At 73.1% G+C, this 115,343-nt stretch carries 97 protein-coding genes and 2 pseudogenes (1 of these 99 running past the window's edge); 50 read left to right on the top strand and 49 right to left on the bottom strand.

Going from position 1 to position 115,343, the window contains the following annotated elements:
* The 4 genes from VFZ92_RS40710 to VFZ92_RS40695 form a co-directional block, all read right to left on the bottom strand.
* A protein-coding gene (locus VFZ92_RS40710; protein ID WP_330883234.1) for a cytochrome P450 crosses the window boundary here: on the bottom strand, positions 1–997 show its 5' portion. Its footprint begins 272 nt before the window's first position; the window shows 997 of its 1,269 coding nt (coding positions 1–997); its start codon is at positions 995–997; its stop codon lies off the left edge, out of view.
* A gap of 72 nt (positions 998–1,069) precedes the next feature.
* A complete protein-coding gene (locus tag VFZ92_RS40705; RefSeq protein ID WP_330883232.1) occupies positions 1,070–1,729 on the bottom strand; it encodes a TetR/AcrR family transcriptional regulator in 660 nt (219 codons plus the stop codon).
* A gap of 183 nt (positions 1,730–1,912) precedes the next feature.
* Positions 1,913–2,491: a helix-turn-helix domain-containing protein gene (locus tag VFZ92_RS40700; RefSeq protein ID WP_330883230.1), complete on the bottom strand. Its 579-nt coding sequence runs from the start codon at positions 2,489–2,491 to the stop codon at positions 1,913–1,915.
* Positions 2,492–2,617: 126 nt separating this feature from the next.
* On the bottom strand, positions 2,618–4,921 hold the full coding sequence (locus VFZ92_RS40695) for a LuxR C-terminal-related transcriptional regulator (protein WP_330883228.1): 2,304 nt from the start codon (positions 4,919–4,921) through the stop codon (positions 2,618–2,620).
* 237 nt (positions 4,922–5,158) lie between these two features.
* On the opposite strand from VFZ92_RS40695, the gene VFZ92_RS40690 reads away from it, so the two are divergent.
* Complete coding sequence (locus VFZ92_RS40690; RefSeq protein ID WP_330883225.1) at positions 5,159–5,845, top strand: IniB N-terminal domain-containing protein; 687 nt, start codon at positions 5,159–5,161, stop codon at positions 5,843–5,845.
* Positions 5,846–5,969: 124 nt separating this feature from the next.
* Here VFZ92_RS40690 and VFZ92_RS40685 read toward each other — a convergent pair whose 3' ends face one another.
* Positions 5,970–8,279 (bottom strand): M20/M25/M40 family metallo-hydrolase, encoded by a 2,310-nt coding sequence (locus VFZ92_RS40685; protein ID WP_330883223.1) that lies wholly within the window; start codon positions 8,277–8,279, stop codon positions 5,970–5,972.
* Between the two features lie 111 nt (positions 8,280–8,390).
* Here VFZ92_RS40685 and VFZ92_RS40680 point away from each other — a divergent pair, with 111 nt between their 5' ends.
* The 3 genes from VFZ92_RS40680 (at position 8,391) to VFZ92_RS40670 (ending at position 11,756) form a co-directional block, all read left to right on the top strand.
* The gene (locus tag VFZ92_RS40680) at positions 8,391–8,567 is read left to right on the top strand and encodes a hypothetical protein (RefSeq protein ID WP_330883221.1); all 177 of its coding nucleotides are present in this window, start codon (positions 8,391–8,393) and stop codon (positions 8,565–8,567) included.
* Positions 8,568–8,603: 36 nt separating this feature from the next.
* Complete coding sequence (locus VFZ92_RS40675; RefSeq protein WP_330883219.1) at positions 8,604–9,647, top strand: Gfo/Idh/MocA family protein; 1,044 nt, start codon at positions 8,604–8,606, stop codon at positions 9,645–9,647.
* Positions 9,648–9,893: 246 nt separating this feature from the next.
* Positions 9,894–11,756, top strand: a complete 1,863-nt coding sequence (locus VFZ92_RS40670) for a glycosyl hydrolase family 28-related protein (RefSeq protein ID WP_330883217.1) — start codon at positions 9,894–9,896, stop codon at positions 11,754–11,756.
* A 27-nt stretch (positions 11,757–11,783) separates the two neighbouring features.
* On the opposite strand, the gene VFZ92_RS40665 is transcribed toward VFZ92_RS40670, so the two are convergent.
* From VFZ92_RS40665 to VFZ92_RS40660, 3 genes and pseudogenes are all read right to left on the bottom strand, one after another.
* Positions 11,784–11,912 carry a hypothetical protein gene (locus VFZ92_RS40665; RefSeq protein WP_330883215.1) on the bottom strand — a complete coding sequence of 43 codons (129 nt, stop codon included), beginning with the start codon at positions 11,910–11,912 and terminating at the stop codon, positions 11,784–11,786.
* Between the two features lie 19 nt (positions 11,913–11,931).
* Positions 11,932–12,213 (bottom strand): annotated as a pseudogene (locus VFZ92_RS42560) (transcriptional regulator); the annotation flags it as partial.
* Between the two features lie 80 nt (positions 12,214–12,293).
* Complete coding sequence (locus tag VFZ92_RS40660; RefSeq protein ID WP_330883213.1) at positions 12,294–13,187, bottom strand: alpha/beta hydrolase; 894 nt, start codon at positions 13,185–13,187, stop codon at positions 12,294–12,296.
* Positions 13,188–13,271: 84 nt separating this feature from the next.
* Between VFZ92_RS40660 and VFZ92_RS40655 the strand changes: the two genes are divergently transcribed.
* Positions 13,272–13,733: a MarR family winged helix-turn-helix transcriptional regulator gene (locus VFZ92_RS40655; RefSeq protein ID WP_330883211.1), complete on the top strand. Its 462-nt coding sequence runs from the start codon at positions 13,272–13,274 to the stop codon at positions 13,731–13,733.
* Positions 13,734–13,884: 151 nt separating this feature from the next.
* Here the strand turns inward: VFZ92_RS40655 and VFZ92_RS40650 are convergent, their stop codons facing one another.
* From VFZ92_RS40650 to VFZ92_RS40640, 3 genes are all read right to left on the bottom strand, one after another.
* On the bottom strand, positions 13,885–16,122 hold the full coding sequence (locus VFZ92_RS40650; RefSeq protein WP_330883209.1) for a bifunctional SulP family inorganic anion transporter/carbonic anhydrase: 2,238 nt from the start codon (positions 16,120–16,122) through the stop codon (positions 13,885–13,887).
* 202 nt (positions 16,123–16,324) lie between these two features.
* Complete coding sequence (locus VFZ92_RS40645; protein WP_330883207.1) at positions 16,325–16,945, bottom strand: NAD(P)-dependent oxidoreductase; 621 nt, start codon at positions 16,943–16,945, stop codon at positions 16,325–16,327.
* Complete coding sequence (locus VFZ92_RS40640) at positions 16,942–17,748, bottom strand: inositol monophosphatase family protein (RefSeq protein ID WP_330883205.1); 807 nt, start codon at positions 17,746–17,748, stop codon at positions 16,942–16,944. Before VFZ92_RS40640 ends, VFZ92_RS40645 begins: the two co-directional genes overlap by 4 nt.
* A 94-nt stretch (positions 17,749–17,842) precedes the next feature.
* Here VFZ92_RS40640 and VFZ92_RS40635 point away from each other — a divergent pair, with 94 nt between their 5' ends.
* Together VFZ92_RS40635 and VFZ92_RS40630 are read left to right on the top strand one after the other, a co-directional pair.
* Positions 17,843–18,763: a LysR family transcriptional regulator gene (locus VFZ92_RS40635; protein WP_330883203.1), complete on the top strand. Its 921-nt coding sequence runs from the start codon at positions 17,843–17,845 to the stop codon at positions 18,761–18,763.
* Positions 18,760–19,617, top strand: coding sequence for an SCO6745 family protein (locus tag VFZ92_RS40630; protein WP_330883201.1), 858 nt, complete (start codon positions 18,760–18,762; stop codon positions 19,615–19,617). Before VFZ92_RS40635 ends, VFZ92_RS40630 begins: the two co-directional genes overlap by 4 nt.
* Before the next feature lie 31 nt (positions 19,618–19,648).
* Here VFZ92_RS40630 and VFZ92_RS40625 read toward each other — a convergent pair whose 3' ends face one another.
* Entirely contained in the window at positions 19,649–20,992 is a 1,344-nt protein-coding gene (locus tag VFZ92_RS40625) for a PHB depolymerase family esterase (RefSeq protein ID WP_330883199.1), read from the bottom strand.
* A gap of 349 nt (positions 20,993–21,341) precedes the next feature.
* Here VFZ92_RS40625 and VFZ92_RS40620 point away from each other — a divergent pair, with 349 nt between their 5' ends.
* Positions 21,342–22,724, top strand: coding sequence for a cellulose binding domain-containing protein (locus VFZ92_RS40620; RefSeq protein WP_330883197.1), 1,383 nt, complete (start codon positions 21,342–21,344; stop codon positions 22,722–22,724).
* Positions 22,725–22,727: 3 nt separating this feature from the next.
* Here VFZ92_RS40620 and VFZ92_RS40615 read toward each other — a convergent pair whose 3' ends face one another.
* Positions 22,728–23,465 (bottom strand): SDR family oxidoreductase, encoded by a 738-nt coding sequence (locus tag VFZ92_RS40615; protein WP_330883195.1) that lies wholly within the window; start codon positions 23,463–23,465, stop codon positions 22,728–22,730.
* Between the two features lie 86 nt (positions 23,466–23,551).
* Here VFZ92_RS40615 and VFZ92_RS40610 point away from each other — a divergent pair, with 86 nt between their 5' ends.
* Positions 23,552–24,151 (top strand): TetR/AcrR family transcriptional regulator, encoded by a 600-nt coding sequence (locus VFZ92_RS40610; RefSeq protein ID WP_330883193.1) that lies wholly within the window; start codon positions 23,552–23,554, stop codon positions 24,149–24,151.
* A 310-nt stretch (positions 24,152–24,461) separates the two neighbouring features.
* Positions 24,462–25,823 (top strand): glycoside hydrolase family 43 protein, encoded by a 1,362-nt coding sequence (locus tag VFZ92_RS40605; RefSeq protein ID WP_330883191.1) that lies wholly within the window; start codon positions 24,462–24,464, stop codon positions 25,821–25,823.
* A gap of 97 nt (positions 25,824–25,920) precedes the next feature.
* On the opposite strand, the gene VFZ92_RS40600 is transcribed toward VFZ92_RS40605, so the two are convergent.
* The 3 genes from VFZ92_RS40600 to VFZ92_RS40590 all read right to left on the bottom strand — a co-directional run bounded on the left by VFZ92_RS40600 (position 25,921) and on the right by VFZ92_RS40590 (position 29,283).
* Positions 25,921–27,300: an endo-1,4-beta-xylanase gene (locus tag VFZ92_RS40600; protein WP_330883189.1), complete on the bottom strand. Its 1,380-nt coding sequence runs from the start codon at positions 27,298–27,300 to the stop codon at positions 25,921–25,923.
* An 818-nt stretch (positions 27,301–28,118) separates the two neighbouring features.
* The gene (locus tag VFZ92_RS40595) at positions 28,119–28,376 is read right to left on the bottom strand and encodes a hypothetical protein (RefSeq protein WP_330883187.1); all 258 of its coding nucleotides are present in this window, start codon (positions 28,374–28,376) and stop codon (positions 28,119–28,121) included.
* A 97-nt stretch (positions 28,377–28,473) separates the two neighbouring features.
* Complete coding sequence (locus VFZ92_RS40590; RefSeq protein WP_414720117.1) at positions 28,474–29,283, bottom strand: aldo/keto reductase; 810 nt, start codon at positions 29,281–29,283, stop codon at positions 28,474–28,476.
* 101 nt (positions 29,284–29,384) lie between these two features.
* Here VFZ92_RS40590 and VFZ92_RS40585 point away from each other — a divergent pair, with 101 nt between their 5' ends.
* The 5 genes from VFZ92_RS40585 (at position 29,385) to VFZ92_RS40565 (ending at position 35,501) form a co-directional block, all read left to right on the top strand.
* The gene (locus VFZ92_RS40585) at positions 29,385–30,302 is read left to right on the top strand and encodes a type II CAAX endopeptidase family protein (protein WP_330883183.1); all 918 of its coding nucleotides are present in this window, start codon (positions 29,385–29,387) and stop codon (positions 30,300–30,302) included.
* Entirely contained in the window at positions 30,299–31,057 is a 759-nt protein-coding gene (locus tag VFZ92_RS40580; RefSeq protein ID WP_330883181.1) for an ABC transporter ATP-binding protein, read from the top strand. Before VFZ92_RS40585 ends, VFZ92_RS40580 begins: the two co-directional genes overlap by 4 nt.
* Before the next feature lie 3 nt (positions 31,058–31,060).
* Positions 31,061–33,580, top strand: coding sequence for an FtsX-like permease family protein (locus VFZ92_RS40575; RefSeq protein ID WP_330883179.1), 2,520 nt, complete (start codon positions 31,061–31,063; stop codon positions 33,578–33,580).
* Between the two features lie 64 nt (positions 33,581–33,644).
* Positions 33,645–34,853: a sensor histidine kinase gene (locus VFZ92_RS40570; RefSeq protein WP_330883177.1), complete on the top strand. Its 1,209-nt coding sequence runs from the start codon at positions 33,645–33,647 to the stop codon at positions 34,851–34,853.
* A gap of 3 nt (positions 34,854–34,856) precedes the next feature.
* On the top strand, positions 34,857–35,501 hold the full coding sequence (locus VFZ92_RS40565) for a response regulator transcription factor (RefSeq protein WP_330883175.1): 645 nt from the start codon (positions 34,857–34,859) through the stop codon (positions 35,499–35,501).
* A 12-nt stretch (positions 35,502–35,513) separates the two neighbouring features.
* Here VFZ92_RS40565 and VFZ92_RS40560 read toward each other — a convergent pair whose 3' ends face one another.
* Positions 35,514–35,966: a DUF4395 domain-containing protein gene (locus VFZ92_RS40560; RefSeq protein ID WP_330883173.1), complete on the bottom strand. Its 453-nt coding sequence runs from the start codon at positions 35,964–35,966 to the stop codon at positions 35,514–35,516.
* A gap of 494 nt (positions 35,967–36,460) precedes the next feature.
* Between VFZ92_RS40560 and VFZ92_RS40555 the strand changes: the two genes are divergently transcribed.
* Positions 36,461–37,639, top strand: coding sequence for a glycosyltransferase (locus VFZ92_RS40555; RefSeq protein WP_330883171.1), 1,179 nt, complete (start codon positions 36,461–36,463; stop codon positions 37,637–37,639).
* 186 nt (positions 37,640–37,825) lie between these two features.
* The gene (locus tag VFZ92_RS40550; RefSeq protein WP_330883170.1) at positions 37,826–39,421 is read left to right on the top strand and encodes a DUF1996 domain-containing protein; all 1,596 of its coding nucleotides are present in this window, start codon (positions 37,826–37,828) and stop codon (positions 39,419–39,421) included.
* 66 nt (positions 39,422–39,487) lie between these two features.
* On the opposite strand, the gene VFZ92_RS40545 is transcribed toward VFZ92_RS40550, so the two are convergent.
* Positions 39,488–41,212: a serine/threonine-protein kinase gene (locus tag VFZ92_RS40545; RefSeq protein ID WP_330883168.1), complete on the bottom strand. Its 1,725-nt coding sequence runs from the start codon at positions 41,210–41,212 to the stop codon at positions 39,488–39,490.
* A gap of 132 nt (positions 41,213–41,344) precedes the next feature.
* Between VFZ92_RS40545 and VFZ92_RS40540 the strand changes: the two genes are divergently transcribed.
* Entirely contained in the window at positions 41,345–42,079 is a 735-nt protein-coding gene (locus tag VFZ92_RS40540) for an SDR family oxidoreductase (protein ID WP_330883166.1), read from the top strand.
* Between the two features lies 1 nt (position 42,080).
* Here VFZ92_RS40540 and VFZ92_RS40535 read toward each other — a convergent pair whose 3' ends face one another.
* The gene (locus VFZ92_RS40535) at positions 42,081–43,208 is read right to left on the bottom strand and encodes a cellulose binding domain-containing protein (protein ID WP_330883164.1); all 1,128 of its coding nucleotides are present in this window, start codon (positions 43,206–43,208) and stop codon (positions 42,081–42,083) included.
* Between the two features lie 178 nt (positions 43,209–43,386).
* Here VFZ92_RS40535 and VFZ92_RS40530 point away from each other — a divergent pair, with 178 nt between their 5' ends.
* The gene (locus VFZ92_RS40530; protein WP_330883162.1) at positions 43,387–43,644 is read left to right on the top strand and encodes a hypothetical protein; all 258 of its coding nucleotides are present in this window, start codon (positions 43,387–43,389) and stop codon (positions 43,642–43,644) included.
* A gap of 73 nt (positions 43,645–43,717) precedes the next feature.
* Positions 43,718–44,044 (top strand): DUF6204 family protein, encoded by a 327-nt coding sequence (locus VFZ92_RS40525; RefSeq protein WP_330883160.1) that lies wholly within the window; start codon positions 43,718–43,720, stop codon positions 44,042–44,044.
* Positions 44,045–44,188: 144 nt separating this feature from the next.
* On the opposite strand, the gene VFZ92_RS40520 is transcribed toward VFZ92_RS40525, so the two are convergent.
* A complete protein-coding gene (locus VFZ92_RS40520; RefSeq protein WP_330883158.1) occupies positions 44,189–44,707 on the bottom strand; it encodes a molybdenum cofactor biosysynthesis protein in 519 nt (172 codons plus the stop codon).
* Between the two features lie 32 nt (positions 44,708–44,739).
* Here VFZ92_RS40520 and VFZ92_RS40515 point away from each other — a divergent pair, with 32 nt between their 5' ends.
* The gene (locus VFZ92_RS40515; protein ID WP_330883156.1) at positions 44,740–45,627 is read left to right on the top strand and encodes an NAD-dependent protein deacetylase; all 888 of its coding nucleotides are present in this window, start codon (positions 44,740–44,742) and stop codon (positions 45,625–45,627) included.
* A 1-nt stretch (position 45,628) separates the two neighbouring features.
* Here the strand turns inward: VFZ92_RS40515 and VFZ92_RS40510 are convergent, their stop codons facing one another.
* Together VFZ92_RS40510 and VFZ92_RS40505 are read right to left on the bottom strand one after the other, a co-directional pair.
* Complete coding sequence (locus VFZ92_RS40510; RefSeq protein WP_330883154.1) at positions 45,629–46,933, bottom strand: cation:proton antiporter; 1,305 nt, start codon at positions 46,931–46,933, stop codon at positions 45,629–45,631.
* Between the two features lie 172 nt (positions 46,934–47,105).
* Positions 47,106–48,011 carry a LysR family transcriptional regulator gene (locus tag VFZ92_RS40505; protein ID WP_330883152.1) on the bottom strand — a complete coding sequence of 302 codons (906 nt, stop codon included), beginning with the start codon at positions 48,009–48,011 and terminating at the stop codon, positions 47,106–47,108.
* Between the two features lie 117 nt (positions 48,012–48,128).
* Here VFZ92_RS40505 and VFZ92_RS40500 point away from each other — a divergent pair, with 117 nt between their 5' ends.
* On the top strand, positions 48,129–48,803 hold the full coding sequence (locus VFZ92_RS40500; protein WP_330883150.1) for a type 1 glutamine amidotransferase domain-containing protein: 675 nt from the start codon (positions 48,129–48,131) through the stop codon (positions 48,801–48,803).
* Between the two features lie 9 nt (positions 48,804–48,812).
* Here the strand turns inward: VFZ92_RS40500 and VFZ92_RS40495 are convergent, their stop codons facing one another.
* Together VFZ92_RS40495 and VFZ92_RS40490 are read right to left on the bottom strand one after the other, a co-directional pair.
* The gene (locus tag VFZ92_RS40495) at positions 48,813–49,634 is read right to left on the bottom strand and encodes a GAF and ANTAR domain-containing protein (protein WP_330883148.1); all 822 of its coding nucleotides are present in this window, start codon (positions 49,632–49,634) and stop codon (positions 48,813–48,815) included.
* Positions 49,635–49,791: 157 nt separating this feature from the next.
* The gene (locus tag VFZ92_RS40490; protein WP_330883146.1) at positions 49,792–50,196 is read right to left on the bottom strand and encodes an STAS domain-containing protein; all 405 of its coding nucleotides are present in this window, start codon (positions 50,194–50,196) and stop codon (positions 49,792–49,794) included.
* A 276-nt stretch (positions 50,197–50,472) separates the two neighbouring features.
* Between VFZ92_RS40490 and VFZ92_RS40485 the strand changes: the two genes are divergently transcribed.
* The 4 genes from VFZ92_RS40485 to VFZ92_RS40470 all read left to right on the top strand — a co-directional run bounded on the left by VFZ92_RS40485 (position 50,473) and on the right by VFZ92_RS40470 (position 57,477).
* Entirely contained in the window at positions 50,473–52,791 is a 2,319-nt protein-coding gene (locus tag VFZ92_RS40485) for an ATP-binding protein (protein ID WP_330883144.1), read from the top strand.
* A 129-nt stretch (positions 52,792–52,920) separates the two neighbouring features.
* Positions 52,921–54,036 (top strand): hypothetical protein, encoded by a 1,116-nt coding sequence (locus VFZ92_RS40480; protein ID WP_330883142.1) that lies wholly within the window; start codon positions 52,921–52,923, stop codon positions 54,034–54,036.
* A gap of 148 nt (positions 54,037–54,184) precedes the next feature.
* Entirely contained in the window at positions 54,185–55,582 is a 1,398-nt protein-coding gene (gene mycP / locus VFZ92_RS40475; RefSeq protein ID WP_330883140.1) for a type VII secretion-associated serine protease mycosin, read from the top strand.
* 500 nt (positions 55,583–56,082) lie between these two features.
* Positions 56,083–57,477 carry a glycosyl hydrolase family 18 protein gene (locus tag VFZ92_RS40470; protein WP_330883138.1) on the top strand — a complete coding sequence of 465 codons (1,395 nt, stop codon included), beginning with the start codon at positions 56,083–56,085 and terminating at the stop codon, positions 57,475–57,477.
* A 168-nt stretch (positions 57,478–57,645) separates the two neighbouring features.
* On the opposite strand, the gene VFZ92_RS40465 is transcribed toward VFZ92_RS40470, so the two are convergent.
* The 4 genes from VFZ92_RS40465 to VFZ92_RS40450 form a co-directional block, all read right to left on the bottom strand.
* Positions 57,646–58,836, bottom strand: coding sequence for a serine hydrolase domain-containing protein (locus VFZ92_RS40465; protein ID WP_330883136.1), 1,191 nt, complete (start codon positions 58,834–58,836; stop codon positions 57,646–57,648).
* A gap of 17 nt (positions 58,837–58,853) precedes the next feature.
* Positions 58,854–60,392, bottom strand: coding sequence for an NAD(P)/FAD-dependent oxidoreductase (locus tag VFZ92_RS40460; protein ID WP_330883133.1), 1,539 nt, complete (start codon positions 60,390–60,392; stop codon positions 58,854–58,856).
* A gap of 2 nt (positions 60,393–60,394) precedes the next feature.
* A complete protein-coding gene (locus tag VFZ92_RS40455; RefSeq protein ID WP_330883130.1) occupies positions 60,395–60,859 on the bottom strand; it encodes a cupin domain-containing protein in 465 nt (154 codons plus the stop codon).
* Between the two features lie 99 nt (positions 60,860–60,958).
* A complete protein-coding gene (locus VFZ92_RS40450) occupies positions 60,959–61,726 on the bottom strand; it encodes an IclR family transcriptional regulator (protein ID WP_330883128.1) in 768 nt (255 codons plus the stop codon).
* Positions 61,727–61,792: 66 nt separating this feature from the next.
* Here VFZ92_RS40450 and VFZ92_RS40445 point away from each other — a divergent pair, with 66 nt between their 5' ends.
* From VFZ92_RS40445 to dmpG, 7 genes are read left to right on the top strand one after another with little or no spacing between them, the layout of a single operon-like run.
* The gene (locus VFZ92_RS40445) at positions 61,793–62,569 is read left to right on the top strand and encodes an SDR family oxidoreductase (protein WP_422664579.1); all 777 of its coding nucleotides are present in this window, start codon (positions 61,793–61,795) and stop codon (positions 62,567–62,569) included.
* On the top strand, positions 62,569–63,072 hold the full coding sequence (locus tag VFZ92_RS40440; protein ID WP_330883124.1) for a cupin domain-containing protein: 504 nt from the start codon (positions 62,569–62,571) through the stop codon (positions 63,070–63,072). The genes VFZ92_RS40445 and VFZ92_RS40440 overlap by 1 nt, the downstream gene beginning before the upstream one ends.
* The gene (locus tag VFZ92_RS40435) at positions 63,069–63,947 is read left to right on the top strand and encodes an alpha/beta fold hydrolase (protein WP_330883122.1); all 879 of its coding nucleotides are present in this window, start codon (positions 63,069–63,071) and stop codon (positions 63,945–63,947) included. Before VFZ92_RS40440 ends, VFZ92_RS40435 begins: the two co-directional genes overlap by 4 nt.
* Positions 63,944–64,873 (top strand): 2,3-dihydroxyphenylpropionate 1,2-dioxygenase, encoded by a 930-nt coding sequence (locus VFZ92_RS40430; RefSeq protein WP_330883120.1) that lies wholly within the window; start codon positions 63,944–63,946, stop codon positions 64,871–64,873. Before VFZ92_RS40435 ends, VFZ92_RS40430 begins: the two co-directional genes overlap by 4 nt.
* Before the next feature lies 1 nt (position 64,874).
* Entirely contained in the window at positions 64,875–65,660 is a 786-nt protein-coding gene (locus VFZ92_RS40425) for a 2-keto-4-pentenoate hydratase (protein ID WP_330883118.1), read from the top strand.
* Positions 65,657–66,565 carry an acetaldehyde dehydrogenase (acetylating) gene (locus VFZ92_RS40420; protein ID WP_330883116.1) on the top strand — a complete coding sequence of 303 codons (909 nt, stop codon included), beginning with the start codon at positions 65,657–65,659 and terminating at the stop codon, positions 66,563–66,565. The genes VFZ92_RS40425 and VFZ92_RS40420 overlap by 4 nt, the downstream gene beginning before the upstream one ends.
* Entirely contained in the window at positions 66,562–67,632 is a 1,071-nt protein-coding gene (gene dmpG / locus VFZ92_RS40415; RefSeq protein ID WP_330883114.1) for a 4-hydroxy-2-oxovalerate aldolase, read from the top strand. The genes VFZ92_RS40420 and dmpG overlap by 4 nt, the downstream gene beginning before the upstream one ends.
* A gap of 235 nt (positions 67,633–67,867) precedes the next feature.
* Here the strand turns inward: dmpG and VFZ92_RS40410 are convergent, their stop codons facing one another.
* Positions 67,868–69,103 (bottom strand): hypothetical protein, encoded by a 1,236-nt coding sequence (locus tag VFZ92_RS40410; protein ID WP_330883110.1) that lies wholly within the window; start codon positions 69,101–69,103, stop codon positions 67,868–67,870.
* A 413-nt stretch (positions 69,104–69,516) separates the two neighbouring features.
* Between VFZ92_RS40410 and VFZ92_RS40405 the strand changes: the two genes are divergently transcribed.
* The 3 genes and pseudogenes from VFZ92_RS40405 to rho form a co-directional block, all read left to right on the top strand.
* Positions 69,517–70,248 carry a beta-phosphoglucomutase family hydrolase gene (locus VFZ92_RS40405; RefSeq protein WP_330883257.1) on the top strand — a complete coding sequence of 244 codons (732 nt, stop codon included), beginning with the start codon at positions 69,517–69,519 and terminating at the stop codon, positions 70,246–70,248.
* The gene (locus VFZ92_RS40400; RefSeq protein WP_330883108.1) at positions 70,245–72,584 is read left to right on the top strand and encodes a glycoside hydrolase family 65 protein; all 2,340 of its coding nucleotides are present in this window, start codon (positions 70,245–70,247) and stop codon (positions 72,582–72,584) included. The genes VFZ92_RS40405 and VFZ92_RS40400 overlap by 4 nt, the downstream gene beginning before the upstream one ends.
* Before the next feature lie 291 nt (positions 72,585–72,875).
* Positions 72,876–73,979: pseudogene (gene rho / locus VFZ92_RS40395) on the top strand (transcription termination factor Rho); the annotation flags it as partial.
* 89 nt (positions 73,980–74,068) lie between these two features.
* Here the strand turns inward: rho and VFZ92_RS40390 are convergent.
* Together VFZ92_RS40390 and VFZ92_RS40385 are read right to left on the bottom strand one after the other, a co-directional pair.
* On the bottom strand, positions 74,069–74,848 hold the full coding sequence (locus VFZ92_RS40390) for a hypothetical protein (RefSeq protein ID WP_330883106.1): 780 nt from the start codon (positions 74,846–74,848) through the stop codon (positions 74,069–74,071).
* A 30-nt stretch (positions 74,849–74,878) separates the two neighbouring features.
* Positions 74,879–75,988 carry a PA2928 family protein gene (locus VFZ92_RS40385; protein WP_330883104.1) on the bottom strand — a complete coding sequence of 370 codons (1,110 nt, stop codon included), beginning with the start codon at positions 75,986–75,988 and terminating at the stop codon, positions 74,879–74,881.
* A gap of 213 nt (positions 75,989–76,201) precedes the next feature.
* Between VFZ92_RS40385 and VFZ92_RS40380 the strand changes: the two genes are divergently transcribed.
* From VFZ92_RS40380 to VFZ92_RS40365, 4 genes are read left to right on the top strand one after another with little or no spacing between them, the layout of a single operon-like run.
* On the top strand, positions 76,202–77,476 hold the full coding sequence (locus VFZ92_RS40380) for a hypothetical protein (RefSeq protein WP_330883102.1): 1,275 nt from the start codon (positions 76,202–76,204) through the stop codon (positions 77,474–77,476).
* Positions 77,473–78,477, top strand: coding sequence for a hypothetical protein (locus tag VFZ92_RS40375; RefSeq protein WP_330883100.1), 1,005 nt, complete (start codon positions 77,473–77,475; stop codon positions 78,475–78,477). Before VFZ92_RS40380 ends, VFZ92_RS40375 begins: the two co-directional genes overlap by 4 nt.
* Positions 78,474–80,408, top strand: a complete 1,935-nt coding sequence (locus VFZ92_RS40370) for a hypothetical protein (protein WP_330883098.1) — start codon at positions 78,474–78,476, stop codon at positions 80,406–80,408. The genes VFZ92_RS40375 and VFZ92_RS40370 overlap by 4 nt, the downstream gene beginning before the upstream one ends.
* Complete coding sequence (locus tag VFZ92_RS40365; protein WP_330883096.1) at positions 80,402–81,556, top strand: CHAT domain-containing protein; 1,155 nt, start codon at positions 80,402–80,404, stop codon at positions 81,554–81,556. The genes VFZ92_RS40370 and VFZ92_RS40365 overlap by 7 nt, the downstream gene beginning before the upstream one ends.
* Before the next feature lies 1 nt (position 81,557).
* Here VFZ92_RS40365 and VFZ92_RS40360 read toward each other — a convergent pair whose 3' ends face one another.
* Together VFZ92_RS40360 and VFZ92_RS40355 are read right to left on the bottom strand one after the other, a co-directional pair.
* Complete coding sequence (locus VFZ92_RS40360; RefSeq protein ID WP_330883255.1) at positions 81,558–83,012, bottom strand: ATP-binding protein; 1,455 nt, start codon at positions 83,010–83,012, stop codon at positions 81,558–81,560.
* A gap of 5 nt (positions 83,013–83,017) precedes the next feature.
* Entirely contained in the window at positions 83,018–84,715 is a 1,698-nt protein-coding gene (locus tag VFZ92_RS40355) for an FAD-dependent oxidoreductase (RefSeq protein WP_330883094.1), read from the bottom strand.
* A gap of 99 nt (positions 84,716–84,814) precedes the next feature.
* Here VFZ92_RS40355 and VFZ92_RS40350 point away from each other — a divergent pair, with 99 nt between their 5' ends.
* Positions 84,815–85,081 (top strand): UBP-type zinc finger domain-containing protein, encoded by a 267-nt coding sequence (locus VFZ92_RS40350; protein ID WP_330883092.1) that lies wholly within the window; start codon positions 84,815–84,817, stop codon positions 85,079–85,081.
* Here the strand turns inward: VFZ92_RS40350 and VFZ92_RS40345 are convergent.
* From VFZ92_RS40345 to VFZ92_RS40335, 3 genes are read right to left on the bottom strand one after another with little or no spacing between them, the layout of a single operon-like run.
* The gene (locus VFZ92_RS40345; RefSeq protein ID WP_330883090.1) at positions 85,059–85,568 is read right to left on the bottom strand and encodes a hypothetical protein; all 510 of its coding nucleotides are present in this window, start codon (positions 85,566–85,568) and stop codon (positions 85,059–85,061) included. The genes VFZ92_RS40350 and VFZ92_RS40345 overlap by 23 nt on opposite strands.
* Complete coding sequence (locus VFZ92_RS40340; RefSeq protein WP_330883088.1) at positions 85,565–86,932, bottom strand: HAMP domain-containing sensor histidine kinase; 1,368 nt, start codon at positions 86,930–86,932, stop codon at positions 85,565–85,567. Before VFZ92_RS40340 ends, VFZ92_RS40345 begins: the two co-directional genes overlap by 4 nt.
* Entirely contained in the window at positions 86,929–87,606 is a 678-nt protein-coding gene (locus tag VFZ92_RS40335) for a response regulator transcription factor (protein WP_330883086.1), read from the bottom strand. Before VFZ92_RS40335 ends, VFZ92_RS40340 begins: the two co-directional genes overlap by 4 nt.
* A 276-nt stretch (positions 87,607–87,882) precedes the next feature.
* On the opposite strand from VFZ92_RS40335, the gene VFZ92_RS40330 reads away from it, so the two are divergent.
* Positions 87,883–89,301 carry an alpha/beta hydrolase gene (locus VFZ92_RS40330; RefSeq protein WP_330883084.1) on the top strand — a complete coding sequence of 473 codons (1,419 nt, stop codon included), beginning with the start codon at positions 87,883–87,885 and terminating at the stop codon, positions 89,299–89,301.
* On the opposite strand, the gene VFZ92_RS40325 is transcribed toward VFZ92_RS40330, so the two are convergent.
* The 3 genes from VFZ92_RS40325 to VFZ92_RS40315 all read right to left on the bottom strand — a co-directional run bounded on the left by VFZ92_RS40325 (position 89,302) and on the right by VFZ92_RS40315 (position 92,262).
* Positions 89,302–90,312: a YdcF family protein gene (locus VFZ92_RS40325; RefSeq protein ID WP_330883082.1), complete on the bottom strand. Its 1,011-nt coding sequence runs from the start codon at positions 90,310–90,312 to the stop codon at positions 89,302–89,304.
* 208 nt (positions 90,313–90,520) lie between these two features.
* Entirely contained in the window at positions 90,521–90,895 is a 375-nt protein-coding gene (locus tag VFZ92_RS40320; RefSeq protein WP_330883080.1) for an STAS domain-containing protein, read from the bottom strand.
* A gap of 143 nt (positions 90,896–91,038) precedes the next feature.
* Positions 91,039–92,262 carry a glycosyltransferase gene (locus tag VFZ92_RS40315; protein ID WP_330883078.1) on the bottom strand — a complete coding sequence of 408 codons (1,224 nt, stop codon included), beginning with the start codon at positions 92,260–92,262 and terminating at the stop codon, positions 91,039–91,041.
* Between the two features lie 321 nt (positions 92,263–92,583).
* Here VFZ92_RS40315 and VFZ92_RS40310 point away from each other — a divergent pair, with 321 nt between their 5' ends.
* Complete coding sequence (locus VFZ92_RS40310; protein ID WP_330883076.1) at positions 92,584–94,179, top strand: glycosyltransferase family 4 protein; 1,596 nt, start codon at positions 92,584–92,586, stop codon at positions 94,177–94,179.
* 131 nt (positions 94,180–94,310) lie between these two features.
* Positions 94,311–96,203 (top strand): molecular chaperone HtpG, encoded by a 1,893-nt coding sequence (gene htpG, locus VFZ92_RS40305; protein WP_330883074.1) that lies wholly within the window; start codon positions 94,311–94,313, stop codon positions 96,201–96,203.
* A gap of 40 nt (positions 96,204–96,243) precedes the next feature.
* On the opposite strand, the gene VFZ92_RS40300 is transcribed toward htpG, so the two are convergent.
* The 3 genes from VFZ92_RS40300 to VFZ92_RS40290 all read right to left on the bottom strand — a co-directional run bounded on the left by VFZ92_RS40300 (position 96,244) and on the right by VFZ92_RS40290 (position 98,258).
* Entirely contained in the window at positions 96,244–96,972 is a 729-nt protein-coding gene (locus VFZ92_RS40300) for a Crp/Fnr family transcriptional regulator (RefSeq protein ID WP_330883072.1), read from the bottom strand.
* 71 nt (positions 96,973–97,043) lie between these two features.
* A complete protein-coding gene (locus VFZ92_RS40295; protein WP_330883070.1) occupies positions 97,044–97,226 on the bottom strand; it encodes a hypothetical protein in 183 nt (60 codons plus the stop codon).
* An 87-nt stretch (positions 97,227–97,313) separates the two neighbouring features.
* Positions 97,314–98,258 carry a hypothetical protein gene (locus VFZ92_RS40290; RefSeq protein WP_330883067.1) on the bottom strand — a complete coding sequence of 315 codons (945 nt, stop codon included), beginning with the start codon at positions 98,256–98,258 and terminating at the stop codon, positions 97,314–97,316.
* Between the two features lie 1,055 nt (positions 98,259–99,313).
* On the opposite strand from VFZ92_RS40290, the gene VFZ92_RS40285 reads away from it, so the two are divergent.
* Both VFZ92_RS40285 and VFZ92_RS40280 read left to right on the top strand, forming a co-directional pair.
* The gene (locus tag VFZ92_RS40285; protein WP_330883065.1) at positions 99,314–99,919 is read left to right on the top strand and encodes an ABC transporter ATP-binding protein; all 606 of its coding nucleotides are present in this window, start codon (positions 99,314–99,316) and stop codon (positions 99,917–99,919) included.
* Complete coding sequence (locus tag VFZ92_RS40280; protein ID WP_330883063.1) at positions 99,916–101,250, top strand: DUF6297 family protein; 1,335 nt, start codon at positions 99,916–99,918, stop codon at positions 101,248–101,250. The genes VFZ92_RS40285 and VFZ92_RS40280 overlap by 4 nt, the downstream gene beginning before the upstream one ends.
* Before the next feature lie 51 nt (positions 101,251–101,301).
* On the opposite strand, the gene VFZ92_RS40275 is transcribed toward VFZ92_RS40280, so the two are convergent.
* On the bottom strand, positions 101,302–106,782 hold the full coding sequence (locus VFZ92_RS40275; protein WP_330883061.1) for a carboxyl transferase domain-containing protein: 5,481 nt from the start codon (positions 106,780–106,782) through the stop codon (positions 101,302–101,304).
* 603 nt (positions 106,783–107,385) lie between these two features.
* Positions 107,386–108,741 (bottom strand): serine hydrolase domain-containing protein, encoded by a 1,356-nt coding sequence (locus VFZ92_RS40270; protein ID WP_330883059.1) that lies wholly within the window; start codon positions 108,739–108,741, stop codon positions 107,386–107,388.
* A gap of 252 nt (positions 108,742–108,993) precedes the next feature.
* On the opposite strand from VFZ92_RS40270, the gene VFZ92_RS40265 reads away from it, so the two are divergent.
* Positions 108,994–109,494, top strand: a complete 501-nt coding sequence (locus tag VFZ92_RS40265; RefSeq protein ID WP_330883057.1) for a pyridoxamine 5'-phosphate oxidase family protein — start codon at positions 108,994–108,996, stop codon at positions 109,492–109,494.
* Between the two features lie 5 nt (positions 109,495–109,499).
* Here the strand turns inward: VFZ92_RS40265 and VFZ92_RS40260 are convergent, their stop codons facing one another.
* The 5 genes from VFZ92_RS40260 to VFZ92_RS40240 all read right to left on the bottom strand — a co-directional run bounded on the left by VFZ92_RS40260 (position 109,500) and on the right by VFZ92_RS40240 (position 113,239).
* Positions 109,500–110,465 carry a sensor histidine kinase gene (locus VFZ92_RS40260; protein WP_330883055.1) on the bottom strand — a complete coding sequence of 322 codons (966 nt, stop codon included), beginning with the start codon at positions 110,463–110,465 and terminating at the stop codon, positions 109,500–109,502.
* A gap of 158 nt (positions 110,466–110,623) precedes the next feature.
* A complete protein-coding gene (locus VFZ92_RS40255) occupies positions 110,624–111,076 on the bottom strand; it encodes an SRPBCC family protein (RefSeq protein ID WP_330883053.1) in 453 nt (150 codons plus the stop codon).
* Positions 111,077–111,100: 24 nt separating this feature from the next.
* A complete protein-coding gene (locus tag VFZ92_RS40250) occupies positions 111,101–111,529 on the bottom strand; it encodes a hypothetical protein (RefSeq protein WP_330883051.1) in 429 nt (142 codons plus the stop codon).
* Between the two features lie 46 nt (positions 111,530–111,575).
* The gene (locus tag VFZ92_RS40245) at positions 111,576–111,746 is read right to left on the bottom strand and encodes a hypothetical protein (protein ID WP_330883049.1); all 171 of its coding nucleotides are present in this window, start codon (positions 111,744–111,746) and stop codon (positions 111,576–111,578) included.
* Complete coding sequence (locus VFZ92_RS40240) at positions 111,743–113,239, bottom strand: FAD-dependent oxidoreductase (RefSeq protein WP_330883047.1); 1,497 nt, start codon at positions 113,237–113,239, stop codon at positions 111,743–111,745. The genes VFZ92_RS40245 and VFZ92_RS40240 overlap by 4 nt, the downstream gene beginning before the upstream one ends.
* A gap of 74 nt (positions 113,240–113,313) precedes the next feature.
* Between VFZ92_RS40240 and VFZ92_RS40235 the strand changes: the two genes are divergently transcribed.
* The 3 genes from VFZ92_RS40235 to VFZ92_RS40225 all read left to right on the top strand — a co-directional run.
* Entirely contained in the window at positions 113,314–113,487 is a 174-nt protein-coding gene (locus VFZ92_RS40235; RefSeq protein WP_330883045.1) for a CsbD family protein, read from the top strand.
* 123 nt (positions 113,488–113,610) lie between these two features.
* On the top strand, positions 113,611–114,333 hold the full coding sequence (locus VFZ92_RS40230) for a M14 family zinc carboxypeptidase (RefSeq protein ID WP_330883043.1): 723 nt from the start codon (positions 113,611–113,613) through the stop codon (positions 114,331–114,333).
* A gap of 155 nt (positions 114,334–114,488) precedes the next feature.
* Positions 114,489–115,343, top strand: an 855-nt coding sequence (locus VFZ92_RS40225; protein ID WP_330883041.1) for a hypothetical protein, incomplete at its 3' end; no start/stop codon positions are given.

The raw sequence follows: 115,343 nt of genomic DNA, 5'->3' as shown, positions 1-115,343 counted from the left end.
CCACGGTGGTGCCGCGCGGGACCACGACCTCGCCGACCTCCGCGTCCTCGGTGATGTAGCGCGGGATGCCGAAGCCGGGGTTCGCGTCCAGGCGCAGGACCTCCTCCACGGCGGACCGCACCAGCGTCCGGTCCGCGAGCAGCCGTTCCCAGCGGCTCCGGTCGGCCAGCAGCATCCCGACCATCTTGCCGATCATGTTCGCGGTCGTCTCGTGACCCGCGACCAGCAGGCCCTGCGCGGTCGCCAGCAGCGCGTCGTCCGGCATGACGTGGCCCGCCCCCGCCGCGGCGGTGATCAGCTCGCTGACCAGGTCGTCGCCCGGATCCTCCCGCTTGGTCGCGATGTGGGCCGACGTGTAGGCGGCGAAGTCGGCCTGCGCGGCGTCGACCTCCTCCTGCGTGTACCGGGTCAGGCTCAGCAGGGTGTCGGACCAGTGGGCGAAGCGGTCGCGGTCGCTCGCGGGCACGCCGAGCATCTCGCAGATGACCCACACCGGCAGCGGGAAGCCCAGTGCCGCCTTCAGGTCGGCGGGCGCTCCGGCCGCGACCATCTCGTCGACCAGCTGGTCGGCCATCGCCTCGATCCCCGGCCGCAGCGCGGACATGCGCTTGGCGGTGAACCACCGGCCCACCATCCGCCGCCAGAGCTGGTGCGTCTCCTCGGGCAGCGCCTTCGCCATCGACCCGTTGAACACGCCGCCGGACTCGGTGTCGGACACGCGGGCCGCGTCGTCGGCGTCGAGCCGCCTGCGGAAGCGCGGGTCGGCCAGGACCTGCTTCACGTCGTCGTAGCGCGTCAGCAGCGAGGCGCCGTCGCCGCTGGGCAGCCTGACGTCGGCGACCGGGCAGCTCCTGCGCAGTCGCGCCCACTCCGGCGGCGGCTCCAGCGCCGTCGGCGACGGGATCGGGTAGTCGATGACCTGATCTGCCTCACCGGGTGCCACGTCGACCTCCTCCACGATGATCTCGGTCGACGCCCAGCTAACCGGGTTCCCCATTTTGAGTCAAGCGACTGACTTAAGCATGCTTCCCACCTCGGCGCCCACCGGTCGAGCACGGGGAGAAGTGGATCAGGCGCGGGGCGTGACGGGCGCGAGCCACAGCCCGACGACCGCGTCGACGAGCCCGTCCGCCGCGTCGTGCCAGGTGGCCCTCGGCGTGGCGATGCCCTCGGCGAGGGACCGCTCCCGCTCGGCGAAACCGTGGACCATCAGGTGCCGGGTCATGTCGCCGCGCTCGGCGCGCACCTCGGCGGGCAGGTCCGGGAGGCGGCGGTCGAGCCCTTCGACGACCTGCCGAAGCGAGGGCGTCGCGAGCGCCTCCTCGGACATGATCGCCCGGAACGCCGGGTCCGTCATGACCTGCGCGCTGAACCTGGCGTACCAGGTGGGGTCGCCCAGCGCGGCGAGGTGGCTGGCGGTCGGGTGCACGAGGCAGGCCACCCAGTCCCGGATGTCGTCGGACCCGCGGATCCGCGACACCATCTCCAGGCGCAGCGATTCCACCCTCGACGCGTGCCTGCGGACGATGGCGCGCACCAGGTCCACCTTGGTGCCGAAGTGGTAGCCGACGGCCGCGTTGTTGCCCTGGCCCGCGGCGGCGCTGATCTGCCGGTTGGACACGGCGTAGAGACCCTGCTCGGCGAACAGCCGCTCGGCGGTGCGGAGGATCTGCTCGCGCGTGGCGCCGACCTGCTCCGCCCGCGGCGTTCTGCTGACGTCCGTCACCACGATCACCACCGTACAGGCACGTCGGACACCGTCGACCGACAGTTCGGACAAGCGGGACGCCCGGACCGCCGAGCGCCCGCGGGGCGAGGTCACCGTCCCATTCGGACAGATCGGGCACAGTGAAGCCGACCGACTATTCTAAGTCAAGCGACTGATTTAGATCGGTGCGGGTCGCGCGACCGCTCAGCCGACGCGCAGGCCCGCGACGAGGACCCCCACCAGGCCGCGCGCGTCGTAGCGGTCGTCCTGCTCGGCGCCGATGCAGAGGTTCCCGACACCGCGCATGAGCTGGTAGGCATCCAGGTCGGAGCGGATCTCACCGGACGAGACGGCGGCGTCGAGCAACCGCGCGCAGACGGGCAGGAGGCGGTCGAGGAAGTAGCTGTGCAGCGCGTCGAAGCCCGCGTTGTCCGACCGCAGCACGGCGGCGAGCCCGTGCTTGGTGACCAGGAAGTCGACGAAGAGGTCGATCCACCGCGCCAGCGCGACGTGCGGGCTCGCACTGCTCTCCAGCAGGGCGGGGCCCGCGTCGGCGCAGGCCTCGACCTGGTGCCGGTACACGGCGATGATGAGGTCCGCCCTGGTGGGGAAGTGGCGGTAGATCGTGCCCATGCCGACACCGGCCCTGGCGGCGATGTCGCGGACCGGCGCCTCCACCCCCGACTCGACGAAGACGGCGGCGGCCGCGTCGAGCAGGGTTCCCTCGTTGCGCCGGGCGTCCGCCCGCTTGGGTTTGCCCGTGCCCTCGTCGCCGTCGTCCACCGCGCCGCTCCTCCCGCCACTCGACCCGCCCCGCCACCGGAGCGGAGCCGGACAACCCAACCACGGAGGAGCACCCGGTGCGGTACCGCACCGGGTGCGGGCCGATCCCGCCGCCGACCGCTCCCCTCAGCCCAGCAGCTCCCCCAGCGCGACGAGGAGTTCGCGGCGGCTCTGGCAGCCGAGCTTCTGCCGCATCCTGGTGACGTGGTGCTCGACGGTCTTGCCGGAGATGAACAGCCGGTCGCCGATCTGCTTGTACGTCAGGCCCTCCAGCACCAGCGCGGCCACCTCCTGCTCGCGCTCGCTGAGCACCCCCGTCTCGGACTCGTGCTCGGACGACACCGCGCTGAGCCTGCGCGCGAGTTCCAGCAGCCTGGTGATGGTGGCCCGGTCGGTGGTGCGGATGGCCGCCTGGCCCGCCAGGCGGGAGGCGTCCCAGTGCAGGCCGTGGCCGTGCAGGGCGGTGGCCGTGCGCTCGACCTCGTCGGGCTCCACCGCACCGGTGCTGACGGCCAGCCAGCACTCGGCCGCGTCGGCGAGCACGCGGCCCGCCGGCGTGTGCTCGCGGTGCCGGGCCAGCGCGTCGACCTGGAGCCGGGCCGCCGCGGTGTCGCCGCCGATCAGGTCGGCGTGCACGGCCCACCAGCGCAGCATCACCGACCAGGCGGGCGGGTGGCCCGACCGTTCCAGCAGGTCCCACGCGAGGTCGAGGTGGCCCGCCACCTGGTGGGCGCGACCGAGCCTGGCCGCCGCGGCGACGAGTTCGCCCAGCGGCAGCAGGGTGAACAGGTCCACCGGCTGCACCAGGAGCGCGTGGTAGGCGTTCTCCCAGCCCGCCTCCAGCGCGCGGGGGTCGCTGCGGCGGCGGGCCAGTCCGAGGTCGACGGCGGCCGTGAGGAGCGCGTCCCTGGGTTCCAGGCCGCGCAGCGCCTTGAGCGGCGCCAGCCGCTGGGCCGCGGTGGCCAGGTCGCCGCCCAGCAGCGCGGTGCAGGCGAACAGGACCTGGTGGCGGACGCCGAACACGCCGTGCTTGTCCGCTCCGCCGAGCAGCGTCGCGGCGAGCGGGAGTTCCGCGAGGTGCAGGCACACGTGCGCGGCGAGGGCGGTCGGGCTGTCCGGCAGCAGGTGCGGCGCGCCCAGCGAGTCGGCGACCGACGCGGCCGAGACCAGTGTGGACAGCGCGGTCGCGGGTGCGCTGTCCACACTGGTCAGCAGCCCCCGCGCCATGCGGCGGGTGAGGCCCGCGGCGAGCGTCGGCGCCGCCGGGGTGCCGTCGAGCAGGTCGGCGGCGCGCCGCCACCGCCCGGTGGCCACGTGGGCGATGGCGGCGAGGTCCACCGCCCGCGGGTCGGTGGCGGTGGCGGTGGGCAGCACCTCGGCGCCGCGGGCCAGTTCACCGCGCTGGGCGAGCACGATCGCCGCGACCACGGCGCCCGCGGCGCGCACCCGCTCGTCCCCGGAGCCTGCGGCCAGGTCGGCCGTCCTCAGCGCGGCGTCCGGGTCGCCCGCCAGCGCGTGCGCCTCGGCCGTCAGCGGCGCCAGGTCGACGGCCGAGCCGCCGAGGTCGACGGCGGCGGTGAGGAACCGCACGGCGAGCGCCGGGTCGTCGCGCAGGGAGTCCTGGGCGGCGGCGACGTAGGCCCCCGACTGGTCGGCCACGGCGCCGGGCAGCTCCAGCAGCGACGTCGCGAGCGCGCGGATCGACTGCTTGCGCTCCTGCTGGAGCCGCAGCAGGGTGCGCGCCAGCCCGACCCGTTCCTCCATCGGCGTGAGGACGCGCACGGCGTGCGCCACGATCGGCGGGACGCCCCCGTCGGTGCCGATCACGCTGGCGGCGCGGGCCGCGTCGGCCACGGCCTGCACGGCGTCGGGGGTGGTCCGCAGCGCTTCGGCCAGCAGGTCCAGGTCCAGCGGCGCGCCGAGCACCACGGCGAGCAGCAGGGTGCGGACGTCGGCGCCCAGTTCGTCGAGCGCCGGGGCCAGCGCGCCGACGGGGTCGGTCGAGAGCGCGGCCTCCACGAACGCGGGCACGCCCCCGGTGCGCTGGTGCAGCGCGTGCGGCTGGCCTGCCGAGGGCTGGCGCCCGGTGCGCTCCCGCAGGAAGTCGCCGATCTGGTCCCGCCCCCACGGGTCGAGCCGGACCCGGACGACGGAGGGCGAGAGCGCGGCCAGCAGGACGGGCAGCCGGGGGTTGCGGGTCGGCCGGTGGGCGACGGCGAGGTCGGCACCGGCCTCCACGTCGGCGACGAGGGCCTCGATCGCGGCGTCCGACAGCGTCTGGGCGTTGTCGACCGCTCTCCTGTCCAGCGTGGACAGCAGCGCTGTCTTCCCCGTCCCGGAGGGACCGGCGACCACCACGTGCCTGGCCTTGGCGGCCCGGTCGAGTGCGTCGGCGACGGCGGGGGCGAACACGAGAGCGGACTGGGTCATGCGACGGGCTTCCTCCTCGGTGCGGGTGCTGTCGCAAGGTTCGGACAGGGGGCACCACCGGGTTCATCCCGAGGTCGGTTTACGGGGATAGCCCCGTCCCCTAGTGCTTCCCCCAGTCATCCCCCTAACGGGTTAACTCGTTCGAGACTAGGAGTGTCACCCGATGTGCGCACGGTGACGACGGACCTACCGTTTGGTCTCGTAAGGAACACCGATCCACCTCAGGAGCTCACACAGATGGACACGTTCGAGACGCTGCAAGACTTCGCCCTCCACCTGCTGAACGACTCGCAGGCCCTCTCGGCGTTCCAGACCGCCCCCGAGGCCGCACTCAGCGCCGCGGGCCTGGGCGACGTCTCCGCGCTGGACGTCCAGGAGATCCTGCCGCTCGTCCTCGACTACGCCCCCACGCAGGGCCTCGGCGACCTGACCTCCACCTTCGACACCCTCCCCCTGCTGGAGGACAGCCCCGTCTCCGGCGTCGTGTCGCACGTCGAGGACCTGGCGGGCGACTTCTCCCCCGTGACCGACCTGGGCCAGGGCCTCGACGCCGACGTGCTCGGCGGCGCGCTCGACAGCGTGGGCGACCTCGGCGGTGTCGGCGGCATCGGCGCGCAGAGCCAGGTCACGGACCTCGTCGGCGACATCACCTCCGGCGTCGGCGTCCTCGACAGCACGGACCTGGACTCGACCGTCAAGGACATCACCACCGGTGACCTGACCGGCGTCGCGGACAGCGCCCTGCACGTCACCGACGTGGTCGAGGTCGCCGACGTCGTCTCCGACATCGGCAACGTCGAGGACATCACGTCCGGCGTCTCCGGCATCGGCGACATCTCGGGCATCGGCGACATCACCGACGTGGCCGACCTCGGCGACCTCAACCTCAACGGTGTCCTGAGCGGCAACGACATCTCGTTCTGACCCACCGCCCGGAGGGGCTGGTCCACCGCACCCCGGTGGACCAGCCCCTCCGGCGTGCGCCGACCCGCGTCGGCGCGCCCCCCGCGCAGGGTGACGCTCCGCTTCGTCGGCGACCGGGTCCGCGTCAGATCCGCACGGCCCTCCGCACGACCGCCGAGTCGACCGGCCGGTAGCCCGACGGCACCAGGACGGTCCCCTCGGGGCGTGGACCGACGAGCGCCTCGACCTCCGGGGGGAGCCCGAGGGAGAAGTCGGCGACGTCGACCGGGACCTCGGCCCCCTCGGACGCCTCGCAGGTGAGTTCCGCGCCGTCGTCCGCGCCGTAGAACTCGAACACCAGGTTCTCCGGCACGCTCTGGGCCGCGGACTCGACGCGCTGCCCCGCCACCACGCACGCCCGCACCGCCCCCCTCGGCAGGGAGACCTGGATCCGCCAGCCCCTCCGGGGCGAGTCCACCCGGAACCGGACCGTGCGGACGCCGTCGGCGGTCGTGTCGGCGAGCGTGGTCACCGTCGGCTCGGCCAGGGCGAGCGCCGGGGCGGGGGCGCGCAGCACGGGGGCCTTCAGCAGCGGGAACTCGCGGGTGAGCGACACCCGTTCCGGTGCGGCGCCCAGGACCCGGCCGGTCCAGTCGTCGGGTTCGGGGTCACCGGTCAGCCACACCGACCGGCCGGTGGTGGCGTCGCGCAGGTAGAGCAGCCCGTCCGGACGGGGTTCGCGAACGTCGAACCCCGAGACGAGCGCACTGGTCGTGACCAGCACCGCCGCGACCACCGAGGCCACCGCCGCGAGGAGCCCCGGCCGGGGCAGGGCGGTGAACAGCGGCAGCACCAGCACACCGGCCAGCACCGCGACGGCCATCGCCACCCCCACCAGCTTGATCCCCAGCGCGACCGTCAGCGTCGACACGACCGGGGCGAACAGCACCACCGCCACCGCGGGCGCGAGAGCCGCGAGCGGCAGGCTCCCGGTGCCGCGCCGAACCGCCCACCACAGCGCGGGCAGCCCGGCGAGCAGCGGCCACTGGAACAGGTAGGTGGCGCCCGGCACGACGACCGCGACGGCGACCAGCGACACCCCCACCAGCAGCAGCCCGCCCGCGAGCACCTCGGCCGGGCTCCAGCGCCGCACCAGGCGGGCCACCAGCAGCAGGACGGCGGCGGCGACCGTCGTGAACGCGGCGATGAACCACCCCCGGTCGTACGGTTCGGACAGCGGCAGCGCCGCCAGACCGGGGCGCACCAGCGTGAGCAGCCGCCAGAGCCCGAAGCACAGCGCGGCCGTGCCGACCACGGCGCCGAGGGCCGCGCCCGCGACGGCCGCCGCGCCGACCGGCCGCAACCGTCCACGGCGGACACCCACCACGACCAGCAGCACCAGCGCCACCACCGAGACCGCGGCGAGCACGAGCGCCACCCACACCGGGTAGTGCACGAGGACCCGGCCGACCAGGTCGAAGTAGACGGCGGTCCGGTTGTCCAACCGCCGCAGGTCGCGCTCGCCGAGCGCGGCGACCAGCCCGGTCATGGTCTCGCCGTGGTGCTGCACGGTGTCGCGGTCCAGCGTCCCGACGTCGTCGTTCGGCGAGTGGTAGTCGTGCAGGCCCTCGATGAACGCCGCGTTGAGTCCGGTGGCGCCCGCGTCGCGGAAGACGGTGAAGTCGGTGTAGTTCGGCATCCGCAGGTAGACCTCGTAGGCCAGCGAGTTCGCGATCGGCCTGCTGCTCGCCCCGGCGAACGCGTCGACCAGGCCCGCGTTGGCGGTGCTGGTCTCGAACATCACCACCGGTCCCCGGCTGCCGCGCGCCTCCCAGTTCAGCACCGCGCCGAACTCGGCGACCCCGTGCTGCCGCACGAACAGCCGCGCGCCGAGCGAGCCGAGTTCCTCGCCGTCGGTGAACAGGAACACCACGTCGTTGCGCACCCCGCCGGACGCCGTGAGGACCCGGATCGCCTCCAGCATCGACACGACCGCGGCCCCGTCGTCCGCCGCCCCCGGCCCCGTCGGCACGGAGTCGTGGTGCGACACCAGCAGCAGCGCCCGCCCGCCGCTGAGCCCCGGATCGGTGCCGGGCACCGTCGCGACCACGTTCCACGCCACCGCCACCCTCACCGGTTTCCCCGGATCGGCCAGCACGACCTCGCCGGACTCGACCCGCACCCGCGCCCCGGCCGCGCGGGCGGCGGCCACGACGTGCTCGCGCACCCGGTCGTTGTCCGCCGTGCCCAACGGGTGCGGCCGTTGCGCGATCTCCCGCAGGTCGGCCTCCACCCGCGCGGCCGAGAACTCCGTCGGAGGGACGTCGGCCGGGGCGGCGGCGGGCGGGCGGAACGCCAGCAGCGACAGCGCGCCGAGCGCCACCAGGACGACGACCAGCACGACCGCCACGGCTGACGGCCGGACACCCCTGGGAACGTTCGGTTCGGCGGTCATCGGCAGAACCTACCCACGCGGGAGCCCCCGGTGGCCGTCCGACTTCGGCGTCCTGTTCGGAACTCCGCGTTTCCGCCTCGCGGGCACGGGCGCGGGGGCAGAATGGCGTCCGTGCCGCTCCCCCGCCTGCCGCGTCCGCCCCGGCGTCCCGTGCGGACGGCCCTGCGCTTCCTCGTGTGGCTCGTGCGCGAGACGATCGCGGTGTGGCTGGACCTCGACCGGCCGAAGCCCTTCGAGAGCCGCCCCCGGCCCGCTCGGGAGATCAACCGCCGCGCTCGCGAGCGGTAGTCCCGCACGGGCCCGCCGTCGTGTTGGATGGGGTGGGTGACGACCTTCGCGATCGTGGGTTCCGGCTGGCGCGCCGAGTACTTCTGGCGCCTCGCCGCGGCGCTGGACGGCCTGGAGTGCGTCGGCGTGGTGTCGCGCCGGGCGCGGGAGCTGCCGGTTCCGGTCTTCCCGTCGCTGGACGAGTGCCTGGCCGCGAAACCGGACTTCATGGTCACGGCCACGCCGTGGGGCGTCACGCCGTCGCTGGTCGCGGACCTGGTGGAGCGCCGCGTCCCCGTGCTGGCCGAGACGCCGCCCGCACCCGACCTCGACGGCCTGCGCGCGCTGTGGCACGGGGTCGGCGCGAGCGGGCTGGTGCAGGTCGCCGAGCAGTACACCCGGATGCCCGCGCACGCCGCGCGCCTCGCGCTGGTCCGCTCGGGCGCGATCGGCGACCCGACCAGGGTGGACGTCTCCTCGACCCACCAGTACCACGCGGTCTCGCTCATCCGGGCTCTGCTGGGCACGGGCCGCGGCCCGGCGGAGGTGCGGGCCGTGCGGACGACCGCGCCGCTGGCCGACCCCATCACCCGCGCCGGGTGGACGGACCCGGTCGAGGTGAAGCAGGCGACCACGACGATCGCCACCGTCGCGTTCGACGACGGCGGCTTCGGCCTCTACGACTTCACCGACAACCAGTGGCACAACCAGTTGCTGATGCGCCGCCTGCTGGTCCGCGGCACGACGGGCGAGCTGCGCGACCAGGAGGTCGTCCGGCTGGTCGCCGACCGCACGATCGTCCGCACGGAGGTCGTGCGCCGCCAGACCGGGTACGACCTCGACCTCGACGGCTTCGACACCGACCACATCACGTTCGGCTCGGACGTGCTGTACCGCAACCCCTACCAGGGGCGGCGGTGGAACGACGAGGAGATCGCCATCGCGACCCTCCTGGAGGACACGGCGGCCTGGGTCTCCGGCGGCGGCCCCGAGCCGTACCCGCTCGCCGACGGCATCCACGACCACCGCGTCGCGCTGGCGGTCGAGGAGGCCGCGGACGGCGGCGCGGCGGTCCGGGTGGACGTCGAACCCTGGCGGTGAAACGCCCTGGCCTGCTAGTTCGCCGTCCTACGACCTGAAAACCGGTCGTCAGACCGTAGCGCGGGATCGATTCACGGGGTAGAAATGTCCAACTCGATGGGAGCGCTCTCTCGGCCCTACCGCCGCAGCGTGGCTCCCCACTCCCCCGTGAACAGGCAGGTCGACGATGATCGTGCGTCGCATAGGCTCCCCCGCCGGAGCGCTCCCCGTCCCGCCACCGACCACCCGACTGAGAGGACGATCCGCATGATCTTCGCGGGCTCCACGAAGCGGCGACTCGGCCGCGTGCTCACCCTCGGCCTGGTGGTGACGCTGGCCGCCGCGACCACCGCGACGGCCGCTCCCGACACCCGGTCGCACGGCGGCAGCGCTCCCAACTTCGGCGTCAACACCACGGTGTTCGACCCGAGCACGCCGGTCGCGCAGATCCAGGCGACGCTGGACGCGACCTACGCCAAGCAGGTCGACAACGAGATGGGCACCGAGCGGTACGCCTACCTCTTCAAGCCGGGCACCTACGGCACGGCCGAGCAGCCCCTCCAGATCAAGGTGGGCTACTACACCGAGATCACCGGTCTGGGCGCGGCGCCGACCGACGTCGTCATCAACGGCAAGGTCGAGGTCTACAACCGCTGCCTCGCCGACGGCGGCACGAGCAACTGCCTGGCGCTGGTGAACTTCTGGCGCACGATCTCCAACCTGACGGTCAACGTGAACGCGACCGGCCAGGACGGCTGCCGCTCGACCGCGAACTTCTGGGCCGTGTCCCAGGCCGTGTCGATGCGCCGGGTGAACTTCACCAACGGTGGACTGTCCCTGATGGACTACTGCACCGCCGGTCCGCAGTACGCGAGCGGCGGGTTCATCGCCGACTCGAAGCTGCCCGCGACCACCAACGGCTCGCAGCAGCAGTGGCTGACCCGCAACAGCGAGGTCGCGAGCTGGTCCAACGGCGTGTGGAACCAGGTGTTCTCCGGTGTCGTCGGCGCCCCCGACGACTCGGCGTTCCCGGACCCGCCGTACACCACGGTCGCGAAGACGCCGGTGAGCCGCGAGAAGCCGTACCTGTTCGTGGACGCCAAGGGCAAGTACAACGTCCGCGTGCCCGCCGCGAAGCAGAACACCTCCGGCACCTCCTGGTCCGCGGGCGCCACCGCGGGCCGCACCATCCCGTTGAGCGACTTCTACGTCGCGAAGCCGACGGACTCGGTGCAGACCATCAACTTCAACCTGCTGATCGGCAAGAACCTCCTGCTCACGCCCGGCGTCTACGACATCGCGCGGAGCATCGAGGTCCGGCTGCCCAACACCGTCGTCCTCGGTCTCGGGCACGCCACGCTGACCGCCGTCAACGGCGCGATCCCGCTGGACGTCGCCGACGTCCCCGGTGTCGTCGTCGCGGGCGTCACGGTCGACGCGGGTCTGAAGGAGTCGCCGGTCCTGCTGCGCGTGGGCAAGAAGAACGGCTGGGCCTGGAGCAGCGCGTCCAACCCGACCACGCTGTCCGACGTGTACTTCCGCGTCGGCGGCCCGCACGTGGGCAAGGTCGACACCGCTCTCGAGGTCAACAGCGACGACGTGCTCATCGACCACACCTGGGTGTGGCGCGCGGACCACGGCGTCGAGGGCTTCACCGACACGCAGCGCTGGAACACCAACACCGGCCGCCAGGGCGCCGTCATCAACGGTGACCGCGTGACGGCGACGGGCCTGTTCGTCGAGCACTTCCAGAAGTACAACACCACCTGGAACGGCGACAGGGGCACGACCATCCTGTACCAGAACGAGCTGCCGTACGACCCGCCCACGCAGGCGGACTGGATGAACGGCCCCGTCGAGGGCTACGCGGGCTACAAGGTCGGCGCGAAGGTCAAGACGCACTCGCTCTTCGGCGCGGGCGTCTACGTGTTCAACCAGAACAACCCGACCATCCACACGGAGAACGGGTTCGAGGTGCCGAACACCCCCGGTGTGAAGCTGCACCACATCATGACCGTCAACCTCAGCGCGGGCGTCGTGGACCACGTGGTCAACGGCGTCGGCGAGGCGGCCGACATGACCAAGGTCGGCGTGCCGGTGTACGTGAAGGACTACCCCGCGGTCCCGTAGGGGCACGGGTGTCGAACGGGCCGGGGGCTACGCGCTCCCGGCCCGTTCGGCCGTGCAGACCGTGAGCCGCAGTTCGGGGTCCTCGTCGAGCCGGAACGTGGCGCAGTCGTGGACCACCCCGTGCAGGGTCTTGCGGCCCGCTCCCCCGCCGACCACCTCGTGCGCGTCCCACCAGCCCTCGAACTCGGCGGAGCCGGTCGGCGAACGCCGGGTCCGGCTCCCACAGGTCGTACGCCACCCGGAACTGCGCCACGGCGTGCGCGGCCCCCTCCTCCCACCCCGCGCCGAACGACTCCCGCGCGGCGGGGTCGAGCAGCAGGTGCTCCAGGACGTTGTCGGGCACGCCGCCGAACAGCTCCTCGGCCGCGGCGTCGCGCACCAGCAGGTCCCACCGGCGGCCCGTCACGTAGGCGGGCTCGGCCGGCGCGGCCACCACCCCCCGCGTTGCCTCCGGCACGACCTCGCACTCGAACGGCCTTCGCTTCCCGTTGCGCGCCAACGCTTCCAGGTGCGCGCGTTCGGGAGCGCTCCCCTGGCCTACCGGACGCCGTCCACCCGCCCCACGAACTCCAGGACGGCGGCGGCGAGGGCCTCGGGAGCCTCCTGCGCCACCAGGTGCCCAACGCCCCCGAAGCGCACGGAGGTGACGGCTCCCGCGGTCACCTGGCGGAAGGTCCGCTCGGTGGCGGGAGCGCCGGAGGCGTCGACGGTGAGCACCGGAACGGTCAGCGGCCGCGCTTCGGCAAGGGCCCTGGTCCGCCCGGCGTCGGTGAAGATCGACCGGTAGAGGTGCTCCGTGCCCCGCCAGCCGTTCGGCCGCGCGTAGGTGCGGGCGAACTCGTCGACGTCGTCGTCGCCGATCACGCCCTTCGCCCCCGTCATGGCGGGGAAGGCCCACTCCGCGATGAGTTCGCGCTCGTGACCCGCCAGCAACATCCCCGGAATGCCCGGCGCGCCGAGGAACCCGACGTGCCACGAGCCGCCGTGGTTGACGTCCGCGAGGTCTTCGAGCCCGTAGCCCGCCAGGGTCGTCTCGACGGCGGTGAGGCTGCGGACGTCCTCGGGGTGCGCGGAGGCGAAGCGGAAAGCGAGACCGCCGCTGATGTCCTGGCACAGGACGTGGACCGGGCCGACGCCGAGGTGCTCCACCAGGTGGTGCAGGTCCTCGGCGAACGTCGCTTCGTCGTGGTCGCCCTCCGCGGTGCTGGAATCGCCGAACCCGCGGAGGTCGACGGCGAACACCCGGTGTGCCGCCGCCAGCAGGGGGATGACCTCGCGGAAGGCCCACCACGTCTCCGGCCACCCGTGGACCAGCAGGACCGGAGAGCCCGAGGTGCCCGCCGAGACGTGGTGGAGCCGGGTTCCGTTGACGTCGGCGAGGTGGTGGGTGACCCCGGGAACCGTGGCACCGACCGGATCGATGACGGGCATGGGCGCTCCTCAATTGGACAACCTTGGTTGTCCAAACCATAGACAACCAAGGTTGTCGTTGTCAAGGTGACCTAAGCTGGGCCCATGTCGCGCCCCGGCTCCGACCTCGCCATGCTCCTGCTCGGCGGGTTCCGCGCCTTGGCCGATCGGGCCACCGCGGAACTCGTCGCCCGCGGGTACGACGAGGTGCGGCCCGTTCACGACTTCGCGTTGCAGGCGATCCTGTCGGGCGCGGACAACGCGTCCGAACTCGGACGGCGGATGTCCGTCACCAAGCAGGCCGCCGCGAAGACCATCACCGCCCTGGAGGAGCGCGGCTACGTGGCACGGGAACCCGATCCCGTGGACAAGCGCCGCATGCGCCTCTTCGTCACCCCGCACGGGCTGGCGATGCTCCGCGAAGGCACCGCGATCTTCGACGACCTGCGCCGGGAGTGGGAGGAGCGGGTGGGCGCGGTTCCCCTCTCGCAGCTGGAGAGCACGCTGAGGCAACTGGTCGACGAGAGTGCCGACTACCGCCACCACGGGACCGAGTGGATGGCGTAGGACCCCTTCGCCCCCACCCGACCACCGCGCCCCGAGCAGGTCGCCCACCGGCGGTCCTCGCGGTCGACCGACGACGACCTCGCCACCGTCGATCGACCGCGGTGCGCCGTCCACGACCCCGCCCGGCGTGCCGCCCCCTGGTCACCGCGCGCTAGTGCAGCACGTCAACGCCCTCCGGCAGCGCCGAGAAGGCCGTGCGGTCGTCGGTCAACAGGGACAGCCGGGCCGCGCCGATGTCGAAGAACATGCCGATCACCTTCAGCCGTCCCTCGGCCACGGCGTCGCGCACCACCGGCAGGCGTTCCAGCGACGCCACCTGGACGGCGACGTTCACCATGGACAGCCGGTCGGCCACGGCGCCCGAGCGCGGGTCGGCGGGGTGGCCCGCGCGCAGGGCCGCGAGGCTGCCGACGCCCGAGCGCAGCCAGCGGCCGACCGGGTCGTCGGAGCCCGCGGCACCGTCGAGCAGCGCCTTCATGCCGCCGCAGCCGGAGTGGCCGCACACGACCAGGGCCGGCACGCGGAGCACCTCCACCGCGTAGTGCACCGAGGCGCCCACGCCGTCGTCGTCGAGCGGGGCGAGGTTGCCGACGTTGCGGACGGTGAACAGGTCGCCGGGGCCGCTGGCGGTGATCACGTTGGGCACGATGCGGGAGTCGGCGCAGGTCAGGAACATCGCCTGCGGCTCCTGCCCGTCGGACAGGCCCTCGAACACCGGCCGCAGCAGAGGGGCCGACCGCCGGTGGTACTCCTGCACGCCCGACACCAGCGGGCGGGCGGCCTCGTCGTGGTCGCTGTGGCGCTGCGCGGGAACGGACGTCTGCCACGACGACCACGGGGCGAACCAGCGCGGCAGCGCCGCCGCCGGACCGCCTCGCGACATGCCGCTGCGGACGCCGGACACCTCGTCGACGTGCACGACGCCGCCGGTCTTCTCGTGCTGGTCGCGCCACATCGCCAGGTGCTCGTAGGTGGCGTGGTCGAGGAAGTCGACGGCGAGTTCGACGTCGACCGGGGCGCCGTCGGGGACGTGGGACAGCACCCGCGACAGCCTCGGGATCGACAGGAAGCTCAGCGTGCCCTCGACCAGCACGGTCCAGTGGTCGTGCCCGCCGGGCACGGGCGTCCTGGACACCTTCAGCTTCGCCCACACGACCCGGCGCAGCATCAGCGCCACCGACAGGGAGAACCCGATCAGCACGCCCATCAGCAGGTCGAGGAACACGACGCACCCGACGGTCGTCAGGTACACGAGGAGTTCGGACTGGCGCCGCGCCGTGCGCACGTCGGCGACCTTCAGCAGCTTGATGCCCACGTAGACCAGCAGACCTGCCAGCGCCGCCATCGGCACCTGCTCGATCAGGCCGACCAGCGCCAGCGAGAACAGCAGCACCCACACGCCGTGCAGCACGGCCGACGCCCTGGTGCGCGCCCCCGCGGCCACGTTGGTGGAGCTGCGGACGATGACACCGGTGACCGGCAGCCCGCCGAGCAGGCCGGACACCGTGTTCGCGGCGCCCTGGCCGACCAGTTCGCGGTCGAGGTCGGCGGCCCTGCCCCGGTCCTTGAGCTTGTCCACCGCGACCGCCGACAGCAGGCTCTCGACGCTCGCGATCACGGTCATCGTGAACACCGCCAGCGCGACCGCGCCCCACCGGCCGTCGGGGAGTTCGGGCAGCCGCACGGAGTCGAGCACCGAACCGGGCAGGTCGACCCGCGCCACGTCCCAGGACAGCGACCAGGCGAGCAGCGTGGCGCCGACGATGCCGACGAGCGAGGCCGGGACGGCGCGCACCGCGGGAGGCGTCAGCGGCCACACCAGCAGCACGGCCAGCACCACGAGACCCACGACGGCCTCGCCGGTGTGCACGCCGAGGAGCTGGGCGGGGAGCTGGGTGATGTTCTCCCACGCCCCCGTGCCCGGCGCGCCGCCGAGCAGCACGTGCAGCTGGGCCAGCGCGATCGTGACGCCGATGCCCGCGAGCATCCCGTGCACCACGGCGGGTGAGATGGCGAGCGCCGCGCGCGCGACCCGGCTCAGCCCCAGCACGACCTGGAGCAGGCCCGCAGCGACCGTGATGGCGCAGGTGACGGCCCAGCCGAACTGCTGGACGAAGCCCGCCACCACCAGGGTCAACCCGGCCGCGGGTCCGCTGACCTGCAAGGGGGCTCCGCCGAGGAGTCCGGCGACGACACCGCCGACGACCGCGGCGATGAGGCCGGCCGTGACCGGGGCGTCGGAGGCGACGGCGATGCCCAGCGACAGCGGCATCGCCACCAGGAAGACGACGAGGGACGCGGACAGGTCGTGGCGGGAGTCCTCTCTGATCCACCGGCGCACGGCGGTGCGGCGGGGTTCGCGGGTCGAGGGCGCGTCGCGTGGTTCCACGTGGGGTCCTCCGGGAGAGCAGCGGTGGTCCTGGCCGGCGCACCACTGGGCCGTTGAGCGGTATCGGCTCCGCTCACGTGCCTCCAAACGGCGCAAATGTCCGATTGGTTCCCACCCTACGTGTTCGTGCGATTGCTCACAGTTCCTGCCCGGTTGGGATCGCGGAGGGGCGGTCGGGTGGACCGCCCCCTCCGGCGCACCGTCAGCGCTCGACCGGGATGACCGTCCCGCCGACGTGGCGGCGGTTCTCGGCCTCGTCGATCATCGCGGCGGCGACGGTCGCCCGGCTGACGCGGCCGGGGAGCAGCCGCCGGGGCGCGTCGGCGAGACCGTGCGCCCGGCGGTCGGCGCTCAGCGGGCCGTTGGTCAGCGGACCGGCGTGGAACACCGTGCCGCCCGCGGCGAGCACCGCCGTGTCGGCGGCGACCTTGTCCTCCAGCTCGCTCTTGAGGAGCACCCGCAGCAGGGTCCTGGTCACCGGCCCCGCGACCTCGGCCGACGTGCCGGTGCCGAGCGCGCCCAGCCAGATGATCCGCTCCGGCCGCGCCCGGACGAGCGCCCTGGCTCCCGCGGTGAGCACGCCGGGTTCCTCGCCCTTCGCGATGCCGAGTCCGGAGAGGACGACGGAGCCGTCGGGCACGACCCGCGCGAGGGAGTCCGGGTCGCGCAGGTCGGCGGCCACGCGGGTGAGGCGGTCGGAGTCCGCGACGGTGACGCGGCTCGGGTTCCGCGCGACGGCGGTCACGGTGTGGCCCCGGTCGAGCGCCTGGCGGGTGAGTTCGAGGCCGGTCGCGCCGGACGCGGCCAGGACGGTGATGTTCACGAGGTCCCCGCGGTGGACAGGGCGTCGAGGACCGGGCCGTGGACGCCGGGAGCGGCGGCCACCACGTCGGTGCTCGCGACGGTCCACGGCACGCCCTGGAGGTCGGTGACCACGCCGCCCGCCTCGGTCACCAGCAGCACGCCCGCCACCAGGCCGGAGCGCACGTCGCTGTGCTGCCAGAAGGCGTCCGTCCGACCGGCGGCGACGTGGATGAGCTGGAGGGTCGCGGGCACGGACACCCGCAGCACGCTCCCGGCGGTCAGCAGGGCGGTCACCGAGCCGCCGATGCTCCGGAACGTCTCGACGCTCTCCCCCGGCCGCGCCTGCCCGGTGCCGACCAGCGCCCCCAGCAGCGCCGTCTTCCTCGACGGTCGCAGCGGCACACCGTCCTGGTGGGCTCCCCCGCCCTCGACGGCGGTGTAGGTGGTGCCCGTCAGCGGGAGGTGGACGACCGTGAGCACCGGCCGGTTGTCGCGGACGAGCGTGGCGGTCACACCCCAGTCGGTCAGGCCGTGGACGTGGTTGATGTTGCCCTCGGCGGGGTCGGTGACCCACCACTCGCCCGGCGGCAGCGGACCGCCCGCCAGTTCGTCCTCCACCCAGCCGGAGCCGGGGCGGGCGGCGAGCAGCGGCTCGCGCAGGACGTCGAGCACGGCGTCGTCGTTGGCGTTGATCGCCGCGACGATCTCGTCGAAGGTGGTCAGCGTCGGGGGTTCGGTCGTGAAGCGCTTCTGGAGCAGCGCACCCGCCGCCTCCACGATGGGGACGACCTCGGCCAGGAGCGCGGTTTCGTTGTGGGACATGGGGTTCCTCGTTCCGTTCGCTGGTGTTGGCACCAACCTATGAGCGCCCAGACATAACGGCAAGTGCATCCTTGCTCATGATAGATTTACTCTCATGCAACTGGATTTGAACCTGCTCACGGCGCTGGACGCCCTGCTGGAGGAGGGCAGCGTCACGGGAGCCGCCGACCGGCTGCACCTGTCCGCGCCCGCGATGAGCCGCACGCTCGGGCGCATCCGCCGCGCGACCGGGGACCAGATCCTGGTGCGCACCGGCCGGACGATGACCCCGACGCCCCACGCGACCGCCATCCGGGAGGAGGTGCACGCGCTCGTCCAGCAGGTGCGGACCGTGCTGTCCCCCGAGCGCGAGGTGGACCTCGGCACGCTCGACCGCGTGTTCACCCTGCGGTGGCACGACTCCATCACGACCGCGGTCGGCGCCGAGCTGCTCACGGCGGTGCGCGCCCAGGCGCCGGGCGTGCGGCTGCGGTTCCTGGTCGAACCGCTCGCCGACACCGACGACCTGCGGCGCGGCCACGTGGACCTGGAGACGAGTTCCGACGAGCCCGAGCTGCCCGAGATCAGCCGAGAACTGGTGGGCCGCGACCGCCTCGTCGTCCTGCTGCGCGCCGACCACCCGCTGACCGCGCGACCGCTGACGCCGGAGGCGTACGCGGCGGCCGAGCACATCACCGTGTCGCGGCGCGGCAGGCTGCGCGACCCCGTGGACGACGTGCTGGAGGGCACGGGGCTGCGCCGGGCGGTCGTCGCGGCGGCCCCCACCACGCTCGCGGCCGTGCGGCTGGTGCACCGCACCGACCTCCTCACCGTCGTCGCCGAGCGCACGAGCAGGGCGCTGGTCGCCGACCTCGGCCTCGTCGCGCTGCCGCTGCCGGTGGCGATGCCCGACGTGCCGCTGTACCTGGCCTGGCACCAGCGCTACGACGGCGACCACGCGCACGTGTGGCTGCGGGGGCTGGCGCTGGCGGCGCTGCGGGCGCTCCAGGCCGATGGGGCATCATCGACCGGATGAGGGACGACGAGGGACCCGCGCTCGCCCGGCACCTGTGGGCGCGGTACGAGTCGGTGCACGCGCTCGTCTACTTCCACCCGACGGCACTGGCCGCGCTGGAAGCCGTGGGGCTGCGGGGTTTCTGGCGGGGCTACTTCGCCCAGCGGGCGGCTCCGCTCGGCCCCGTGGGCGAAGCGGTGGTGCGGGCGTCGTTCTTCGGGTTCTCGGCCGCCATGACCGCCCGCGCGCTGCCCGCCGTGTGGGCGCTCGCCTCCCCGGCCGCGGCGCTGGCCGCCCGGCTGGACGGCGCGGGGCGGGCGCTGGCGGAACTGCTGCCCGACCTCGACGACCGGCTCGCCGACGAGCTGTGGGCCGTGGCGTCGGCCCTGCCGTGCGACGGCCGGGTGCTGGCGGCGGCGAACGCGGCCGTGCCCCGCCCGGACGACCCGCGCGAGCGCCTCTGGCAGGCGACCGCGGTCCTGCGCGAGCACCGCGGTGACGGCCACGTGGCCGCGCTGCTGGCGGAGGGGCTGACCGGGATCGAGTCGCTGGTGCTGCGCACGGCGTCCGACCTGGACCGCCGGGTGACGCAGGCCGCGCGCGGCTGGACCGACGAGGAGTGGTCGGCCGCGGCGGAAGGCCTGCTGGCGCGCGGTCTGCTGCGCGCGGAGGACGAGATCGGCGACGCGGGCCGGGCACTGCTGGCCCGCGTCGAGCGGGTGACCGACGACCTGGCCTGGGACGGCTGGACGCGGGCGGGCGCCACGGTCGCCGACGCCCGGCGCCTGGTGCGGGAGCTGCGCGGCCCCGCGCTGACGTGCCAGACGGCGCTGCCCGCGACGCACCCGATCGGGCGGCTGGAGATCACGGACTGAGCGGAGGCCCCCCGGAGGGCCTCCGCCGCCGTCACGCGATCGAGCAGGCGGCCCCGTTCAACGTGAACGAGGTCGGTGCCGCGGTGTTGCCGGTGTGCGTGGCCTGGAAGCCGATCCCCGTGGACGCGCCCGCGGCGATCGTCCCGTTGTACGAGGCGTTCTTCGCGGTCACCGCCCCGCTGGTCGGCGTGTAGGTCGCGTTCCAGCCGGACGTGATCACCTGTCCGCCGGGCAGCGTGAACGCCAGCGTCCAGCCGCCGTCCACCGAGGCGCTACCGGTGTTGGTGATGGTGATGTTCGCGGTCAGGCCGCTGTTCCACGCGGTGGTGGTGTACCCGACCCGGCACGCCCCCGCCGGCGGGTTGGTCGTGGTCGTGGTCGTGGTGGTCGTGGTGGTGGTCGTCGTCGTCGTGGTCGTCGACCCGCCCTGGTCGAGGCCGAAGAACTGGATCACCCGGAGACCCATGCCGGTGGCGTACACGTTGTGGCCGACGCCCTGGAGGGAGATGGCCTCGACCCCGGTCCCGTAGCGGGTGCGGGTCCAGCCCGACTGCGGGCTGTCCGTGGACGTCGGCGTGGTGGACACGCCGTGGACGTTCGTCCACTGGTCGATCTCCTCGCCGAAGTTGGGGTAGCGCAGGGTGTCGTCGGCGGTGCCGTGCCAGAGCTGCATCCGCGGCCTCGGCCCCGAGTAGCCGGGGTAGGCGGACCTGGCGATGTCGCCCCACTGCTGCGGGGTCTTGAGCACGGTCCCGTTGGCGCACGCGCTGTTCCAGCCGGACCCGTCCGTGGTGGCGAAGCAGCCGTCGGGCACGCCCGCGAACGCCGCTCCCGCCTGGAACACGTCCGGGTAGTTGGCCAGCATGACGTTCGTCGTCATGGCACCGGAGGAGACGCCGGTGACGAACACCCTCGCGGGATCGCCGTTGTAGCGCTGGAGCGCGTAGCGCACCATCGACACCAGGCCGACGGGGTCGCTGCCGCCGTCGCGCTTGAGCGCCTGCGGCGACGACACGTCGAAGCACTGTCCACTGCGGGTCGCGGACGGGTAGACCACGATGAAGCCGTACTGGTCGGCCAACCGCGCGAACTCGGTGCCGGAGTGGAACGCGGGGCCCGTGCCGGTGCAGTAGTGCACCGCGAGCAGCACGGGCGGTCGGGCGGCGAGGCGGTCCGGCACGTAGATGTGCATCCGCAGGTTGCTCGGGTTCGTGCCGAACCCGGTCACCTCCGTCAGCGCCGCGGCCGACGCGGGTGGAGTCGGTGGTGCGACCAGCACGGCGAGCACCGCGGCGAGTGCGGCGACGAGGACTCCGAGGGTTCTCGCCACGACGGCGCCGTGGCGGGCAGGGGGTGGAGAGGTGCTGAGGTGCATCCTTCCTCCTTGAAGGATGGCGGCCAGGGGCGGCTTCACCGTACTGCCGCGTCAGCTCTTTGGGCGCGTAGTTTCGAGTGGTTTCGAGTCTCATTTGGCGATCTGACTAGCGCAAATGTCGAATATGCCATTCGACCCGGTTCGAAACTTTCCCATAGTCTTCGAAAGTTTTGGTCACGGTGGACCGACTGCCGCCCGCCGTTCCTTGACATCGCGCGCGCCGGTGAGAAGTCTGATCCCGCTCCCAGCCGATCATCACCAGAGCCGGACCCGCCGTGCGCGCCGGTCCGCGCGAGAGGGCGAAGTGACCACCGCGGCCCCATCCCACAGACCTTCCACGCGCAGGGCGGTGCTCGCCGGGACCGCCCTGGCCACCGTCGCCCTCGTGGTGACCGCGATCCTGGTGTCGACCAGCGGCGCGGAGAGCACCCCGTCGCAGACGGGCAACGCGACCCACTTCGCCGGGTTCGACTCCGCCTACGGCGGCTGCGGGCTCCCCCAGGACGTCCTGGACTCGCCGGACTTCGTGGCGCTCAACGTGTTCGACACCCCCGGCGACTACGGCCCCCACCCGAGGCCGCTGCCCGCGTCGGAGTCGCACCGGATCGGCCGGTGGGAGAACGGGCGCAACTGCGGCCGGTACGTCCAGGTCACCATCGGCGACTTCTGCACCGGGGTGAACGACGGCGCGCAGGGGAAACCGTTCTGCCGCGAGGGTTCCTGGATCGCCGACGACCTCAACGGCGCCACGCTGACGATGGTCGTGGCCGACGGCTGCGCGGCGCCCACCGCCTGGTGCCGCGACGACCCGGACCACATCGGACTGTCCACGACGTCGTTGACCAGGTTCACCAAGAACGGCGTGTCCGTCGGCCACATCGACCCGAGCCGCTGGAACAACCGGCACGTGTCGTGGTCCTACGTGCCGACCCCGCGCTACAGCGGCGACCTCGAACTGGGGTTCCTGCGGGGTTCCCAGGCCTCCCGGCCCGTGCTCGCGGTCTCGCACCTGCCCAACGGCATCCACGGCGTGGAGTACCTGGGCCCGGACGGCACGTGGCGGCAGGCGCAGCCCAACGAGGACATGGGCCAGGCCTTCGTCATCGGCCCGGCGAGCGAGGGCGGGACGGACTACCGCGTCCGCGTGCGCGACGTGTCGGACGCGCTGGTGCAGCAGGGCAGGGTCTACCGCTTCGGCCTGCCCGCCGCGTGCTCGCCGACGTGCGCCGACGTGTACACGAAGGTCGACCACAGCACGGAGGAAGGGCCTCCGACGTCCTCGGACACGTGGACGACCGCGCCGATGGCCGGCACCACGCCCCCCGCGACCACCACCACGACGACCGCCGAGCCGACCACGACCACCACCGACGCGCCCGTGACCACCACCGCGCCCCCGGCCGCGACGACCACCACCACCCGCCGCCCGGCCGAGGCGTGCACGGCGACCTACTCGGTGGGGAACTCGTGGCAGGGCGCCCACCAGGTCGAGGTCGTGGTCCGCAACACCGGCTCGCGCCCGCTGTCCGGGTGGCGGGTCACCTTCTCGATGGCGGGTTCGCAGCGGCTGACCAACACGTGGAACGCCTCGGTGACCCAGTCGGGCAGGCGGGTGGCCGCGACCAACCAGGGCTACAACGGCACCCTGGCACCGGGCGCGTCCACGGGCTGGGGCTCGATCGTGTCCGGTGCGGACGAACCGGTGGCCGGCCTGACCTGCACGCCGCGCTGACCGTCACGCCTGCGCGGTGGGCCGGACGACGATCTCGTTCACGTCCACGTCGTCCGGCTGCTCGATCGCGAACACCACCGCCCGCGCCACCGCGTCCGCGGGCATCGCCACGGCGTCCCGCACCGCCTCCAACCGCGCCCTCGTCGCCGGATCCGTCACGGACGAGGCGAAATCGGTCGCCGTCATCCCCGGCGACACCACCGTCACCCGGAACCCGTCACCGGCCTCCTGCCGCAGACCGTCGCAGATGGCGCGGACGGCGAACTTCGTGCCGGAGTAGACCGCCTGCCCCGGCACGGTCTTGAACGCCGCCGTGGACGCCGTCGCGACGAACTGGCCCGACCCCTGCCGCCGGAACACCGGCAGCGCCGCCGCGATGCCGTTCAGCACGCCCTTGACGTTGACGTCGACCATGGCGTCCCAGTCGTCGACCCGCAGCTCGTCCAGCGGCGAGACCGGCATGACCCCGGCGTTGTTGACCAGCACGTCCAGCGCGCCGAACCGCTCGCACGCCAGTTCGACCAGCGCGGCCACGTCCTCGCGCCGCCGCACGTCCGTCGCCGCCCAGGCCACGTCCCCGCCGGAGGCGGCGATGCGCTCCGCCAGCGCTTCGAGCTGGTCCGGCCCCCGCGCGCCGAGCACGACCTTGGCGCCGTGGTCGGCGAGGCGCAGCGCCGTCGCCTCACCGATGCCCCTGCTCGCTCCGGTGATGACGACGACCTTGCCCGTGACTCCTGACATGGGGTTCCCTTCCGAGTGACGATGTAAGAGGGCTATCGCCAGCTAAAGTAAGTGGCCTATCGCATCGATGTCAACCGGGAGGCCGAGTGACCGGCACGGCGCGCCGCTACCACCACGGCGACCTGCGAGCGGCGCTGATCAGCACGGGTTACGACCTGCTGGCCGAACACGGGCTCGCCGCTTTCTCCGTCGCGCGGGTGGCGCGCGAGCTGGAGATCAGCACCGCGTCCCCGTACCGCCACTTCCCCGATCGCGACCACCTCCTGGCGGCCGTCGCCACGCGGGCCGCCGAGGAACTCGCGGCCGAGGTCGAGCGCGCGGTCGACGCGGCGGGCCCCGACCCGGTGGACCGGTTCGCCGCGACCGGGGGCGCGTACGTGCGGTTCGCGGCCGTCCGCGGGGCGGGGTTCAACGTCATCTTCGCGGCGGAACTGCGCGGGCTGCACGACGAGGCCCTGTCCGCCGCGGGCCGAGGGCTCATGGACCGGCTGCTGGACCTGGCCCGCGCGGCGGTCGGCGGGGACACCGAGCGCTCGCTGTGGCTGCTGGAGCAGCAGGTGGCGCTGGCCCACGGCTACGTGGCGCTGCTGGCGGACGGCTTCTTCGTCCGCCCCCACCAGACCGTCGACCACCTGGCGCGGCAGGCGACCGAGGCCGGTCGAACGCTCGCGCGCGGGCTGGCCTAGGGGCGACCCAGGCCGCAGCGGTCACAGGATGAGAACGTGAACATCCCACCAAGTGGACCTTGACCCAGCTTCAGCGGGCGTCCTACGGTCGAGCTGACAAGGGAATGTTATCGCTAACATCACTTTTGGCCCCTGCCTGGGGTGCGGGTCCACCGATGCGTCCAGCGGCACCCCGTCGCGGGTGGTCAGCCTGGTCGCCGCCCCCTCCACCACCAACCCGATCGAGACGGCACGGACCGCGGCGGTGGAGCCGACTCGGCGGTGGTCGATCCGACCCGCCTGACCCATCGAACCGACAACGGAGACGGTCATGAGTCGAAGAGTCCTGTCCGCACTGCTCGGGCTGCTGGTGTTCAGCGGCACGACGGTCGCGCCGAGCCCCGGAACCGCGTCAGCGGCCACGTACTCCGGGTACGTCATGGGGTACTTCACCGAGTCGCCGAACTTCAGCGGCGCCAACTACGGACTGCACCTCGCCGTCAGCCAGGACGGCCTGAACTGGACACCCCTCAACCAGAACAACCCCGTGGCGACACCGACGCAGGGCACGCAGGGCCTGCGCGACCCGTTCATCCTGCGCAAGCAGGACGGCACGTTCACCGTGCTCGCCACCGACCTCAAGGGCACCGACTGGAGCCTGCAGAACCAGTACGTCCACGTGTGGGACTCGACCGACCTGAGGTCCTTCACCGGCTACCGCAGGGTGAAGCTGCACTCGATGCCCACGCACTCCTGGGCGCCGGAGGCGTTCTGGGACGCCTCGCGCGGCCAGTACGCGATCATCTACTCGGCCGTCAACGGCGGCCACGACGTCATCATGGTCAACTACACCACCGACTTCACGACGGTCGGCGCTCCGCAGACGTTCTTCGACCCCGGCCACGCGGCGATCGACGGGCACCTGCACTCGGCGAACGGCGTGAACCACCTGTTCTTCAAGAACAACACGAACGGCACGCTGCTCGCCGCCCGCTCGTCCTCGCTCGCCCCCGGCAGCTTCACCACCTACGGCGGACCGGTCTCCCACGGCGGCACGGAGGCGCCGATCGTGGTGGCCTCGCTGACGTCCGGCACGCGGTACCTGTGGGGCGACACGTACACGCCGAACGGCGTCTTCTACGCCTGGCAGACCACGAACGTGGGCGGCACGTGGACCCCGGTCGACCAGCGGTCGTACACGCAGCCGCTGAACTCCAAGCACGCGACCATCCAGCCGATCACCGCCGCCGAGATGTCCGGGCTGCTGTCGAGGTGGGGCACGCCGACGTGGAACCGGCTGAAGTCCTACAACTTCCCGGACCGGTACGTGCGGCACCAGAACAACGTGGCCCGCGTCGACACCTACCCGTTCGAGCCGTACCAGGACCAGCAGTGGCGGATCGTCCCCGGCCTGGCGGGCTCCGGGGTCTCGTTCCAGTCGGTCAACGTCCCCGCGAGCTACCTGCGGCACTCCGGCTACGCCGTGGTGCTCGCGCCCGACGACGGGTCGGCCTCGTTCGACGCCGACGCGACGTTCACGCCGGTGGCGGGTCTCGCCGAGTCGAGCTGGACCTCCTACCGGTCGCACAACTACCCGGACCGGTACCTGCGGCACTCGGGTCACGTGCTGCGGATCGACCCGATCTCCACGGCGACCGACCGGCAGGACGCCACCTTCCGCGTCGGCTTCTGAGGGGTGCGGTGACCCCGGCCCCCCCCGGAGGCCGTGGTCACCGCACCGGGGACCCGGCGCGGGGGGTGGCGGCCCCCCGCGCCGGGCTGCGGACCGGTCAGGAAGCCGTGCAGCTCGGTTCCATGCCGGTGCCGGCTCCGGTGGCCTGGAAGCCGAACTCGGTCGACTGCCCCGCGGACACGGCGCCGTTGTAGGCGACGTTCGACCACGAGTTCCCGTTGCGCTGGACGTTCCACGAACCGGTGACCGTGGCACCGGACGGCACGGCGAGGTTCACCGTCCAGCCGGTGATGGCCGCCGATCCGGCGGTCACCTTGACGGTGGCGACGAAGCCGCCGTTCCAGGAGTTCAGCGACACCGAGGCCGTGCAGCCGCCGGGTCCAGGGGTGGTGGTCGTGGTCGTGGTGGTCGTCGTGGTCGTGGTCGTCGTGGTCGTCGTGGTGCCGCCGCCCGCGTTCAGGGCGTTGAGGGTCGAGGTGTAGGCGGCCTTCTTGTTCCCGGAGCCGTCGAACAGCAGCGGGGTGCCCGAGGCGCGCCACGAGTCGGTGTCGCGGATGCCCCACACGGTGATGCCGGTGCAGCGGGCCACGGCCAGGCACGCCGACACGACGCGCTGGTAGTTGGCCGCCTGCGCCGACCCCGAACCCTCGATGTCCAGTTCGGTGATCTGCACGTCCACGCCGAGCGCCGCAAAGCTGGACAGGGTCGTCTGGTAGTTCGACGGCACCGGGCTCTGGGGGTTGAAGTGCGACTGGAGGCCGACGCAGTCGATCGGCACGCCGCGGGACTTGAAGTCCTGCACCATCCGGTACACGGCCTGGGTCTTGGCGTGCGACCAGTCGTCGGTGTTGTAGTCGTTGTAGCAGAGCTTGGCGTTCGGGTCGGCCGCCCGCGCCGCGCGGAACGCGGCCTCGATCCAGTCGTTGCCCGTGCGCTGGAGGTTCGAATCCCGCCGAGCGCCCGAACTGCCGTCGGCGAAGGCCTCGTTCACCACGTCCCAGGCGTAGATCTTGCCCCGGTAGTAGGTCGCGACCTGCGTGACGTGGTTCAGCATCGCCGAGCGCAACGCCGACCCGCTCATGTTCTGCATCCAGCCGGGCTGCTGCGAGTGCCAGGCCAGCGTGTGCCCGCGCACCCGCATCCCCTGGGCCCGCGCGTGGTTCACGATCCGGTCGGCGTTGCCGTAGGAGAACTGGTTCTGGTTCGGCTCCGTCGCGTCGATCTTCATCTCGTTCTCGGCGGTCACCATGTTGAACTCGCGGTTCAGGATCCCGACGTACGTGGAGTCCGACAGCTTGTTGGCCGCGACCGCGGTACCGAAGTACCGGCCGGTCTGAGCCGCCGACGCGCCGAGCGTGGTCGCCGCGGAGGCGGGCGGGGCGGCGGACGTGGCGAGCACGAGCGCACCGCCAGTGGTGGCGACCACCAGGCTCGACACGAGCATTGCTCGTGACACTGACTTCGATGTCAGTTTCATGTGTTGGCACCTTCTGGGGGAGCACCTGTGTGTTGCGCAGGTGGGGTTGGCAGGGACCAAGCTCCGGCAGGCTCAGGCACCCGGAGTATTGACCGAAACATATAAGCCTGACAACCCCGGATCAGACCAATTCGCGCGGGCGAACCGGGGCTTTAGCACCGCTCCGGCGGGCTGGATTCCTGGCGAGCGGCCCTACAGCCAGGATGTTTCGGCGGAGCGACCCGAAGTCTCACGCCGAAGAGTTTCGCTCATTTGGACGAAACTTTTGCCTGCGGACATGCCCGGCGGCCGGTGCGCGGAGGGGTGCGGGGCGAGCGAGGAGACGGGCGGTCGAACGGGGACGGCGGCGGCGTGCGCGGCGGCGGGGAGCGGCACCGCTGTCGGGGACGCGGGGCGGTCGAGCGGGGAACAGCGGCGCCGTCCGGAACGCACGGCGGGCGGGCGACGGCACCGACGGCCAGGCGGGAAGCGGGTACCGATGTCAGGCACGCGCGGCGGCCGAGCGGGGAACGGTGCCGCCATCAGGGACACGCGGCGACCGAGCAGGGAACGGTGCCGCTGTCATGAGCACTCGGCGGCCGAGCAGCAGGCCGTACCGCCATCAGGGACACGCGCGACCAACCGGCAGTGCCGCCGTCAGGAACGCGCGGCGGCCGAGCAGCGAGCCGTACCGCCATCAGGAACTCGGCGACCGGACAGGAAGCCGTACCGCCGTCAGGAACACGCGGCCGAACGGGAGGCCTTACCGCCGTCCGAGCGTCCGGACCGCGGTGCCCCGTCCTCAGTGCGCGGCGGCGGGGCCCGCAGGGGACGAGGGGTCAGCGGGGGCCGCGGCGGCGGACCGCTCCGAACGCGAGCACGTCGCCCTGGGCCAGCAGGGCTCGGGCGAGGTCGTTGGCCTCGGTCGGGGTCAGGCTGAGCCAGGCCTCGCCGCGACCGCTGCCGTCGGGGCCGACGCGCAGCGTCACCCGTCCGATCGGCGTGGGGGCGCTGAGCTGCATCCGCCCGACCGCGATCTGCCTGCCGCACTTCGTGGTCAGCGCGGCGCCCTCCGGCGACCCGGATCGTTCGAGCATCACCCACACCCTTCTGCTGGAGCTTCTCCCCTCGCGGGTACCGGGTTCAGCGCGCACGCGGCTCGACCTATTCCCACCGGTGTCCGAAGAGGACGGGTCACCGATCCAGGCGGGCCAGCTGGTCGGCGGACAGGCGGAGGTCCGCGGCGGCCACGTTCTCCTCCAGGTGGGCGGGGTTCGCGGTGCCGGGGATCGGCAGGACGACCGGCGAGCGGGCCAGCAGCCACGCCAGCGCGACCTGGGCGGGCGTGGCGCCGAGTTCGTCGGCGACGGCCCCGACCGCCGCGTCCGTCGCCGCGCCGAGCACCGGCCGCCACGGCAGGAACGCGATCCCCGCCGCCCCGCACGCCCGGAGCACGGGTTCGTGCTCGCGGTCGACGAGGCTGTAGCGGTTCTGCACGCTGGCGACGTCGACGACCCCGCGCGCCTGCTCCAGTTCGGCGGTGGTGACCTCGGACAGGCCGATCCGGCCCACCTTGCCCGCGTCCCGGAGGTCGCGGAGCGCGCCCACCTGGTCCACGAGCGGCACGCCGGGGTCGACCCGGTGCAGTTGCAGCAGTTCCAGCCGTTCGACGCGGAGCCTGCGCAGGGCCTGGTCGACCTGCTCGCGCAGCACCTCCGGCCGCCCGTTCAGCTCCCACCCACCGCCGGGTCCCGTCCTGGCCACCCCGACCTTGGTGGTGACGAGCAGGCCGTCCGGGTACGGGTGCAGGGCCTCGGCGAGGAGTTCCTCGTTCGCTCCCCCGCCGTACAGGTAGGCCGTGTCGATCAGCGTGACGCCCAGGTCGACGGCCCGTCGGACGACGGAGACGGCGGCGGCGCGGGCGGAGTCCGGTTCGGTCGGCAGGTGCATCGCGCCGAACCCGAGGCGCCGCACCTCCAGGTCCCCGGCGATGCGGAAGGTGATCGACACGCGGCCACGGTACCGGCCGTGGTGGAGTTCGCTCCACCACGAGGACGCCCCTTGCCTGCACTGATTTCCGCGAGATCCGTTCCTAGCCTTTGAGCATGACCTCGACCCACGCCGCGGACACCGACCGCGTCCCCTCCACCAGCTTCCAGGCGCTGGTCCAGCGCTTCCCGCTGATCACGTTCTTCACGCTCGCCAACGCCATCAGCTGGATCGCGTGGACGCCGTACATCCTGTCGCTGGACGGCTTCGGAGTCCTGCACTTCCGCTACCCGGACCTGCTGATGGGCAACCAGCTCACCGCGATCCTGCCCGGCGCCTACCTCGGCCCGCTGACCGCCGCGTTCACCGTCACGGCGATCACCGAGGGCCGCGAGGGGCTGCGGCGGTGGCGCAGGCGGCTGTTCCAGTTCCGGGCAGGCGTCGGCTGGTACGCGTTCGCGCTGTTCGCCGTCCCGATCGCGGTCCTGGCGGGCACGGCGGCGATGCCGGGTGCCGAGGAGGCGATGCGCGTGCCGTCGCTGACGGTGCTCGCGATCTACGTGCCGATGCTGGTGCTCCAGTTCTTCACCACCGGCCTCGCGGAGGAGCCGGGCTGGCGCGACTTCGCCCTGAGCCGCCTCCAGGAGCGCCACCGGCCGATGCTCGCCACGGCCATCCTCGGCACCCTGTGGACCATCTGGCACCTCCCGCTGTTCCTCACCCCGTGGGGCGGCCCGGACGTCGACGCCGAGACGATCGTCCGCTTCGCCGTCCTGGCGATGGAGATGAGCTTCCTGATCACGCTGGTCTACAACAAGGGCCGCCAGAGCCTGCCGCTCGTCATGCTGCTGCACTGCTCGATCAACAACTTCCAGTCGGTCGCGTTCGCCGAGATCTTCCCCGGCGACAACCCCGACTGGCTCTGGGGCCCGGTGCTCGGCCTCGGTGTGCTCGCGCTGGTCGTCATCGTCGCCACCAGGGGCAACCTCGGTTACACCGCGCCCGTCCGGTCGAAGGTCGAGGTGTCCGCGTGAGCCGCGCGCTGACCACCACGTCCGTCGGCACCAGCGCCCTGCGCCTGGAGTCGGTGACCAAGACCTACGGTTCCGGGGAGAGCGCGGTGACCGCGCTGCGCGACGTGTCCATCGCGCTCGACCGGGGCACGTTCACCGCGGTCATGGGACCGTCGGGATCGGGCAAGAGCACGTTCCTGCACTGCGCGGCGGGGCTGGACCGGCCGACGACCGGCAGCGTCCGGCTCGGGGACGTGGAGCTGGCAGGCATGAAGGAGGCCGCGCTCACCGCGGTGCGGCGCGACCGGGTCGGGTTCGTGTTCCAGGCCTACAACCTGATGTCCGCGCTGACCGTCGAGGAGAACGTGGCGCTCGTGCCGAGGCTGTCCGGGCGCGACGTCGACCGGGCGTGGCTGCGGGAGCTGCTGGAGCGGGTCGGGATGGGCGACCGGGTGGGCAGGCGTCCCTCGCAGTTGTCCGGCGGCCAGCAGCAGCGGGTCGCCATCGCCCGCGCGCTGGTGAACCGGCCGGAGGTCGTGATGGCCGACGAGCCGACCGGCGCGCTCGACACCCGCACCGGCCGTCAGGTGCTGGAGCTGTTCCGCGCGCTCGTCGCCGACCTGGGCCAGACCGTGCTCATGGTGACCCACGACCCGGTCGCCGCCTCGTACGCCGACTCCGTGGTGTTCCTCGCCGACGGCCGGATCGCGGGCAGGCTGCACCACCCGACCGCGGCGCAGGTGTCCGAGCGCATGACCCACCTCGGGGAGGTGTGACCCGTGTTCTCCCTCGCCTGGAGCACGATCAGGGCCCGCCGCGGCGGCTTCGTCGCCGCCTTCGTCGCGCTGTTCTCCGGCGCCGCGGTGATCACCGCGAGCGGTGTCCTGCTGGAGTCCGGCCTGCGGGCCGGTGTCACGGCCGAGCGCTACGCCGCCGCGACCGCGGTGGTCGGCGGCAGGCAGGCGCACGTCGTCGCCGAGGGGCCGGACACGCCGTTCGCCGAGCGCGTCACGCTGCCCGCCGACGTGGCCGAGCGGGTCGCTCGGGTGCCCGGCGTCGCGAAGGCCGTGCCCGAGCGCACCGTGCGGGTGACCGTGCCGTCGGCCGCGGCGGGCGTCCCGGTGTACGCCCACGGCTGGTCGTCGGCGGAGCTGGCGCCGTTCTCGCTGACCGGGGGCAGGCAGCCCGAGGCCCCCGGCGAAGCCGTGCTGGACCAGGCGCTCGCCGCGAGCGCCGGGCTGTCCGTCGGGGACACGACGACGATCGCGGTCGGTTCCGTCCCCTCGGAGCACCGCGTGGTCGGGCTCGTGTCGGCACCCGCGCTGACCCGGCAGTCCGCCGTGTTCGTCACCGACGCCGCGGCCGGGGCTCTCACCGACCGGATCACCGCGGTCGGCGTGCTCGGCGCGCCCGGCGTGGACGCCGACGACCTGGCGGAGCGGATCACCTCGACCGTCACCGACGTCCCGCTGACCGCCTACACCGGGGCCGGGATCGGCGACGTGGAGTTCCTCGACGTCGGCCAGGCGCGGAGCCTCCTGACGATCCTGTCCTCCTCGCTCATGGGCACCGTCGCGATGGTCGTGCTGTTCGTGGTCTCCTCCACGCTCGGCCTGTCGATCCAGCAGCGGCGGCGGGAACTGGCGGTGCTGCGGGCCATCGCGGCCACGCCGAAGCAGGTCCACCGGATGATCGGCGCCGAGATGCTCCTGGTGTCGGTCGCGGGTGGTGTCCTCGGCAGCCTGCCCGGCTTCGCCGTGGCGGGGCTCCTGCGGGACGGGTTCGCCGCCGCGGGCGTGCTGCCCCCGGACTTCACCCTCGCGATCAGCCCGCTGCCCGCGCTGGCCGCGCTCCTGCTGTGCGTGCTCGGCGGTCTGACCGCGGGGTACTTCGCGGCCCGGCGGCTCGCCGGGGCCAACCCGGTGGACGCGCTCGGCGAGGCCGCGGTGGAACCCGCGGACCTCGGCACGACCCGGCGGGCGTTCGGCGTCGGCTTCATCGCGGTGGGCCTGGTGGTGGGCACCGTCGTGCCGCTGCTGGTGCCCGGCATCGCGGGCATGAGCGGCGCCGCGGGCTCCGTGCTGCTGCTGATGGTCGGCACGGCCATGCTGGGCCCGCACCTCATGCGGGTCGCCACCGCCACCGCCGCGCCGCTGCTCAACCGCAGCCGGATCAGCGGCTACCTCGCGGTCGCCAACACCGGGGCCAACGCCCGGCGGCTCAGCGGCGCGGTCGTCCCGCTCGCGCTGGCCGTGGCGATGGCGTCCGTGCAGCTCTTCACCATCACCACGGCCGACGCCGCGGCGGCCGACCAGGTCGAGGCGGGTGTGACGGCGGACTTCGTGCTCGCCGGACCGTCCGGTCTGGCCCCGGAGATCGCGGACGCCGTGCGGCGGGTGCCGGGTGTGCGGCACGCGTCGCCGGTCGTGCGGAGCCAGGTGCTGCTGGAGCAGAGGGTGTTCGACCAGGTCGAGGCGGAACCCGCCGCCGCGCAGGGCATCGCGCCCGAGCACGTCGGGGACACCGCGGACCTCGGGGTGACCTCGGGTTCCCTCGACGACGTGCGCGGCGACTCGATCGCCCTCAGCACCGCCGCCGCCGAGAGCACGGGCGTCGGGGTGGGCGGAACCGTGCGCGCGTTCCTCGGCGACGGCACGGGGAAGGACCTGACGGTGGTCGCGCTCTACGCCAACGGTCTCGGGTTCGGCGACGTCACGGCGTCGCGCGACCTGCTCGCCGCGCACACCGCGACCGGGTTCGACGACTCGGTCCTGGTCTCCACCGCCGACGGGGCCGACTCCGCCGGGGTCGGTGCCGCGCTGGGCGAGCTGGCGTCGAAGTACCCCGGCCTGGCCGTGCTCGACCGCACGGCGTTCGCGGGCGCGGTGCGGGACGCGCGGGACCAGCAGTCGTCGACCAACCTGATCGGCAACGGCTTCCTGCTGCTGTACCTGGTGATCGCCGTGGTGAACACGCTGGTGATGGCCACCGGGGCGCGGCGGCGCGAGTTCGCGATGCTGCGGCTGATCGGCACGAACCGCAGGCACGTGAGCCGGATGATGACGCTGGAGGCCGGGATCGTGGTCGGCGCCGCCGTCGTGATCGGCACGACGGTCGCGGTGGTGCCGCTGATCGGGATCAGCGTGGCGACCACGGGGCGGGTCCTGCCCACCGTCGACCCGGTCGTCTACGGGGTGATGGTGCTCCTCACCGCGGTGATCGGGTTCTCCTCGATCGTGCTGGCCACCCGGTCGGCGCTGCGCGGCCGTCCCGTGGACGCGGTCGGGGCGGGCGCCTGAGGTGACCCCGCGGGTGCTCGTGCCACGATTGTCCGTCCCGTCGTCCACAGAGGAGCCGTCGATCGTGACCGTCCCCGCCCCGGACCGGCAGTGGCGCGACGCCTGGCGGTTCCTCGCCTTCACCGCGCTCGTCGGGTTCCAGGCCATGGCCGCGCTCCTGGCGATGGTCGTGTGCGTCGCGATGATCGTCACGCTGCCGCTGCTGCCCCACGTCATCCGGTTCGTCCGCGGCCTCGCGGCGCGCGAGCGGGACCGCGTCGGCCGCTACCTGGCGACCGCGATCCCGCCGCCGCCACCGGGCACCAGCGGCAGCGTCGCGGAGGTGGCCACCAGCCTCCACGACCGCAGGGACGCCCAGTGGCTCGCCCTCCAGGGCACCCTCGGGCTGCTGGCGGGGTCCGTCGCCATCGGCTCGCCAGCCGGTCTGGCGCAGAACCTGTTCATCGCCCTGTTCTGGCCGTTCCTGCCCGGCGCGACCAGCACGGTGGACACCCCGGTGGACTCCTGGGCGGGCGCGGGCGTCGCGGCGCTCGTCGGGCTCGCGTACGGCCTGCTGGGCGTGTTCCTGGTGCCGCCGCTGGCCCGCTGGTGGGCCAGGGCCAGCGCGGCCCGGCTCGCCCCGCCGCGGCGGTCGCTCACCGAACGCCTCGCCGAGGTCACGGCGACGCGGGCGGCGGCGCTGGAGGCGCACGGCACCGAGCTGCGGCGCATCGAGCGCAACCTGCACGACGGCACGCAGAACCGGCTCGTCGCGGTGGTGATGCACCTCGGCATGGTGGAACGCGCGCTGTCCCGCGACCCCGCCGCGGCGCTGCCGATGGTCGCCTCCGCCCAGAAGGCGGCCACCGACGCCCTGGCCGAACTGCGCGAGGTGGTGCGCGCCATCTACCCGCCCGTGCTGGTCGACCGCGGGCTGACGGGCGCGGTGGCGTCGCTGGCCGGGCACTGCGCGATCCCGTGCGCGGTGGAGGAGCACCCGGTCCCCCGGATGCCCGCGGCCGTGGAGGCGGCGGCGTACTTCGTCGTGGCGGAGGCGCTCACCAACGCCGTCAAGCACAGCGGGGCCGACCGGATCACCGTCAGCCTGCGCGAGGAGGGCGGCGCGCTCGTCGTGGAGGTCACCGACGACGGCCGCGGCGGAGCCGACCAGGAGCACGGCAGCGGGCTGGCGGGCATCCGGGGCCGGGTGGCGGCGTTCGACGGCTCGACCAGGATCGTCAGCCCTCCAGGTGGACCCACTGTGGTGAGGGTGGACATCCCTGCGGGACCATGAGCCGTGCGCATCGTGATCGCCGAGGACGACGCCCTGCTGCGGGAAGGCCTGACGCACCTGTTGCGTGCCGAGGGCATGGAGGTCACCTCCGCCGTCGACAACCCCGATGACCTGCTGGCCGCGCTCGCCGCGGACCTGCCGGACATCGCGGTCGTCGACGTCCGGATGCCGCCGACGTTCCGCGACGAGGGCCTGCGCGCCGCGGTCCAGGCCCGCAAGCAGTGGCCCGGTCTCGCGGTGCTCGTGCTGTCGGCGCACGTCGAGGAGAGCTACGCGACCGAACTGCTGGCCGACGGCGCGGGCGCGGTGGGCTACCTCCTCAAGGAGCGGGTGGGCAAGGTCGCCGACTTCCTCGACGCGCTGGAGCGGGTCGCCGCGGGCGGCACGGCGATGGACCCCGAGGTGGTCGGCCAGCTCCTGGTGCGCCGCCGCTCCGACGACCCGCTGCAACGCCTGACGCCCCGCGAGCGCGAGGTGCTGGGGCTGATGGCCGAGGGCCACTCCAACGCCACGATCGGCAGCACGCTGGTGATCAGCGACGGCGCGGTCCACAAGCACATCGGCAACATCTTCACCAAGCTCGGCCTGCCGACCACGGACGCGGGGCACCGCAGGGTGCTCGCCGTGCTGGCGTACCTGAAGGCGTAGCCCCGCGGCGGGTCAGGTGAGCGAGGCGCGGCGGCGCACCCTGGCCACCGCCACGTACAGGTGGCAGCCGACGCACACCCCGAAGACCGCGTTCAGCAGTGCCGCGGCCAGCGCCAGCGCCGTGGCCGTCGTGCCCAGCGCGACCGACCCCGTGGCGTAGCCGACGGCGCCCACCACGGCGAAGGCGCACCCGACGCCCTGGGAGAACCGGAGCGGCCCCTCGCTCTCCATCCCGGCGGGCGGGGGGAGCCGCGACTGGAGCGTCCGCCGGTAGGCCACCCCGTACGGGTTGAGCTGGAGGCCGAACACCGCGCACAGCCCGAAGAGGAACGCCTGGGCGAGCAGCACCCTCGGGCTCTCGGCGACCAGCCCGACGGCCAGCACCACGCTCGTCATGGCCGCGGTGAACCGCACGCCCCTCGGGTCGACGCCGCGGGCGGGCTCGCGCACTTCTCGATCGGCCATGACGCAAACCAATCCCGGTCGCGGTCCACCAGTCAAGATCGAATCGGATACTTCGCCCGATCGGTCGACCTGTCCCCCGGCTGTCACAAAGCTGTCCGAAAACACCGGACCACCCGAACCCGCCCCCCTTGCCCGACGGCACCGCAACCGCGGATATCGACGAGCAGGTGAAATCATGAATGGCCGAGTCATCCCATGTTCGCTCCTCCTCGAAAGACCCGTCTCAATTCCTCCAGCCACCCTTCGCCATTCCCGCCAAGCAGGACAGAAGTGACATCACCGCACTACAGCGGGATGAAACGTTTCTGGATCGCTTACTCAACAGCAGAGAGAAAACCGAAGATGTTTTCGAAAAATCGCTTCCGACACCCGAGACGAGGCCTACACTCGACCCCGCCGATCACGTCCGCTATTCAACGCGATTGGGAATCGCACAGGGACGAAGAATTCACGAATGGCACAGGATAAGCAGTCAGCGGCACACGGGGACCGAGATGCGGATCGACATGGTGGCGGCGTCGTGGGAGAACGACCCCGTCGAGCAGAGGGCGCACGTGGCGGGGCTGGCGGGCGCGCTGAGCGGGCACGGGCACGACGTCACGCTCTACACCCGGTGCGACTCCCGCGCCCTGCCCGAACGCCGCCGCACCCAGCACGGCTACGACGTCGTGCGCGTCCCGGTGGGTCCGACCGCGCCGCTGCCCAAGGCGGAACTGCTCCAGCACCTCGACGGGATCGCGGCGTACCTCGACCGCGAGTGGGACGAGCGGACCCCCGACGTCGTGCACCTGCACTCCTGGATGTCCGGCCTGGCCGTGCGCGACTCCCGCGCGCCGCTCGTGCAGTCGTTCCACGCGCTCAAGGTCGTCGAGGACCGCTTCCAGCGCTCCACCGGCTCCGCGGGCCGCTGGCGGATGGCCCTCGAACGCCTGATCGCGATCTCCGCCGACCACGTCATCGCGGCCAGCAACGACGAGCTGGACGAGTTGGAGCGGATCGGCGTGCCCCGCTCCCGGATGTCGCTGGTGCCGTGGGGCCTCGACCCCGACCAGTTCCGCCCGGACGGCCCGATCGCCTCCCGCGGCCACCGGTCCAGGGTGCTCGCGATCGGCGAGGTGGTGCCGCGCAACGGGTTCCACACCGCCATCGACGCGATGACCGTCGTCCCCGGCGCCGAACTGGTGATCGCCGACCCGGTCCGGCGCACGGCGCCCCGGGTCAACCCCGAGGTCGGCAAGCTGGTCAAGTACGCCGAGAAGCGCTCCGTCGCGCACCGGGTTCGGTTCACCGGCGAGGTGACGACCACGGCGATGCCCGCACTGCTGCGCTCGGCCGACGTCGTGGTGTGCGCGCCCTGGTACGAGACCTCCGGCATCACGTCGCTGCGGGCGATGGCGTGCGGCATCCCGGTCGTCGCGGCGAAGGTGGGCGCGCTGGTGGACACCGTCGTCGACGGCCTCACCGGCGTCCTGGTGCCACCGCACGACCCCGTCGCGCTCGGACGGGCGGTGCGCGACCTGCTGTCGAACCGGCTGCGGTGCCAGTTCTACTCGATCGCGGGCACCGACCGGGTGCGGGCCTACCACTCCTGGGACCACGTCGCGGCGGAAACGGTGCGGGCCTACCGCCAGGCAGCCGCGCCGAACTCGGCGGCGGCCGAGGGGACCGGCTGACCGGCCCCCAACCCCGCGGTAACACTGCGCGATCTATCCATCACGCAGGGACAAGGGGGCGAACATAACGGATCGATAACACCGAGAACACGGTTGAGGTACGTCGAACCGACTGTCCGTATGCCCCTCTGAGCGGGTCGTCGAACGCCGCGCTCGAAGCACCCCGACGACAGAGGTGAGCAGCAGATGAGCCGGACCGGTGGGCGGCACCAGATCTCCCGCAGAACGAAGTTCGCCACGTTCGGCGCGGCCGTGGCGATCGCGGCCGGTGCCGTGGTCGTGGTCACGACCACCGGCGACGACGAGGCCTACGCGGACGGGGTGGACAGGTCCCTGTTCGTCGACATCACCAAGGTGAAGCCGAACGTCAAAGCCGTCCAGAAGCAGGGCAACGCGTCCAGGGGCACGTTCACCGTCAACTGCGGCACGAACAAGAACGGCCACTTCAACGGCGACAACTTCATCGCCGCCCCCGGTGTCGAGAACGGCGCCCAGCACCTCCACGACTACGTCGGCAACCTGTCGACGAACGCGTTCTCCACCAACGAGAGCCTGCGCAAGGCCGGTACCACCTGCAAGAACGGTGACAAGTCCGCCTACTTCTGGCCCGTCGTCCGGATCGACACGGAGGACGAGGAGGCCGAGGCGAAGGTCGACCAGAACGCGCCCGCCGCGAACGACCAGGCGGCCATCGCGAACGACGTGGCGGCCAACGAGAGCGCGGCGCCGCTGCCCGAGAGCGCGACCGCGACCGCGAACCCGCCCGCCAAGGTCGAGGAGCGCAAGGAGCAGGCCGCCGCCGACAAGAAGGACAAGGAAACGCCCCGCGTGGTGTGCCCGGACGTCGCCAGCAAGCTGGAGGACGTGCCCGACGCCGCCGTGCAGGAGGTGTCCAAGCAGCTCGCCGAGGTCGACAAGATCACCGAGGACGCGGACAAGAAGCTCGCCGCCGAGGCCGCGGGCGCGCCCGTGGTGAGCCAGGCCGAGGCCGCGGAGGTCCTCGCCCCGGTGGCCGACCAGCGCCAGGCCGCCCTCGACAAGATCATCGAGGAGCTGAAGAAGCTCAGCGACCAGGTCGCCAACCTCCAGAAGCAGATCGACGAGCTGAAGAAGCTCGGCGAGTGCGGCATCAAGGACGAGAACAACCCCGCCCCGGTGCCGGACGGTTCCGAGAACAGCGAGAAGCCCCCGGCCCAGACCCCGCCCGCCGCGGACGAGGACGAGAACAACGAGCTGCCCGGCAACGACGGCGTGATCCAGCGGCCGGAGAAGGCCGAGATCACCTTCCGCGGCAGCCCGGTCGGCAAGGTCACCGCGATGCCGAAGTTCCTCCGCGTGCTCTACGGCGACGCCAAGATCTCCATCAACGGCACCAAGAACGCCCGCGACTCGTGGACCTGCTCCGGCTTCGAGGACAAGGTGCAGATCAAGGAGTACCCGATCTGCCCGCGGGGCGCGAAGGTCAAGCGCATCCACGACTTCCCGAGCTGCTGGGACGGCAAGAACACCGACTCGGCCAACCACCGCACGCACATCGTGTTCCCGGACCCGAACACCGGGAGGTGCGGCCAGGGCTTCAAGGCCGTTCCCCAGCTGCGCATCACCCTGACCTACAACATCCCCAGGGACGTGCAGCGCAAGGGCCAGTACAAGGTGGACGCGTTCCCGACCGAGAACCACAACCCGGTCAGCGACCACGACGACTTCGCGAACGTCATGTCGCAGAGCATCATGAACCGCCTCGTGTGGTGCGTGAACCGCGGCAAGACCTGCCGGGAGTAGCGAGCACGGCGTGAACGACGACGAGGGCCACCCCGCGACCGGGGTGGCCCTCGTCGCGTCGGGGGGTCAGTTCATCTTGGACAGGATCATGTGGTTCCACCACAGGTCCAGCTTGTCCAGGGCCTCGTTCGTGGTCGCCTTGGACGAGACGAGCTGGCCGATGGTCAACGTCTTCGAGTCGACCCACCAGAGCTGACCGGTGCCGTCCTTGACGAAGCACGTGGTGAACTCGCCGGGCAGCGGTCCCGCCTCGGTGCGCCAGATCTCCGCGTAGTGCAGGGGCTGCGTCACCGGGCGGCAGCCGCCCTGCTCGTCGATCCGCGGCAGGTTGTTGTCCTGCACCAGCTTGAGGAAGTACGCGTCCTGCGCGGCCCGGTCGGCGAACAGCCGGAACACCGCCCGCTCCGGCGGCGGGACGTAGCCGTCCACGCCGTTGGCCTCGGTGCACTCGACGGTCGCCAGCTCGCCGCCCCCGCCGTTCTCCTCCTCGACGCACGTGGGGTTGCCGACGTAGGACGTCGGCAGCACGGCCTGGAGCGCGGCGACCGACGGGTTGGGCGGCGGCGGTGGCGACGTCGTGGTCGGCACCGCCGAGGTCGTCGGCGTGGCCGAGGTCGTGGTGGACGACGTCGGCGCGTCCGAGGACCGGCCGGACGCCTGGCCGCCCTCCTTGTCCTTCAACACCACCAGCGAGACCACGACCGCGGCGATCACGAGGACCGCGCCGACGGCTCCGACGAGCACCGCCCGGTCGCGGCTCGACGGACCGGGCCGGGTCGAGGGCCCCGGCGGCGCGGGCGACCACGGCGGCGGCGTCGGCGGGCGGAGCTGCCCGTGCGGCGGCGTCGGGAACTGCTGCCCCCGCGGCGGGGTCGGGAACTGCTGCTGCCCGTGCGGCGGCGTCGGGACCGGGGGCTGGAACCGCGGCGCGACGGGCTGCCCACGGGGCGGGGTCGACACCGGCGGGGCCGCGGGCGCCTGGTCGAGCGCCGCCGCGGCGGCGGCGGCGAGCGCCCCGGCGGTCGGGTAGCGCTGGGCCGGGTCCTTCGCCATCCCCCTGGTGATCACGTCGTCCAGGGCGGGTGGGACGGCCGGGTGCGTCTGGGACGCGCGCGGCGGCGGTTCCTGCATGTGCGCCCAGATCTGGGCGGCGGTGGTGTCCGCGGTGAACGGGCGGCGGCCGGTGACGCTGGTGAACAGCACGCAGGCCAGCGCGTAGACGTCCACGCGGCCGTCGACCGGGCCGCCGCTGAACCGCTCGGGCGCCATGTAGTCGAGCGTGCCGACGACGTCGCCGGACGCGGTGAGGTGGGTGGCCGTCGGCGACGAGCTGCGGGCGATGCCGAAGTCCACCAGGTACACGAAGTCACCGGCGGCGACCAGGATGTTCGACGGCTTGACGTCGCGGTGCACCAGGCCGTCGGCGTGCGCCGCGTCCAGCGCGCTGGCGACCTGCTCGACGATCCGCACGGCGCGGCGGGCGTCCACCGGACCGGTGATCAGGTCGGTGAGGTCACGACCCTCCACCAGCCGCATGTCCAGGTACAGGTGGCCGTCGATCTCGCCGTAGGCGTGGATCGGGATCACGTGCGGTTCGCGCAGCCGGGCGACGATCTTCGACTCGGCGCGGAACCGGGCCCGGTAGTCGGCGTCGGCGTTGAACTGCGCCGACAGCCGCTTCAACGCCACCACGCGGTCGTGGACGGTGTCGTAGGCGCGGTGCACCTCGCCCATGCCGCCGCGACCGAGCAGCTCCTCGATGCGATAGGGCCCGAAGGTCTCCGCCGCCATCGCTCTCCCGGATCTCTCGTCGTCCACCACACCGCATCGACGCAGATGGTAACCGCGCGGTTCCCCCGGAAGGCGCACGCCGGACGGCACTACGATCACGGTGGCGAGCCCCCGAGCTGCGAGGAGACGACCATGTCCGGTGTCGCGGTGGTGACGGGCGCGGGGTCCGGGGTGGGTCGCGCGGTCGCGCGGGACCTGCTGGAGGCGGGCTACCGGGTGGCGCTGGCCGGGCGGCACGCCGACACCCTCGCCGAGACCGCGACCGGCGACGACGTGCTCGTGGTCCCCACCGACACCAGGGTCGAGGAGGCCGTCGTGGCGCTGTTCGCCGCGGTGCGCGAGCGGTGGGGCCGGGTGGACGTGCTGTTCAACAACGCGGGCACGAACGTGCGCGCGACCCCGGTCGAGGACTTCTCGCTCGGGCAGTGGTCCAAGGTGGTCGACACGAACCTGACCGGCACGTTCCTGTGCGCCCGCGAGGCGTTCCGGACCATGCGCGACCAGGACCCGCGGGGCGGGCGGATCATCAACAACGGCTCGGTGTCGGCGTACGCGCCCCGGCCGGACGCCATCGCCTACAACGCGACCAAGCACGCGATCACCGGCATCACGAAGTCGCTGTCGCTGGAGGGCCGCCGGTACGGCATCGCGTGCGGGCAGATCGACATCGGCAACGCCGCGACCCCGTTGACCGAGCGGATGGGCCAGGGCGTGCTCCAGGCCGACTTCACCACCGCGCCGGAGCCGACGATGGACGTGGCGGACGTCGCGACCGCCGTGCGCTACATGGCCGGGCTGCCGCTGGAGGCCAACGTGCAGTTCATGACCGTGATGGCGACCGCGATGCCGCTCGTGGGCCGCGGCTGACTCAGAGCGGCACGCAGGTCAGCGCGACGGCCTTCGGCGCGACCCCGGTGCCGACCATGCCGAAGGTGGTCGACCGGTCGACCTCGATCCGCCCGTTGTAGTCCGCGTTCACCGCGCGCACGGTCCGCCCCCGCTGGGTGACCGCGGCGTCCCAGGAGTTCTCGATCCGCTGGTCGCCGGGGAACGTCCAGTCGACCGCCCACCCCCTGACCGCCTGCCCGCCCGAGTTGGTGATCTTGACGGTCGCCTTGAACCCCTGCGGCCAGCTCTCGTCCACCGCGAGGCTCGCCGTGCAGCCCGCCGGCCCCTGCTGGGCGAGCTGCTCGGCGACGGTCACCTCGAACTCGTCGACCGAGTTGCCCGCGCCGCCGCGCCACAGGTCGAACCCCGCCTCGACGCCGACGAGGTACCAGTCCGGCTTGATCCACGCCCGGCTCGCCGCGTCCTTCCCGAACGCGCGGATGTCGAGGTCCCGCACCGAGGTGACGTCACCGACCCGCTCGTAGGTGATCCGGTTGAGCCCCTGCGCCCTCTCGAACCAGACGTCCCAGCTGGCACCGGAGATCGGCATCCCGCCTGCCACCATCATGCCCGCGGGCCGCGCGTCGCCGTTCGCGCGCAACCAGATCGCCAGCTCGGCCCCGTCGGGCCGCCCGGCCACCTCAGGCCCGCTGTGGAACCAGGCCGTGTAGGCCGCGGCGTAGTCGCCGTCCTCGGCCTGGGTGGTGACCAGGCTGCTGGTCAGCTCGGGCATCCGCGACACCTGCACGGGCAGGCCGCCGCCCTCCGAGCAGACGGTCCCGTGGCAGCCCTTGAGCAGCGACGGCGAGGCGGCGGGCGGCCCGCCGACCGGCAGGTGGTGCTCGGCGCTGTCGACGCGCAGCGCCCGGTCGCCGACCGTGACGCACTGCGCGGTGTCGGCGCCCGTGACGTTGTTGCCCGCCAGGTAGCCCCCCTCCCCCGCGGGCGCGACGTCGTTCTTCCCGCACAACTGCGTTCCAGCGGCCGTCGACGGCAGCGCCGCCAGCAGCACCAACCCCACGGCCGCGGCCAGCACGGCACCACCCACACCGATGGCCGCGATCGTGAGTGACACCCGGAAGGCCAACTGCGCCAACGGATTGCTCATCTGCGCGCTCCTCGGAAGATCCGCATCGTGCCCATCTGGGGAATACGGGTGGACCGCGCGGCCGGTTCAAGCGGGGAGGACGGGCCGGTGCCGCACAGGGCGCTCTCGACGAACGCACAGGGCCCGCACAGCCGCCGCCGTGAGGGTGGTGGTCACAGCCGATCACGAGGAGCGCACGATGACGACCCCCACCGAGCAGGTCCCCAGCGGCCAGGTCCCCGTCGAGCCCGGCGGGCGGCGGCCGTCGCGGTCGCGCACGGGGCTCGCCGCCGCGGCCGTCGCGCTCGCCGTCGCGGGAGGCGGCGCGGCCGTCGTGCACGCGGCGGGCGGGGCGGCGGGCACGGCGGCGGACGTCGTCGAGAGCGACACGGTCACCGTCGTGGCCACCACGTCCGGTGGCACGGCGACCGCCGTGCGGATCTCCGAGACCGCCTGACGCCGAATTCGGTCGCGCCGGACGGGCGCCTCGGGAGAGGATTCGCCGGTCGGTCGGCGGATGAGGAGCGGTGATGGCGGAGCACACCTACCGGGTCATGGTGCGGGGTCGGTTCACCGACCTCGACGAGGCCGGGCGAGCGCGGCTGCTCGCGGAGGTGGACGAGCACGGGCTGCTCACCAACGGGTTCTCCGAGGCGGGGTCGCTGGCCTACGACCGGACGCTGGACTTCTTCAGCTTCCGGATCCAACTGCGGGCGCCCGTGGAGCAGAACGACCGGGCGGTGTGCGACCGCGGGCTGGCCGCGGCGGCGCGCGCGGTGGACGGGCTGGGCGTGGACTTCCGCGACCTGAAGGCCTCTGCCACGGACATGGACCTGGTGAAGGTCCGCCGCAAGTAGCGGGCCGCGGTCGTCGGGGAGCCGCGCGTCACAGCGCGGTCAGGACGGCGGGCCCCCGCGCGGCACACCCGTCACAGCACGGTCGAGACGGCCGGGCCCACGCGCAGCACCCCGTCGCAGCGCACCGGACGCAGGCACCGCACGTCACAGCACGGTCAACACGGCCGGGCCCACGCGCAGCACCCCGTCGTCCAACGGCTCGCAGCGCACCCCACCGCGGCCCCGCAGCGCCCGGTGCGCGCCGGGCGCCAGCACCGCGTCCATCCAGCCGCACGGGCTGGCCGGGCGGTGTGCCTGGAAGCGGACCGGGCCGTCGCCGGAGTCGAGGCTGAACAGCGCGCCGCTCCTCGCCCGCCCGGCGGCGAGGCCGTCGACCGGGAACCCGCGCAGCACGACGTTGCGCCTGGGCAGCAGCGGGTTCGGCACGGCGGACAGGCCCAGTTTCGCGGTGATCGCGTCGAGCGACTCCACGGCGAACACGCTCACCGAGGCCTTGCGGTGCGCGGGCCGCGCGTAGTACCGGTCCCCCACCAGGCCGAGGCCCGCGCGCACCTCCACCCGGTCGCGCGACCCCAGCAGCGGATCGGTCGTCGGGCCGTCCTGCGGACGGCCTTCGAAGGCGTGCACCGGTGACACCAGCAGGGCGATGACCTGGACGTCCACCCGATCGACGGTACACACGTAAGCTCGGTGGCGTGCGAACTCGGCCGACGTTGAGCTGGACGGCGACGGGCGCCCCCCTGCCCCGCACCACCGACCTGGACGAGGTCGTCGAGACCGTCGCCCGCGGGCGCGTGGTCGTGCTCAGCGGGGCGGGCCTGTCCACGGAGTCCGGCATCCCGGACTACCGGGGCGAGGAGGGCAGCCTCCGCCGCCACACCCCCATGACCTACGAGGAGTTCGTCGGCAGCCCGGCGGGCCGCAGGCGCTACTGGGCCCGCAGCCACCTCGGCTGGCGCACCATCGCCCGTGCCGCTCCGAACGCGGGCCACCGCGCCGTCAGCGCGCTGCGCGCGAGCGGCCACCTGTCCGGGATCATCACGCAGAACGTCGACGGCCTGCACCAGGCCGCGGGCGCGCCGGACGCCGTGGAGCTGCACGGCAGCCTCGACCGGGTGATCTGCCTCGACTGCGGCGGCACCAGCCCGCGCGAGGACCTGGACCGCAGGCTGCGCGCGGCCAACCCGGCGTTCGAGGGCACCGCGACGCGGATCAACCCCGACGGCGACGTGGAGCTGGCCGCCGACGTGGTCGCGACCTTCCACCTCGTGGCGTGCGGGGCGTGCCGCACCGGGGTGCTCAAGCCGGACGTGGTGTTCTTCGGCGAGAACGTCCCGCGCGCCCGCGTCGAGCGGTGCTACCGGCTGGTCGACGAGGCCGACGCCGTGCTGGTGCTCGGCTCCTCGCTGACCGTCATGTCCGGCCTGCGGTTCGTCCGGCACGCCGCCAAGGAGGGCAAGCGGGTCCTCATCGTCAACCGCGGCGAGACGCGCGGCGACGCGTGCGCCGCGGTGCGGGTCGACCTGCCGCTCGGCCAGGCCCTCACGGAGCTGACCGAGCGGCTGGGCGTCGCCACCGGCTGAGCTACCCGCTGAACGCCTTCTCCCGGTCCTGCTCCTCGGTCGTCTCGGTGATCCGGCCGACGGCGTAGCGCAGGGTCGGCGGCGCCATCAGCGACGTCACGACGGCCACCAGGATGATGATCGTGTAGGTCTCGGTGGTCAGGACGCCGAGGCGCAGGCCCACCATCGCGACGACGACCTCCACGACACCGCGGGCGTTGAGCCCGGCGCCGAGCGCGAGGCCCTCCCAGTGCGTGAGCTTGCCCGTGCGGGCGCCGATGTAGGCGCCGATGAACTTGCCCCCGATCGCCACCGCGAGCACCAGGACGGCCGCGCCCAGCACAGCGGGCTCGCGCAGCGCGGTCAGGTCCATCCGCAGACCGGCCGTGGCGAAGAAGATCGGGGCCAGGACGGCCATGACGAACGTCCGCAGCGGCGCGAGCTTCGTGCGGTCGAGCAGGCCGGACGAGCTGAGCAGCACACCGCAGACGAACGTGCCCAGGATCGGTTCGAGGCCGAGCGCGTGGGTGCCCGCCGCGGACAGGACGAGCAGCAGCACGACGACGGCGACGGTCACGCCGGGGTCGCTGGACCTGTTCGCGTACTCCAGGCTCTTGCGCACCAGCGGCCTGCCGATCAGCAGGGCCACCACCGCCACCACGAGGAGGCAGCCGACGGTGAACAGCACCAGGCCCGCGCGCAGGCCCGTGGTCGCCATCGCCGAGACGATCGAGAGCAGCGACCAGCCGACGATGTCGTCGACCGCCGCCGAGCTGATGATCAGCTGGCCGATGTTGCGGTGCAGCAGCCGCATCTCCAGCAGGGTCTTCGCGATGACCGGGATCGCGCTCACGCACATCGCCACCCCGAGGAACAGCGCGAAGACGTCGCGCTCCGTCCCCTCGGCGATCAGCGACGTCGGCAGCACCATCCCGACGGCGAAGCCGAGGCCCAGCGGCACGAGCAGCCCGCCCGTGCTCACCCACGCGGCCGTCTTGCCCTTGCGCCGCACCAGGCCGAGGTCGATGTGCATGCCGGTCAGGCCGACCAGCAGCAGCACGCCGAGCTGGCCGACGGCGTCGAGCAGGTGGATCTGCTCGGGGTTGGTGGGCAGCAGCCACGCCGACAGCGCGGGGAGGGCGTGCGCGAGCAGCGACGGCCCCAGCAGCACGCCCGCGGCCAGTTCGCCCACCAGCGCGGGCATCTTGACCCTGATCGCGAGCCTGCCCAGGAGGAACGCGGTGCCGAGCAGCAGGGAGACCTGGAGCAGGAACACCAGCATCTGGTGCGCTCCGATGGGGCTGACCGGTGCGGCGAGGACCGTCATCCGGGTTCTCCTTCGGTGTGTGCCGTGGACTCCGCACGACCGTCTCACCCCGGTACCACCAGCCCGGCCACGACACTGCGGGACTCCGCCGCGCGACCGGCGTTCACCTGCGGCACTCCGAAGTGGACTCCCGTGCTCGCCGCGCGAGCGCCGACCACCGGCACCGTCCGACCTACAGCCCGGTCCACTCCTTCGAGCGGGCCAGCAGGCTCCGGTGCACGAGCGCGACCGACGGGTTGGCCAGCGCTCCCGCCCTGGTCGCCAGGTACAGCGTGTTGAGCGGGCGCACCGCGGGCTGGTGCAGCAGCTCCACCGAGCCCGCGGCGAGCGCCGGTTCGGCCAGGTAGCGGGGCAGGGCGGTGACGCCCGCGCCCGCGACGACGGCCGCGAGGACGGCCCGCAGGTCCGGCACGGTGACGGCGACGTGGTTGGGCGGGCGGCGGCCGAACTCGCCGCGCCAGTAGCGCCGGATGATCGGCAGCTCCTCCGCGTAGGCGACCAGCGGCAGGTGGGCGAGGGCCTTGACGGGGTCGGCGGCGAGCCGTTCCCGGTCCACGGTGCGGGCCAGCGCGGGCGGCGCGACCAGCACGAACTCCTCGTCGACGAACGGGGTCGCGACGAGCGTGCGGTCGGTGGGCCGGACGGCCGAGACGACCACGTCGAGCCGGGCGTTCGCCAGTGCGGCCAGCAGGTCGTCGGCCAGGCCGAGGGTGACGCGCAGGCGCAGGCCCCTGGTCGTGAGCGGGACGAGGGCGGGCAGCACCCGCGCCGACACGAGTTCGGCGGGCCCGGCCAGGTGCACGGCCCCCGCGTACGCCTCCTGGTCGTCGGTGTCGCTCAGCGCGGACCGCAGCTGGTCGACGTGCGGCCCGACGCGCCGCGCCAGCTCGTCGGCCCGTTCGGTGGGCGTCACGCCCCGGCTGGACCGGGTGAACAGCGGCTCGCCCAGGTCGCGTTCGAGCCGCGCGAGCTGGCCGCTGACCGCGGGCTGGGTCAGGCCGCGGCGGGCGGCGGCCGAGGTGAGGGAGCCGCCGCGGTAGATCTCCAGGAACGTCGCGAGCAGGTCGAGGTCGGTCACCGCACCAGCCTCCAGTCATAAGAAATCTGATGATCCACGAAAAGGTACCGGACTACTGGTGATGGCAGGGTGGTTGACGTCAGCAGATCCGGTCGATCCGAGTGGAAGAGGAAGAGCATGACGAAGGCACTGATGGTCGTGTCCGGCGCCGACGCGCTGGTGCTGGCGGACGGCACGAGCCACCCGACCGGCTTCTGGGCGGAGGAGGTCGTCGAGTCGTTGCGCGTGCTGCGGGAGGCGGGCGTCGAGGTGGCCGTCGCCACGCCCGGCGGCGTGCGGCCGACCGTGGACGCGGCGAGCCTGGAGGGCAACGACTTCGGCGCGGCCGTGGACGCGATCGCCGACGAGCTGGCCTCGCCGCTGGTGCTGGCGGACGTGGACGCGGCGGACTTCGACGCGGTGTACCTGCCCGGCGGGCACGGTCCGATGGCGGACCTGGCGGTCGACGGGGCCCTGGGGCGGCTGCTGGTGCGGTTCGAGGCCGAGGGCAAGGTCGTCGCGGCCCTGTGCCACGGTCCGGCCGGGCTGCTCAGCGCGGTGCGCGAGGACGGCGCGTTCGCGTTCGCGGGCCGCGAGCTGACCGTGTTCACCGACGAGGAGGAGCGCCAGGGAGGCCTCGACGTGCCCTACTCCGTCGAGGCGCGGCTGCGCGACCTCGGCGCGCGGGTGGCGGCGGGCCCGGCGTGGAGCAGCACCGTGGTCGTCGACGGGAACCTGGTCACCGGCCAGAACCCGCAGTCCAGTGTGGACACCGCGAGGCAGGTGGCCGGACTGCTGGCCCGGCGCGGCTGACCGGCGTTCCTACAGCTCGATCTCGTGGTGCCTGCTCGCCAGCGTGGACGCCAGGTCGGCCAGCTTCACGTTGAGGCTCTGCGACGTCGTGCGCAGCACGTCGAACGCCTCGTCGGCGGTGATCCCCCTGCGGTGCATCAGGATCCCCTTGGCCTGGCCGATCACGTCGCGCGTGTCGATCGCCTTGCGGAGCTGGGCCACGTCCAGGTCGGCGTTCGTGCGGGCGTTCGTGGCGGCCAGGGCCAGCGAGGCGTGGGTGGCGAGCAGCAGCGCGGTGGTGCGGTCCTCCGGCCGGAAGCCGTGGGTCTTGCGGGAGTACAGGTTCAGCGCTCCCGTGAGCTGCGGCGGCCGGGCCTCGGGCAGCAGGGCCGTGGACAGCAGCGACCCCATGCCCCGCGCGGCCGCGGCGGGACCGAACCTCGGCCAGTTCGGGTCGTTGGCCAGGTCGTCGCTGCAGGCGAGCGCGGGGCCGGGCATCCGGGCGGCGTCCACGCAGGGCCCCTCCCCGGTCGCGTACTGCACCTGGTCGAGCTCGTAGCCGATCGAGTCGGTCTCGGTGGGCGTGTGGAACGTGCCGTCGGGGTCGCGCATCGTCACGCTGGCCACGTCGACGGCGGGGATGGCCCTGGTGCACGCCACCAGGATCCGGTCGAGCACCTCGCCGAGCGTCTCGGCGTCCAGCAGCGACCGGGTCAGGGCGGTGAACTGCTCCACCAGCGGGCTGCTGGACGGGGAGTCGTCGGCGACCGGGGTCGGGTGCTGTTCGGCGACCCGGCGGGCGTCCTCGACGAAGCGGTCCTTGTCGCCCGCCCAGTCCTGTTCGTCGGCCATCTGCCGGGCCCTCCTCGTCGGATCGCACAGACCGGTCGGGCCCGGCGCGCACCAGCACCGCGTCGAGCCCGACCGACCGGGGCGTCGATGGCGCTGTCTGTTCAACGCGCGACCACCCGCGTCGGAAACCGGGGCGGTCACCCGCCTCCGGAGATTGTCACGCCTGGCCGGATCTGGCCACCGGGATGCCGGTCGTGGGGCGGTGGAGGTCGTCCAGCGCGGCGGTGAGGCTCGGCCGGATGGTCAGCCGCGCGTCCACACCGGTCACCTGGAGCGGGCGCAGCACGACGTGCCGGTGGGCCACGACGACGAACCGGATGCCGCGCAGCTCGGCGCGCTGGGCGGCCTCCAGGACGATGGCGATGCCGTTGGACCCGAAGAACTCGACACCGGACAGGTCGAGCACCAGGGCGGCGGGCTTGGCGTCGACCGCCGCGAGCGCCTTGGCCCTGGTGGTCTGCGCGGTGGTGGCGTCGATCTCACCGGTGAGCGCGAGCACCGACACGTCGTCGGGCAGGAGCGCGGTGGAGGTGGGAGTGGTCGGCGAGGCCTGCTTGGGCATGGGAAGTCCTCTCCACGAAGCAGAGAGAGACCAGCCGAGCTAGCTGTTGAACCCGAACCAATCTCGAACGCGCGAACGATGGTTCGCCTCGATAACGATACGAGGATCTGAAGGGGACGGCAACCCGGGAGCGTTCCCCACCCGTTCGGCGCGTCCCGGTCCGGCGGTTACGATGAGCGTCGCCGGTTGAGACACCAGCCGCGCGGACCGCAGTCGCCCACCGCGACGCGCATCCCGCGTGGATCGTGTCGCCGTCGCCACGGGAGTCGTCGAACAGTGACGGACCACCAGGACTCGTCTGCCCGGCGGCTGTTCGCCGGGCCGGGCGACACCCTCGCGAGACACCGGGCGCTCGACTGGTCGGCCACCCCCCTCGGCCCCGTCGACACCTGGTCGGTGGAGCTGCGCTCGGCGATCCGCACGGTCCTGCCCTCGCGCATCCCGATGCTGCTGTGGTGGGGGCCCCGGATGATCCAGATCTTCAACGAGGCCTACACACCGGTGCTGGGCGGCAAGTACCCCGAGGCCGTCGGCCAGCCGGGCGCGGAGTGCTGGCCGGAGGTGTGGGAGGAACTGGGGCCGATGGCGGAGTCCGCGCTGGCGGGCGGCGTCACGCACCTGGAGAACCACCTGCTGTACATGCGCAGGCACGGCTACCTGGAGGAGACGTACTGGACGTTCTCCTACAGCCCGGTGCACGCCGAGGACGGCTCGGTCGCGGGGATCTTCGTGGCGACGTCCGACGTGACGGCCCGCGTGCTCGGCGACCGCCGCCTGGAGGTGCTGCGGCGGCTCGGCACCGTGTCGGTCGCCGACGCCGCCACGGCGGCGGACGCCTGCCGGGCCGTGGTCGACGTGCTGGCGGGCAGCCCGCAGGACCTGCCGTTCGCCGAGATCCACCTGGGCGGCGCCGCCGGGCTCGTGCTCGTGGCGTCCTACGGCGACGCCGACGGCGTGGACGGCGAGGTGGTCGGGCGGGTCGCCGCGACGGGGAGCGCCGAGCGGACCGGAGCGGTGGCCGTCGTCCCGCTGCGCGGGGTCGGCGGGGTCCTCGGGGTCGTGGTGCTCGGGCTGAGCCGGTACCGCGAGTACGACCACGCCTACGCGACGTTCGTCGACCTGGTGGCCGCGCGGGTGGGCACCGCGCTGGGTGACGCCGTGGCCTACGGGGCCGAGCGCGACCGGGCGCGGGCGCTGGTCGACCTGGACGCCGCCAAGAGCCGGTTCTTCCAGAACGTCAGCCACGAGTTCCGCACGCCCCTGACGCTGCTGCTGGCGCCGCTGCGGAGCCTGCTGGACGACCACGCCGACGCGCTGCCCGAGGCCCAGCGGGAGGCGATGGCGGCGGCCCACCGCGCCGCGCAGCGGCTGCGGCTGCTGGTGGACGCCCTGCTCGACGTGGCCAGGTCGGAGTCCGGCAGGCTGCGCGCCCAGCCGGAGCCGACCGACGTCGCCGCGCTGACCGCCGAGTGCGCGGGCATGTTCACCTCGGTGGCCGACAACGCGGGCCTGCGGCTCGTGGTGGACCTCGACCCGGTGGGCGTGGTCGCGCTCGACCAGGAGATGTGGGCCCGCGTGGTGCTGAACCTGCTGTCGAACGCACTGAAGTTCACCCCGGAGGGCTCGATCACGCTGGCGCTGCGCACCACGGGGACCGACCTCGTCCTGAGCGTCACCGACACCGGTGTCGGCATCCCGGTGAGCGAGCAGGAGCGGGTCTTCGAGCGGTTCCACCAGGTCGAGGGGATCACCGGCCGCAGCCGGGAGGGCACCGGCATCGGGCTCTCGCTGGTCGCGGACCTGTCCGCGGCGATGGGCGGCACCACCACCGTCGAGAGCGCGCCGGGGGTCGGCAGCACGTTCACCGTCACGGTTCCGCTGCGCCCGTCCGAGACCGGTTCCGGGCGCACCAGCCCCGCGGTGGCCGAGCTGGGCGCCGCGTTCGCGGGCGAGGCCCGGCAGTGGGACTCGTCCGCGGTGTCCACACCGGACGACTCGGGCAGCCGCGTCCTGCTGGTGGAGGACAACGCGGACATGCGCGACCACCTGGTGCGGCTGCTCGCCGGGCAGCAGTGGTCGGTCGACGCGGTCGGCGACGCGGACTCCGCCCTCCGGCAGGCCCGCGACAAGCGGCCCCACCTGGTGCTCAGCGACGTGATGCTGCCCGGCCGCGACGGCCTGTCGCTGCTGGCCGACCTGCGCGCGGACCCGGACCTCGCCCGCGTCCCGGTCGTGCTGCTGACCGCCCGCGCGGGCTCGGAGTCCACGGTGGAGGGATTGCGGCTCGGCGCGGACGACTACGTGGTGAAGCCGTTCGACCCGGTCGAGCTGGTCGCGCGCGTCCGCGTGCACCTGGAGCTGTCGCAGCTGCGCGAGGCGCTGATCGTCGCCGGGGAGCACCGGGTGAGCACCCTGCGCCGAGCGCTCGACACGCGCGACACGATCAGCCAGGCCGTGGGCATCACGATGGCGTTGAACCGGTGCGACGCCGCCACCGCGTTCGACCGGCTCGCGGCGACGTCGAAGAACCGCAACGTGAAGGTGCGCGACCTCGCGGTGGAGGTCGTGGAGCGGTTCACCACCGGCATCTCCTGACGGCCCGACACCGATCTGTCCGGTCGTGTCGCTTCTTGTCCGGTTGTGTCGATGACACGTAACAGGTCTGGACCATACGCTGAGTGCTCCGCTGCCACGTCGAGGAGGACGAGCCGAGGAGAGTCTGGCGTGAAGGCAACAACAGTCCGGTGGGCGGTCACCGCGGTGGCAGCGCTGTCCGCGGCACTCATCAGCTCCCCGGTGTCGGCGCAGCCGGCCCCGGCACCCGACCCGGTCCAGGCCAGGATGCTCGCGCAGCAACCGCTGATCGCGGCGGCGGACATCGTCAAGGCGGAGGCCGAGGACGTCACCGGCTTCGCGGGCCTCGTGCTGGAGGACTCGCACGTCGAGCTGTGGTGGAAGGGCGACGTGCCCGACTCCGTGGCCGCGGTGGTGAAGCGGGCGTCCGAGGTGGCGCCGGTGCGCGTCTCCCCCGCCGCGCACACCAACGCCGAGCTGCGGGAGGCGGCGAAGACCGTCGAGGCGAGCCGGGGGCCCGGGTCGCCGGTGCACGCGGTCAAGATCCCCGCCGACGGCAGCGGACTGGTGCTCGGCACCTACCCGTGGAGCGACGCGGGGGCGTTCACCTCCGCGCTCGACCCGGGCGTTCCGGTGTCCGTGGTCCGCGAGGAGCCGCTGCGGCCGGTGTCGCGGCGCAACGACGGCCCGCCGTGGAAGGGCGGCGCGACCATCGTGCTCGGCAACGCCGCCTGCACCTCCGGTTTCGCGGTCCGCAACGGCAACAACGACCGGTTCCTGCTCACCGCGGCGCACTGCGGCAACCCCGGCCAGCGGGTGACCGACCCGACGGGCGAGTACATCGGCACCGTGAGCGTCGAGCACTCCGACCACGACATCATGCTGATCCCCACCGGCAACGTGACGAGCCAGCTGTACGTGGGCGGCGGCGACAGCAACTCGGTCGAGGCCGTGCGCGGCTGGGGTGACGTCTACACCAACGAGATCCTGTGCCAGTCCGGTGTCACGAGCGCCGGGGCGACCGGCGGCGCCGTGTGCAACATCAAGGTCCTGTTCTTCTACTCCGACCGCGAGGACCTGGTGGAGGGCGAGCAGCTCAACGGCCAGCCCGCCGCGCGGCCCGGTGACAGCGGCGGCCCGGTCTACGGCCCGTCGTCCGCGGGCGGCGTGATCGCGAAGGGCACGGTGACGCGCACGGCGGGAGCCCGCATCGGGTTCCAGGACTTCCGCACGGCGAACCGCGACTTCGGCGTGTACATGCCGTAGCCGCACCGGGACCGGGGGATCCGCGCGCCGAGCGGTTCCCCCGGTCCGGGGAGCGACCTCCCCCGAACCGCTCCGCCGGGCTTGCGCTCGTCCCTACAGTGGTTCGCGCGATCTTGTCCCGCGCCACCGACCACCGAGGACGCCGACCATGCGCGTTGCCCGCACCACGAGCAGGGTCGCCGCGACGGCCGCCGCCGCGCTCCTGCTCGTCGCCGCCCCACCCGCGCTCACGGTGGCCGAGTCGGCGCCGACGAACGCCGTGCCGCCGCCGGTGGACCGCGACCTGCTGCCGGTGTCCGTGACGCCGAGGGCCGACCTCACCTACGCGCAGTCCAAGCCCTGCAAGGCTTCCGCCGCCGAGGACCAGACGCTCACGGCCAAGCCGCACGCCCAGCTCGTGCTGCGCCTCGACGACGCGCACCGGTTCGCCACCGGCAAGGGCGTGAAGATCGCGATCATCGACACCGGCGTCCGCCCGCACGCGCGGCTCGGCGACCGCGTGGAGGCGGGTGGCGACTTCGTCGTGACCTCCGACCGGGGCCTCGTCGACTGCGACGGCCACGGCACCGAGGTGGCGGGCGTCGCGGCGGCGAGCCGCGACCCGCGGACCGGGTTCGTCGGCGCCGCACCGGACGCCACGATCCTGTCCATCCGCCAGACGAGCGGCTTCTACGAGGCCGAGAACCCCGGCCCCGACGGCCGCACGACCCCCGGCGGGGTCCTCACGCTGGCCCAGTCCATCGTGCACGCCGTCGACCGCGGCGCCGACGTCATCAACATCTCGCTCACCTCGTGCACCAGGCCGAAGAGCCCCGGCCCCGGCGAACGCGCGGTGCAGGCCGCGATCGACTGGGCCGTCAACACCAAGGACGTCGTGGTCGTCGCCGCGGCGGGCAACCTGGGCCCCGAGGGCAAGGGGTGCGCCGCGCAGAACGACAACCCCGACGCCGAGGACGTCCAGGTCGTCGCGTCCCCGCCGTGGTACCGCGACGACGTGCTGTCCGTGGCGTCGGTGGACCGCCAGGGCAGGCCGTCGACGTTCAGCGTGTGGGGCCCGTGGGTGAGCATCGCCGCGCCCGGCGAGGAGATCACGACCGTGGACGCGCAGGGCGAGGGCCTCACCGACGTCTCCATCGCCGAGGACGGCAAGGAGGGGGCCATCCAGGGCACCAGCTTCGCCGCGCCCTACGTCGCGGGCGTCGCCGCGCTGGTGCGGGAACGCCACCCCGAGCTGACCGCGCGCCAGGTGGTGCGGCGCCTCACGTCCACCGCGCAGCACCCCGGCAACCAGGACGGCCGCGACCGCAAGGTCGGCGCGGGCGTGGTCGACCCGATCGCGGCGCTCACGGCCGAGCTGCCGCTGGAACGACCGGGCGCCCAGCTCCCCGAACTGCCGCCGCTGGTGACCGACCTCGGCAGCCGCGAGGCCCCGGACCGGACCCCGCTGGTGGTCGCGCTGGCCGGGAGCGGCACGGCCGCGGGTCTGCTGCTGCTGGCCCTGTTCGTCGTGCGCACGACCCGCCGACCCCGCTCGCCCCGAGGCTGACCGGGCCCTGAACCCCGGCCCGCTTCCGCACCGCGCAGACCCGCGCGCCCCGAAACCAACCGAACCCGACCCGCTTCCCCACCGCACCACCAGGCAAGCCCTTACCGCGAGCCGCCGTGCCCAGGCTTCCGGCGGCCCGCCGCCCGAACCGGGCAGCCGCACCCGGCCCCAAGAAGGTCTAGACAAGTCATCCCTTACATCGTGACTTGATTAAAGACATGCAGTAACGTCGCCCGCAGCCGCCGCCCGAGCGAAGGGAAGTGTCGATGAGGACACGAGCACTCGCGTTCGCTGGCTCGTGGGTCCCCCCGCCCTCCTGAGGGGTTCGCCGACTCAGCACCACCCGACCGGTTCCGCGGCACGACCGCGCGGACCGGCGCTCGCCGACCCCGTGCGACGCAGCCACCCTGCCGCGCCCCGCACGACCCCCGCCCCACCCGAACCGCGCTTCGCGAACCCACCGCGTCGCGCGGGGCTCCTATCCTGAAAGCGAGCCGTCCATGCAGTCATCCACGTCCAGGAGCCGTCTCCGGAAGCGCCTCGGCGCCGTCGGCGTCGCACTGGCCACCCTCGCGACCGGCATCACGGTCGCGGTCGTCGGCAGCACGGCCGCCGAGGCCACGGTCCTGCCGAACGGCTTCCGCAGCGTCGGCTACATGCCGTCCTGGTCGGGCAACGTCAACGCCATCCAGTACTCCAAGCTGACGCACATCAACTACTCGTTCGCCCTGCCGAACTCCAACGGCTCGCTCCAGGCCATCCCCGACCCCGGCAAGCTCCAGTCGCTGGTGAGCCAGGGCCACGCCAACGGCGTGAAGGTCTCGCTCGCGATCGGCGGCTGGAACGACGGCAACGACTCGGCCTTCGAGGCGCTGGCGGGCAACGCGGGCAGCCGCACGACGTTCGTCAACGCGGTCATGGGCGCCATCAACCAGTACAACCTGGACGGCGTCGACATCGACTGGGAGTACCCGGACCCCGGCCAGTCGGGCAACAACTACACCGCGCTGATGCAGCAGCTCAGCAGCGCGCTGCACGCGCAGGGCAAGCTGCTCACCGCGGCGGTGGTGTCGGAGGGCGGCACCGCGAACGGCGTCCAGCCCGCGGTCTTCAGCGCCGTCGACTGGCTCAACATCATGGCGTACGACGGCGGCAGCCCCCACGCCAACTACGACTGGTCGATCGCGTCGGTCAACTTCTGGAAGAACCGCGGCCTGCCCGCCAACAAGGCGGTGCTCGGCGTCCCGTTCTACAGCAGGCCGACCTACCTCACCTACGCCGACCTGGTGTCGCGCGACCCGGCCAACGCCAACCGCGACTGCACCACCATCAGCGGCGTGCAGCAGTGCTACAACGGCATCCCGACGATCAAGCGCAAGACCCAGTGGGCCATGGCCAACGCGGGCGGCATCATGAACTGGGAGCTGTCCCAGGACACGACCGGCTCCACCTCGCTGGTCAGCGCCATCTACGACACGGTCACCGGCGGCACCACCCCGCCCGTCGGCGGCAAGACCGGCCCCATCACCGGCATCGCGTCCAAGTGCGTCGACGTGGCGGCGGCGAACAGCGCGAACGGCACCGCGGTCCAGCTCTACACCTGCAACGGCAGCACCGCGCAGAGCTGGACGGTCGGCACGGACACCACGATCCGCGCACTGGGCAAGTGCCTCGACGTGACGAGCGCGGGCACCGCCAACGGCACGCCGATCCAGCTGTGGGACTGCAACGGCACCGGGTCGCAGAGCTGGCAGGCCCAGTCGAACGGCACCCTGCGCAACCCCGCGTCGGGCCGCTGCCTCGACGTGACGGGCAACAGCTCGGCGGACGGCGCCCGGCTCCAGATCTGGGACTGCTTCGGCGGCGCGAACCAGGTGTGGCGGCTCCCCGCCTGATCCGATCCCGCGGAACGCCCGGCCGCTCGCGCCGCGGCCGGGCGTTCCGCATTCACGAACGGCGTCCGGTCGGTCCGTTCCGGACATCAACACCGGGGCAGCTCGACCAGCGGTTCCTCCCTGTTCGCGGACCCCGCCGGACGCCTCGACCGGCCCCACCGCCGCCGGTCAGATCCCGTCGGCGAGTTCGGCCAGCCTGTTCCCGACGGCCTCGGGGTCGATCCCCGTGTCGTTGGTCAGCACCGTCACGGACAGGCCGGACGACGGCCGGATGCTGTTGGCGCTGCGGAACCCCGTGACCAGCCCTCCGTGGTAGTAGGTGAGGCCGGGCCCGCTGTCGTGGACCTCGATGCCGTACCCGTACCCCACCGGCGTGCCCGGCACCTGCGCGCGCGGCACCACCATCGACGCCAGCGACCCGGCGTTCAGCACGGCGGGCGTCCCGGTGAGCAGGAAGGCGTTCCACCGCGCCAGGTCGCCCGTGCTGGACACCACGCCGCCCGCCGCGTAGTACAGCGACGGGTGGTCCTCGCCGGGTGTCGTCCAGTCCGTGTACCCCTTGGCGCGCGGGGCGGCGCCGCCGTCGTAGCGGGTGTCGCGCATCCCGAGCGCGTCGAACAGCTGCCGCCGCAGGAACGTCCCGTAGTCCATCCCGGACAGTCGTTCGACCAGCAGCCCGAGGACGACGTACCCGGAGTTGCTGTACCTCCACTGCGTCCCCGGCTCGAAGTCGAGCGGTTTGCCCGCCACGTAGGAGATCAGCTCCGCCGGGGCCACCTCGCGGTTCTGGAACCGGGCCGCCTCCTCCTCGGGGGCGGAGGTGTAGTTGTAGAGCCCGGACGTGTGCAGCAGCAGCTGCTCGACGGTGATCGGCGCCCACTCGGCGGGGCAGCCCTGGAGGTAGGCGCAGACCGGTTCGGTGACGCGCAGCTTGCCCTGCTCCTGCAACCGCAGCACGGCGACGGCCGTGAACTGCTTGGTGATCGACCCGACCTCGAACCGGGTGTCCGGCGTGATCGGCGCGCCCGACTCGACGTCGGCGGGCCCGTAGCCCTTGCGCAGCAGCACGTCCGTGCCCCGCCGCACCTCGACGGCGCCGCGGAACTGCTGCTGCCCCACGAGCCCGGTCAGGTAGTCGTCGAGCGGTCCGCCGTCCGGCGTCGGCGGGACGGACACGGCGGACGGCACCGACGGCGGCGTGGACGACGGGGCGGCCGGGGCCGAGGACGACGCGGGTGGGGGCGGCGTGGACGACGGGGCCGGGGCCGGGGCGGTGGTGCACGCCACCGCGAGACCGGCGACGCACAGCACCGCACCCACCACCGCACGCACCGAGCCGACCACGGCCACCCCCTTCACGAGGTGACTCTACGTCGTCAACCTGCGACGTTGCGCTCGGACTCCTCGACGGCCGGGCTGAACGGCAGCACGCGGGCCCCCGGCTCGGGAGCGGTCGCCGCGAGCCGGGCCAGCAGCGCCGGGGTGACGCCCCGGTAGGCGGCCGGGTCGACCGGGTTGAGCCAGTGCGACGCCCGGACGCGCGCCGTGACGTCCAGGTCGAGGTCGCCGAGCACCTCGTCCACGTTGTGCATCGAGAACGGGATGATCTTCGTGCCGCGGCAGTGGTGGCCGTCCGTGGCGGCGTCCATGAACGCCAACTGCTCCACGACCGCACCGCGCATCGCGCCCGCCTCCGGCAGCGGGACGGCGCCCGCGATGTCGGCGGCGATCCAGACGGCGGCCATCTCGGCGTTCAACGGGCTGAAGAACGAGGAGTTGTAGCCGTTGAAGTACAGGCCGGGCACGCCCAGCGGCAGGATCTGCCGGTACAGCATGAAGTTGCCGCGCTCGTCGAACAGCTCCCGCCGCACGTCCTCGGCCAGGAACGGCACCCCCTGGGTGAACCCGGTGGCGCACACGACCAGGTCGGCGGGCAGCTGGACGCCGTCGCTCAGCTCGGCGAACGGCTTCCCGTCCCGCGCGAGGAGGCGGGTGACCGTGCGGTCGCGGCGCACGGTGATGCGGCCCTCGGCGACGCCCTCGAAGAAGCCCTCGGTCGCGAGGCCGATGGCGCCGCGGACGATGTCCTCCATGGTCCCGGCGGGCACCAGGTCCAGCCGCTCGAGCCCGAACTGGCGGACCGACACCGAGCCGACGGAGTTGAGCATGGCGCGCCGCAGGCCGTTGCCCGGCCCGTGCAGGAACTTCTCGACGCCGCGCGGCCGCAGGTAGCGGAACAGCGCCTCGCCCATCCTGGTGAGCAGCAGCATCTTGAAGTTCAGCACGCCCGCGATCCTGCGCGGCACCTTCCACAGCAGTTGGCGGGCGATCACGTCCGTGCTGGCGGCGACCTCGCTGACCGGCACGGTCACGTCGCACGCCGACTTGCCGTAGCCGACGACCAGCACGTGCCTGTCCCGCGCCTCCTCGGCGTCGTGGAACTCCGTGCCCGCGAGCAGCCTCCCGCCCGCGGCGGTGAACTCCTCGACACCGGGGTAGGCCGGGACCATCGGCTCGCAGAACACGCCGTTGGCGACGACCAGCCGGTCGAACACCTCGGTGCCGACGGTGGTCGCCACGGTCCACCGGCCGTCGACGTCGCGCCTGGCGCTGGTGACCTCGGTCCCGAGCCGCAGCACGCGGTCGACCCCGTACCGGGCCGCGTAGGCCGCGAAGTACTCCTGGACCTGCTTCCCGTCCGGCCACTCGGGGTAGTCCTCCGGCATCGGGAAGTCCGACAGCGAGTACTGGGCCTTGGAGCTCTGGGTCGTCACGCCGGGGTAGCGGCGGGTCGCGCTCCACACGCCGCCGACGTCGGGCGCCTTGTCGAACACGGCCAGGTCGTGACCGGCCTGGAGCAGGACCTTGGCGGTGGCGAGGCCCGCGACGCCCGCACCGATGACGGCGATCCGCATGGCTACTCGGCCTCCGACGGGATCTGGAGCTCGATGCCGAAGTCCGCCATGATCGACTTCATCAGGGTCATGTCCTTGGGACCGGGCGGCATGTCCGCGAGCGCCTGGTAGTACCGCTCCAGCCCGGCGGGCGACACGACGGAGACCACCCGCGCCTCCTCGGCGTAGGGGTTGCGGAACGCGTGCACCACGTCGCGCGGCAGGAACAGGAAGTCGCCGTGCCCGATGGTGAACTCCTCGCCGCCGAGGGACACGTCCATCTTGCCCGCCAGGCAGATGAACGACTCGTCCTCGCGGGTGTGCAGGTGCGGAGGAGGACCGTTGGTCTCCGGCGGGACCGCGTACTCGAACATCGAGTAGGCGTCCCGCGTGGACTTCCCGTCCGCCTTGACCGTGATGCCGAGCCCGATCGCCGCGATGGCGCGGCCTTCGCGAGAGGGGAGCATGTAGCCGCCGCCCAGGGTCACCGGAGTCTCCTTCGTGGTGGTCGGAGTGTCAGCGGTCACAGCCTGGGGGTGACCACGGCGATCCACCAAACCCCAGTCCCGCTCACCGGGACTCTTTCCTCACCGGCGGGTGGCGTACGCCCGTGACGCGGCGGCGGCCGCCAGCCGTACAGCGGGCCCGATGCGGTCCGCGCGCACGAGCGCCGTGGGGCCGGTGACCGACAGGGCGGCCACGACGTCGCCGAGCGGACCGAAGACCGGGGCGGCCACGCAGTTCACCCCGATGTTGCCCTCCTCGCGGTCGACGGCCCAGCCCCGGTCCGGGATGGCGGCCAGCTCGCGCAGGACGGCGACCTCGCTGGTGAGCGTGCGGGGTGTGCGCGCGACCATCCCGGCGGCGAGCACCTCCGCGACCACGGCGGGGTCGGAGTAGGCCAGGATCGCCCGGCCCAGGCCGGAGCAGTGGGCCGGGATCGTGCCGCCGACCTGCGACAGCATCGGCATCGGCTGGTGACCGGTGATCTTCTCCACGACCAGCACCTGCGCCCCCTTGAGCACGCCGAGCTGCACGGTGGTCCTGGTCGCGTTGTACAGGTCCTGGAGGAACGGCAGCACGGACTCGCGCAGCTCGTGCCGGATCGGCGCCAGGCCGGACAGCTCGAACAGCCGGTTGCCGATCCGGTACCGGTCCTTCGGCTTGTCCAGCCACCCGAGCCTGATCATCCGGTCGGCGGTGCGGTGGGTGGTGGAGCGCGGCAGCCCGCAGCGGGTGACCAGCGCGGCGAGGGTCAGCTCCCGGTGCTCGGCGTCGAACGCGCCCAGGATGGCGGCGGCGCGGTCCAGCCCGCCCATCCCCTCAGAACTTCCGTCCCGCTCAGCGGGACTCACCGTTGGCTCCCCGAGTTCACACGGGTCAGGCTAACCCCGTCGCGACGATCTCCCCAGGAGGAAGCCATCAGCACTCGGACCGCACTCGTGGGCGGCGGTGCCGCGGGCATCGGCCACGCCACGGCGGAGCACCTGGCCCGCGCGGGCCACCAGGTCGTCATCACCGGGCGTCGGGAGGACGTGCTCCAGGACGCCGCGGCCCGGCTGCGGGACCGCACCGGCGCCACCGTGCTCGCGCTCGTGAACGACGTGTCCGCACCGGGTGCCGCGCACGCCGCGCTGACGGAGGTCGTGGACCGCTTCGGCTCGCTCGACGTCCTCGTGCTCAACGCGGGCGGCCCACCACCGGGCCGGATCCTGGACGTCGGCGACGAGCAGTGGCGGGAGGCGTTCGACCTGCTCCTGCTCGGCCCGCTGCGGCTGGCCGGGTTGGCGCTGCCCGGCATGGCCGAACGCGGCTTCGGCCGGGTGGTGTTCGTGACGTCCTCGGCCGTGCGGCAGCCGCAGCCCGACCTGGCGACGTCGGTCGTGCTGCGCTCCGGCGTGACCGCGGCGGCGAAGCTGCTGTCGCGGGAGTTCGCGGCCGAGGGCGTGACGGTGAACTGCGTGGCCCCCGGCGCCACCGCGACCGAGCGCCGCGCCCAGGTGCTCGGCGAGCGCGCCGCGGCGGCGGGCCGCGACCTCGCCGACGTCGCCGCCGAGGACGCCGCGCACGTCCCGACGGGCCGGGCGGGCGAACCGGAGGAGGTCGGTGCCGCCGTGGCGTTCCTGGCGTCCGACGCGGCGAGCTACGTGAACGGGACCGTCCTGGCGGTCGACGGTGGACGAACGGAGACGATCTGATGGCCCAGTCCGGACCGGACTTCAGCATGGCCGAGTTCCTCGGCGCCATAGCCGACACCGTGCGGCCGAGCGCGCTGCGGCCGGTGGTCGTGCGCGCCGCGGAACTGGAGACCCTGCCCGCCGCGCAGGTCCACAACCCCACGACGCTGTCCATCGCGGGGAAGCTGCCGACCGCGACGTTCGAGATCTTCCGGCAGACGATCCCGCCGGGCCTCACGTCGGACATGCAGCGCCACCACCACGAGACGGTGCACTACGTCATCTCCGGCGACGGCCACAGCGAGGTCGAGGACGAGACCGAGAGCTGGTCCACCGGCGACTTCGTCTACACGCCGCCGTGGACGTGGCACCGGCACCACAACGACTCGACCGAGCACCCGGTCGAGTTCCTGACCATCGAGAACTCCCGGCTGCTCACCGCACTCGGCGTCGGACGGCGGCAGAGCGCGGGCCTGGCGACCCTCGCGGAGGCCCGCGCCCGCTTCACGGAGGAGACCTCATGAGCGCCCTGCCCGAGCACATCAGCGTCTGGGGGGAGCTGGCCGACGTCGACCACCAGCTCCGCCACGTGGACGTCGACGGCGTCCGCACCAGGGTGTTGCAGGCCGGGGAGGGGCCGGACCTGGTCCTGCTGCACGGCACCGGCGGCCACCTGGAGGCCTACGCCCGCGACATCGCGGGGCTGGCGGCGGACTTCCGCGTCACCGCCTACGACATGGTCGGCCACGGCTGGTCGGACCTGCCGGACCTCCCGTACACGATCGACGTCCTGTCGGCGCACCTGCTGGGGCTGATGGACGCGCTCGGCATCGGGTCCGCGCACCTGTCCGGCGAGTCGCTGGGCGGCTGGGTCGTGGCGTGGACCGCCGCCCACCACCCCGAGCGGGTCGACCGGCTCGTGCTGAACACGCCGGGCAACATCGCGAACAAGCCCGAGGTCATGGCCAGGATGCGGGACAGCACCAGGGCCGCGGTGCGGGACCCGAGCGACGAGACCGTGCGCCGCCGCGTCGAGTTCCTGTTCCACCACAAGGAGATGGTGACCGACGAACTGGTGAACCTGCGGCGCGCGGTGTACAGCCGCCCCGGCTTCACCCAGGCGATCGAGAACACGCTCGTGCTCCAGGACCCGGTGGTGCGCGAGGACTTCGCCTGGGACCCGTCGTGGGTCGGGAAGGTCACCGCGCCGACGCTGCTGCTGTGGACCGAGCACGACCCCACCGGCGGGCTCGACGAGGCGGACGTGCTGCTGGGGTGGCTGCCCGACGCGCGGCTGCACGTGATCGCCGACGCCGGGCACTGGCCGCAGTGGGAGAAGCCCGCCGAGTACCTGCGCGCGCACCACGACTTCCTCGTCCTCGCCGTGGACCCCTCATGAGCGAGATCATCGGTTTCGTGGGCATGTCCCACTCCCCCTTCGCGACCATGACGCCGCCGAGCGACCCGTCGCAGCCCGGCGGCGCGTTCCTCGCGGGCACCGAGCGCGTGGCGCGGACCGTGGCGGAGCTGGCCCCCGACGCGATCGTCGTCATCGGCCCCGACCACTTCCACGCCAACTTCTACGACGTCATGCCGCCGTTCGTGCTCGGCGTGGAGGAGGCGATCGGGTTCGGCGACTTCGACAGCCGCTCCGGCCCGCTGCCGGTGGCCCCGCAGCTCGCGTGGTCGATCCGCGACGGGCTCGCGGCCGACGGGTTCGACCTGTCGCTGTCGTACTCGCTCACCGTCGACCACGGCGTGGTGCAGTCCTACGAGATGGTGTCCGGCGGTGCGCCGATCCCGCTGGTGCCGCTGGTGGTCAACACCGCGGCACCGCCGCTGCCCAGCATGGAGCGCTGCGTGCGCCTCGGTGTGGCGCTCGGCGACGCGATCCGCTCGTCGGCGTTCGCCGGGCGGGTGCTGGTCGTCGCCAGCGGCGGGCTGTCGCACTGGCTGCCGTCCAACGACCCGCGCGAGGTCGACGGGGAGCGGCGCGAGTCGGTCATCCACGGCCGCAAGGACGTCCGCGCGTTCGCCGCCGCGCGCGAGCCGCGGGTGCGGGCGATGGGCGGCGACCCGAACGCCAGGGTCAACGCGGAGTGGGACGACTGGTTCCTCACGCAGCTCTCGGCGGCGGACACCGCGCCGATCGCGGCGCTCGGCGACGCGGCGCTGGAGGACAGCGCGGGCAGCGGCGGGCACGAGGTCCGGGCGTGGTTGATCGGCCAGGCCGCCGTCGGGGAACCGCTGCGGTGGACCAGTTACGAGCCCGTCCCGGAGTGGATCACCGGCATGGGCATCGGCACGAGCTTCGAGGTGCGCTGACATGACGACGACCGAGGCGTACCTCCGACTGGCGTCCGCGCGAGCGGGTCGCCGCCCCTGTCCCCCGATCCGCGACCTGCTGCCCGTGGGCGACGTGGACGCCGCCTACCGGGTGCAGTCCACGTGGCTCTCCGAGCGGATCGCGGCGGGTTCGTCGGTCGTGGGCCGCAAGATCGGCCTGACCAACCCCGTCGTGCGCGAGCAGCTCGGCGTGGACCAGCCCGACTTCGGCTTCCTGCTGGACGACATGGTGTGCCCCGAGGGCCTGCCCGTCGACATCACCCGCACGCTCCAGCCGAAGATCGAGGCGGAGATCGCCTTCGTGCTGGCCCACGACCTCACCGAGGACGAGATCGGCCCCGCCGAGGTCGCCGCCGCGACCGACCACGTGGTCGCCGCGCTGGAGGTCGTGGACAGCCGGATCGAGGGCTGGGACATCGGCATCCTCGACACCGTCGCCGACAACGCCTCCTCCGGCCTGTTCGTGCTCGGCTCCGGCCCCGTCCCCCTGGACGGCCTGGACCTGGCCGCGTGCACCATGACCATGAGCCGCGACGACGAGGTCGTGTCCACGGGCACGGGCGCGGACTGCCTGGGCGACCCCCTGCTGGCCGTGGCGTGGCTGGCCGCGACCGCACGCGACCGGGGCCGTCCCCTGCGCCGGGGCGAGGTCGTGCTGTCCGGCGCGCTGGGCCCGATGGTGCCGGTCATCCCCGGCGACCGCTTCCGCGCGGAGATCAGCGGCCTCGGCGACGTGGCGGCCCTGTTCACCGGGGGCCGGTCGTGAAGGTCGCCGTGATCGGGTCGGGCAACATCGGCACCGACCTGATGATCAAGGTGCTGCGCGTGGGGCAACGCCTGGAGATGGGCGCGCTGGTGGGCATCGACCCGGAGTCCGACGGGCTGGCCAGAGCAGACCGCCTGGGTGTGCCCACCACCTCCGGCGGCGTGGAGGGCCTCGTGGCCATGCCGGGCTTCGAGGACGTCCGCATCGTCTTCGACGCCACCTCGGCCAAGGCGCACGAGGCCAACGCCCGAGCACTGGCACCGCACGACATCAGGCTGATCGACCTCACCCCGGCGGCACTGGGCCCGTTCGTCGTCCCCGCCGTGAACCTCGACCACCACCTGGACGCCCGCGACCTCAACATGGTCACCTGCGGCGGCCAGGCCACCATCCCCGTCGTGGCGGCGGTGGGCAGCACGACCCACGTGCCCTACGCGGAGATCGTCGCCTCCATCGCCTCCAGGTCCGCGGGCCCCGGCACCAGGGCCAACATCGACGAGTTCACCGAGACCACGGCCGCCGCCATCGAATCGGTCGGCGGCGCGCGGCGCGGCAAGGCGGTGATCGTCCTCAACCCGGCCGAACCACCACTCGTCATGCGCGACACCGTGTTCTGCCTGGTGGAAGACCCGGACGACCGCGCCATCACCCACGCGGTGGAACGCATGGTCGAGGACGTGGCCACCTACGTCCCCGGCTACCGCCTCAAGCGCCCGGTCCAGATCACCCCCCTGGACGGCCCCGTGCACACCCTCGTGGGAGACAGCGCGGTCACCCACAGGGTCAGCGTGTTCCTGGAGGTCGAGGGGGCGGCCCACCACCTCCCCGCCTACGCGGGCAACCTCGACATCATGACCTCGGCGGCCCTCCGCGTCGGCGAGCGGATCGCGGAGACCACCACATGACCAGGAGCCTGTACGTCCAGGACGTCACCCTGCGAGACGGCATGCACGCCACCAAGCACCACCTCAGCCCCGCCACGGCGGCGAAGGTGGCCGCGGCCCTCGACGCGGCAGGCGTGGACGCCATCGAGGTGGCCCACGGCGACGGCCTCTCCGGCGGCAGCCTCGTCTACGGCCCTGGCAGCAACACCGACTGGGAGTGGATCGAAGCCGTAGCCGGCGCCGTCACCCGAGCACGCATCACCACGCTGCTGCTACCGGGGATCGGCACGGTGGCCGACCTGGAACGAGCCCACGACATGGGCGTCACCTCGATCAGGATCGCCACCCACTGCACCGAAGCGGACGTCTCGGCACAGCACATCGAGACCGCACGAGAACTGGGCATGGACGTCTCCGGCTTCCTCATGATGTCCCACAGGGCATCGCCGGAAGAACTGGCAGAACAAGCCAAACTCATGGAGTCCTACGGCGCGCACTGCGTCTACGTGACGGACTCGGCGGGCAGGCTGACAGTGAACGACGTACGGGAAAGAATCCGCGCCTACCGCACAAAACTAGCCCCGACAACAGAAATCGGCATCCACGCCCACGAAAACCTCTCCCTCTCGGTAGCCAACTCACTGGCAGCAGCGGAAGAGGGCGCCACCAGGGTAGACGCCTCACTGGCGGGCCACGGCGCAGGCGCGGGCAACTGCCCACTGGAACCCTTCATCGCCGTGGCGACCCTGGAGGGCTGGCACCACAACTGCGACCTCTTCGCCCTGCAAGACGCAGCGGAAACCCTGGTCCGCCCACTACAGGACCGCCCGGTGAGAGTGGACGGAGACACCCTGACCCTGGGCTACGCAGGCGTCTACTCCAGCTTCCTAAGACACGCGGAAACAGCAGCAAAAACCCACAACGCAGAAGTAAGACAACTACTGATAAAAGCAGGCGAACAAGGCCTGGTAGGCGGCCAAGAAGACCTACTGCAAGACATAGCCCTAAGTATGACAAAACCCAACCACAGCAAACAGGAAGACACGGCTTTCCCTAAACCAGTGGCCGATTTTACTCGGGGGATTTGACCCTTACCCCGGTAGATCGGGCAGGTTGACACCACCTGCCCTTTAGCCCGATCACAGGGTCAAATCGAGGGGTCCCCGAGTCACATCGGCCACCACCGCTGGGACTCGCGGCCACCCGACCCGACGGACTTGCAGCTACCGGATCCGACGGACTTGCAGCCACCCGACCCCACGGGCCCAACAGCAACCCGACCCCGACACGATCAGCAGCCACCCGATCCCGACACGACCTCAACTACCCGATCCGACGCCACCACCGACCACCGGAACCAGCAACAACCCGCCCCACCGAGCCCCTGACCCGAACCACCCCCACCACCAAGAACACCGCACAACCCCCCACCCCCGTCCCCACCAACAACCCCTCCCCGCCCCCACCGGCCAACACCACCGCAGCCACCCCGCTGGCCACGGCAAACCCCACAGCCCCACAGGAGTAGAGAACGGAGAACGCCACCGACCACTCCTCGACCGGCAGGGCCTCCGCGACGCTCACACCGCGAGCGGTGCTGGCGGCAGCCTGGAAGAACCCGGCAACGCCCACCAGCACCACCGTGGCGACGACGGACCCCACCACCCCCACCCCGACGACCACGCCCCCGAACAACGAAGCCAGCACCAGCGTGTGCCCCAGCACCGACCCGCGCCACCGCCGAACCCCGTACACGAAACTGCCCACCACGCTGAAGACGGCCAGCAACGACAACGCCACCCCGGCCCACCCGGCAGCCCCACCACGCCCCTCCACCACACCGGGCAACGTCACCTCGACCACGGCCTGCAAAGCCATCACCACGACGGCCACCACCACCGAGGGCCACACGACCCGCAGGACCCGCACGCCCACCGCCCCACCGGCCCCAGCCGCAGACCCACCCAGCGACTCGGGCAACCGCCCCGCCACACCCACCACCGCGACCAGCCCGGCGGCAACGGCCAGCAGCGCCACGTCGGGCTCCCCCAGCACCACCGCCCCGGCGGCCAACGCGGGCCCGGCGATCTGACACACCTGGTTCACGATCACGTCGAGCGCCATCGCGCTCTCCCGCTCGCCGAGGGCCGAGGAGACCAGCACCGTCCGCAGTCCGCCGAACGTCCCGCTGGCCACTCCCCCACCGACGGCGGCGAGCACGACGGCCCCCAACGGCACCCCGCCCCGCAGCGCCACCACGACCCCCACCAACGCGACCGCCTCCACCACGGCCACCCGACGCAGCTCCGCCCGCAGCGGGCAGCGCTGGAACCGGGCCCCCATCCACGGCGCTGCGACGGCTTCCCCGACCGCGTAGGCCCCCACGACCACGGCGCCCCACGCGTAGGACCCCGTGTGCGCCTCGGCGATGAACACGACGGCCAGCGGAACGGTGCACACCGCGAGCCGGGTGGCGACCGTCGCCACCATCCACCACCACGTCGACGACCGCGAGAGCAACACCCGGTACCCGCCCACCAGCACCTCCGCCGAGCGCACGCTGGACCACCCGCCCCGGAGGATCCCGTCATGGCGACCACCGCGCCAGGGCACGACGTCTTCACCCCTGATCGGCGAGGTCGACGACCACTCGCCTGCCCCGTTCGACGTGGTGGCCGGGGGCGTCGGGCCGGGACGGTGCGGTCGGCCTGCTCGACGTCGACCCGGACGGGGCCCGCGCGCCGCGCGGGCTGGTGGGCGACCTGGCCCCGGCCGAGCGGCGCGACCACCTGGTGGGCGTCGAACCCGGTCCGGTCCGCTGAGATGGCGGGAGCCCGGACCGTGGTTCAACCTGGAGGAGCCGGGGTACCCCGGCCGGACCTGTTGTGGGCGGAGGGGCACGAGTGTCGAGTGGGCGCGAGGTCATCACGGCGGAGGTCGCCGGAGTCGTGAGCGAGCAGGGCGCTGGGGCGGTGGGGCTGCCCGAGGGGATCACCGCCGTCCTGTTCGACCTGGACGGGGTCCTGACCAGCACGGCCGCCGTCCACCAGCGGGCGTGGAGGACGACGTTCGACGACCTGCTGCGGGAGCGCGACGGCGACGGGTTCAGCCCGTTCACCGAGTCCGACTACCTGCGGTTCGTCGACGGCAGGCCGCGCTACGAGGGCGTGCGGGAGTTCCTGGCGTCGCGGAACGTCGACCTCCCCAAGGGCGAGCCCGACGACGAGCCCGGTCACGGCAGCGTCCACGCGGTGGGCAACCTCAAGAACCGGCTGCTGGAGTCGATCATCGCCAGGGACGGCGTGACGGCGTACCCCGGCTCCGTGCGGTACCTGGAGGCCGTGCGGGCCGCAGGGCTGCCGATCGGGGTCGTGACGGCGTCGGCCAACGGGGAGCTGGTGCTGGAGAAGGCGGGTCTCACGCCGTTCGTGGACACCCGGATCGACGGGGTCGTGCTCGCGCGGGACGGTCTGCGCGGCAAACCGGCCCCGGACTCGTTCCTGGCGGGGGCGCGGGCGCTCGGCGTCGAGCCGGGGTCCGCCGCGGTGTTCGAGGACGCGCTGGCGGGTGTGCAGGCCGGTCGGGCCGGCGGGTTCGGGCACGTGGTCGGCGTGAACCGGGGCAACCAGGCCGACGCGCTGGTCGAGCACGGCGCCGACGTGGTCGTGGCCGACCTCGCCGACCTCCTGGCGCGGCGCCGATGAGCGGCTACTCGGTCGAACCGTGGCAGCTGCGCTGGTCGGGTCTGGTCGTCGACGAGCTGCGGCGAACCGAGTCGACGTTCGCCCTGTCCAACGGGCACATCGGGCTGCGCGGCACCCTGGACGAGGGTGAGCCGCGCGGGCTGCCGGGCACGTACCTGAACGGCTTCTACGAGGAGCACCCGCTGCCCTACGGCGAGGCGGGCTACGGCTACCCGGAGGCGGGCCAGACGGTCGTCAACGTCACCGACGGCAAGATCATCCGGCTGCTGGTCGAGGACGAGCCGCTGGACATGCGCTACGGGCGCGCCGTCGAGCACGAGCGGGTGCTGGACTTCCGGACCGGGACGCTGCGCAGGCGCACCGAGTGGGTGTCGCCGACCGGCAAGCGCGTGGTGGTGCGCAGCGAGCGGCTGGTGTCGTTCACGCAGCGGGCCGTCGCCGCCGTGCGCTACGAGGTCGAGGTGGCCGAGGACACGCAGCTGGTCGTGCAGTCCGACCTGCTGGCGAACGAGCCGGTCGAGCGCGGTGAGAGCGACCCTCGGGTGGCCGTCGCGCTGGAGGACCCGCTGGTGGCCGACTTCGCGTTCGCCGAGAAGAACCGGGCCGTGCTGGCGCACCACGCGCGCAGCTCGGGCCTGCGGATGGCGGCGGCGATGGACCACGAGATCGAGGTGGACGACGGGATGCGCACCGACATCCACGTCGAGGAGCACATGGCCCGGTTCACCGCGGCCGTGGACGTGAAGGCGGGCCAGACGCTGCGGCTGACCAAGTACCTGGGCTACGGCTGGTCGGGGCAGCGGTCGGTGCCCGCGCTGCGCGCGCAGGTGGAGGCCGCGCTCGCGGGCGGCCTGCAAACGGGGTGGGAGGGGCTGCTGGAGGAGCAGCGGCGCTTCCTGGACGACTTCTGGGACGTCGCGGACATCCAGGTCGACGGCGACGAGGGCCTCCAGCAGGCCGTGCGCTTCGCGCTGTTCCACATCCTCCAGGCGGGGGCGCGCGGCGAGTCCCGCGCCATCGCGGGCAAGGGCCTCACCGGGCCGGGCTACGACGGGCACGCGTTCTGGGACACCGAGACGTTCGTGCTGCCGGTGCTGACCTACACGGTGCCCGAGGCGGCGCGGGACGCGCTGCGGTGGCGGCACTCGACGCTGGACAAGGCCAAGGAGCGCGCGGAGGTGCTCGGCCTGAAGGGCGCGGCGTTCCCGTGGCGGTCGATCAACGGCGCCGAGTGCTCGGCGTACTGGCCCGCGGGCACCGCGGCCATGCACGTCTCCGGTGACGTCGCCTACGCCACCGCCCAGTACGTCGACGCGACCGGCGACCGGGAGTTCGAGCGCGAGTCCGGGGTCGAGCTGCTCGTGGAGACGGCCCGGCTGTGGCTGTCGCTCGGGCACCACGACCAGCGCGGCGGCTTCCGCATCGACGGCGTGACCGGCCCGGACGAGTACTCCGCCATCGTGGACAACAACGTCTACACCAACCTGATCGCGCAGCGGAACCTGCGCAGCGCCATCGCCGCGTGCGAGCGGCACACCGACGTGGCCGAGCGGCTCGGGGTGGACGTCGAGGAGATCGCGGACTGGCGCGACGCGGCCGAGCACGTGGTGCTGCCGTTCGACGACATGCTCGGCGTGCACCAGCAGTCGGAGGACTTCACCGAGCACGCGGAGTGGGACTTCGCCGGGACCCCGCAGGAGAAGTACCCGCTGCTGCTGCACTACCCGTACTTCGGGCTGTACCGGGCGCAGGTGGTGAAGCAGGCGGACCTGGTGCTGGCGATGCACCTGCGCGGTGACGCGTTCACCGCCGAGCAGAAGGCCCGCAACTTCGCCTACTACGAGGCCAGGACGGTGCGGGACTCCTCGCTGTCGGCGAGCACGCAGGCGGTGCTCGCCGCGGAGGTCGGCCACCTCGACCTCGCCTACGACTACCTGGCCGAGGCGGCGTTCACCGACCTGCACGACCTGCACGACAACGTCCACAACGGACTGCACATGGCGTCGCTCGCGGGCGCGTGGAACGCGGTCGTGGCCGGGTTCGGCGGGATGCGCGACCACGACGGGCACGTGACGTTCGCGCCGCGCCTGCCCCCGGCGCTGAACCGGCTCGCGTTCCGGATGCTCGTGCGCGGGACCAGGCTGTCCGTGGAGATCGGCCGCGCATCGGCGACCTACCGGATCGTGTCCGGCGGCCCGTTCCGGACGGAGCACCACGGCGAGCCGATCGTGGTCGAGGCGGGCGCGGACGTGACGCTGCCGATCCCCGCCGCGCCGCGGCGGGACGAGCCGAGGCAGCCGCACGGCAGGCAGCCCGCGCACCGCGGGACGAACTGACCCGGTGGCACGGGTCTCCCGGCGCGAGCCGGGAGACCTGTTGCCAAGGCGCACCTCCTGGCCTACCATTGGCCACAATCCCCGCGGACGATGGCGATGCCTCCCGCGGATCTGCCGAAGGCCTCCCGCTCCGGTCCTCGTGACGACGACCGTGTGAACTCCGGGTCCTTCACCCCACACCCGCGCCCTGTCGCGGAATTCGACGCAACGCACAACCGTTGCGGTGGAAGGACATCACCCATGACCAGCTCAACCCTGCTCCGAAACCCCGACCCGTTCACGGTCGAACAGCTCGTCCCCGTCTCCGGCGTCGTCGACGTGCGGGGCAACTCCACGTTCCTGCGCACGTCCGGCTACCTGCCCGGCCCGAAGGACGCCGTCATCTCCACGCAGATCGCGCACAAGCACGGCCTGCGGCGCGGTGACCTCGTGACCGGTGCGGCCCGCACCCCCCGCGACGACAGGCGCCAGCGGTCGCTCCAACTGGCCCGTGTGGACACCGTCAACGGCGGTGACCTCGCGCGTGCGCTGTCCCGCGAGGACTTCACCGACCTGGTGCCGATCCACCCCGACGAGCGGCTGCGCCTGGAGACCGACCCGACCAACCTGACGACCCGCGTGATCGACCTGCTGATGCCGGTCGGCAAGGGCCAGCGCGCGCTGGTCGTCGCGCCGCCGAAGGCGGGCAAGACCTCCGTGCTGCACGCCATCGCGCACGCGATCGGCAAGAACAACCCCGAGTGCCACCTGATGGTCGTGCTCGTCGGTGAGCGCCCGGAGGAGGTCACCGACATGCGCCGGAACGTGCCGGGCGAGATCATCGCCTCCACGTTCGACCAGTCCCCCGCCGACCACGTCGCCATCGCCGAGCTCGCGATCGAGCGCGCCAAGCGCCTGGTCGAGGACGGCCACGACGTCGTGGTGCTGCTGGACTCCCTCACCAGGCTGGGCCGCGCCTACAACCTCGCCGCGCCCGCGTCGGGCCGGGTCCTGTCCGGCGGTGTGGACTCCGCGGCCCTGCTGCCGCCCAAGAAGTTCCTCGGCGCGGCCCGCAACATCGAGGGCGGCGGCTCGCTGACCATCTTCGCCACCGCGCTGGTGGAGACCGGGTCGGCGGGCGACACGCTGATCTTCGAGGAGTACAAGGGCACCGGCAACGCCGAGCTGAAGCTCGACCGCCGCATCGCCGGGAAGCGCGTCTTCCCCGCCGTGGACGTCGAGCAGTCCAGCACCCGCAAGGAGGAGCTCCTGCTGTCGCCGGAGGAACTGGCCGTGACGCGCACGCTGCGCCGCGCGCTCGACAGCCGCGACAGCCTCCAGTCCATCGAGGTCCTGCTCGACGGCCTGCGCAAGACCCGCACCAACATCGAGTTCCTCACCCAGCTCGACCGGTAGGCCGCCCAGGCCCCGAACAGCGCGTCGATCCGCGTGCGGGGCGCCGCCTCGTCGTGGCGCGGCGCCCGCGCGGGCCCCCCGGACCACCGCTAGGCGGTGAGGGGCAGCAGGACCGCCACCTCGGACTCGTCGTGGGGCAGGTACACCACCCGGACGACCGAACCGGGCTGCACGTGGCGGGACGCGGTGGGCGGCAGCGCCTTCTCCTGCGTCACGTCGAACAGGCTCTGGTCGCGCCGCGTGACCCGCAGGGTGAGCTGGACGACCGACCGGCCCTGACGGACCTCGCCGGTGGGCGACATGGCCAGCACGACGGCCTGCGCCTCCACGCCGCTGCGGGCGATGTGGAGCTGCTGCGGGGTGATGTGGCCCTTGGCGAGCTGGACGTGGTCGAGCGCGGCCTGGAGTTCGTGCTGGGCGGCGTCCGTGGCGAGCGCGACCCGGCCGTCCGGCAGGTACCGCACGGGCAGGACCGCGCCGGGCTGCACGGAGCCGATCTCGGTGAGGTCGACGATCTGGCGGGCGGTGCCGCGGAAGGTCCGGCCGTCGGGGGTGTCGACGTCGAGCTGGATGTCGAGCTGCGGCTGGTCGTTGACGCTCAGGCCGGTCCTGGCGACACCGACGACGGTGCCCATGCCGATCGGTGCGCCGAGGAACGCCTTCGGCACGCCCCCGGTCAGCGCGGCGAAACCGCCGCCGAGCTTGCCTGCGAGGGAGAACAGCACCGGTGCGACGAAGAGCAGGACGATCGGTCCGGCGAGCCAGCCGTTGAGCCACGCGAGCTGGTCGTCACCGGTCAGCCCGGTGGTGATGAACAGGGCGGTGCAGACGAGCCCGACGACGAGCACGGTCCAGGCGATGGCCTTCATGGTGGTTCCTCTTTCCAGGGTGGGTGGTGGTCAGGAGGGGTTGCCGAGGAAGTCGGTCGCGCCGACGGGCACCGCGGTGACCCGGCCGTCCGGTCCGCTGGTGACGAGCACGCCGCCCGCGGCGATCACGGCCGTGCCGTCCTCGCGGGTGACGGCCCGCTGGGGGGAGGAGTCGACGGCCAGGGAGCCGGTGACCGCTCCGGTGGTGAGCGAGACGGCGCTGATCTCGGTGCCGGTGTCGTTCACCGTGCGGTTGTGCTTGACCAGCACGTGCCCGGACACCGAGCCTGCCGCCGTCGCGCCGTCGAGCACGATGCTCGCGCCGTGGAACGGGGTGTCGCCGACCCTGGTCTCGGTGCCGTCGGCGCCGACGCGGACCAGGACGCCACCGGGACCGCCCGCGGGTCGGGGTCGCAGCTCGACCCGGTCGCCCGCGCCGAGCGCGGCCCTGTTCGACGTGGCGGGCGTGGTGGTGGGCCTGGCCGAGAGGGTGGCGAGCCAGACGGCCGTGGTGGCCTGGTCGGTCGGTGTGGCGACGACCTCGTCCAGCGGCAGGGCCAGCACGGCGCCGGTGGCGGTCATCGCCAGCACCCGCCGGTCGTCCGGGTCGTAGCCGTAGGCCGAGGGCGCGGCCACGTAGGAGCCGCCGAGGCCCTGGACGTCGGAGCCCCGCGCGACGAGCGCGCCGTCGTGCAGGTCCACGATCACCAGGCCCGACCCGGTGGCGACGTAGGCGTACCGCTCCCCCGCCGCGAGGACCCGCGCGTCCCAGACCAGCTCGTCGGAGAGCTGCACGTCCCACAGGACGTCGCCGGTGGCCGGGTCGGTCGCGGCGAGCCGCACCTGGAACAGGTCCCGCACCATCAGCTGGAACATGCCGCGCGCGCCGTGCCGCTCGTAGGGCACCAGCACCGCCTGGCGGCCGTTCACCGCGGCGAAGCCCACGCCGGGCTTGATCTCGACGTCCGGTTCGGGCGAGACCAGGTAGGAGAACCCGAAGAACATGAACCCGAAGAACAGCAGGGGCAGCAGGAGCAGGACCGGCGCCTTGACGACGCGGCGGCGGGCGGGGCGGGGCATCTCGTAGGGCGCGACCTGGCCGTAGGGCTGCGGCGTGTAGTCCTTCGGTGACTGGTACATGGGTGGCTCCCCCGGCTCGTCGTGCGGTGTGGGGAGAGCGTCCGACGCCGGTCCCGCCTACCGATCACAGGAACGGGCGGTCGCGGCGGCACGTCGACCGGCGGCCCTCGCCCGTGCTCGGCGGCCGAACGGGTGCGTCGCGGTGCCGCGGGGCTCCGCGCTGAGCGTCGAGGACACGGTGGAGGGCGGCGGTCGAGGCACTACGCTCGGCTGGTGAGCACCGTCCACGCGCGCGCGGCACCCGCCGGAGCGGCGCTGCCGCGCGGGCTGCTGATCGCGCGGGCGTGGGAGGCCCTGGGTGACGCGGTGGCCCCGCTGAGCAACCCCGAGGGGCGTCCGCTGGCCCGCACGGTGAAGCTGATCCTCGACCCGCTCGTGCTGCGCCCGGTGCAGAACCCCGGTTTCGCGGCCGGAGCGGTCGGGATCGAGCACGTGGACGCGTTGCGCGACCGGATCACGGCCGCCGGACCGGTGCTGGCGGCGACGGCCGCGTGGTTCCTGGTGCTGAAGAAGGAACGGCGGCGGGCGGGCATCACCGACGGCAACCCGCAGGACCTCTACTTCCAGCGCTGCTACGAGCTGGCCAGTGCTCACGGCGATCCGCGCGGGGAGCCCGCCGCGGTCGCCCGCCGGGCCGCCGCCGTCCTCGCGGAGGTCCACCGGCGCGAGGGTCCGACCCTGGCCGGGGTCCGCGACTTCGTGGCCGGCCACGGCGACGAGCTGACCCGGCTGCTCGACGCCGCCTGGGCCCACCCGCCCGTGCCGAGGCGGGCGCCGGGCCCCGCGCGCCCCGAGGCGTTCCTCGCCACCTGCGCGACCGCGCCCGACCGGGCACTGTTCGCGGCGCTGGTCGCGGACGCGGCGGGCAGCCGGAGCGCCGCGGACCTCGACCTGCCCGGTGGCGCGCGGGTCCGCGGCCTGACCGACCTCGACCGGCCGGTCCGCCCGGTGCCGGGGCACGGCGCGTCCAAGCAGAACCTGCCCAAGCCGTTCGACCGGTCCGTGGTGGAGCGGCTGTTCGCGGCGGTGACCGGTCCGCTGCGCGACGCGCTGGACGACGTGCCCGCGCTGGTGCGCCAGGAGGTCTCCCGGTCGGCGGGCCCGTGGCAGCTCGCCGACGAGACCGGCCGGGTCGTGCTGGCGCTGGGCTGGGAGGCGACCGCCGCCCTGGTCGGCGGCCCGCCGGGTCCGGTGGGCGGGGCCGCGGCGCGGCTGCGGCTGCGCTGGGACCGCGAGGCGTACGTGCACCGCGCCCTGCGGATGCCGTCGTCGATGCCCGACGGCGTGCGCGCCGACGTGGACGGCGTCCGCGAGGCCTACCAGCGGCGGCTCTGGGTGCGGGTGCACGGCCGCGAGCTGCGCCACGACACCGTGACGGCCGACGAGCTGTGGGACGTGCTCGACGGCGTGCTCCGCTCGGTGATCCTCGACCAGCGCGACCGGCTGCGGTCGGCGCTGCGCCGCCGGTCCGACGGGGGTGCGTCGTGAGGGTCGAGCGCACCGACACCGAGGTCCGCGTCGGCCCGTGGCCGCCGCACGCCGAGCGGACGGCGCTGCTGGAGGCGCGGGGCGCGGTGCTCGCGTGGGACGTGCTGGCCGACGACCCCGTGCCGAGCGCCCGGATCCACGACCTCGACCGGGCGGCCGACTGGCTGTGGGAGGTCTACGGGACCGCGGTCACGGACGGCGCCACCGAGGTGACGGTGGCCGCCGAGGGCGACTGGCGGGTCCGGGACGCGGCACGGGTCGTCGCGCACCTGCGCTGGGCCGAGGCGTGGTGGCCCGCCTCCCCGACGGCCGGTGTCCCGGCGCTGGACACCGCGCTGCTGCGGGCGGAACTGGCGGTGGCGACCGGCTCGGTCGAGCACCTGCTGGACGACGAGGACGCCGTGGAACGGGCGCTCGCGGCGGTCGGGCCGTTCACCGCCGACCCGGCGGTGGACGCCCTCGCCGCGAGGCTCGTCGCGCTGGCCGAGGACTACGGGGTCGTGCTCACCGAGGCCGCCGTGCCGAGCCGGTCGTCGTTCGCGCTGGCGGCGGGCGGCGGCGAGCGGGCCGACGGCGTGACCGTCCTCAGCGGAGCGGAGGTCGTCGACTGGGCGTTGGTGCCGCAGGGGGTCGTGGACGCCGCCGCCGACGCGCGGTGGTCCGTGGTCCGGCGGCGGGGCTCGACCTTCCTGGAGGTCGCGGTCTCCCCCGGTCCCCGGCGGGGCACCCGGCTGGCGGCGCGCTTCGGCCAGGTCGACGTGGCGCTGGACGACACCGACGGGCTCGGCCGCCTCACCGGCAGCGCGCCGGTCCCGCCGACCGTGCTCCTGCTGCCACCCGCCCAGCGCGTCCTCACCGTGTACGCGCCCGACTTCGCCTCCCCCGCCGCCGATCCCGACCCCGACGCGCGCACGCGGCGAGCCGCGATCGTCGCCTACGCGCGGTCCAGGGTGGGCTCGCCGACGGCCACGCTCACCGAACGACGGGCGGGCCGCCGGTGACGTGCCGGGCCCTGAACGACGAGGGCGTCCGACTGCTCCAGGAGGGCGACCTCGCGCGCGCCGAGACCGCGCTGCGCGCCGCCCACGACGCCGCGACCACCCCGGCCGAACGCGTGACCACGCTGCTGAACCTGGTGTTCGTCGTGGACCCCGAGCAGGCGCTCGGGCTGCTGACCGAGGCCGTCAACGTGGCCGACGACGACGCGCTGCGCGCCACCGCGTTCGCGTCCCGCGCGGAGACCCTGCTCCGGCTCGGCCGGTGGGACGAGGCCTGGGCGGACACCGAACGCGGGCTCGTCGACGCCCCGGACCGGGAGGCCGCGCTGCTGCGGACCGTGCGGGCCGGGCTGCTGGGCGTCGTGGGCAGGGTGGACGAGGCTCGGACCGAGGCGCTGGCGGCGGAGCGGCACCCGGAGTTCACCGAGAACGCCCGCGCGACCCTGGCGCACCTCGACCAGGCCCAGCCGTGGCAGGCGTGCGTCGCGCTGAACGTCCGCGGCACGGCGCTGGCGCGGGCCGGTGACGTGCGCGGGGCCGTGGCGGCGTTCGAGGCCGCCTACCGGGCCACCCTCCTGTCCGAGGACGCCGAGGCCGTGGTGAGCCGGGCCGCCGTCGCGGGCAACCTCGCGGGCCTGGTGGACGCGGTGCGGTGGAGCACCGAGGCGATCGAGCTGGCGCGCTCCGTGCCGGAGCAGGCCGGCTCGTCCGGGGTGCTGGTCAACGCCCTGCTGGTGCGCGCCCAGCACCTCGGGCACGCCTCCCGCGCCACCGAGGCGCTGGCCGACCTGGACGAGGCGTCCCGGTTCGCCGACACCGTGGAGCTGCGGGCCGTGCGCGCCAGGGTGCTGGCCACGAACGGCCGGTTCGGCGAGGCGTCCACCGAGGCGACGGCCGCGCTCGACCTCGCCCACGCGGGCGAGCCGCACCTCGCCGCGGGCCTGCACGTCACGCTCGCCGAGATCGCGGGCTCGACCGGCGACCTGGCGGGCAGCGCCGAGCACCACGCGCTGGCCCGCGACCTGGCCGCCGCGACGGGCGACCGGCCCACCGAGGCGGGCGCGCTGCTCAGCCTCGCGCGCCTGGCGTACCTGGGCTCTGACGGCGACCGGGCCGAAGCCCTCTACGCCGAGGCCTCCGACCTCCTGCACGACGACCCGCGCGGGCTCGCGGTGTGCCTGCACGGCCGGGCCGCCGTCGCGATCAGCCGCGGCGCACCCGCCGAGGCGCTGCCGCTGCTCGACGAGGTGAGCGACCGGCTCGGCGAGCAGGCCACCCCCGTGGAGCGGATCGCGCTGCACCAGGTCCGGGGCAGCGCGCGGGAGGCGCTGGGCGACCACGCCGGGGCCGACGAGGAGTACGCCTCCGCCACGGCCGTCAGCGAGGCGGCCGGGCTGCGGCACGTGGCCATCGGCATCGCCTGGTGGCGGGCGGACGCGATCCTGCGGTCCGCGACCGCCGCCGACGTCGACCTGTGCCGCCGGGCGCTGGACCTCGCCCTGCCCGCGGCGCTGGCCGCGGAGGCCGTGCGCCACCGCTTCGCGCACGGTCCGCTGCGCGAACGCTGGATCGCGCTGGCCGCCGCGCCCGCGACCCGCGCCGCGTTCGCCGCCATCGGCTCGCTCGGCGACGTGCGGCTCGCCGCCGCCTACGTCGACCACCTGACCGCGACGGTCTCGCTGCACACCGACGGGGCGCACGCGGTCGCCCGCGAGGACCTGGTGACGCTGCCCGCGCCGCCCGCCGAGGACCACCTGCCCTACGCCGCGTCGTTCCCGCGGGTCGCGAGCGCGGACCTCGCGGCGGACCTGGTGCTGCCGCCGCGGGTGCGGGTCGACCCGGCGACACCGTCCGAACTGGACCCGTGGATCGACCTGGCCCAGCGGCGCTACGGCCTGCCCGTGCGCTCGGCCGAGGCGGTGTCGTCGTGGTAGCGGTGCAGCTCAAGTTCGTGGACGCGGGCGACCTGTACGTGTCGTGGCGCTGGGAGCACGAGCCGGACCGGCCGCGCGCCTGGCGCTTCCCCCGCGACCTCGTGCGGGACGCGCTGGCCGACTGGGCGCGGGCCGTCCCGTCACCGCTGCCGGGTGAGCGCGCCGACCAGGCGCTGGTCCGGTCCCTCACCCACGGCCCGCTGCTGGACCTCGCGCGGGAGCGGGAGCTGTCGGGCAGGCTGGCGGGGGCGGTGTTCCCCGGTCAGCTCGGCGGGGAGCTGAACGCGCTGCTGGAGCAGGGGATCAGGCCGCACCTGCGGATCCAGCCGTCGCCGTCGACCGCGCTGGTGCCGTGGGAGTCGCTGCGGGTCGACGAGGGCGAGCGGACCGTGCACCACTCCGACGTCTCCGTGCTCACCCCGGCGACGGTCCGCAACGCCCACGGCCGCCGGGCGTCGCCGTTCAGTCCGCACGGGACGGTCGTGTCGGTCGTCGACCCGGTGGTGCCCGGTTTCACCGACACCTCGGCGCTGGGTTCCGTGCTGGGCCCGGACTCGCCGTTCGAGCGGTCCGACGTGGACCGCGACGACCTGGAGCGGGCGCTGTCCGACGCGTCCCGCTTCCTCTACGTCGGCCACGTCACCACCGGCGACCACGCCCTCGACTCGCGCCTGCACCTGTCGTGCGGCACCACCACGACCGGCCGCGCCGCGCCGATCGGCGCCCACCGCCCCCTCACCGCGGCCGACATCGCGCTGGGCCACCGCCCCGGTGCCCCGAACCCGTGGCGCGTCCCCAACCGCGTGGCCCTGATCGCCTGCGACAGCGGCGGCGACACCCGCTTCGCCGAACCCGCGGGCCTGGTCGCCGCCATGGTCCACGGCGGGGCCGAGTACACCACCGCCACCCGCTGGACCCTGCCCACCGACGCGGGCCTTCGCCACCTGGTCCCGCACTTCCCGACGACCCCGGTGCTGGTGCCGACCGTGCGGGCGATCGACCGGGCCCAGTCCTCACCGGACCCCGTCGCCGCCCAGTGCGCCTGGCAGCGCGCCCAGGCCGACGAGTGGGAGAGGACCGGCGACCCGGCGCTCTCCCCCGTCGTGTGGGCCGCGTTCGGCACGGCTTGGACACCGACGCCGCGCTGACCTACTCGTCCAGGTCGATCGCCGCCGGCTCTGGCCGTGCGGGCACCTCCAGCGGCAGCAGCACCGTGAACCGCGTGTCACCCGGCTCGGACTCGACGCGGATGTCGCCGTGGTGCTTCTTCACCACGATCCGCCACGAGATCTCCAGCCCGAGCCCGGTGCCCTCGCCGACGGCCTTGGTGGTGAAGAACGGCTCGAAGATCCGGCCCTTGACCTCCGGCGGGATGCCGGTGCCGGTGTCGCCGACCTCCACGGCCACCCGGTCGTCGACCCGGTGGGTGCGGACGGTGAGGGTGCCGGTGCCGTTCATGGCGCCCAGCGCGTTGTCGACGAGGTTCGTCCACACCTGGTTCAGCTCCCCGGCGAACGCGGGCAGCGGCGGGAGCGAGCGGTCGTAGTCCTTCACCACGCGGACACCCCCGGGGATCTTGCTGCCGAGCATGACGAGCGTCGAGTCCAGCAGCTCGTGCACGTCGACGACCTGGAACGGGGCGCGGTCGAGCTGGGAGTACTGCTTGGCCGCGCCGACGAGCGTGGACACCCTGGTGGTCGCGTCCTCGATCTCGTTCATCAGGGTCTCGGTCTCGACGGTGTAGGCGAGCCAGCGCACGGCCGCCTCGGTCGCCGACCTCGGGCACAGCTCCGCGGCCTCGTCCAGCCACTCCACGTCCAGGCCGCCCGCCACCAGCGTCGGCGCGAGGTCCCAGCCGCCGGTGATGCCGTGCTCGTCCAGCCAGTCGCCGACCTCGTCCTCGCGGTCGTTGGTCTCCAGCGGCCCCAGCTTGGGGGCCTTGGCGACGCGTTCGACGGCGTTCTCCTGGAGCTTCACCAGCGCGGGCAGCGTCTCCGGGTCGATCTTGCCGCTGGCGAGCATCGCCAGCTTGTGCCGCATCCCGGCGACCCGCTCGCGCAGCGCGGCCGTGGCCCTGACCGCCGCCGCGGCCGGGTTGTTCAGCTCGTGCGTGAGCCCCGCGGACAGCGAGCCGAGCGCGAGCAGCCGCTCGCGGTCGTTCACCAGGCGCTGGGTGTTCTGCATCCCGAGGAACAGGCCCTCCAGCAGGTGCATGGCCATCGGGAACCAGTCGCGGATCACGGGCCCGAACTCGTCGGCGTCCAACTGGAACATCCGGGTGTCGGTGATCGACTCCGCGGTCGTCCGGTAGGTCGGCGACGACTGCACCTCACCCCGCAGGTACGCCTGCGTGGCACCGAAGTACGCGCCGCGGTGGTCCGTGCGGTTCGTCTCCACGCGCTGACCGCCGACGGTGCGGCACAGCGCGATCGTGCCCTCGAGCAGCACGAAGAAGCACGTCGCGGGCTCACCCTCGCTGTGCACCGGGGTACCGGCGGTGCGGGTCTCCACGTGGCCGTGCTCCGCGAGCCACCCGAGCTGCTCGTCGGAGAGGTGCTCGAACAGGAACAGCTCCCGCAGGTCCTCCGGGGTCAGCTTCGCCACGACCGTCACGACCTCTCCAGGTACCGGTGCACCAGGGTCACGGCCATCGCGCCCTCCCCCACGGCCGACGCCACCCGCTTCACCGAGTCGGCCCGCACGTCACCCGCGACGAACACGCCGGGCACGCTGGTCTCCAGGTGGTACGGCGGCCGGTCCAGCTCCCACCCGTCCGGCGCGCGGCCGTCGGCGGTCAGGTCCGGTCCGGCGAGCAGGAAGCCGCGCTCGTCGCGCGACACCGTGCCCTCCAGCCAGTCCGTGCGCGGCGCGGCGCCGATGAAGGCGAACAGCCACGACGCCTCCACCGTGGACTTCTCACCGGTCGCGGTGTGCAGCAGCGTCAACGACTCCAGGTGGTCGTCGCCGGTGCCGCCGACGACCTCCGTGCAGGTGCGGACCTCGATGTTCGGCACGCCCGCGAGCTGGTCGATCAGGTAGCGCGACATCGACCGGTCCAGCGAGTCGCCGCGCACCACGAGCACGACGCGGCGCGCGTGGCGGGAGAAGTACATGGCCGCCTGGCCCGCGGAGTTCGCGCCGCCGACCAGGTAGACGTCCTGGCCCGCGCAGCTCGGCCCCTCCGTGGTGGCCGCGCCGTAGAACACGCCCCGCCCCGCCAGGTTCTCCAGGCCGGGAGCGCCGAGCATCCGGTAGGACACACCGGTCGCCAGGATCACCGTGTGCGCGGCGAGTTCGGTGCCGTCGTCGAACTTCACCACCCGTGCCGCTCCGCGCTGCTCCAGCGCCACGACGTCGCGGGTGGTCAGCATCTCCACGTCGAACTTCAACGCCTGCCTGCGCGCCCGCTCGGTGAGCTGCTCGCCGGACACGCCGTCGGGGAAGCCGAGGTAGTTCTCGATCCGGCTGCTCGTGCCCGCCTGCCCACCGGTCGCCACCCGCTCGACCAGCACGGTCCGCAGGCCCTCCGAGCCGCCGTACACCGCCGCGCCCAGCCCCGCCGGCCCACCGCCGACCACGATCAGGTCGTAGAAGTCCGACGACGGCCGCGTGCTCAACCCGACGCGCGCCGCCAGCTCACCGTCGCTCGGCCGCACCATCGGCTCCCCCTCCGGTGTCACGACCACCGGCAGGTCCGTGCCGTCCAGGCCCGCCGCGGCGAGCAGCCGAGCCGCCTCGCAGTCACCGTCGTCCAGCGAGTGCCAGCGGAACGGCACGGAGTTGCGCGCCAGGAAGTCGCGCACCTCGTAGGAGCGCGGCGACCAGCGGTGCCCGACCACCCTGACCTGCCGCGCGGGCTGCCGGTCGGTCACCGACCAGGCGTGCAGCAGCTCGTCCAGCACCGGGTAGAGCTTCTCCTCCGGCGGGTCCCACGGCTTGAGCAGGTAGTGGTCGAGGTCGACCACGTTGATGGCCTGGATCGCGGCCTCGGTGTCGGCGTACGCGGTCAGCAGCACGCGGCGGGCCTGCGGGAACAGGTCCATGGCCTCTTCGAGGAACTCGATGCCGCTCATCTGCGGCATCCGGTGGTCCGCGAGCAGCGCGGCCACCTCCTCGCCGCGCAGCTTGATCTCCCGCAGCGCTTCCAACGCCTGGGCGCCGGACTCCGCGCGCACGATCCGGTAGCTCTCGCCGTAGTGCCTGCGCAGGTCCCGAGCGACGGCCCTGGACACGCTGGGGTCGTCGTCCACCGTGAGGATCGAGGGTCGCGAGACCCTGGCGGTCTCGGCGGGCGGGGGTGTCGTCATGGCGACCAGTCAAGCAGCGCGAACGGCCGCCGTCACCTGCGCACCCCTCCGCCCTGGGCGTAGGTTCACCCCTGAAGACCACCGAGGCGAGGAGCACCCATGACCGCCGTCACCTGCCAGCACGTCGCCGAACTCGGCGAGGCGCCGGAGCCGAGCACGCCCGACGGGTGCGAGGACTGCCTCGCCTCGGGTGGCCGCTGGGTCCACCTGCGACTGTGCCTGTCGTGCGGCAAGGTCGGCTGCTGCGACTCCTCCCCGGCCAAGCACGCCAGCAGGCACGCGGCCGAGGAGGGCCACCCGGTCATCAGGTCGTTCGAACCCGGCGAGTCGTGGCGCTGGTGCTTCATCGACGAGACGGCGGTATGACCGGCTCGCACCGGTAGGGCCCCAGTTCCCGACCGGAGGCGCCGAGCACGACCACCACCCCGTCGAACGTGCTGCCCGCCCTCTGGACGCCGGGCAGCACCGTGCAGGCGATCTGCCCGCCCGCCCGCGCGTCGAGGTCGGGGACGCGGTCGTCCTCCCGGTCCACCACGACGGCGAACCGGCCCGCCTCCCGCTCCACGACCGGACCCGCCCGCCGGTAGCCCGCGGGCACCGCCGTCCCCACACCCGCGAGGAACTCGGCCTCCGTCGGCCCGGCGAACAGCAGGTCGAGGCGCTCGGCGGCGCCGAGGGAGTCCGGACCGGGGCGCAGCACCTCGAACGCGTCGCCGCCGAAGAGCAGGTGCAGCTGCACACCGGTCACGGGGCTCCTGGGCGGCAGGCCGTACAGGAACGGCTCCGTCGGCGTGATGCCGCACCCGGCGACCGCCGACACGACCAGCAGCACCGCGGCCAGACGACGCCTCACGACCGCCTCCTTGGCAACCGCACGGTGAACCGGGCCCCGCCGCCAGGGGCGTTCCCGGCCTCCAGCGAACCGCCGTGCAGCCTGACGTTCTCCCACGCTATGGCCAGCCCCAACCCGCTGCCCTCCGACCGCAGGCGGGCCGCGTCGGCCTTGTAGAACCGCTCGAACACGTGCGGCGACACCTCGTCGGCGAGACCGGGCCCGGAATCGGTGACCTCCACCACGACCTCGTCGGGCGAGGAGCGCAGCACGACGGTCACCGGTTCCGCGCCGTGCCGCAGCGCGTTGCCGACCAGGTTCGCCAGCACCACGTCGACCCGGCGGCGGTCCAGTTCGGACGGCCCCACCGACGGCAGGTCCACCCGCACCACGTCCGTCCAGCCGCGCGCGGCCAGCGTCGCCACCACCAGCGCCCCCAGCTCGACCGGCTCCGGCCGCAGCCCGGCCACCCCCGCGTCGAACCGGGAGATCTCGATCAGGTCCTCCACCAGCGCCCCCAGCTTCCGCGTCTCGGTGCTCACCATCCCGGCCGCCGTCGCGGCGTCACCGGTCAACGCCTCGTCGTCCAGCGCCTCGGTCACGGCGGTCATCGCCGTCAACGGCGTGCGGAGTTCGTGCGACACGTCCGCCACGAACCGCCGCGACCGCTCGTCCACCCGCCGCAGCTCGGCCACCGTCCCCTCCAGCTCCGCCGTCATCGCGTTGAACGTGCGGACCAGGTCCGCCAGCTCGTCCGAACCACCCGCGGGCAGCCTGGTGTCCAGGTGCCCGTCCGCGACCCGCCGCGCCCCCGACCGCAGCGCCCGCACCGGCCGCAGCACACCCCGTGCCGCCAGCAGCGCCAGCACGGCCGCGGGCAGCAGCGAGAGCAGCACCAGCAGCGCCGCGGACCTCGGGAGGGCCGCGATGGCGTCCTGCTGCGCCCCGAGGTGCTGCCGCCGGTACAGCTCCACACCCGTCGAACCCCGCACGTCACCGTCCAGCGGCGCCCCGACCAGCGCGTACGGCTGACCGTTGACCTCCACCCGCTGCACCAGCGTCCTGCGCCGCTCCCGCACCTGGTCCCGCAGCTCCTTCGGCACGTCCGCGAAGCTGATCCCGTTGCCGCTCGCGTGGTCGTTCGCGAAGACCGCGACGGCCCTGTACCGCCAGGCCAGCTCGACGAGTTCGGCGTGCGTCGGCGAGTGGTCGAGCGGCACCTCCCGCTCCAGGTCCGCGCGGAACCGCTCCACCATCGTGTCCTGCGCCGCCGACAGCACCATGTCCCGCTCCCTCAGGTACGACGCCGCACCGACCGCCGCCCCGGTGGACACCGACACCAGCGTGAACGCGACCAGCAGCCGCGCCCGCAGACCGAGCCTCACAGCGGCCCGAACCGGTAGCCGAAACCGCGGACGGTCCGCACGAACACCGGCGTGGACGGCACGTCCTCCACCTTCAGCCGCAACCGCTGCACGCACGCGTCGACCAGCCGCGAGTCACCGAGGTAGTCGTGCTCCCACACCGACTTCAGCAGCTGCTCCCGCGTCAGGACCTGCCCCGGCGACCGCGACAGCTCCAGCAGCAGCCGCAGCTCGGTCGGCGTGAGCCCCACCGGCACGCCCGCCTTGTGCACGGTCAACGCCGCCCGGTCGATCACCAGGTCGCCGAACACGCTCGTGCTGCGGGTGCCCTCGCGCTCGCTGCGCCGCAGCACCGCCCGCAGCCGCGCGTCGAGCACCCTCGGCTCCACGGGTTTGACGACGTAGTCGTCCGCCCCCGCCTCCAACCCGCCGACGACGTCGAAGTCGTCACCCCGCGCGGTGAGCATGACCACGGGCACGTCCCCCATCGCCCGCACCCTCCGGCACACCTCGAACCCGTCCACCCCCGGCAGCATCAGGTCCAGCACGACGATGTCCGGCACCGCCTCCCGCACGAGCACCAAGCCCTCCTCACCGGTCGCCGCCGCCGACACCTGGTGCCCCTGGCGGCGCAGCGCGAACCCCAGGGCGTTCCGGACGGCCTGGTCGTCTTCGATCAACAGCACACGAGCCACGGCAGCGAGTATGGGGCGCGCGGAGCGCCGGACCCCCCGTCTCCCCGCGCTCTGTGGCGAAACCCTGACACGACCCCGACGAGATCGGGAAGCGCACCACCGACCGCTACCCGTCGTGACCTCCGGGTGGCCGCCGCACCGGTGGGGGGAGCTGCCCGTGATCCAGGCGGGCCGCCGCGCCCCGTCCCACGTCGCGCCCCCGGCCCTTGCGCGTTCCGTGATCCACTCGCGACAATCCCGCCTCGGACCCACCGGACCGACGACGCTGGAGGACCAGTGCGGACGACCCTGCGCGTGCTCGGAACCGCCCTCTCCTGCGTCGCACTGGTGGCCGGGGCCACCACCGCGCACGCGGACACCGGGTGGACCCCCACCACCATCACCTGGCACCCCTGCCCCGAGGTCCCGGCCGCCGAGTGCGGCACGCTCCGCGTCCCCGTCGACTGGAACGCCCCGCGCGGCGAGTCCTTCGACCTCGCCGTCTCCCGCCGCGCGGCGACCGACCCGGCCCGCCGCCTCGGCGTGCTGGTCGCCGACCCCGGAGGACCCGGCGGCTCCGGCGCCGCGTTCGCCCAGTCCGGCTCGCTCTTCAGCCCCGAGGTGCGGGCGCGGTTCGACGTCGTCGGGTTCGACCAGCGCGGGACCGGCGGCAGCGCGTTCGTCCGCTGCTCCGAGGACCTGCTCGGCCGCGGCCCGTCCACCGACCCCGTCGACCAGGCCGCCTTCGACGCGCTGGTCGCCCACAACCGGACGCTGATCGCCGACTGCCGCGCGCGCAGCGGCCCGGTGTTCGACCACGCCGACGCGGGCCAGTCCGCCCGCGACCTCGACGCCCTCCGCCGCGCGCTGGGCGAACGGAGGATCAACTACTTCGGCATCTCCTACGGCACCGTGCTCGGCCAGGCCTACGCGGAGCGGTTCGGCGGCCACCTCCGGTCGATGGTGCTCGACAGCGTGGTCGACCACAGCGCCGACACCCGCCGGTTCGTCATCGACCGGGCGGCCTCGGTGGAGGCCGCGTTCGGCGAGTTCGCGGCGTGGTGCGACCGCACGCCCACCTGCGCGCTGCACGGCCGCGACGTCCGCGCGGTGTGGGAGGACGCGCTGGACGGCGCCGACGCCATCGGCTGGGGCAGGGCCGGGTTCATCAGCACCATCCACACCATGCTCTACGACCCCGCCTGGGCCGAGATCGCCCGGTACGTGTCGGACCTCGCGGAGGAGGAACCACCCCTGTCCGCGCGGTTCGAGTACAACTACCCCGCCGTCCGGCTCGCGACCGTGTGCCAGGACTTCTCCCTGCGCGTCCGCGACCACGCCGACTACGCCCGGCTGCGCGCCGAGGAGCTGCGCCGCGGCCCGACCCTGCGCGGCAGCGACCTCGGCCACGACGAGACCACGTCGTGCGCGGGGATCACCGGCCCCGCGGCCAACCCGCCGCACCGGCTCACCATCCACACCGGACCCGAGATCCTCGTGGTGAACTCCCGCCACGACCCGGCCACGCCGTACGCCTGGGCGCTCAGCGTCCACCGGCAGGCCCGCGCGCACACCGCGCTGCTGACCTACGACGGCTGGGGCCACGTCGCCTACGACCGCGGCGAGTGCACCCGCTCCACCGTCGACGCCTACCTGCTCGCCCTGCGCACCCCCGCCGAGGGGGCCTCGTGCCCCGCGGTCGAGCCGGCCCCGTGATCAGAGCGAGGGCAGCACGGCGGACAGGACGATCAGCACCGCGATCACGCCGTTGACCACCCAGTGCTCCACGAGGATCGCGACGAACTCGCGCAGCGTCGCGGTCGGCCAGAAGTACCAGGCCGTCGGAGCGCCGATGACCTGGCCGTTCAGCTTCGCCTTGCGCGCCAGCAGCGCGGCCCGCAGCACGTGGAAGTTGTTGGTGACGACCAGGCAGCGGTAGTCCGGCCGCTGCTCGGTCATGATCGCCTTGCTGAACACCAGGTTCTCCCACGTCGTGGTCGACCGGTCCTCCAGCAGCACCCGGTCCCGCGACACGCCCCTGGACACGAGGTAGTCGGCCATCGCGACCGCCTCCGGCACGTCCTCGCCCGGCCCCTGGCCACCCGAGGTGATCATCGCGGGCTCCACGCCCTTCGCGACCGCCGCGTCGAACGCCGTGCGCCCGCGCTCCAGCCTGCTCGCGAGCAGCGGCGGGACCTTCTCGCCGATCAGCCCGGCGCCCAGCACCACGATGAAGTCGACACCCCGCTTCGGGCGGATCCGGCCGTAGACGAACGAGTACAGCAGGAAGCACGCGAACAGGAAGCCCACGTAGGCCAGCAGACCCGTCATCACGTCACCCGCGACGCCCAGCGGCGGCCAGTCCACGTGCTGCCGCACGGCCTGGAAGAGCACGAACGCGATGATCCCCAGGCCCGCCGCGAGCGACAGCAGGTTCACCGGCCGCAGGCCTTCGCGGCGGACCATCGTGACGCCGTTCGCGACGAGGAACACCGCGAGCCCGACGATGAGCAGCGGGACCAGCACGACGACACCGACGACCACCACGGTGGCGGCCGTCTCGGAGACCGACGCGAGCGTCAGCAGCAGGCCCAGGCCCAGGAACGCGAGCGTGAGGAAGAGGTACACGCCGTTGCGCAGCCTCCTCCGGTCCCGGACGAAGCTGACCAGGAAGAACAGGAACCACAGCAGCGCGATCCCGTAGCTGTAGACGCTGACCGTGGTCATGGGCCGGGCCACCTCCGAGTCGAGGTGATCATTAGACCAGACGGGGGACGGCGTACCCGGCGGAACGTCCGTCCGCGGCGGTCCGGGGCGTGATCGGGCCCTTCCGCCGGTGCCGCCGTGACCGTGCGTCGTCCCGAACGATCTTGTTTCGGTCTACACTGAAGTCATTGAGGAGGCTGAGGCACCGGGCGGCGGGCGGGCTTCGCCGTCAGGTCGTGAGAGCGTCGTTCATGGTGCCGAACACCGCCAGCTCCCGGTCGATCCGCGAGACGTGGAGCACCGCCAGCACCGCCGGGGTGTTGACCACCAGGCGCAGGACGTTGCCCCGCGCCTTGGCGTGCAGGTGGGCGTCCAGCACGACGGTGAGGCCGGTGGAGCCCAGGAAGCGCAGGCCGAGGCAGTCCACCACCACCAGGGTGTACCGGGAGCAGAGCGCCCTGAGCTCGCGGCCGAGCCGGTGGGCGCTGGCCGAGTCGGACTCGCCCTCCACCGCGACGATCGCGCTGCGGCTGCCCCGGCACACGCGGATGGTCAGCGCCTGCCCGTGGGTGACCAGCACGCCGGGTGGGTGTGGTTCGGACACTGTGCACCCCAAGCAATCCCCGTTTGAGCGGGAGAGGACCCTATCGGGCACCCGGTGGCCCCACAACGCCGCGCCGCCACGTTCACCCGGCTCGCTTAGCCCGTTAGCGCGAGCGCGGTCCCGCACCGTCCGAAGTGGACGTATCAGGTCCCGCGGGGCGCCAGTGCGCGGTCCATGGTCCCCGCCAGCACCGCGGCGCCCCGGTCCGGCCCGGCCGCCCGCACCTCGTCGCGCAGCGTCCGCAGCCGGGGCGTGGCGCCCACGGCCAGCAGGCCGCGCAGCGCGGTCTCCACCAGGGGCGCGGTGAGGGTGTTCGGGTCGAGGACCACTCCCGCGCCCGAGCGCTCGGCGTCGTGGGCCACGCAGAACTGGTCGCTGGAGAACGGGAGCACCAGCGCGGGCACACCCGCCTCCAGGGCCTCCGTGAAGGTGTTGTTGCCGCCGTGGTGCACGATCGCGGCCACGTGCGGCAGCAGTGCCCGCTGCGGCACCTCGGCCTCCAGCAGCACGCGGGGGTGGGCCGCGAGGTCGGCCAGCGCCTCGACGCGCGCGCCCGCGGCGACCACCACCAGCACGTCCGGGACGGCCAGCGCGCCCGTGACGGCGGTCCGCAGGACGTCGTCGCGGGCGGACAGGAACGTGCCCAGCGCGACCAGCACGACGCGGCGGTCGCGGACGCGGGCGAGCCGGTCGTCGTCCAGCCGGTCGGGTTCGGTGCAGTGGCCGAGGAACACCAGCTCGGGCTCCCGCGGCAGCGGCGGCAGCCACGGGAACCTCGGGTAGTTGAGGACGGCCGCGTGCGGGGACGTCAGCGCGAACGCCCGGCGCGGCGCGGGCCGGTCCGGGGCGTGCCGCGCGACGAAGTCCGCGAACAGCTCGGTGAACCGGAGGTCGGTGAGCCTGGTCGCCTCGCGCAGCTCGGCGAGGTCGCCCGGCGCGACGGCCGACGGCCAGAGCTGGGGCAGGCCGAAGAACTGGTCGTCGCGGGTCACCAGGTAGGTGGGGTGGCCGGGGCAGAAGGACGCGAACGGCAGCCCCAGGGTGTGCAGCGCGAGGGTCACCGCGTAGTTGAGCTGGTCGACCAGGTACCAGTCGGGGCGCAGGCGCTCGTGCAGCGCGGCGAGGTCGGCCAGCACCTCCTCCGGCGCGGCCAGCACGTCCGCACGGCGGTGGGTCGTCTGCGCCAGCAGCGCGGGCACCGCGCCGCGCCTGGTCGCGTCGAGGAACTCGGCGAGCCTGCGGGCGGACTCGGCGTCCTGCACGGTGTTCTGCGCCACTCCCGTGTTGGCGTTGCGGGTCGTGCGCAGCGGCGTGAAGTCCAGTCCCCCGGCCAGGTCCACGAACTCCGGTGTGGACGCGAATACCACGTCCACACCGGACCCGCACAACGAACGGGCGAGAACCGACAGCGGTTGCGCGTGCGAGCGGAACGGGGGGCTGATCACGACGACACGGGACACTGCTCGCCTCACTCTCGTTGGGAACACCGGGTTCTGTTCGATCCGGAAGGCCGCCCGGTTCGAACGTAGTGCGTGCGACCACACCCGGATCTCTTGCGAGCACTGGAAAACCGTCGGCACCGCCTGGGCCTCCCGCCCTCCCCACCGGCGGTGGAAGAGGCCGTCGAGGCCCTCGTTCGAGCGCCCTCACCTGCGGCGTTCTCGCTGTTGTGCGATCTGTTCCCGGACGTGCTAGCCGACGGCGGCGCGGAGCGGCTGTCCGCACTGCTGCGGAGGACTCTGCTCGACCGGCCGGGCGAGCCGGTCACCGGGTGGCTGCTCGACCTCGCCGCCCTGCACGGCCTGGCCCCCCTGCGCGCGGACGAGGTGCGGGCGGTGGGCGACGGCGCTCCGCTGTGGCGCTACCTGCACGGGATCGGGCTGCCCCCGCGCGGCGAGCCGAGGTCGCCGTACGAGAAGCTGCTCCTGGACCTGCTCGGCGGCGGCGGGTCCGCGCCGCGCGCCGAGCCGGTGGACGGGCCGGCGGTGGTGCAGTCGATGCTGATCGGCGGCACCGGACGGCCCGGCGAGGGCGCCAGCGGCGGGCTCGGGGTGTTCCTGCGGTCGCTGGGCGACGCGCTGGCCGACCGCGCCGACGTCGGCCGGGTCGTGACCGTCGTGCTCGCGGCGAACCCCACGGCGCTCGTCGTGGAGCGGGCGGCCGACCGGGAGCACTGGACCGTGCACGTCCCGGTCGACTCCCCCGTCGCGCTCGACCAGCGGGAGATGGGCGGGCACCGGGCGGCCATCACCTGGTGGCTCCGCGAGCTGCTGTCCCGCCACGGGCTCGTGCCGGACGTCGTGCACGTCCGCTACTCCGACGACGGCTCGCTCGCGGTGGCCGACGCGGCCCGCCTGCTGGGCGCGCGCGTGGTGTTCACGCTCACCCCGGACCCGCACCGCCACCTGGCCGCGCGGTACCCGGAGGAGGGGTCGGACGTCGACGCGCTGCGGTTCGACCTGCACCGCGTGCGCGTCGCGGACCGGCTGGTCGGGCGCGCCGACACCCTGGTCGCCATCGGCGGTCGGGGCGACGAGCTGCTGGAGCACTTCCCCCAGCTGGAGCACCGCCACGCGGTCGCCATCGAGGAGGGCATCGCCCCGCTGGCCGGGACGGCCCGGCCCGCGCTGGTGCGCGAGCTGTTCGAGCCGTCCAGGGTGTTCCCCCGGCTGGACGACTCGGCGCGGGGCCTGCCGGTGCTGCTCAACGTCGGCCGCCTGCACCCGGTCAAGCAGCAGGCGGTCCTGGTGCGGGCGTGGCTGGAGGCGGGCCTGCACCGGTCGACGGCGCTGGTGCTGATCGGCGGCTCGGTCACCGACCGCACGCCGGACGAGCAGGCCGTGCTGGACGAGGTGCTGGCGCTCGCCGCGTCGGTGCCGGGGTCGCGGGGGCGGTTGGCCGTGCTGCCCGCGTGGCCCAACACGAAGGTGCGGGAGCTGGAGCACACGCTGGTCCAGGCCGTACTGGCCCCGTCGCCGCACGTCTACGCGTGCGCGAGCGCGAAGGAGGAGTTCGGGATCGCCGTCCTGGAGGCCATGGAGGCCGGGATGCTGGTGGTCGGCCCGCGCACCGGCGGCCTCCCCCACTACGTGGACCACGGGCGCAACGGGTTCCTCGCCGACACGTCCACCGCCGAGGGGCTGGGCGACGCGCTGCGGGAGGTCGTGGCGCTGGGCGACGCGACCCGCGCGGTCGCCGACGCGGGCCGGGAGACGGTGCGCGAGCGCTTCCCGATCGCCCGCGTCGCGGGGGCCTTCGCCCGCGTCTACCTCGACCTCGCCTGACCGAGCCCGGCGGTCCCGAACACCCCGCGGACCGCGGGGTGGCACCACTTTTGCGGACGGGGGGTCGCGTTCGACACCGAAGTGCCGAGGTGCGCACGAACGCCGGGGGTGTTTCGGTAACATCGCCGAACGTGACCACGCCGACCCAGACATTCGAGTTCCAGTCCGAGGCGCGCCAGCTCCTCCAACTGATGATCCACTCGATCTACTCGAACAAGGACGTCTTCCTGCGGGAACTGGTGTCCAACGCGTCCGACGCGCTGGACAAGTTGCGCCTGGAGTCGTTCCGCGACAAGGACCTGGACGCCGACACCGACGACCTGCACGTGGAGATCGCGGTCGACGCCGAGCAGCGCACGCTCTCCGTGCGCGACAACGGCATCGGAATGACCCGCGACGAGGTCATCGGCCTGATCGGCACCATCGCGAAGTCCGGCACCGCGGAGTTCCTGAAGAAGGTCAAGGAGTCCAAGGACGCCGCGGGGTCGCAGGACCTGATCGGCCAGTTCGGCGTCGGCTTCTACGCGAGCTTCATGGTCGCGGACAAGGTCACCCTGGTGACGCGCCGCGCGGGCACGTCCGAGGGCGTCCGGTGGGAGTCCGAGGGCGAGGGCACGTACACGATCGAGCCCGTCGAGGACGCGCCGCAGGGCACGACCGTGACGCTGCACCTGAAGCCCGAGGACACCGAGGACCACCTGTTCGACTACACGTCGACGCGCAAGGTCCGCGAGATCGTCAAGCGGTACTCCGACTTCATCACGTGGCCGGTCAAGATGGCCGCCGAGAAGGCGGAGGAGGGCGCCGAACCCGCCCTGGAGACCGTGAACTCGATGAAGGCGCTGTGGGCCCGCTCCAGCAGCGAGGTCGAGCAGTCCGAGTACAACGAGTTCTACAAGCACATCAGCCACGACTGGAACGACCCGCTGGAGACCTTCCGCATCCAGGCGGAGGGCACGTTCGAGTACCAGGCGCTGCTGTTCATCCCCGCGCAGGCGCCGCTCGACCTGTTCATGCGCGAGCGCAAGCGCGGCGTGCAGCTCTACGTCAAGCGCGTGTTCATCATGGACGACTGCGAAGCGCTGATGCCGGAGTACCTGCGCTTCGTCAAGGGTGTCGTCGACGCGCAGGACCTGTCGCTCAACGTCTCGCGCGAGATCCTCCAGCAGGACCGGCAGATCCGGATGATCCGCCGCCGCCTGGTGAAGAAGGTCCTCCAGACGGTCAAGACGATGATGGTGGAGAACCCCGAGAACTACGCGAAGTTCTGGGGCGAGTTCGGCGCGGCCGTCAAGGAGGGGCTCCTGGACGACGTCGACAACCGCGACTCGATCCTGGAGATCGCGTCCTTCGCGTCGACCCACGACGCCGACGCGCCCACCACGCTGAAGGACTACGTGGCGCGGATGAAGGAGGGTCAGGAGGTCGTCTACTACCTGACCGGCGAGTCGCGTTCCCTCATCGAGAACTCGCCGCACATGGAGGCCTTCCAGGCCAAGGGCTTCGAGGTCCTCGTGCTCACCGACCCGATCGACGAGATGTGGGTCGACGCGGTCTCCGGCTTCGACGGCAAGCAGTTCCAGTCCATCGCCAAGGGCGAGGTCGACCTGGACTCCGAGGACGAGGACAGGAACGCCGAGGCGAAGAAGGACTTCGCCGACCTGATGACGTGGATGACGACCACGCTGTCGGAGAACGTGAAGGAGGTGCGGCTGTCGTCGCGCCTGACCACGTCCCCCGCCTGCATCGTCGGCGACTCCTACGACATCACGCCGACGCTGGAGAAGATGTACCGCGCCATGGGCCAGGAGGTGCCGAAGCAGAAGCGCATCCTGGAGCTGAACCCGACCCACCCGCTCGTCACGGGCCTGCGCACGGCGCACGAGGCCCGTCCGGAGGACGAGGCCGTCGCGGAGACCGCGGAACTCCTGTACGGCATGGCCCTGCTGGCCGAGGGCGGCGAACTGGCGGACCCGTCGCGCTTCATCAAGCTGATGGCGCAGCGCCTCCAGCACTCGCTCTGACCGCGTGGTGGGGTGCAGGCTCCCCGGCACCCCACCACGGTCAGTCCTCGTCCGCCTCGGCCTCCGCCGCACAGGCCTGGTCGAGGACACCCCTGAGGTTCTTGCTGATCACCACCTTCTTGCGGTGGATGACCAGCACGCCGTCGTCCTTCAGCTCCTTCAACGCCTTCGTGACCGCCGGCGCGGACGCCCCGATGGCGGAGCTGACGTCGTCGCAGCTCAACCCGAGGTCCAGCAGGACACCCCTGTCGGTCCGCTCGCCGTACAGGGCTTCCATCCTCGCCAGGAAGGCGAGGAGCCGGATGGACACCTTGTGGTTGGCGAAGGCCAACGTCGCGTCCCGCAGGATCGTCCGCCGCGCGAACGTGCCCGTCAGGGCCCTGAGGGCCGCGGTGCTCTCCAGGAACGCCCTGAACTCGTCCCTCCCGACGACCAGCGCGTCACCGTCCTTCGAGGAGACGTGGCTCGCGTGCCTCGGCGTGCTGGCCCAGTGGGCTTCCGCGCCCAGCAGTTCGCCCGGCCCGGCGAAGGCGACCATCATCGGCCTGCTGCCCGCTCGTGCCTCGCGCACGGTCTTCACGTACCCGGACAGCACGACGGTGACCGAGTCGGGCTGTGCCCACTGCGCCGCGATCCGGTCACCCGCCCGGTGCGCGCGGCGTCGGCCGATCTTCCACAGCTCGTCGTGCAGCGGCCTGTCGAGCAGTGACAGGAAGACGTCACTCGGCCACGGCGCACCGGTGTGCGCGTGGATACCGCTCGTGCCCATGGCTCTTTCGTTCCTGCTCTCGTGGAACCCGTCCGCGACCGCGAACGGGGGTGGTGAACGGCGTCGTCGTCCTAGCGGACGTGGGCGTGCAGGAAGGCGAACGAGCCGCCCAGCGCGGTGAGCCCGGCCAGGACGGCGACCCAGGGGTTGCCGAACGCGAGGAAGGCGACCGAGCCCGTGACCAGGGCGCACAGGACCGCCGCGACCAGCAGCAGGGCGAGGCGCTGGGTGAAGGGCGGCGTGGAGTTCGTCATGCTGTTCTCTCCGGAATCGGGTGTCGTGCAGCGCCGCGTGCCCGCTCGGCGGTCACGACGCTGGGAGGAGGGGGATCGGTGGGGCGGCTAGCCCAGGACGTGGACCGCCGCGACCGTGAAGAGCAGCTGCGTCAGCAGCAGGAGGACGAGCAGTGGCCTTCCCACGCGGGCGAGGTCCTTCCACTGCCCCGCGAGGACGAGCCCGAGCCCCACCGTCCGGTGCCGCGGTCCTCTCCGGACCGGCGGCGCGGCGTCGGCGTCCGGCTCGTCCGCCGAGGGCGCTTCGGGTACGACGACCGGCTCGACCACCACGGTGGTCTCGCCGGGATCGGTCCTCGCCGCCTTCGTCGCGACGACCAGCCGTTCCCACTCCGCGGCCCACAGCTCGGCCTGGTCCGCGGGTTCACCGCAGCCCGTGACGAACAGGACCACCTGCTCCTTGCGGACGGGCAGGGTCTTCTTGCGGCACATGTAGTGGGCGGTCGACCTCGGCAGGCGGTCCGCGCCCGCCGTCTCGGAGATCTGCTTGAACGACCGGCCGACGGCGAGCCGGAGCTCGTCCAGCGCCACGACGTACTCCAGCTCCGTCGTGGCCGCACGCGCCCTGCCGAGCGGTGCCCGCTCGTCGTCAGTGCCGCTCAGCTGCGACATCGTGATGGGTCCTTCTCGTCGAGGCGCGCCTCGACCGTCGACGGTCGAGGCGCGGTGGCGGCCGCGCGTCCGCTGGGCGGTCGCGCGGGGTGGGTCGACCTGCCGGTGACCCGTGGGTGACGTCGAGTTGGCCGCGATGACCACCCGGCGCCACTCCTCGATCTCCCGACCGTCGACCATGCAGGCCCGGAGCACCGCCTCGGCACCGCGCCAGGTGAGGCGGTGGCCGAGGGTCAGGTCCGGGAACGCGCTGACGGGGAGCCCCGTTCGCGACGCCATCCACTTGATGGACGGGTGGCCGCACGACCGCCACGCGGCGAGCACGCGCTCGTGCAGCCGGTAGAACACCTCACCGCGGCTCCGCGGGGTCGGTCCGGGCATCGCTAGGCGGTGAGGGGTGTGGAGCGACCGTCGGTCGCGCGGAGGAGAGGTCGGGCGTCGCGGGGGTACCGCGAACACACCCGACGGGCGGGGGCGTTCATCTCGCTTCTTTCTCGGCCGTTCTTCGGTGACGTGGGTATTTCTTCGGCGAAGGGCCGGTCCGGGCGAACATCCGTTACCACGGGCGCCAACCCACGGCTGTTCGTCGAACTCGACCTCGCCGCCGAATACTAGCCTGAACCTCCCTCCGCATCGACGGTCGCGACGCCGCACCACTAAAAGCAACAGCGTTGCGCAAACCGGGCGGGCCGAACTTGAGACCGCCCGGCGCATTCACTCGATCGGTTATACGCAGAGTGGGGGATCTGCACCGTTCCAGCAGACTGGACGAATTCCGGACTCACCTCCGCCACGTGGCACGCGATGGACGATCCGTCCAAAGAGGTCGGTGTTTTGCCTGATCGGACAGGGCTGGACGGGGCTGGGCAGGGGTGGTAGTCGCCGGAGCTCTGGTCTACCGTGACCACCGGTTCCCCTCTTCGTCGAGACGAAGGGCGGGGGCACATCCCGTGGCTTCGTCCGGTGACGTGGGCAGCTCGGGTGCCGTAGCGGGTCACTGCGCCAACAGCGACCCGCTGCGGCCGCTCCACCACCCGGTTTCCGGGTTCGAGCACTTCCGAAGGCCCGATCGCCAGTGCGCCCAGTTCGTCACGGTGATCTGTGTCACTATTCAGATTTTGACCACGATCGGACCTGTGGCCAATACCCGCACCCGACAATGGGAGCGCTCCCCCAGCGGTGCGGCTGCCCCTTTGGCACACCCGTACCGCTGTTCCGACCCCGCTTTCCGGACCGCGTCGGTTAACCAATTGTCCCAAAAACTCGAAGGTCTCGGAATTCGCGCGATCGCTCCCCCGCGCGGCGGCGAGTCGGTAATCGAGCGGCACCCGTCCCGTGCGGTTCCGCGAATGTCCACCCGAACACGCCGCACTTTCGCGGAAATGGATCCGCGGGCCGACGCCGGATCCGTGCGTCCCGTCCTCTACCGTGGCCCCGTGCTCGACGTGCGCGGCCTGACCAAGGCCTACGGAGACCTGACCGTCCTGCGCGACGTCTCGTTCGCGGTGCGGCCCGGTGAGGCCGCGGCGGTGGTGGGGCCGAACGGTGCGGGGAAGTCGACGTTGCTGCACTGCGTCGTGGGGTCGGCCGAGGCCGACTCGGGCAGCGTCAGGCTCGACGGCGTGGAGGTGCGGGAGTCCGATCCGGCCGTGCGGGCGGCCGTGGCGGCGGTGTTGGACGACGTCGACTTCTTCCCCGACCTGTCGGTCGTGGAGCACCTCGACCTGCTCGCCCACGCGCACGGCGGTGGCGGGGTGGACGAGGTGCTGGTGGAACTGGGGTTGGACGGGGTCGTCGACCAGGTGCCCTCGACGCTGTCCAGCGGGCAGCGGCGGCGGCTGGCCCTCGCGTCCTGCCTGGTCCGGCCGCGGCGGCTGCTGGTGCTGGACGAGCCGGAGCAGCGCCTGGACGCGGCGGGGCGGGCGTGGCTGGCCGAGCGGCTGACCGCCGAGAAGGCGTCCGGCACGGCGGTCCTGCTGGCCACGCACGACGTCGAGTTGCGGCACGCCGTGGCCGACCGGCACGTCGACCTGGGCGCATGACCGACCGGAGCACCACGGCCCGGCGCACGACCCCGGCCACCGACCTGCGGCGGCGGCTCCGCCGCTACCGGGCCGACCCGCGCCCGCTGACCGCACGCCTCGCGGACCTCTACGGCCACGCCCTCTACGTCGTCATCGTCGGCGGCGTGCTCGTCTCGGCGGCGAACTCCGGGGTGGACTCGACGGCGCGGGCGCCGGGGCTCGTCCGGTGGACCGTCCTGGTCGGCGCGCTGCTGGCGGTCGCGCTCCTGTGCCGCGCGGCCATCGCGGTGGGGCCGGTGCTGGTCTCGCCCGCGGCGCGGACGTGGCTGTTCAGCTCACCCGTGGACCGCCGACAGCTCCTGGTGCCCAGGTTCGCCGCCCTGCTGGCCGCGGCGGCGGCCGTCGGGGCGGTGGTGGGCGGCGCGGTCTCGCTCCCCTCCGCGGCGGTGGGGGCGCCTGCCGGCGTGTTCGTGGCCGCCGTGCTGGTGGAGGCGCAGGCGAGCAGGCGCCAGACCACGTGGGCGCGCCGCGGGATCGCCGCGGTCGTCGCGGGGCTGGCCGTGTTCACCGCCGTGCTGGCGGCCGTGCCGGACCTCCCCTGGCCGTCGCCCGCGCCGGTGGCGCCCGTGGCGGGCGCGGTGCTCGTGCTCGCGACGGCGGCGGCGTGGCACGCCCACCGGGCGCTGGCCGCGATGACGCGGAGCGCGCTCTCCGACGGCGCCGAGATCGCCGCGGTCACGGCGACCGCCACCACGTTCCTCGACCCCGGTCTGCTGACGGGCACGCTCGTCCAGCGGCGGGCGCGGGCGCGGGGCGCGGTCCGGTCGGTCCGGTTCGCGGGCGGCCGTCGCCGGGCCCTGCTCCGCGCCGACCTGCTCCGCCACGCCCGCGACCCCCTGGGAGTGCTGGTCTTCCTCGGCCTGCTGCCCGTGCCCTACCTGGCCGCGCACCTCACGGCCCCGGACGGGGTGGCGGTGGTCCAGCTCGGGTGCCTGTTCCTGGTGGCCGACCGCTTCGCCAGGGGTCTGCGGCTGGTCAGCGGATCGGCGGCGCTGCGGCGCGCGCTGGGCGGCTCGAACGCCGAGCTGCGGCTGACGCACCTCGTCCTGCCCGCCACCGCGGCCCTGCTGTGGACCCTCGCCACGCCGGTCGTGGCGGTGCCGCACCTGGCGCTGTCCGTCGCGGGGGCCGTGGTCGCCGTCCACCGCGCCGCCACCGCGCCACCGATGCGGTACGACTCCCCGATCCTGGACACGCCGATGGGCACCGTGCCGATCGGGCTGCTCGCCCGGCTGTTCCGCGGCCCCGGCCTGCTGCTGCTCGTGGCCGCCGTCCACCTGTCGCTGTGACGACGAACGGGCCGGGTCCGCGGAGGACCCGGCCCGTTCACCTGGAACGACCTACCCGAGCTTGCCCTCGATGGCCGCGATGATCTTCGGCCGCAGCTCGGCGCAGCTGATGATGGCGTCCACCGAGCCGACGTCCACCGCGCGCTGGACGCTGTGCACCCGGTCGAACTCGGTGGCGACCTCGGACAGCTTCTCCGACCGCACGGCCTGGCGGATGTCGGCCAGCTCGGCGGTCAGCGACGCCTTCTCGCCGCCGGAGGACGCGGCGACGAGCGCCTCGGCCTCCCGCACGCGCGGGTCGTTGCCGGTCCGCTTGTCCACGTCGCGGGCGAACACCACGGCCGCGGCGGGAGCGCCGCCGATCACCGAGGCGAACGAGCCCTCGACCGCGAGCACGGTCATGTTCGGGTTCAGCGCCTTGGAGAACACCACGAACGCGCCGCCGTGGTACCGCGAGATCACGCAGAACACGATGGGGCCCTGGAAGTTCACCACCGCGCGACCGATCTCCGCGCCGTACTCCAGCTGGAGCTTGCGCATCGACTCGGGCGAGCCGTCGAAGCCGGACAGGTTCGCCAGCACCACGAGGGGCCGGTTGCCGCTGGCCGCGTTGATGGCCCGCGCCGCCTTCTTCGACGACCGCGGGAACAGCGTGCCCGCGGTGTAGGTGTCCGGGCCGTCGGTGGGCGGGAAGCCGCGACGGGGCACGGAGCGGGACTCGATGCCCAGCAGGCACACCGGACGGCCGCCGAGGTGGACGTCCTGCACGGCCGCCGTCTCGGCGTCGGCCATGCCCGCCCACCGCTCCAGCACCGGGTGGTCCTGGTCGGACAGCGCGCGCATCACCGTGCGGATGTCGAACGGCTTCTTGCGGTCGGGGTTGAACTCCGAGGAGAAGATCTGCCCGACGGTGGTGAACTCGCTGTCCGGCACGGCGTGCGGGAACGGCGACACGTCGCGGTCGACCGGGTCGGTCGTGGTGGTCGACCGGGGACCGGACTCGCCGGGCGCGACGTAGCTGTGGTCGTAGTGCGACATCAGCACTTCCCGCGCCGAGCGCAGGTCGGGCGCCCAGTACTGGGCCTGGCCGTTCGGGCCCATGATGCGGTCGTAGCCGCCGATGCCGTGGTTGTCCTCGGCCGAGACGCCGCCGGAGAAGTCCAGCGACTGCTTGCCGGTGAGGACCATCGCGGAGTCGGGCGTCATGACCAGGATGCCCTTGGTGTGCATGAGCATCGTGGCTTCGGCGTTCCAGTACGGCTGGGCGCCGACGTTGATGCCCGCGACGACGATGTTGATCTCGCCGCCGTCCTGGGTGAAGTTCACGATCCGCTTGAGCGCCGCCGCCACCCAGTCCATGTTCTCGGTGCCCGAGTCCATCGAGATGCGGGCACCCGCCGAGAGCGCGAACCACTCCAGCGGGATCCTCAGCTCCTCGGCCAGGTCGAGCGCGGCGATGACGCGGGCGCACTCCGGCTCGGACAGCGCGCCGAGCGCCTTCGTCGGGTCGCCCAGCAGCACGACGCGGGCCATGCCCTCCGGGTGGCGCGGGGTCGGCGTGGTGACGACACCGGCGACGAGCGCCGCGGTGTTGCCGCCGCGCGGGCGGTCGGTGGGGACGAGCTTGCCCGACCCGGCGTCCAGGTCGTACTCCTGGAACGTGCCGAACGACCCGGCGAGCATCCCGGTCAGCTCGTAGGGGTACACGGTGCCGCGGCTGTGGGCGCGCAGCACCTCCTGGCGGTAGTCGTCCAGGGGCTCGATCGGCTCGGTCGGCGGCAGCACCACGGACAGCCGGACGCCGGAGCCGACGTCGTAGCCGATGCGGACGGCGATGTCGACCAGCTCACCGGTCGCGGCGTCGCGGCGGCGGCCCAGGAACAGCACCTCTTCGAGGTCGGCCCCCGCGGTCGTCGGCATGACGCGCCGGGCGACGACGTTCAGCTCCTCGGGGCTGAGGTCGGTCGGCGGCCACACGTAGATGACGATGCGGTTGGTCGCGGACTTCTTGGCGCCCGGCTTCTTCGCCCTGCGGATCGCGTCGAGGCACGTCGCGAGGATGTCCTCGGCGGCGGGCAGCGCCACGAGCCTGCCCTCGTCGTCGCGCAGCGGGGTCAGGTCGCGGACCTGGCCCAGGACCACGAGGCGCTCGTCGGACGGGTTCTGCTTGGCCGTGGCGCGGAAGAGGTAGACCTCCTCGTCCGGCGACGCGAGCCGGGTGAGGTCGAACGCGCGCAGCCGTTCGAGCTGCATCCGCTCGGCGATGCGCGGGTGCAGGCCGCGGAGCAGGCGCTCCTCGGTGAAGCCCTCCGGCGACGGGCGGAACGTGAAGTGGTGGTGCATCACGGCACCGCTGTTGCCCGCGACGGTCGTGGTGATGCGGTCGACGCGCTCCGACGGCTGCTGGGCGGCGAGCACCTCCCCGAGCTTCGCGGCCATCGCGTCGGTGTCCGAGGGGCCGTCGTCCCACGTCAGGTAGAGGTCGGCCACCACGTCGCCGTCCTGGGCGAACCCGCTGACGGCGCGCACGGCCTCGGGCAGCGCGGGGAAGTCGACGGCCGTGGCGACCACGCGGCCGTCACCGGCCTGGGTGCGGTTCTCGGCGACGACGAACGTGCAGCCGTCGACCGAGGTCACCCGGACGTCGCTCAGCGCGCGGTTGCCGTAGTACCGGCGGGTCAGGACCTCCAGCAGCGCCGTCGGGTCCGCGCCCTCGCGGCCGATGCGCTGGCCCACCAGGCGGACCAGCGGCTCGGCGCTGGCGACCATGGCGGACACCCGCTCGGCGCGGTCCGCCGCGTCCGGGTGCAGGTCGAGGTGGCGCAGGTGCTTGCGGACGCCCGCGTAGACCTTGGCGCGGGTGCGGCGCAGCAGCGGCTGGGCGAACCAGCCGAACACGACGCCGCGGGCCAGGTCGGCCACGGCCGGGAAGCGGACCTGCGTCGCGGCGACCAGGTGCTCCAGCGCGAGGCCGACGGTGACGCGGTCCGCCTCGGGCGGCGGGCCCTCGGCGAGCCACTGGCGCAGCAGCGTGGTCATCACCGCGACGTCGGACGAGGAGCGCTCCTGGGCCAGGAAGATGCGGAAGACCGCGTCCTCCAGCTCCGGCGTGCGGTCGAGGCCGTCGACGCCGTAGTGCGACAGCACGTGGGTCAGGCGCTGGCGGAAGCTCTCCGACAGGCCCGCCCGGTCGGCGTCGAGGCTCTGGAGGTAGGTGTGGAAGTACTCGCGCGGGCTGTGCACCGAGGAGTCGGGCTTGCGCTCCTCGCCGACGGGCCGGTTGCGGCTCAGCTCGCACAGGTCGGCGAAGAGCTGCACGAGGGCGCTCTCCCCGACGAGCGCGCGCTGGCCCGCGCTGGTGAGGTCCTTGCGGGCCGCGAGGTAGTCGTTGAGCAGGCGGCCCGCGTCGACCGGGTCGACGTCGAAGCCGAGCAGCAGGCTCCGCAGGCCCTGGAGGCCGCGGGCGACCCTCGTCTCGGCGGGGGTGTCGAGCGGCTCGGCGGGCAGTTCCAGCGCGTCGGCCGGGACCGCGGCGGGCGAGGCGGCCTCGTCGCCGTCGCCGACCGGCTCCAGGCGGAGCAGGCGGGCACCCGACTCGACCTGGCTGCCGACCTGGACCGCCAGCTCGCGCAGCCTGCCGTGGAACGGCGCGCGCAGCACCGTCTCCATCTTCATGCTCTCCAGCACCAGCAGCGGCGCGCCCGCCTCGACCTCGTCGCCGACGGCCAGCGGCGTGGCCACGACCAGGGCGGGCACGGGCGAGCGCAGGACGCCGCCCTCGTCGCGGCTGATGCGGTGGGTGACGCCGTCGACCTCGACCTGGTGGACGGGACCGTGCGTGCCGGTCACCACCCGGAAGCGGACGCCGTTGACGATGAGCTGGCCGGAGTGGCGGTCGAAGCGCTCCACGTCCACGTCGGCGGTGTGCTCGGGGCCGCCCGCGGAGACGCCGACGCGGAAGCTGTGCGCGGCGACGCGGGACACCTGGACGCGGTAGCCGACGTCGCGGAGCTTCAGCTCCAGCGCGCGGCCGGTCTCGTGCTGGGCCTGGGGACGGCCGCCGTGCGCGGTGGTCAGCAGGCGCTGCCGCGTCACGGCCTCCTCGTCCTCGTAGGCCTCGATGGCGGCGGCGATCAGCGCGACCGCGGAGTTCTTGTGCGTCACCAGGCCGCCCTGCGAGCGGACGCGGTCGATCCAGCCGGTGTCGGCGGAGCCGTCGATCACGGCGGGCTCGTCGAGCAGGTCGCGGACGAAGCCCTTGTTCGTCACGCCGCCCGCGATGATGACCGTCGTCTCGGTCATGGCGCGGCGCAGCCGGGCCAGCGCCTCGGTGCGGTCGCGACCGTGGGCGATGATCTTGGCGATCATCGAGTCGAAGTCACCGGGGATGGTGTCGCCCTCGCTGAACCCGGTGTCGACCCGGATGCCGGGACCGCTGGGCAGCGAGAGGCGGACGATCCTGCCGGGCGACGGCGCGAAGTCGCGGTCGGGGTCCTCGGCGTTGAGCCGGGCCTCCACGGCGTGACCCCACTCGGCGGGGGCGGGCCCCTCCAGCTTGCCGCCCGCGGCGACGTGCAGCTGGGCCTTGACCAGGTCGACACCGGTGGTGATCTCGGTGATCGGGTGCTCGACCTGGAGACGGGTGTTGACCTCCAGGAACGCGAACAGGCGCTCACCGGGGTGGTAGAGGAACTCGACCGTGCCCGCGCCCTGGTAGTCCACGGCGAGCACGAGCCGTTCGGCGGAGGCCTTGAGGTCGGCGACCTGGTCGGCGGCGAGGACCGGGGACGCGGACTCCTCGATGATCTTCTGGTTGCGCCGCTGCACGGAGCAGTCGCGCACGCCCAGCGCCCAGGCGGTGCCCTGTCCGTCGGCGATCACCTGCACCTCGACGTGGCGCGCGCCCGTGACCAGGCGCTCCAGGAACACGACGCCGCTGCCGAAGGCGCGGGCGGCCTCCTGGCGCGTGAGGTCGTAGGCCTGGGTCAGCTCCTCCTCGGAGGACACCATGCGGATGCCGCGGCCACCGCCGCCGGCGGTCGCCTTGAGCATCAGCGGGTAGCCGATGTCCTGGGCCGCCTTGAGGGCGTCGTCGAGCGAGTCGACCGGACCGCCGCTCCACGGCGCCACGGGCACGCCGACCTGCTCGGCGATCAGCTTCGAGCCGATCTTGTCGCCGAGCTTGCGCATGGCCGCGCCGCTCGGGCCGACGAAGGTCACGCCGATCTCGGCGCACAGCTCCGCGAACTCCGGGTGCTCGGCGACGAAGCCCCAGCCCACCCAGGCCGCGTCGGCACCGGTCTCGACCAGCGCGCGCTTGAGGACCGCGTAGTCGAGGTAGGGGCGGTCGGCCGCCAGGCCCAGGTCGTAGGCGAGGTCGGCCTCCCGAACGAAGGTGGCCGTCCGGTCGGAGTCGGTGTAGAGGGCCACGGTCTCGATCCGTGTCCCCAACTCCGCGGACAGGTCCCGAACGGCGTGGATGAGCCGCATCGCGGCTTCCCCACGGTTGACGATGGCAACACGACTGAACACTGATCGGGCCTTTCGAAAGACGGCGAACGCCGACGGCCGTCGCCGTCGCAACGGAGTCAACACTCTCGACTGCCTACTGGTACAAGGTATGGCGATCGCAACGCGTGTCAGGTGCCCTGCGTTGTAAGGATCTGCCAAAAGACGGGCCGCCGACAACCCCTAGCACGCCCCTTCGGGAACCCCTACACCACGCGTGGTGTGATCTCGGCCGCGCTCCCGCCACACGTCCGCGGCGGTGGGGTGGGTGCTGCTCACCGGGGTGCGCCCCGGACCTCCCGGTTTGTGCGATAGCGACAAAGGCCAGCAGGGGTGGTGCGACCCGCGGCCCCTGCCTGCGGGTTTCCGAACCACCTCGCGACCGGTGCGGCGGTCCGCCGACGCGGCGGGCGTGCGCGCCGCGGACCGGGAGGCGATCGGGTCGGCGCGGCAGGCGGGCGATCGGGAGCACGGGTCCGACCGGCACCGGCGCAGGGTTCCAGCAGTCCGGCGTTCCGGCGCGGACCAGCAGCGGCCTCCACCGCCCGCAGCGCCCCTCGGGCCGGGACCCGTCGTCGACGACCCGCCTGGCGCGGGCGTCGCGCGGGGCGGGGGCGGGTCGCGCGCTCACCCGGTCTTCGGCACCGCCCGCAGGAAGAAGTGCAGGTACGCGGTGTCGCCGACCGGGTAGAACACCAGCGGCAGCCACTCCTCGTGCTCGTGGGCGCGGCCGGCGAACAGGGTGTCGGTCACCGGCACGAAGTCGAGGTCCCTCGACGGGAGGAGGTCGGCCGTCTCGCCGAGCCACCGGTACCTCATGCGCAGCACGCCGTCGCGGTCGGTCAGCTCGAAGTCGAGGCCCTCGCTGCGGTAGGTGCCCAGGTGCCGGGTGAGGTCGACCTCGGGAGGGGCAGACGGCGGCGCGAAGCGCGCCACCCCCACGCCCCCGAGGTCGGCCAGCAGCTCACCGACGAGCGCCCCGTGCAGCAGGCCCGCCTCGCCGCCGTTGGTGAGCAGGGCGACGGCGACCCCCGCGCCGGGCACCACGTCCAGGTGGGCGTACTGCCCGATCGTCGCGCCGCTGTGGCCGAACACCGGTCCGCCCGGCCGGTCGAACAGCTCCCACCCGAGCCCCCAGTGGCTGGGACCGCGCCAGGGGTTGGGCACCTCGACCTCGGGGGTCGTCATCGCCGCGACGGACCCGGCGGTCAGCAGCCGCGTGCCGTCCGGCGCGAGGCCGCCGTCCAGGTGCGGGCGGGCGAACCGGACGACGTCGGCGGCGCTCGCGACGATCCCGCCCGCCGGCCCGATCGAGCGCGGCAGGCTCCACACCGGGGCGGGCACCGGCTCGGTCCCCGGCTCGCCGGTGTGCCCCATCGCGGCGCGGAACCGCAGCACCTCCTCCGGCAGCGTCACGGTGTGCGCCAGGCCCAGCGGCTCGACGACCCGCTCGCGCAGCGCGGTGTCCCACACCTGCCCGGTGACGACCTCGACGACCCGGCCGAGGATCGTGAACCCGCTGTTGCAGTAGGACATCGTCGCACCCGGCGCGTGGTTCTGCCGCAGCCCGGCGCACGCCTCCACGTACCGCGCCACGCAGTCGTCGCCCCGGCCGGTGTCGTGGAAGAAGTCGCCGTCGATCCCGCTGGTGTGGTTCAGCAGCTGCCGCACCGTCACCGACTTCGTCGCCTCGGCGTCGGCCACCGCGAACTCCGGCAGCACCGACACCACGGCCGCGTCCAGGTCCAGCCGCCCCTCCTCGACGAGCTGGAGCACCAGCGTCGCCGTGTAGACCTTGCTGATGGACCCGATCTGGAACAGCGAGTCCACCGTCGTCGCCACCCCGGTGCCCCGGTGCAGCACACCGGTCGCGAACTCGTGGACCTCCCCGTCGGCCAGCACCGCGAGCACGGCCCCCGGTACCCCGTGCTCGCGAGCCAGCCCGTCGAGCTCGGCCTGCCACCGCGCGTGGTCGAGTGCCATCGCTTCCCCCTGTCCGGATGACCACCTCCCAGGGTGCCGGCGAAGCCGGTGATCGGGTCGGGCAAATGCGGTCTTCAGGACGTCTCACCCGGTTGGCCGCCGAGCCGGGGCGACGGCGTGGTGGAGGACACGGGCACCTCGCCCCGACCGGCGAACCGGTTCGCTCCACCGAAGGAGGACGCGGCCCAGGCGTGTCGATCTCCGGGAACGGGAACCCACGGGGTGACCGATCCGCTACCAGGAGGAGACCGCATGACCGGAGCAACCGCCGCATCACCCGCCGACGAGGTCCGAAAGCTGGCCGAACTGGCCTCGGGCATCCGCGTCGGGATGCTGACCACGATCGACGAGGTCGGCAGGCTCATCAGCCGACCGATGGCTCAGCAGGAGGTCGAGTTCGACGGCGACCTGTGGTTCTTCGCCGAGCGCGACTCGCGCAAGGTCGCCCACATCGTCGCCATCCCCGAGGTGTCGGTCACGCTGACCTCGAAGGACACCTGGATCTCGATCTTCGGCACCGCCGAGCTCGTGGACGACCGGGCGAAGGCCCGCGAGCTGTGGAACGGCTGGGTCGAGGCGTGGCTGCCGCAGGGTCCCGACGACCCCAACGTCGTGCTGGTCAAGGTGACGGCGATGTCGGCCGAGTACTGGGACACCCCCGGCGGCCGGATCGCGTCGGCGCTGAGCTTCGTGAAGTCGAAGGTCAGCGGGGAGCGCTACGACGGCGGGGACCACGCGACCGTGGACCTGTGACCTGGTCAGAACACCCGCGGTGGGCCCGCGACGACGCGGACGGTGAACCCCTCGTCGTCGCGGGCCAGCGTCACGTAGCTGCACGTCTGGTAGGTCAGCCACAGCCCGAGCCCCGCCGTGGCGGTCTTCGTCGTGGGCAGCAGGCCGACCGTCGGGTCGTGCGGGCCCGGCCCCTGGTCGGTGACCGTCAGGACGACGTGGTCGCGGTCGGCCCACAGCCGGAACCGGACCGGGGGACGGCCGTGGCTGAGGCTGTTCGTCACGGCCTCGCTGGCGGCGAACACCAGGTCGTCGGACTGGTCCTCGGTGAGCGTGGTGCGCGAGGTGGCCGCGCGCACGGCGCGGCGCACGTCCACCGGCTCGGGGTCGAGCAGCACCAGCGCGGGCGGGTTCGACTCCAGCGCGTCCGGCGGCGGCGGGGGCCTGCCGGTGAGGAAGGCCGACGGCGCCTCGAACCGGACGTTCACCCGGTGGTCGCCGGCCGCCGTGAGCACGCGGGGGTGCGTCCGGGTGACGTCGGCGAGCACCGGGGCCGGGGTGGTGCGGGTGTCGTACGGGCACAGGCCCCAGAGCGGGAACTCGGCGAACGCCTCGTTGACCACGGCCTCGTAGCGCGCCCACGAGTCCCACGGGACGCCGACGCCGGGGTGCGGGACGTCGCCGATCACCCGGATCTGGCGCGCGCCGCCCGCGGCGAGGTCCTCGAAGACCTCGCGGTACCGCTTGATCGCGCTGGTGGGGCGGGAGTACTGGTCGTCGGCGGGCACGTAGGTGATCCCGCCGTCGGCATCGCCGAGGGCCTCGCGCAGGAGCTTCTCGTTCGTGGTGCCGCACGCGATCAGCGTCGGCTCACCCGCCGCGACGCCGTCGAGCACGAACGGCGCCACCAGCGCCAGGAACTCCTCGTCGGAGGAGTAGAAGGCCGCCTCGTGGAAGTAGCCCTCGTGCCCGCGGGCGGCCCCGGATCTCACTAGCGCCTCCCCTTCCGCACCGACGACGTGCCGCGGGGCAGGGAGCCCGCGGTGGTCGGCTGTCACCAGTCCACCGCGCCCCGCTCCAGCCCGGCTCTACGCCGATGGCGGAGCGCGACGGGTGCGGGGCGCACCAGCGCACCATACCCGGACGCGCGCTAGGAAGGCCCCTGCCTGGTGGGGAGTCCCTCGATCGCCTCGGTCATCGACAGCACGACCGCGTCCCCGAGCATCTCGAACTCCGACTTCAGGAACGGGTCGGCCACCTTCGCGAGGCCGTGGAACACGATGTGCGCGTGGTAGGTGATCTCGGTGCCGGAGCCCGAGGGCGTCAGCGTGAGGTCGTCGGTGGAGGTCGCGGTCTTGTTCTTCCCCACGAACGTCAGCCGGTTCGGCTCCAGCCGCTCCAGCCGGTAGTCCAGCTCGGTCTCCTTGCCCTTGAACTCGGACGTGTTGTGCCACCGCGACCCCACCTGGACGGGACCGGGGTCGGTCCGGACGCAGGTGACCGTGCCGGGGTCCCACTGCTCGGCGTTGGCGAAGTCCTTGAGGTACTCCACGACCACCTCGACCGGCCTGCCGACGGTGAACCTGCGCTCGACGTTGACCACTTCGTGCTCCTCGGTGTTCGCGTGTCAGGGGGACGGGTCGAGCCGCTGGCCCGGTGCTCCCGCCGTGGTGTTGCGCTGCTTCAACTCTGCCTCGAAGACGTGCCTGGCGCCGCCCACGAGCTCGTCGCGCACCCGCCGCTCCCAGGCCAGGAACGCCGCGCGGTAGCCGTCGTCGTACTCCTCGACCAGCTGGAACGTCCACCTGCCCGGCACCACGTTGCGCCCGATCAGGTCGCGTTCCAGCTCGTCGGCGAGCGCGGCGTGACCGGCCTCGCGCAGCAGGTCCGCCGCGCGGCCCGCCTTCGCGTCGGCGCTGCCGGAGAGCTGGTGGAAGTCGAACAGGCGACCGCGCGCCCGTTCCGCCGTCTCCAGCGCCTCGGTCAGCGCGCCGACGGCCTCGACGGTCGCGTCGTCGACGCCCGCGGGCCTGCGGCCCTCCACCTGTTCGCCCATGTCCGCCAGTTACCCACGGCCCGGCGGCGCCAACCACCCGCGGCCGTCACCCTTCCGGGTGCGGCGCCCGCTCGCGGAACCCGTGCAGGAAGGCGTCGAACCCCTCCCCGTTCGGGCCCATCAGCCGCAGGGCGCGCAGGAGGTCGCGCGCACGGCGCTCGTCGGCCGGTGCCCGCGCGGTCGCGGGGTCGGGCACCGGTCTCGGGAGTCGGGTCACTTCGGCTCGCGGCGCGGCAGGGGCTGGGTGGCCGGGCCTTCGAGCACCGCGCCGTCCACGTCGAACCGCGAGCCGTGGCACGGGCAGTCCCAGGTCGTCTCGGCGGCGTTGAACGCCACCAGGCACCCGAGGTGCGTGCACCGCAGGGAGACGCCGTGCAGCCGCCCGGCCCGGTCGCGGTAGACGCCCGTCTTGCCGAGCCCGTCGCGCACCACGTGGGCCTGCCCAGGGGGCAGGTCCTCGCTGCTGGTCGCGTCGGCGGGCGTGATCCGCGCGCCCACCAGGTCGAGCCCGGTGGAGGCGTTCATCTTCAGCAGGTCGGGCAGCGACGTGAGCGACACCCGGTGCGGGGTGAACACCGCGGCCCACGGGTTGGGGGTGCCCGCCACGGCGTCCGCCAGGATCGTGGCGGCGAACGTGGCCGTGGCCAGGCCCCACTTCATGAACCCGGTCGCCACCAGCAGCCGGTCCGAGCCGGGCAGGTAGGGACCGATCATCGGCAGGTGGTCGTAGGACGTGGGGTCCTGGGCCGACCACCGGTGGGTGATCCGCTCGACGTCCCAGTGCTCGCGGGCGAACGCCTCCAGCTCCTCGTACGGCGCCCCGGCCGGGTCGCCCGTCGCGTGCCCCTGACCGCACACGATCAGCAGCCCGTCGTAGGAGCTGAGCGACCAGGACGGGGAGCCCGCGCTGATCGCGAGCCCGGTGGGCGGCTCGCCGGACGCCAGCGACGCCGCGACGCAGTAGGAGCGGGTCGTCTCCAGGCGGGCGAAGTAGAGGCCGCGGTCGAAGACCGGGTAGTGGGTGGCGACCACGACCCGCCCGGCCGACACCGTGCCCTCGGCGGTGTGCACGCGGCACGGGGCTCCGTCGTGCAGCCGCTCGACGCGGCTGTGCTCGAACACCACCGAGCCGTCGCCGTCCACCGCGTCGGCGAGGCCGAGCAGGTAGCGCAGCGGGTGCAGTGCGACCTGGTCGTCCAGCCGCACGGCCGCGTGCACGTCGAACGGCACGTCCAGCCGGTCGTCGGCCGAGACCGGCAGGCCCGCGGCGCGCGTGGCGGCCAGCTCGGCCTCGACGGCCTCGACCTCGTCCGGGGAGTAGGCGTAGGTGAACGCGGGCGCGTGCCGCAGCCCGCAGTCGATGCCCTCCTCGCGCACCAGCCGGGTCAGCAGCGACACCCCGGCCTGGCTGGCGTCGGCGTACGCCTTGGCCGTCTCCGCGCCGTGCCGGGACGTGATCGTCGAGTACACGGTGGACTGGAGGGCCGTCACCTTGGCGGTGTTGTTGCCGGACGCCCCCGAGCCGATCCGGTCCGCCTCGACCACCGCGACCGAGAGCCCCTGGCGCTTGAGCAGCAGGGCGGTCGTCAGCCCCGCGATGCCGCCTCCCACCACGGCCACGTCGCAGACGTGCTCACCGCGCAGGGTCGGCCGCTCGGGGGCGGAGGTCGACCGGAGCCAGAGGGAGTGCTGTGCCGAAGTGGTGTCCACGGGGCGCGGGTACCCGCGATCGGCCGCGGCGACTCCTGGTGTTTGGCGCCGGGGGCACGGGGCACCCCGCCGGCATGGGTACTGACGACAAGATCGACGCCAAGACCGACGAGCTCAAGGGCAAGGCCAAGGAGACCGTGGGCCGTGCCACCGACGACGAGGAGCTGGAGGCCGAGGGTCACGGTGACCAGGCCAAGGGCAACCTCAAGCAGGCGGGCGAGAAGATCAAGGACGTCTTCAAGGACTGATCCCGCCTCCGACCAGAAGGCCCGCGCCCGCAGGGAGCGCGGGCCTTCGGCCTGTCCGGCCGCCACCGCGGCGAAACCGGCCGGTTCACCCGTTCGGGGAAGGACAGGGGGCTCTCCTCGGCCGTGCCCGCCCTGGTGGCGAACACCGGTGAGCGGCACCCGGTGGATGCGTGCGCACCCGCGGACCGCACCCTGGCCGGCCACCGTCGCGGTGGCCGCGAGCGCCCGCACGCCCGCGGCACCGGTGGCCCCCACCCGGCCCTGCCCCGCCGCGTCGGCCGCGGCGCAGGCCCTCGACCGGCTCAGGCACGCCCCGCGGGGGCGTCGAGGCTGTCGAGCGGGCGGACGGGGTACCGCACCAGCGCCGAGGTCGCGGAGCTGGCGGACGCGCGCCCGGACGTCGTGGAGCGGGCCGAGCCGCCGCACCGGACGACGGCTGGCCTGGACGCGGTCGGCGTGGGGATCACCCACGACGTGACCGCGTCCGACGGCAAACCCGTGCTGCTGGTCGCGGGCGCGCACCACGCGGGCGAGTGGGTGGTGGTGGAGTTCGCCACGGACCCCGTCCAGCGGGACGGGCGCGACCCGCGGATCACCGCCCCGCTGGGCCGGGTGCGGATCGTCGTGGTGCCGGTGGTCAACCCGGACGGGTTCCAGCTCTCCCGCGCGGGCACCGTGCCGGACGAGCGCCGCGACCGCCGGGTCGCGCACCCGGCGGCGCGGTGGTGCGCCACGAGCCCGAGGTCGACCTCGCGGAGCGCGCCGAACGCTGGGCCGGTTGGCCCCTCGCACCGCGGGCGCTCCCGTTCACCGGCGAAGTACACACGGCGTGGAATCGACCGGTAACGATTGGAGGTGCCCCGGAGTGCGCGTCGTAACAATGGCCATCGGCGACTCGATGGCACAATCGGGACGTCCGATCACGACGACACGAGGGATATCGTTCTCGCCGCAGGCCACAGGTGAATCATGATTTCGCACGCTCTTCGCCCGGAGGTCCGATGACCGCCCCGTCCACGTCGCTGATGACCGAGTTGCGAGCGCTGTGCCGTGGCCAGGGAGTGCAGGCGCCCGGAATCGACCGGCAGGTCGGGCCCGCGCTGCGCGAGGTGTGCGGCATCGTGGCGGCCGACGGCCCGGAGTCGGTCCGCGTCAAGCTGGGTCGCTGGGTCACCGGCATCACCGACCAGTTCCCGGCCGAACTGCGGCTCGCCGTGCTCGCACCCCTCGGGCTGCACGAGGGCGCGCAGTCGCGGTTCCTGTCCGACCGCGTCGACTTCCTCGCCAAGCTCCAGGACCGCGGCCCCCGCACCATCCGCCGCCGCATCGACGCGGGCCTGACCCGGCTCGTCGAGGCCGCCGCGGAGCGGGTCGTCCCGGCCGAGGCGCCCGACCCGGACAGCGGCTGGCGCCTGGTCGAGTTCGACGCCCTGCTGCGGCTGGACGGCGAGACGCCCACGTGCACCGAGCGCCGCACGATCCGCGCCGACCGCGACGGCGTGGACGAGGTCACCTGGTCCATCACCCTGCCCAAGGCCGCCGACGGCGTGCCCGACCTGGACGTGCAGGTCCTGCACGGGGTCGAGCTGATCTCGTCGGAGAAACCGGCGCCGCGGCGGTTCCTGCTGCGCCTGCGCCTGCCCCGCCCCCTCCAGGCGGGCGACGCGCACCAGTACTCGCTGGAGGTGCGGGTGCCGAGGGGCCAGCCGATGCGCCCCCTCTACGTGTTCTGGCCGGAGCGCGGCTGCGACCACTTCCGGCTCGTCGCGCGGTTCCCCGTCGACACCCCGCCCGCGGCGCTGTGGCGGGTCGACGGGGCGTTCCACCGCGACGTCGACGACCTCGCCGAGGGCAGC

It is taken from the genome of Umezawaea sp. (assembly GCF_036375055.1).
In the GTDB taxonomy this organism is placed as follows: Bacteria; Actinomycetota; Actinomycetes; order Mycobacteriales; family Pseudonocardiaceae; genus Umezawaea.
This window is presented reverse-complemented; position numbering and strand designations above follow the sequence as displayed.

Coding starts and splice junctions, on each gene's coding strand:
- VFZ92_RS40625 (WP_330883199.1), bottom strand. CDS start 20,992: ATGCACCTCAGCACCTCTCCACCCCCTGCCCGCCACGGCGCCGTCGTG.
- dmpG (WP_330883114.1), top strand. CDS start 66,562: ATGACCAGGAGCCTGTACGTCCAGGACGTCACCCTGCGAGACGGCATG.
- VFZ92_RS40300 (WP_330883072.1), bottom strand. CDS start 96,972: ATGGGCACGAGCGGTATCCACGCGCACACCGGTGCGCCGTGGCCGAGT.
- VFZ92_RS40595 (WP_330883187.1), bottom strand. CDS start 28,376: ATGCTCGAACGATCCGGGTCGCCGGAGGGCGCCGCGCTGACCACGAAG.
- VFZ92_RS40350 (WP_330883092.1), top strand. CDS start 84,815: ATGACCGCCGTCACCTGCCAGCACGTCGCCGAACTCGGCGAGGCGCCG.
- VFZ92_RS40425 (WP_330883118.1), top strand. CDS start 64,875: ATGACGACGACCGAGGCGTACCTCCGACTGGCGTCCGCGCGAGCGGGT.
- VFZ92_RS40525 (WP_330883160.1), top strand. CDS start 43,718: ATGGCGGAGCACACCTACCGGGTCATGGTGCGGGGTCGGTTCACCGAC.
- VFZ92_RS40355 (WP_330883094.1), bottom strand. CDS start 84,715: ATGACGACACCCCCGCCCGCCGAGACCGCCAGGGTCTCGCGACCCTCG.
- VFZ92_RS40560 (WP_330883173.1), bottom strand. CDS start 35,966: ATGGCCGATCGAGAAGTGCGCGAGCCCGCCCGCGGCGTCGACCCGAGG.
- VFZ92_RS40550 (WP_330883170.1), top strand. CDS start 37,826: ATGAGCCGGACCGGTGGGCGGCACCAGATCTCCCGCAGAACGAAGTTC.
- mycP (WP_330883140.1), top strand. CDS start 54,185: ATGCGCGTTGCCCGCACCACGAGCAGGGTCGCCGCGACGGCCGCCGCC.
- VFZ92_RS40530 (WP_330883162.1), top strand. CDS start 43,387: ATGACGACCCCCACCGAGCAGGTCCCCAGCGGCCAGGTCCCCGTCGAG.
- VFZ92_RS40440 (WP_330883124.1), top strand. CDS start 62,569: ATGGCCCAGTCCGGACCGGACTTCAGCATGGCCGAGTTCCTCGGCGCC.
- VFZ92_RS40685 (WP_330883223.1), bottom strand. CDS start 8,279: ATGACCGCCGAACCGAACGTTCCCAGGGGTGTCCGGCCGTCAGCCGTG.
- VFZ92_RS40635 (WP_330883203.1), top strand. CDS start 17,843: ATGCAACTGGATTTGAACCTGCTCACGGCGCTGGACGCCCTGCTGGAG.
- VFZ92_RS40640 (WP_330883205.1), bottom strand. CDS start 17,748: ATGTCCCACAACGAAACCGCGCTCCTGGCCGAGGTCGTCCCCATCGTG.
- VFZ92_RS40500 (WP_330883150.1), top strand. CDS start 48,129: ATGACGAAGGCACTGATGGTCGTGTCCGGCGCCGACGCGCTGGTGCTG.
- VFZ92_RS40535 (WP_330883164.1), bottom strand. CDS start 43,208: ATGAGCAATCCGTTGGCGCAGTTGGCCTTCCGGGTGTCACTCACGATC.
- VFZ92_RS40555 (WP_330883171.1), top strand. CDS start 36,461: ATGCGGATCGACATGGTGGCGGCGTCGTGGGAGAACGACCCCGTCGAG.
- VFZ92_RS40630 (WP_330883201.1), top strand. CDS start 18,760: ATGAGGGACGACGAGGGACCCGCGCTCGCCCGGCACCTGTGGGCGCGG.
- VFZ92_RS40690 (WP_330883225.1), top strand. CDS start 5,159: ATGGACACGTTCGAGACGCTGCAAGACTTCGCCCTCCACCTGCTGAAC.
- VFZ92_RS40695 (WP_330883228.1), bottom strand. CDS start 4,921: ATGACCCAGTCCGCTCTCGTGTTCGCCCCCGCCGTCGCCGACGCACTC.
- VFZ92_RS40605 (WP_330883191.1), top strand. CDS start 24,462: ATGAGTCGAAGAGTCCTGTCCGCACTGCTCGGGCTGCTGGTGTTCAGC.
- VFZ92_RS40660 (WP_330883213.1), bottom strand. CDS start 13,187: ATGCCCGTCATCGATCCGGTCGGTGCCACGGTTCCCGGGGTCACCCAC.
- VFZ92_RS40615 (WP_330883195.1), bottom strand. CDS start 23,465: ATGTCAGGAGTCACGGGCAAGGTCGTCGTCATCACCGGAGCGAGCAGG.
- VFZ92_RS40280 (WP_330883063.1), top strand. CDS start 99,916: ATGACCGACCGGAGCACCACGGCCCGGCGCACGACCCCGGCCACCGAC.
- VFZ92_RS40435 (WP_330883122.1), top strand. CDS start 63,069: ATGAGCGCCCTGCCCGAGCACATCAGCGTCTGGGGGGAGCTGGCCGAC.
- VFZ92_RS40670 (WP_330883217.1), top strand. CDS start 9,894: ATGATCTTCGCGGGCTCCACGAAGCGGCGACTCGGCCGCGTGCTCACC.
- VFZ92_RS40655 (WP_330883211.1), top strand. CDS start 13,272: ATGTCGCGCCCCGGCTCCGACCTCGCCATGCTCCTGCTCGGCGGGTTC.
- VFZ92_RS40385 (WP_330883104.1), bottom strand. CDS start 75,988: ATGTACCAGTCACCGAAGGACTACACGCCGCAGCCCTACGGCCAGGTC.
- VFZ92_RS40290 (WP_330883067.1), bottom strand. CDS start 98,258: ATGCCCGGACCGACCCCGCGGAGCCGCGGTGAGGTGTTCTACCGGCTG.
- VFZ92_RS40235 (WP_330883045.1), top strand. CDS start 113,314: ATGGGTACTGACGACAAGATCGACGCCAAGACCGACGAGCTCAAGGGC.
- VFZ92_RS40430 (WP_330883120.1), top strand. CDS start 63,944: ATGAGCGAGATCATCGGTTTCGTGGGCATGTCCCACTCCCCCTTCGCG.
- VFZ92_RS40460 (WP_330883133.1), bottom strand. CDS start 60,392: ATGCGGATCGCCGTCATCGGTGCGGGCGTCGCGGGCCTCGCCACCGCC.
- VFZ92_RS40490 (WP_330883146.1), bottom strand. CDS start 50,196: ATGCCCAAGCAGGCCTCGCCGACCACTCCCACCTCCACCGCGCTCCTG.
- VFZ92_RS40600 (WP_330883189.1), bottom strand. CDS start 27,300: ATGAAACTGACATCGAAGTCAGTGTCACGAGCAATGCTCGTGTCGAGC.
- VFZ92_RS40265 (WP_330883057.1), top strand. CDS start 108,994: ATGACCGGAGCAACCGCCGCATCACCCGCCGACGAGGTCCGAAAGCTG.
- VFZ92_RS40390 (WP_330883106.1), bottom strand. CDS start 74,848: ATGAAGGCCATCGCCTGGACCGTGCTCGTCGTCGGGCTCGTCTGCACC.
- VFZ92_RS40400 (WP_330883108.1), top strand. CDS start 70,245: ATGAGCGGCTACTCGGTCGAACCGTGGCAGCTGCGCTGGTCGGGTCTG.
- VFZ92_RS40295 (WP_330883070.1), bottom strand. CDS start 97,226: ATGACGAACTCCACGCCGCCCTTCACCCAGCGCCTCGCCCTGCTGCTG.
- VFZ92_RS40325 (WP_330883082.1), bottom strand. CDS start 90,312: ATGACCACGGTCAGCGTCTACAGCTACGGGATCGCGCTGCTGTGGTTC.
- VFZ92_RS40250 (WP_330883051.1), bottom strand. CDS start 111,529: ATGGGCGAACAGGTGGAGGGCCGCAGGCCCGCGGGCGTCGACGACGCG.
- VFZ92_RS40545 (WP_330883168.1), bottom strand. CDS start 41,212: ATGGCGGCGGAGACCTTCGGGCCCTATCGCATCGAGGAGCTGCTCGGT.
- VFZ92_RS40540 (WP_330883166.1), top strand. CDS start 41,345: ATGTCCGGTGTCGCGGTGGTGACGGGCGCGGGGTCCGGGGTGGGTCGC.
- VFZ92_RS40495 (WP_330883148.1), bottom strand. CDS start 49,634: ATGGCCGACGAACAGGACTGGGCGGGCGACAAGGACCGCTTCGTCGAG.
- VFZ92_RS40470 (WP_330883138.1), top strand. CDS start 56,083: ATGCAGTCATCCACGTCCAGGAGCCGTCTCCGGAAGCGCCTCGGCGCC.
- VFZ92_RS40510 (WP_330883154.1), bottom strand. CDS start 46,933: ATGACGGTCCTCGCCGCACCGGTCAGCCCCATCGGAGCGCACCAGATG.
- VFZ92_RS40585 (WP_330883183.1), top strand. CDS start 29,385: ATGACCTCGACCCACGCCGCGGACACCGACCGCGTCCCCTCCACCAGC.
- VFZ92_RS40270 (WP_330883059.1), bottom strand. CDS start 108,741: ATGGCACTCGACCACGCGCGGTGGCAGGCCGAGCTCGACGGGCTGGCT.